The organism is Sporolactobacillus pectinivorans, assembly GCF_002802965.1.
Taxonomy (GTDB): domain Bacteria; phylum Bacillota; class Bacilli; order Bacillales; family Sporolactobacillaceae; genus Sporolactobacillus; species Sporolactobacillus pectinivorans.
Window position 1 is genome coordinate 2,866,533 of sequence record NZ_NXGA01000001.1, and the last position, 112,837, is coordinate 2,979,369.

General features: G+C 45.8%; 132 protein-coding genes, 5 tRNA genes, 1 other RNA gene and 2 pseudogenes. 34 read left to right on the forward strand and 106 right to left on the reverse strand.

The features are described 5' to 3' along the window. Window positions 1-16: 16 nt before the first annotated feature. Complete coding sequence (locus COP04_RS13965) at window positions 17-217, reverse strand: XtrA/YqaO family protein (RefSeq protein WP_100488576.1); 201 nt, start codon at window positions 215-217, stop codon at window positions 17-19. A gap of 305 nt (window positions 218-522) precedes the next feature. After that, window positions 523-2,325 carry a DNA cytosine methyltransferase gene (locus tag COP04_RS13970; RefSeq protein WP_239984877.1) on the reverse strand — a complete coding sequence of 601 codons (1,803 nt, stop codon included), beginning with the start codon at window positions 2,323-2,325 and terminating at the stop codon, window positions 523-525. Between the two features lie 232 nt (window positions 2,326-2,557). Between COP04_RS13970 and COP04_RS13975 the strand changes: the two genes are divergently transcribed. Then, window positions 2,558-2,962 (forward strand): DUF1259 domain-containing protein, encoded by a 405-nt coding sequence (locus tag COP04_RS13975; protein WP_100488577.1) that lies wholly within the window; start codon window positions 2,558-2,560, stop codon window positions 2,960-2,962. Window positions 2,963-2,982: 20 nt separating this feature from the next. On the opposite strand, the gene COP04_RS13980 is transcribed toward COP04_RS13975, so the two are convergent. The 17 genes from COP04_RS13980 to COP04_RS14045 form a co-directional block, all read right to left on the reverse strand. Continuing rightward, window positions 2,983-3,249: a hypothetical protein gene (locus tag COP04_RS13980; RefSeq protein WP_100488578.1), complete on the reverse strand. Its 267-nt coding sequence runs from the start codon at window positions 3,247-3,249 to the stop codon at window positions 2,983-2,985. A 242-nt stretch (window positions 3,250-3,491) separates the two neighbouring features. Next, entirely contained in the window at window positions 3,492-4,115 is a 624-nt protein-coding gene (locus tag COP04_RS13985) for a 2-methylcitrate dehydratase (RefSeq protein WP_100488579.1), read from the reverse strand. A gap of 13 nt (window positions 4,116-4,128) precedes the next feature. Continuing rightward, window positions 4,129-4,569, reverse strand: coding sequence for a RusA family crossover junction endodeoxyribonuclease (locus tag COP04_RS13990; protein WP_100488580.1), 441 nt, complete (start codon window positions 4,567-4,569; stop codon window positions 4,129-4,131). Beyond that, entirely contained in the window at window positions 4,562-4,903 is a 342-nt protein-coding gene (locus COP04_RS13995) for a hypothetical protein (RefSeq protein WP_100488581.1), read from the reverse strand. The genes COP04_RS13990 and COP04_RS13995 overlap by 8 nt, the downstream gene beginning before the upstream one ends. After that, window positions 4,900-5,028, reverse strand: a complete 129-nt coding sequence (locus tag COP04_RS20540) for a hypothetical protein (RefSeq protein ID WP_275656865.1) — start codon at window positions 5,026-5,028, stop codon at window positions 4,900-4,902. The genes COP04_RS13995 and COP04_RS20540 overlap by 4 nt, the downstream gene beginning before the upstream one ends. 14 nt (window positions 5,029-5,042) lie before the next feature. Continuing rightward, entirely contained in the window at window positions 5,043-5,273 is a 231-nt protein-coding gene (locus COP04_RS14000; RefSeq protein WP_100488582.1) for a DUF3850 domain-containing protein, read from the reverse strand. Between the two features lie 14 nt (window positions 5,274-5,287). Next, window positions 5,288-6,214: a DnaD domain-containing protein gene (locus tag COP04_RS14005; RefSeq protein WP_157800316.1), complete on the reverse strand. Its 927-nt coding sequence runs from the start codon at window positions 6,212-6,214 to the stop codon at window positions 5,288-5,290. Window positions 6,215-6,243: 29 nt separating this feature from the next. Next, on the reverse strand, window positions 6,244-6,948 hold the full coding sequence (locus tag COP04_RS14010; protein ID WP_100488584.1) for an MBL fold metallo-hydrolase: 705 nt from the start codon (window positions 6,946-6,948) through the stop codon (window positions 6,244-6,246). Next, the gene (locus tag COP04_RS14015) at window positions 6,948-8,087 is read right to left on the reverse strand and encodes a hypothetical protein (protein ID WP_193437421.1); all 1,140 of its coding nucleotides are present in this window, start codon (window positions 8,085-8,087) and stop codon (window positions 6,948-6,950) included. Before COP04_RS14015 ends, COP04_RS14010 begins: the two co-directional genes overlap by 1 nt. After that, a complete protein-coding gene (locus tag COP04_RS14020) occupies window positions 8,088-10,073 on the reverse strand; it encodes an AAA family ATPase (RefSeq protein WP_100488585.1) in 1,986 nt (661 codons plus the stop codon). It lies immediately after the preceding gene. A gap of 74 nt (window positions 10,074-10,147) precedes the next feature. Next, the gene (locus COP04_RS14025) at window positions 10,148-10,342 is read right to left on the reverse strand and encodes a hypothetical protein (protein WP_100488586.1); all 195 of its coding nucleotides are present in this window, start codon (window positions 10,340-10,342) and stop codon (window positions 10,148-10,150) included. Beyond that, complete coding sequence (locus COP04_RS14030; protein ID WP_162297109.1) at window positions 10,314-10,505, reverse strand: hypothetical protein; 192 nt, start codon at window positions 10,503-10,505, stop codon at window positions 10,314-10,316. The genes COP04_RS14025 and COP04_RS14030 overlap by 29 nt, the downstream gene beginning before the upstream one ends. A gap of 158 nt (window positions 10,506-10,663) precedes the next feature. After that, window positions 10,664-10,731: hammerhead ribozyme type II (locus COP04_RS14035), an RNA gene on the reverse strand. A gap of 29 nt (window positions 10,732-10,760) precedes the next feature. After that, on the reverse strand, window positions 10,761-10,925 hold the full coding sequence (locus COP04_RS19695; RefSeq protein ID WP_157800318.1) for a hypothetical protein: 165 nt from the start codon (window positions 10,923-10,925) through the stop codon (window positions 10,761-10,763). Window positions 10,926-11,042: 117 nt separating this feature from the next. Further along, on the reverse strand, window positions 11,043-11,204 hold the full coding sequence (locus COP04_RS19700) for a hypothetical protein (protein ID WP_157800319.1): 162 nt from the start codon (window positions 11,202-11,204) through the stop codon (window positions 11,043-11,045). After that, entirely contained in the window at window positions 11,201-11,497 is a 297-nt protein-coding gene (locus COP04_RS14040; RefSeq protein ID WP_100488588.1) for a DUF771 domain-containing protein, read from the reverse strand. Before COP04_RS14040 ends, COP04_RS19700 begins: the two co-directional genes overlap by 4 nt. Window positions 11,498-11,511: 14 nt before the next feature. Beyond that, entirely contained in the window at window positions 11,512-12,039 is a 528-nt protein-coding gene (locus COP04_RS14045; protein ID WP_100488589.1) for a helix-turn-helix domain-containing protein, read from the reverse strand. Window positions 12,040-12,179: 140 nt separating this feature from the next. On the opposite strand from COP04_RS14045, the gene COP04_RS14050 reads away from it, so the two are divergent. Continuing rightward, window positions 12,180-12,449 (forward strand): hypothetical protein, encoded by a 270-nt coding sequence (locus COP04_RS14050; protein ID WP_100488590.1) that lies wholly within the window; start codon window positions 12,180-12,182, stop codon window positions 12,447-12,449. 165 nt (window positions 12,450-12,614) lie between these two features. Here COP04_RS14050 and COP04_RS14055 read toward each other — a convergent pair whose 3' ends face one another. Continuing rightward, on the reverse strand, window positions 12,615-12,848 hold the full coding sequence (locus COP04_RS14055) for a helix-turn-helix domain-containing protein (protein WP_239984878.1): 234 nt from the start codon (window positions 12,846-12,848) through the stop codon (window positions 12,615-12,617). A 148-nt stretch (window positions 12,849-12,996) separates the two neighbouring features. Here COP04_RS14055 and COP04_RS14060 point away from each other — a divergent pair, with 148 nt between their 5' ends. The 14 genes and pseudogenes from COP04_RS14060 (at window position 12,997) to COP04_RS14130 (ending at window position 21,976) form a co-directional block, all read left to right on the forward strand. After that, the gene (locus tag COP04_RS14060) at window positions 12,997-13,335 is read left to right on the forward strand and encodes a helix-turn-helix domain-containing protein (RefSeq protein WP_157800320.1); all 339 of its coding nucleotides are present in this window, start codon (window positions 12,997-12,999) and stop codon (window positions 13,333-13,335) included. Window positions 13,336-13,361: 26 nt separating this feature from the next. Beyond that, on the forward strand, window positions 13,362-13,655 hold the full coding sequence (locus COP04_RS14065; RefSeq protein ID WP_100488593.1) for a hypothetical protein: 294 nt from the start codon (window positions 13,362-13,364) through the stop codon (window positions 13,653-13,655). Between the two features lie 198 nt (window positions 13,656-13,853). Beyond that, a complete protein-coding gene (locus COP04_RS14070; RefSeq protein ID WP_100488594.1) occupies window positions 13,854-14,348 on the forward strand; it encodes an SHOCT domain-containing protein in 495 nt (164 codons plus the stop codon). 161 nt (window positions 14,349-14,509) lie between these two features. Beyond that, window positions 14,510-14,902, forward strand: a complete 393-nt coding sequence (locus tag COP04_RS14075) for a hypothetical protein (protein ID WP_100488595.1) — start codon at window positions 14,510-14,512, stop codon at window positions 14,900-14,902. A gap of 44 nt (window positions 14,903-14,946) precedes the next feature. After that, a complete protein-coding gene (locus tag COP04_RS14080) occupies window positions 14,947-16,041 on the forward strand; it encodes a DUF4236 domain-containing protein (protein ID WP_100488596.1) in 1,095 nt (364 codons plus the stop codon). A 177-nt stretch (window positions 16,042-16,218) separates the two neighbouring features. After that, entirely contained in the window at window positions 16,219-16,758 is a 540-nt protein-coding gene (locus tag COP04_RS14085) for a DUF6932 family protein (protein ID WP_100488597.1), read from the forward strand. Further along, complete coding sequence (locus COP04_RS14090) at window positions 16,751-17,830, forward strand: hypothetical protein (protein ID WP_100488598.1); 1,080 nt, start codon at window positions 16,751-16,753, stop codon at window positions 17,828-17,830. Before COP04_RS14085 ends, COP04_RS14090 begins: the two co-directional genes overlap by 8 nt. Window positions 17,831-17,919: 89 nt before the next feature. Beyond that, window positions 17,920-18,504 (forward strand): ImmA/IrrE family metallo-endopeptidase, encoded by a 585-nt coding sequence (locus COP04_RS14095; protein ID WP_100488599.1) that lies wholly within the window; start codon window positions 17,920-17,922, stop codon window positions 18,502-18,504. Between the two features lie 355 nt (window positions 18,505-18,859). Next, entirely contained in the window at window positions 18,860-20,032 is a 1,173-nt protein-coding gene (locus COP04_RS14100; protein WP_100488600.1) for a site-specific integrase, read from the forward strand. A gap of 46 nt (window positions 20,033-20,078) precedes the next feature. Continuing rightward, window positions 20,079-20,408, forward strand: a complete 330-nt coding sequence (locus COP04_RS14105; protein WP_239984879.1) for a type II secretion system protein — start codon at window positions 20,079-20,081, stop codon at window positions 20,406-20,408. Beyond that, complete coding sequence (gene comGF, locus COP04_RS14110) at window positions 20,405-20,857, forward strand: competence type IV pilus minor pilin ComGF (RefSeq protein WP_100488602.1); 453 nt, start codon at window positions 20,405-20,407, stop codon at window positions 20,855-20,857. Before COP04_RS14105 ends, comGF begins: the two co-directional genes overlap by 4 nt. After that, the gene (locus COP04_RS14115) at window positions 20,841-21,227 is read left to right on the forward strand and encodes a competence type IV pilus minor pilin ComGG (protein WP_100488603.1); all 387 of its coding nucleotides are present in this window, start codon (window positions 20,841-20,843) and stop codon (window positions 21,225-21,227) included. The genes comGF and COP04_RS14115 overlap by 17 nt, the downstream gene beginning before the upstream one ends. Window positions 21,228-21,286: 59 nt before the next feature. Further along, a pseudogene (locus tag COP04_RS20335) lies at window positions 21,287-21,750 on the forward strand (shikimate kinase). A 22-nt stretch (window positions 21,751-21,772) separates the two neighbouring features. Further along, complete coding sequence (locus tag COP04_RS14130) at window positions 21,773-21,976, forward strand: YqzE family protein (protein ID WP_100488606.1); 204 nt, start codon at window positions 21,773-21,775, stop codon at window positions 21,974-21,976. Between the two features lie 45 nt (window positions 21,977-22,021). Here COP04_RS14130 and COP04_RS14135 read toward each other — a convergent pair whose 3' ends face one another. Next, window positions 22,022-22,753: a class I SAM-dependent methyltransferase gene (locus tag COP04_RS14135; protein ID WP_100488607.1), complete on the reverse strand. Its 732-nt coding sequence runs from the start codon at window positions 22,751-22,753 to the stop codon at window positions 22,022-22,024. Between the two features lie 193 nt (window positions 22,754-22,946). Beyond that, complete coding sequence (locus tag COP04_RS14140) at window positions 22,947-23,930, reverse strand: ROK family glucokinase (protein ID WP_100488608.1); 984 nt, start codon at window positions 23,928-23,930, stop codon at window positions 22,947-22,949. A gap of 177 nt (window positions 23,931-24,107) precedes the next feature. Between COP04_RS14140 and COP04_RS14145 the strand changes: the two genes are divergently transcribed. Then, entirely contained in the window at window positions 24,108-24,959 is an 852-nt protein-coding gene (locus tag COP04_RS14145; RefSeq protein WP_100488609.1) for a hypothetical protein, read from the forward strand. 213 nt (window positions 24,960-25,172) lie between these two features. On the opposite strand, the gene COP04_RS14150 is transcribed toward COP04_RS14145, so the two are convergent. Then, window positions 25,173-25,784, reverse strand: coding sequence for a 5-formyltetrahydrofolate cyclo-ligase (locus COP04_RS14150; protein ID WP_239984880.1), 612 nt, complete (start codon window positions 25,782-25,784; stop codon window positions 25,173-25,175). Between the two features lie 52 nt (window positions 25,785-25,836). Beyond that, window positions 25,837-25,986, reverse strand: a complete 150-nt coding sequence (gene rpmG, locus COP04_RS14155; protein ID WP_100488611.1) for a 50S ribosomal protein L33 — start codon at window positions 25,984-25,986, stop codon at window positions 25,837-25,839. Between the two features lie 316 nt (window positions 25,987-26,302). Here rpmG and COP04_RS14160 point away from each other — a divergent pair, with 316 nt between their 5' ends. Together COP04_RS14160 and COP04_RS14165 are read left to right on the forward strand one after the other, a co-directional pair. Continuing rightward, entirely contained in the window at window positions 26,303-26,509 is a 207-nt protein-coding gene (locus tag COP04_RS14160) for a hypothetical protein (RefSeq protein WP_100488612.1), read from the forward strand. Continuing rightward, window positions 26,510-27,040, forward strand: coding sequence for an MltG/YceG/YrrL family protein (locus COP04_RS14165; protein ID WP_239984881.1), 531 nt, complete (start codon window positions 26,510-26,512; stop codon window positions 27,038-27,040). A gap of 378 nt (window positions 27,041-27,418) precedes the next feature. Here the strand turns inward: COP04_RS14165 and tnpA (COP04_RS14170) are convergent, their stop codons facing one another. The 6 genes and pseudogenes from tnpA (COP04_RS14170) to COP04_RS14195 all read right to left on the reverse strand — a co-directional run bounded on the left by tnpA (COP04_RS14170) (window position 27,419) and on the right by COP04_RS14195 (window position 32,876). Next, the gene (gene tnpA, locus COP04_RS14170) at window positions 27,419-27,619 is read right to left on the reverse strand and encodes an IS200/IS605 family transposase (RefSeq protein WP_420852761.1); all 201 of its coding nucleotides are present in this window, start codon (window positions 27,617-27,619) and stop codon (window positions 27,419-27,421) included. A 55-nt stretch (window positions 27,620-27,674) separates the two neighbouring features. Beyond that, window positions 27,675-28,004: pseudogene (gene tnpA / locus COP04_RS14175) on the reverse strand (IS200/IS605 family transposase); the annotation flags it as partial. A gap of 405 nt (window positions 28,005-28,409) precedes the next feature. Then, entirely contained in the window at window positions 28,410-29,327 is a 918-nt protein-coding gene (locus tag COP04_RS14180) for an IS3 family transposase (RefSeq protein WP_157800397.1), read from the reverse strand. Then, entirely contained in the window at window positions 29,273-29,827 is a 555-nt protein-coding gene (locus COP04_RS14185; RefSeq protein WP_100486821.1) for a helix-turn-helix domain-containing protein, read from the reverse strand. Before COP04_RS14185 ends, COP04_RS14180 begins: the two co-directional genes overlap by 55 nt. A 98-nt stretch (window positions 29,828-29,925) precedes the next feature. Then, window positions 29,926-32,028: a peptidoglycan D,D-transpeptidase FtsI family protein gene (locus COP04_RS14190; RefSeq protein ID WP_239984883.1), complete on the reverse strand. Its 2,103-nt coding sequence runs from the start codon at window positions 32,026-32,028 to the stop codon at window positions 29,926-29,928. 221 nt (window positions 32,029-32,249) lie between these two features. After that, window positions 32,250-32,876, reverse strand: coding sequence for a superoxide dismutase (locus COP04_RS14195; protein ID WP_100488613.1), 627 nt, complete (start codon window positions 32,874-32,876; stop codon window positions 32,250-32,252). A gap of 251 nt (window positions 32,877-33,127) precedes the next feature. Here COP04_RS14195 and COP04_RS14200 point away from each other — a divergent pair, with 251 nt between their 5' ends. After that, on the forward strand, window positions 33,128-33,211 hold the full coding sequence (locus COP04_RS14200) for a YjcZ family sporulation protein (RefSeq protein WP_100488614.1): 84 nt from the start codon (window positions 33,128-33,130) through the stop codon (window positions 33,209-33,211). 215 nt (window positions 33,212-33,426) lie between these two features. On the opposite strand, the gene COP04_RS14205 is transcribed toward COP04_RS14200, so the two are convergent. The 6 genes from COP04_RS14205 to COP04_RS14230 all read right to left on the reverse strand — a co-directional run bounded on the left by COP04_RS14205 (window position 33,427) and on the right by COP04_RS14230 (window position 34,694). Further along, window positions 33,427-33,516, reverse strand: a tRNA-Ser gene (locus COP04_RS14205). An 8-nt stretch (window positions 33,517-33,524) separates the two neighbouring features. Continuing rightward, a tRNA-Ile gene (locus COP04_RS14210) sits at window positions 33,525-33,601 on the reverse strand. 4 nt (window positions 33,602-33,605) lie between these two features. After that, window positions 33,606-33,678, reverse strand: a tRNA-His gene (locus tag COP04_RS14215). A 15-nt stretch (window positions 33,679-33,693) separates the two neighbouring features. Then, window positions 33,694-33,767: transfer RNA gene (locus COP04_RS14220), tRNA-Met, on the reverse strand. A 1-nt stretch (window position 33,768) separates the two neighbouring features. Beyond that, window positions 33,769-33,843 (reverse strand) — tRNA-Asn (locus COP04_RS14225). A 224-nt stretch (window positions 33,844-34,067) separates the two neighbouring features. Next, on the reverse strand, window positions 34,068-34,694 hold the full coding sequence (locus COP04_RS14230; protein WP_100488615.1) for an NfeD family protein: 627 nt from the start codon (window positions 34,692-34,694) through the stop codon (window positions 34,068-34,070). Window positions 34,695-34,900: 206 nt separating this feature from the next. On the opposite strand from COP04_RS14230, the gene COP04_RS14235 reads away from it, so the two are divergent. Next, the gene (locus tag COP04_RS14235; protein WP_193437422.1) at window positions 34,901-35,215 is read left to right on the forward strand and encodes a hypothetical protein; all 315 of its coding nucleotides are present in this window, start codon (window positions 34,901-34,903) and stop codon (window positions 35,213-35,215) included. Window positions 35,216-35,361: 146 nt separating this feature from the next. Next, the gene (ispG, locus tag COP04_RS14240; RefSeq protein ID WP_100488616.1) at window positions 35,362-36,471 is read left to right on the forward strand and encodes a flavodoxin-dependent (E)-4-hydroxy-3-methylbut-2-enyl-diphosphate synthase; all 1,110 of its coding nucleotides are present in this window, start codon (window positions 35,362-35,364) and stop codon (window positions 36,469-36,471) included. 254 nt (window positions 36,472-36,725) lie between these two features. Here ispG and COP04_RS14245 read toward each other — a convergent pair whose 3' ends face one another. The 3 genes from COP04_RS14245 to COP04_RS14255 all read right to left on the reverse strand — a co-directional run bounded on the left by COP04_RS14245 (window position 36,726) and on the right by COP04_RS14255 (window position 38,892). Beyond that, window positions 36,726-37,304: a nitroreductase family protein gene (locus COP04_RS14245; protein ID WP_100488617.1), complete on the reverse strand. Its 579-nt coding sequence runs from the start codon at window positions 37,302-37,304 to the stop codon at window positions 36,726-36,728. A 130-nt stretch (window positions 37,305-37,434) separates the two neighbouring features. Beyond that, window positions 37,435-37,803 carry a hypothetical protein gene (locus COP04_RS14250; RefSeq protein WP_100488618.1) on the reverse strand — a complete coding sequence of 123 codons (369 nt, stop codon included), beginning with the start codon at window positions 37,801-37,803 and terminating at the stop codon, window positions 37,435-37,437. 96 nt (window positions 37,804-37,899) lie between these two features. Next, entirely contained in the window at window positions 37,900-38,892 is a 993-nt protein-coding gene (locus COP04_RS14255) for a sensor histidine kinase (RefSeq protein ID WP_239984884.1), read from the reverse strand. A gap of 276 nt (window positions 38,893-39,168) precedes the next feature. Here COP04_RS14255 and COP04_RS14260 point away from each other — a divergent pair, with 276 nt between their 5' ends. Then, on the forward strand, window positions 39,169-39,426 hold the full coding sequence (locus tag COP04_RS14260; RefSeq protein WP_239984885.1) for a DUF2624 family protein: 258 nt from the start codon (window positions 39,169-39,171) through the stop codon (window positions 39,424-39,426). Between the two features lie 47 nt (window positions 39,427-39,473). On the opposite strand, the gene COP04_RS14265 is transcribed toward COP04_RS14260, so the two are convergent. Continuing rightward, window positions 39,474-40,367: a deoxyribonuclease IV gene (locus COP04_RS14265; protein WP_100488620.1), complete on the reverse strand. Its 894-nt coding sequence runs from the start codon at window positions 40,365-40,367 to the stop codon at window positions 39,474-39,476. A 133-nt stretch (window positions 40,368-40,500) separates the two neighbouring features. Between COP04_RS14265 and vrrA the strand changes: the two genes are divergently transcribed. Both vrrA and COP04_RS14275 read left to right on the forward strand, forming a co-directional pair. Further along, entirely contained in the window at window positions 40,501-41,088 is a 588-nt protein-coding gene (gene vrrA / locus COP04_RS14270; RefSeq protein ID WP_100488621.1) for a VrrA/YqfQ family protein, read from the forward strand. A gap of 120 nt (window positions 41,089-41,208) precedes the next feature. Beyond that, the gene (locus tag COP04_RS14275) at window positions 41,209-42,195 is read left to right on the forward strand and encodes a 4-hydroxy-3-methylbut-2-enyl diphosphate reductase (protein WP_100488622.1); all 987 of its coding nucleotides are present in this window, start codon (window positions 41,209-41,211) and stop codon (window positions 42,193-42,195) included. 72 nt (window positions 42,196-42,267) lie between these two features. Here COP04_RS14275 and COP04_RS14280 read toward each other — a convergent pair whose 3' ends face one another. The 20 genes from COP04_RS14280 to rpsU all read right to left on the reverse strand — a co-directional run bounded on the left by COP04_RS14280 (window position 42,268) and on the right by rpsU (window position 59,546). Then, window positions 42,268-43,389, reverse strand: coding sequence for a Nif3-like dinuclear metal center hexameric protein (locus tag COP04_RS14280; protein ID WP_100488623.1), 1,122 nt, complete (start codon window positions 43,387-43,389; stop codon window positions 42,268-42,270). 309 nt (window positions 43,390-43,698) lie between these two features. Further along, window positions 43,699-44,412, reverse strand: coding sequence for a tRNA (adenine(22)-N(1))-methyltransferase (locus tag COP04_RS14285; RefSeq protein WP_100488624.1), 714 nt, complete (start codon window positions 44,410-44,412; stop codon window positions 43,699-43,701). Between the two features lie 233 nt (window positions 44,413-44,645). Continuing rightward, on the reverse strand, window positions 44,646-45,752 hold the full coding sequence (gene rpoD, locus COP04_RS14290; protein ID WP_100488625.1) for an RNA polymerase sigma factor RpoD: 1,107 nt from the start codon (window positions 45,750-45,752) through the stop codon (window positions 44,646-44,648). 27 nt (window positions 45,753-45,779) lie between these two features. Continuing rightward, complete coding sequence (gene dnaG, locus COP04_RS14295) at window positions 45,780-47,615, reverse strand: DNA primase (RefSeq protein WP_193437423.1); 1,836 nt, start codon at window positions 47,613-47,615, stop codon at window positions 45,780-45,782. A gap of 17 nt (window positions 47,616-47,632) precedes the next feature. After that, on the reverse strand, window positions 47,633-48,082 hold the full coding sequence (locus tag COP04_RS14300; RefSeq protein ID WP_239984886.1) for a YaiI/YqxD family protein: 450 nt from the start codon (window positions 48,080-48,082) through the stop codon (window positions 47,633-47,635). Between the two features lie 210 nt (window positions 48,083-48,292). Further along, window positions 48,293-48,922 (reverse strand): transcriptional regulator CcpN, encoded by a 630-nt coding sequence (gene ccpN, locus COP04_RS14305; RefSeq protein ID WP_100488626.1) that lies wholly within the window; start codon window positions 48,920-48,922, stop codon window positions 48,293-48,295. Window positions 48,923-48,992: 70 nt separating this feature from the next. Next, window positions 48,993-49,742: a DNA repair protein RecO gene (recO, locus tag COP04_RS14310; protein WP_100488627.1), complete on the reverse strand. Its 750-nt coding sequence runs from the start codon at window positions 49,740-49,742 to the stop codon at window positions 48,993-48,995. 27 nt (window positions 49,743-49,769) lie between these two features. Next, window positions 49,770-49,940, reverse strand: coding sequence for a YqzL family protein (locus COP04_RS14315; RefSeq protein WP_420852762.1), 171 nt, complete (start codon window positions 49,938-49,940; stop codon window positions 49,770-49,772). Window positions 49,941-50,032: 92 nt separating this feature from the next. Continuing rightward, entirely contained in the window at window positions 50,033-50,941 is a 909-nt protein-coding gene (gene era / locus COP04_RS14320; protein ID WP_100488628.1) for a GTPase Era, read from the reverse strand. Beyond that, window positions 50,938-51,336, reverse strand: a complete 399-nt coding sequence (locus COP04_RS14325) for a cytidine deaminase (protein ID WP_100488629.1) — start codon at window positions 51,334-51,336, stop codon at window positions 50,938-50,940. Before COP04_RS14325 ends, era begins: the two co-directional genes overlap by 4 nt. Before the next feature lie 13 nt (window positions 51,337-51,349). Beyond that, window positions 51,350-51,733 (reverse strand): diacylglycerol kinase family protein, encoded by a 384-nt coding sequence (locus COP04_RS14330; RefSeq protein ID WP_100488630.1) that lies wholly within the window; start codon window positions 51,731-51,733, stop codon window positions 51,350-51,352. Window positions 51,734-51,735: 2 nt separating this feature from the next. Then, complete coding sequence (ybeY, locus tag COP04_RS14335; protein WP_100488631.1) at window positions 51,736-52,212, reverse strand: rRNA maturation RNase YbeY; 477 nt, start codon at window positions 52,210-52,212, stop codon at window positions 51,736-51,738. Beyond that, the gene (locus tag COP04_RS14340) at window positions 52,209-54,359 is read right to left on the reverse strand and encodes an HD family phosphohydrolase (protein WP_100488632.1); all 2,151 of its coding nucleotides are present in this window, start codon (window positions 54,357-54,359) and stop codon (window positions 52,209-52,211) included. The genes ybeY and COP04_RS14340 overlap by 4 nt, the downstream gene beginning before the upstream one ends. Window positions 54,360-54,439: 80 nt before the next feature. After that, complete coding sequence (locus COP04_RS14345) at window positions 54,440-55,339, reverse strand: PhoH family protein (protein ID WP_193437475.1); 900 nt, start codon at window positions 55,337-55,339, stop codon at window positions 54,440-54,442. Between the two features lie 199 nt (window positions 55,340-55,538). Continuing rightward, window positions 55,539-56,762, reverse strand: coding sequence for a sporulation protein YqfD (yqfD, locus tag COP04_RS14350; protein ID WP_100488634.1), 1,224 nt, complete (start codon window positions 56,760-56,762; stop codon window positions 55,539-55,541). 18 nt (window positions 56,763-56,780) lie between these two features. Next, window positions 56,781-57,068 (reverse strand): sporulation protein YqfC, encoded by a 288-nt coding sequence (gene yqfC, locus COP04_RS14355; RefSeq protein WP_100488635.1) that lies wholly within the window; start codon window positions 57,066-57,068, stop codon window positions 56,781-56,783. A 209-nt stretch (window positions 57,069-57,277) separates the two neighbouring features. Further along, on the reverse strand, window positions 57,278-57,733 hold the full coding sequence (locus tag COP04_RS14360; RefSeq protein WP_100488636.1) for a hypothetical protein: 456 nt from the start codon (window positions 57,731-57,733) through the stop codon (window positions 57,278-57,280). A gap of 38 nt (window positions 57,734-57,771) precedes the next feature. Further along, window positions 57,772-58,773, reverse strand: coding sequence for a flotillin-like protein FloA (gene floA / locus COP04_RS14365; RefSeq protein WP_100489701.1), 1,002 nt, complete (start codon window positions 58,771-58,773; stop codon window positions 57,772-57,774). Window positions 58,774-58,903: 130 nt separating this feature from the next. After that, window positions 58,904-59,347: a GatB/YqeY domain-containing protein gene (locus COP04_RS14370; protein WP_100488637.1), complete on the reverse strand. Its 444-nt coding sequence runs from the start codon at window positions 59,345-59,347 to the stop codon at window positions 58,904-58,906. A gap of 16 nt (window positions 59,348-59,363) precedes the next feature. Next, complete coding sequence (gene rpsU, locus COP04_RS14375) at window positions 59,364-59,546, reverse strand: 30S ribosomal protein S21 (RefSeq protein WP_010632223.1); 183 nt, start codon at window positions 59,544-59,546, stop codon at window positions 59,364-59,366. A gap of 215 nt (window positions 59,547-59,761) precedes the next feature. Here rpsU and COP04_RS14380 point away from each other — a divergent pair, with 215 nt between their 5' ends. Next, entirely contained in the window at window positions 59,762-60,691 is a 930-nt protein-coding gene (locus COP04_RS14380; protein ID WP_239984887.1) for a Na/Pi symporter, read from the forward strand. A 22-nt stretch (window positions 60,692-60,713) separates the two neighbouring features. Here COP04_RS14380 and mtaB read toward each other — a convergent pair whose 3' ends face one another. The 11 genes from mtaB to gpr form a co-directional block, all read right to left on the reverse strand. Beyond that, the gene (mtaB, locus tag COP04_RS14385) at window positions 60,714-62,066 is read right to left on the reverse strand and encodes a tRNA (N(6)-L-threonylcarbamoyladenosine(37)-C(2))-methylthiotransferase MtaB (protein WP_100488639.1); all 1,353 of its coding nucleotides are present in this window, start codon (window positions 62,064-62,066) and stop codon (window positions 60,714-60,716) included. Between the two features lie 2 nt (window positions 62,067-62,068). Continuing rightward, window positions 62,069-62,836 (reverse strand): 16S rRNA (uracil(1498)-N(3))-methyltransferase, encoded by a 768-nt coding sequence (locus COP04_RS14390; RefSeq protein ID WP_100488640.1) that lies wholly within the window; start codon window positions 62,834-62,836, stop codon window positions 62,069-62,071. Window positions 62,837-62,838: 2 nt separating this feature from the next. Continuing rightward, window positions 62,839-63,783, reverse strand: coding sequence for a 50S ribosomal protein L11 methyltransferase (prmA, locus tag COP04_RS14395; protein ID WP_100488641.1), 945 nt, complete (start codon window positions 63,781-63,783; stop codon window positions 62,839-62,841). A 47-nt stretch (window positions 63,784-63,830) separates the two neighbouring features. Then, complete coding sequence (dnaJ, locus tag COP04_RS14400; RefSeq protein WP_100488642.1) at window positions 63,831-64,976, reverse strand: molecular chaperone DnaJ; 1,146 nt, start codon at window positions 64,974-64,976, stop codon at window positions 63,831-63,833. Window positions 64,977-65,113: 137 nt separating this feature from the next. After that, entirely contained in the window at window positions 65,114-66,967 is a 1,854-nt protein-coding gene (gene dnaK / locus COP04_RS14405; protein WP_100488643.1) for a molecular chaperone DnaK, read from the reverse strand. A 53-nt stretch (window positions 66,968-67,020) separates the two neighbouring features. Continuing rightward, a complete protein-coding gene (gene grpE / locus COP04_RS14410; protein ID WP_100488644.1) occupies window positions 67,021-67,671 on the reverse strand; it encodes a nucleotide exchange factor GrpE in 651 nt (216 codons plus the stop codon). A 73-nt stretch (window positions 67,672-67,744) separates the two neighbouring features. After that, on the reverse strand, window positions 67,745-68,779 hold the full coding sequence (gene hrcA / locus COP04_RS14415) for a heat-inducible transcriptional repressor HrcA (RefSeq protein WP_100488645.1): 1,035 nt from the start codon (window positions 68,777-68,779) through the stop codon (window positions 67,745-67,747). An 85-nt stretch (window positions 68,780-68,864) separates the two neighbouring features. Next, on the reverse strand, window positions 68,865-69,989 hold the full coding sequence (hemW, locus tag COP04_RS14420; RefSeq protein ID WP_100489702.1) for a radical SAM family heme chaperone HemW: 1,125 nt from the start codon (window positions 69,987-69,989) through the stop codon (window positions 68,865-68,867). A 7-nt stretch (window positions 69,990-69,996) separates the two neighbouring features. Then, on the reverse strand, window positions 69,997-71,820 hold the full coding sequence (lepA, locus tag COP04_RS14425; RefSeq protein ID WP_100488646.1) for a translation elongation factor 4: 1,824 nt from the start codon (window positions 71,818-71,820) through the stop codon (window positions 69,997-69,999). 129 nt (window positions 71,821-71,949) lie between these two features. Further along, window positions 71,950-72,273, reverse strand: a complete 324-nt coding sequence (locus tag COP04_RS14430) for a hypothetical protein (protein ID WP_100488647.1) — start codon at window positions 72,271-72,273, stop codon at window positions 71,950-71,952. 68 nt (window positions 72,274-72,341) lie between these two features. Next, window positions 72,342-73,421, reverse strand: a complete 1,080-nt coding sequence (gpr, locus tag COP04_RS14435; protein ID WP_100488648.1) for a GPR endopeptidase — start codon at window positions 73,419-73,421, stop codon at window positions 72,342-72,344. A gap of 223 nt (window positions 73,422-73,644) precedes the next feature. Between gpr and rpsT the strand changes: the two genes are divergently transcribed. Next, window positions 73,645-73,911 carry a 30S ribosomal protein S20 gene (gene rpsT / locus COP04_RS14440; RefSeq protein ID WP_100489703.1) on the forward strand — a complete coding sequence of 89 codons (267 nt, stop codon included), beginning with the start codon at window positions 73,645-73,647 and terminating at the stop codon, window positions 73,909-73,911. 47 nt (window positions 73,912-73,958) lie between these two features. Here rpsT and holA read toward each other — a convergent pair whose 3' ends face one another. From holA to COP04_RS14460, 4 genes are all read right to left on the reverse strand, one after another. Next, window positions 73,959-74,933 (reverse strand): DNA polymerase III subunit delta, encoded by a 975-nt coding sequence (gene holA / locus COP04_RS14445; protein ID WP_239984888.1) that lies wholly within the window; start codon window positions 74,931-74,933, stop codon window positions 73,959-73,961. A gap of 380 nt (window positions 74,934-75,313) precedes the next feature. Beyond that, a complete protein-coding gene (locus COP04_RS14450) occupies window positions 75,314-77,638 on the reverse strand; it encodes a DNA internalization-related competence protein ComEC/Rec2 (RefSeq protein ID WP_100488650.1) in 2,325 nt (774 codons plus the stop codon). Next, window positions 77,639-78,217, reverse strand: coding sequence for a ComE operon protein 2 (locus COP04_RS14455; RefSeq protein WP_100488651.1), 579 nt, complete (start codon window positions 78,215-78,217; stop codon window positions 77,639-77,641). A 136-nt stretch (window positions 78,218-78,353) separates the two neighbouring features. Then, window positions 78,354-79,016 (reverse strand): helix-hairpin-helix domain-containing protein, encoded by a 663-nt coding sequence (locus COP04_RS14460; protein WP_100488652.1) that lies wholly within the window; start codon window positions 79,014-79,016, stop codon window positions 78,354-78,356. 142 nt (window positions 79,017-79,158) lie between these two features. On the opposite strand from COP04_RS14460, the gene comER reads away from it, so the two are divergent. Then, window positions 79,159-79,986: a late competence protein ComER gene (comER, locus tag COP04_RS14465; protein ID WP_100488653.1), complete on the forward strand. Its 828-nt coding sequence runs from the start codon at window positions 79,159-79,161 to the stop codon at window positions 79,984-79,986. Window positions 79,987-80,136: 150 nt separating this feature from the next. On the opposite strand, the gene rsfS is transcribed toward comER, so the two are convergent. The 7 genes from rsfS to COP04_RS14500 all read right to left on the reverse strand — a co-directional run bounded on the left by rsfS (window position 80,137) and on the right by COP04_RS14500 (window position 84,480). Beyond that, the gene (gene rsfS, locus COP04_RS14470) at window positions 80,137-80,490 is read right to left on the reverse strand and encodes a ribosome silencing factor (protein ID WP_100488654.1); all 354 of its coding nucleotides are present in this window, start codon (window positions 80,488-80,490) and stop codon (window positions 80,137-80,139) included. A gap of 4 nt (window positions 80,491-80,494) precedes the next feature. Then, window positions 80,495-81,067: a bis(5'-nucleosyl)-tetraphosphatase (symmetrical) YqeK gene (yqeK, locus tag COP04_RS14475; protein ID WP_100488655.1), complete on the reverse strand. Its 573-nt coding sequence runs from the start codon at window positions 81,065-81,067 to the stop codon at window positions 80,495-80,497. Further along, on the reverse strand, window positions 81,057-81,635 hold the full coding sequence (locus COP04_RS14480; protein WP_100488656.1) for a nicotinate-nucleotide adenylyltransferase: 579 nt from the start codon (window positions 81,633-81,635) through the stop codon (window positions 81,057-81,059). Before COP04_RS14480 ends, yqeK begins: the two co-directional genes overlap by 11 nt. A 15-nt stretch (window positions 81,636-81,650) precedes the next feature. Further along, window positions 81,651-81,947, reverse strand: coding sequence for a ribosome assembly RNA-binding protein YhbY (gene yhbY / locus COP04_RS14485; protein WP_100488657.1), 297 nt, complete (start codon window positions 81,945-81,947; stop codon window positions 81,651-81,653). 78 nt (window positions 81,948-82,025) lie between these two features. After that, on the reverse strand, window positions 82,026-82,856 hold the full coding sequence (aroE, locus tag COP04_RS14490) for a shikimate dehydrogenase (RefSeq protein ID WP_100488658.1): 831 nt from the start codon (window positions 82,854-82,856) through the stop codon (window positions 82,026-82,028). Window positions 82,857-82,860: 4 nt separating this feature from the next. After that, entirely contained in the window at window positions 82,861-83,961 is a 1,101-nt protein-coding gene (gene yqeH, locus COP04_RS14495; protein ID WP_100488659.1) for a ribosome biogenesis GTPase YqeH, read from the reverse strand. A gap of 3 nt (window positions 83,962-83,964) precedes the next feature. Continuing rightward, window positions 83,965-84,480, reverse strand: coding sequence for a YqeG family HAD IIIA-type phosphatase (locus COP04_RS14500; RefSeq protein ID WP_100488660.1), 516 nt, complete (start codon window positions 84,478-84,480; stop codon window positions 83,965-83,967). 276 nt (window positions 84,481-84,756) lie between these two features. Here COP04_RS14500 and COP04_RS14505 point away from each other — a divergent pair, with 276 nt between their 5' ends. Further along, window positions 84,757-84,933, forward strand: coding sequence for a sporulation histidine kinase inhibitor Sda (locus COP04_RS14505; RefSeq protein ID WP_338062852.1), 177 nt, complete (start codon window positions 84,757-84,759; stop codon window positions 84,931-84,933). A 124-nt stretch (window positions 84,934-85,057) separates the two neighbouring features. Here the strand turns inward: COP04_RS14505 and COP04_RS14510 are convergent, their stop codons facing one another. Further along, a complete protein-coding gene (locus tag COP04_RS14510; RefSeq protein WP_100488661.1) occupies window positions 85,058-85,150 on the reverse strand; it encodes a YjcZ family sporulation protein in 93 nt (30 codons plus the stop codon). A gap of 224 nt (window positions 85,151-85,374) precedes the next feature. Here COP04_RS14510 and sigK point away from each other — a divergent pair, with 224 nt between their 5' ends. Further along, complete coding sequence (sigK, locus tag COP04_RS14515; RefSeq protein ID WP_100488662.1) at window positions 85,375-86,076, forward strand: RNA polymerase sporulation sigma factor SigK; 702 nt, start codon at window positions 85,375-85,377, stop codon at window positions 86,074-86,076. A 203-nt stretch (window positions 86,077-86,279) separates the two neighbouring features. Continuing rightward, entirely contained in the window at window positions 86,280-86,576 is a 297-nt protein-coding gene (locus COP04_RS14520) for an acylphosphatase (protein WP_100488663.1), read from the forward strand. A gap of 453 nt (window positions 86,577-87,029) precedes the next feature. On the opposite strand, the gene COP04_RS19710 is transcribed toward COP04_RS14520, so the two are convergent. From COP04_RS19710 to cymR, 23 genes are all read right to left on the reverse strand, one after another. After that, entirely contained in the window at window positions 87,030-87,170 is a 141-nt protein-coding gene (locus tag COP04_RS19710; RefSeq protein WP_157800323.1) for a hypothetical protein, read from the reverse strand. Window positions 87,171-87,504: 334 nt separating this feature from the next. Then, a complete protein-coding gene (locus COP04_RS14525) occupies window positions 87,505-88,293 on the reverse strand; it encodes an SDR family oxidoreductase (RefSeq protein ID WP_100488664.1) in 789 nt (262 codons plus the stop codon). A 78-nt stretch (window positions 88,294-88,371) separates the two neighbouring features. Continuing rightward, entirely contained in the window at window positions 88,372-88,599 is a 228-nt protein-coding gene (locus tag COP04_RS14530) for a YrhC family protein (protein ID WP_100488665.1), read from the reverse strand. 123 nt (window positions 88,600-88,722) lie between these two features. After that, window positions 88,723-89,907: a bifunctional cystathionine gamma-lyase/homocysteine desulfhydrase gene (locus COP04_RS14535; protein WP_275656866.1), complete on the reverse strand. Its 1,185-nt coding sequence runs from the start codon at window positions 89,905-89,907 to the stop codon at window positions 88,723-88,725. Beyond that, complete coding sequence (locus tag COP04_RS14540) at window positions 89,888-90,802, reverse strand: PLP-dependent cysteine synthase family protein (protein WP_100488667.1); 915 nt, start codon at window positions 90,800-90,802, stop codon at window positions 89,888-89,890. Before COP04_RS14540 ends, COP04_RS14535 begins: the two co-directional genes overlap by 20 nt. 149 nt (window positions 90,803-90,951) lie before the next feature. Further along, window positions 90,952-91,680 (reverse strand): 5'-methylthioadenosine/S-adenosylhomocysteine nucleosidase, encoded by a 729-nt coding sequence (gene mtnN, locus COP04_RS14545; RefSeq protein WP_100488668.1) that lies wholly within the window; start codon window positions 91,678-91,680, stop codon window positions 90,952-90,954. A 16-nt stretch (window positions 91,681-91,696) separates the two neighbouring features. Beyond that, window positions 91,697-92,341 carry a class I SAM-dependent DNA methyltransferase gene (locus tag COP04_RS14550; protein WP_100488669.1) on the reverse strand — a complete coding sequence of 215 codons (645 nt, stop codon included), beginning with the start codon at window positions 92,339-92,341 and terminating at the stop codon, window positions 91,697-91,699. Window positions 92,342-92,671: 330 nt separating this feature from the next. Then, window positions 92,672-93,247, reverse strand: a complete 576-nt coding sequence (locus tag COP04_RS14555; RefSeq protein WP_100488670.1) for a YrrS family protein — start codon at window positions 93,245-93,247, stop codon at window positions 92,672-92,674. A 318-nt stretch (window positions 93,248-93,565) separates the two neighbouring features. Beyond that, window positions 93,566-94,036, reverse strand: coding sequence for a transcription elongation factor GreA (gene greA, locus COP04_RS14560; protein ID WP_100488671.1), 471 nt, complete (start codon window positions 94,034-94,036; stop codon window positions 93,566-93,568). Window positions 94,037-94,115: 79 nt separating this feature from the next. Beyond that, window positions 94,116-94,763: a uridine kinase gene (gene udk, locus COP04_RS14565; RefSeq protein ID WP_100488672.1), complete on the reverse strand. Its 648-nt coding sequence runs from the start codon at window positions 94,761-94,763 to the stop codon at window positions 94,116-94,118. Next, window positions 94,760-95,440, reverse strand: a complete 681-nt coding sequence (locus tag COP04_RS14570) for an O-methyltransferase (protein ID WP_239984889.1) — start codon at window positions 95,438-95,440, stop codon at window positions 94,760-94,762. The genes udk and COP04_RS14570 overlap by 4 nt, the downstream gene beginning before the upstream one ends. A gap of 65 nt (window positions 95,441-95,505) precedes the next feature. Continuing rightward, window positions 95,506-96,597, reverse strand: a complete 1,092-nt coding sequence (gene mltG / locus COP04_RS14575; RefSeq protein ID WP_239984890.1) for an endolytic transglycosylase MltG — start codon at window positions 96,595-96,597, stop codon at window positions 95,506-95,508. Window positions 96,598-96,792: 195 nt separating this feature from the next. Then, window positions 96,793-97,104 (reverse strand): DUF1292 domain-containing protein, encoded by a 312-nt coding sequence (locus COP04_RS14580; RefSeq protein ID WP_100488673.1) that lies wholly within the window; start codon window positions 97,102-97,104, stop codon window positions 96,793-96,795. Beyond that, window positions 97,097-97,534 carry a Holliday junction resolvase RuvX gene (gene ruvX / locus COP04_RS14585; RefSeq protein WP_100488674.1) on the reverse strand — a complete coding sequence of 146 codons (438 nt, stop codon included), beginning with the start codon at window positions 97,532-97,534 and terminating at the stop codon, window positions 97,097-97,099. The genes COP04_RS14580 and ruvX overlap by 8 nt, the downstream gene beginning before the upstream one ends. Beyond that, the gene (locus COP04_RS14590) at window positions 97,531-97,797 is read right to left on the reverse strand and encodes an IreB family regulatory phosphoprotein (protein ID WP_100489707.1); all 267 of its coding nucleotides are present in this window, start codon (window positions 97,795-97,797) and stop codon (window positions 97,531-97,533) included. Before COP04_RS14590 ends, ruvX begins: the two co-directional genes overlap by 4 nt. Before the next feature lie 91 nt (window positions 97,798-97,888). Further along, on the reverse strand, window positions 97,889-100,531 hold the full coding sequence (alaS, locus tag COP04_RS14595) for an alanine--tRNA ligase (RefSeq protein WP_100488675.1): 2,643 nt from the start codon (window positions 100,529-100,531) through the stop codon (window positions 97,889-97,891). A 313-nt stretch (window positions 100,532-100,844) separates the two neighbouring features. Next, window positions 100,845-101,906, reverse strand: coding sequence for an AI-2E family transporter (locus tag COP04_RS14600; RefSeq protein ID WP_100488676.1), 1,062 nt, complete (start codon window positions 101,904-101,906; stop codon window positions 100,845-100,847). A gap of 72 nt (window positions 101,907-101,978) precedes the next feature. Next, window positions 101,979-102,176: a hypothetical protein gene (locus tag COP04_RS14605; protein ID WP_100488677.1), complete on the reverse strand. Its 198-nt coding sequence runs from the start codon at window positions 102,174-102,176 to the stop codon at window positions 101,979-101,981. Window positions 102,177-102,511: 335 nt separating this feature from the next. Further along, the gene (recD2, locus tag COP04_RS14610; protein WP_100488678.1) at window positions 102,512-104,821 is read right to left on the reverse strand and encodes an SF1B family DNA helicase RecD2; all 2,310 of its coding nucleotides are present in this window, start codon (window positions 104,819-104,821) and stop codon (window positions 102,512-102,514) included. Window positions 104,822-104,869: 48 nt separating this feature from the next. Then, window positions 104,870-105,634 (reverse strand): tetratricopeptide repeat protein, encoded by a 765-nt coding sequence (locus COP04_RS14615; RefSeq protein ID WP_275656888.1) that lies wholly within the window; start codon window positions 105,632-105,634, stop codon window positions 104,870-104,872. 48 nt (window positions 105,635-105,682) lie between these two features. Beyond that, a complete protein-coding gene (gene mnmA / locus COP04_RS14620; protein ID WP_100488680.1) occupies window positions 105,683-106,816 on the reverse strand; it encodes a tRNA 2-thiouridine(34) synthase MnmA in 1,134 nt (377 codons plus the stop codon). Then, entirely contained in the window at window positions 106,813-107,979 is a 1,167-nt protein-coding gene (locus tag COP04_RS14625) for a cysteine desulfurase family protein (RefSeq protein WP_100488681.1), read from the reverse strand. The genes mnmA and COP04_RS14625 overlap by 4 nt, the downstream gene beginning before the upstream one ends. A 92-nt stretch (window positions 107,980-108,071) precedes the next feature. Further along, complete coding sequence (gene cymR / locus COP04_RS14630; RefSeq protein ID WP_100488682.1) at window positions 108,072-108,494, reverse strand: cysteine metabolism transcriptional regulator CymR; 423 nt, start codon at window positions 108,492-108,494, stop codon at window positions 108,072-108,074. A gap of 274 nt (window positions 108,495-108,768) precedes the next feature. Here cymR and COP04_RS14635 point away from each other — a divergent pair, with 274 nt between their 5' ends. From COP04_RS14635 to COP04_RS14650, 3 genes are all read left to right on the forward strand, one after another. Then, window positions 108,769-110,241 (forward strand): replication-associated recombination protein A, encoded by a 1,473-nt coding sequence (locus COP04_RS14635; RefSeq protein ID WP_239984892.1) that lies wholly within the window; start codon window positions 108,769-108,771, stop codon window positions 110,239-110,241. Between the two features lie 326 nt (window positions 110,242-110,567). Beyond that, window positions 110,568-111,263: an RsfA family transcriptional regulator gene (locus tag COP04_RS14645; RefSeq protein ID WP_100488683.1), complete on the forward strand. Its 696-nt coding sequence runs from the start codon at window positions 110,568-110,570 to the stop codon at window positions 111,261-111,263. 273 nt (window positions 111,264-111,536) lie between these two features. Further along, on the forward strand, window positions 111,537-112,571 hold the full coding sequence (locus COP04_RS14650; RefSeq protein WP_476749556.1) for a type IV pilus twitching motility protein PilT: 1,035 nt from the start codon (window positions 111,537-111,539) through the stop codon (window positions 112,569-112,571). Window positions 112,572-112,837: the final 266 nt, after the last annotated feature.

Here is a 112,837-nt window from a genome sequence, read left to right on the forward strand (position 1 = left end):
TTGTAATCTGTTTTTCTCAAAATTCTTCGCCTTCATTCCATTTAACTCTTTTGATCTTACCCTGGTGCGTCACAATGATCGTCTCCCCGTGTTCCGGCAGCTCCGTCATCCTTGCTTTCCCATCGCATACTACAATGGCAAAGGGTTCCTTATTTCCAATTATATCAATATTTAACTGCATTGAGCGCGGATCTATCTTCATTTCTTTTAATCTCACGGTAATCCCTCCTAATGTGGTAAAATTAGGTATCGGTATATCGGGAGGGATCCCGATTTTTAATTGGATTGCTGTCGTTCTTTTCTTCAGGCTCCGCTCCCAATTCCTGTCCAGGCGTGCAAGGCCCCAATGGACTCTCCAGCAAATACGATGAAGGGAGTGGTAGTTATGAAATCCCTGTTTACAATGCTCAAAGGCTTTTCGGTTTTACTCCAGGTTGTGACTTTGATTGTCAATTTTTCTATTTATAATAACTACATCGCTGGGGAACCTGGAAAAGGGAACGACGTTACATAAATTGAGCTTTATTCCGAAACAGCCCACTGATACTTTTTAACACACAGTTCCGGCATATTTGCCCTTACTAGTGCTTCTACAAACTGCGGAGGAACGGCATTCCCGCAACGTGCCACCTGCTTGCTTTTCGGATAGGTCTTCCCTTCAAAATCATGATCGATGATGTAGTTATGGGGAAATCCTTGAGCATCGAACAGTTCGCGCGGTGTGAGCATACGCATACCGATATCGACGATTTGATAAGGCGTTCCATGAATTTCAATAACACCGAATCTTTCTTTGCTGACAACCGTATCCAACGGACGGTTAATTGTTTGTCCGATGCCTGTCCCATAGTACTTCATCAAAAAAGCTCTAACTTCGCCAAAATGACCAGCCCCGGCAGTAACGGTGTTGATTGGCTCATCAATTGTTTGTCCGGTGGAATGATGATTTAATTGCACCAAATGACTTGTCACCAATGCATTATGATCAACGCTTGTTACCGTACCAAATGGCTCTTTGAAGGTGCTTCCAGCGCCCGTGTACCCACTGGAAAAATATTTAGAAAGAAATGGAGCAACAAGGGCATACCGATTCGCACTATCAACCGTCAGCAATGCATCTGTCAAATCCTGTCCCCTCACTTCACTTGCATCTGTTTCGCCGTGGTACTGAACAAGTGTAGGAGCGATTAAACATTGCTCTGCTTTACTTACCACGGTGCGCACAGGTTCATCTACTGCATATCCCCGATTATTTGAAAATCCAGTTTGACCAATCGCTGTCATGACCGGTGTCACCACCATGTGGTGTCCCCCCGTCGTAATCGTCTTGACTGGATGATCTGCAGCTGAACCCGTATTATGCATGTTGTTCACGGCCAGTACAGGCGTCACAATCCCAAATCCGTGATGTGAAGTAATGGTATTCATGGGATCGTCTATGCTTTGTCCTCGAAAACAGTCATAAGCGTTTTTGCTTGATGTGTGATTGACGTTGATGATAAATGGTTCGGGATTGTCGATCACAAATTTTTGAATGCCACGTGCAATGCGCTTTAATGTATTTTCAGCTAACGGGCGCTTTGCCTTTAAGCCGTATTTATTTTTTATTTCAGCAAACGTATCAAAAATTGAAGGACAAGGTAGTGACCAATCAATAATCTCAGAGGCTGTTCTCCAGGGCTTCATCCGGCCCTTCTTCACCGCTTGGCTATTTGGATCCCCATGAGTGGGTTCCGGCCAAGTAATCGGTTGACCATCGCATCGAGCGATTAGAAAGAATCGCCTTCGTATCGTAGGCGCTCCATAGTCGCAGGCGCGCAGTTTTTTAAACTCCACCTTGTATCCTTCCTTATTCAGTGCTTTCACGAATGCATGGAATGTCTGCCCTTTCCGCTGTGGATCCGGCTTATTATCTTTAGTGAGCGGTCCCCAAGTCTTAAACTCTTCGACGTTCTCTAACATGATCACACGCGGCCGAACTGCTTTTGCCCATCTGACTGCTATCCAGGCAAGACCACGAATTTTCTTTTCCACCGGCTTACCGCCTTTGGCTTTCGAAAAATGCTTGCAATCCGGGCTGAGCCAACATAAACCAACCGGACGTCCCTCACATGCCTTTTTCGGATCTACGTCCCACACTGATTCACAGTAGTGCTTGGTTTCGGGATGATTCGCTTTATGCATCGCTATAGCATCCGGATCATGGTTAATAGCAATGTCCACATTCAGGCCTGTTGCCAATTCGATCCCGGTGCTCGCGCCTCCTCCACCGGCGAAGTTGTCTACTATAATTTCACGAAATAAGTCCAATTGTTTAGCTGGCAATTTGCTAGTCTCCTTTCAAAAAAGTGACTCCTAATGATATCCTGCCTTTGCTGCAACCGGTTGATCAACAATACTTTTCTGCCAGATTTTCCATTTTACCGTCCTCCTTCGCCTGTGTCTTTCGTTTTTTCACTAATCATGGCAGCATCTATCATAATGGCTCGGAGGGATCCCGATTTTTTTATTTATTTTTCTGCTCATCTCGCATATGTATTTATGTGAGGTGAGCCGCATGGCTGAAATGGAAAACACTTGTCAGCAATTTGCAGATATTCTTCATGGAAAATCTAAGCTTGAAAATGGTGTTTGTTCTGTTTCCTTGCGCAGAACTTTTAATGTAATTATTCAAGAAAAGACAAGTGTTGATGTCGCTGACGTTGAAATCTTATTTGAGTCCCTTGACCCATCGGGCAACGCGCTTAATTTAGCTGAAATCGCAGTCCTTCAAGAAGAAGTTCCTCCATTCGTTTGGTCAGTGTCTCAACAAGAAATCATCGTGAGTGCTATTCATAATCACTGGATATTTACACAACCAACAATTTTATATATACACCTACAATCTGTTGAACCACCTCTGATATTCGCTAAGAAACTTGCAAATTCTTTTTTGTACTTGGGCAGTAAACCTGTTTCTTGATTTAAATGTCGTACTGCAAATTACACCAATGTCCCATCAATTAATAGAGGAAATGTTTCATCCTCTTTAAATTCTTTCAACACATCCGAAATGTCGGATAGCTTCCCATCCTCACCCTTTGCTCTACTGAATTTAAGAAGTGCATAATCACGGTCAACTTCCTCAATTCCATCTTCTAATTTGTCGTCTCCATCAGCCACAAATTCAACATACATTTTCAGTACTTCTTGTTTATCTGATGCTTTGATAAGAGCATAATACGGATCGTGTATTTCAAAGTATTTCATTATCCCGTCCTCCTTCGCTTTATCTGTCTACTCTAAACAGGCACCTTCATTCCTTCGTCTGTCCCTTCCCCACTCTTGCATTGTTCATATAATGCAGTATCACATGATGGAAGGAGATAATTACTATGTGCAGCACTACTTACCCAACCACTGGCTATGGTCATGGCAATACATTTGTTCTAATCGCAGAATCCATCGTCGTTTCGTCATCCGGATCCCTCCTAAAAAGAAGAAAAGGGGTGTTAAGCCACCCCAGTTCCCTCATCATCGTTCCCATTGTTTTTCTCTCGGTCGAGTTTCACTTTTTTCTGGCTCTCTTTCCACTCGCCCCACTTCTCAGCCAGTGGCGCAACCCGTTTCCGGTATTCATCCAGGTCCTCCATTAACCGACCATCTGATATATTCAGCTTGGACGCGATCTTCAAGTAAGAGAGTCCATCCAGGTGCATGCCCATAATCTTGTAAAAATCCAAGTTCATATCATCAAAAGTTGGTGCAAGCCCACTGGCGATGAATGCATCGATCGTTTCCCGTTTCAGCACCTCTTCCTTTTGCTCTGTGGGAATGAGCTCCGGAGGAAGCCCAAGGTCCAGTTCCGTTTGCTCGATGGGCTTCACTTCATGAACCACTCCCTGATCATCGACTTTGTACTCTGTCATTGGTTTCTGCGTCTCTTTATTGACGACTACAGAGTAAGAAACGAATTCCTCTTCCAACTGCACATTGACGTGAGTGTCGATCATATCGGCCAGTGTGTCGATTTTACCTGCAAGACCGCCACCCCTGACTTCCAGAACGACTTCTTGGACACCGTCCGGTTTCAGATTCACTTTCTTAACAAGCGGTTTAAATTCAATATAGGCCATGCTAAACATCTCCTCAGATTAGGTTTAACTGCTCAATTTGCTCATCCAGCGGAATCACTTTCACTTCCACCCGCGGCTGTTCTGAATAGAACTTTGACACATGCAGGCTCACGACTTGCTTGTCATCCTGCCAGGTAATCCCGGTCATGGCGTCCATTATTCCTTTCGCGACATTGTCAATGTCTGGCTTCTTAATCGGCCGAAGCGTGCCGGCAACAGCTGCAGCTTTCTTTTTCTTGCTCATCGATTTAAGTAGCGGACGATAGATTACCAGTTTCAAAGATACAGGTCCATCAATCGGTGTATGCGGCCGATTCTGCGAAGCCAGCAGCTTCACGTATTTCTTATACTCCCGACTATCAGGTGGATCCACGGCCCGGGAAAATCCGCCGACTGTTGAAAATCGTGGCCGCCCCTGAGCAATTGGTTCACCATAGATCGTGAATTCAATCATCCGTATCGCCCTCCTTCAGCCAATCAGCCACATCCGGGTATGCTTTGGAAATGATTTCAATCGCTGTTTTCATACCTTGATTAAATCCCCTATCCCACTTTTCTTCTCCAACGTCACTATTGAATGCGTCAATAAATTCTTCTTTCGGTGTTATAGGATTAATAATCTCTCTTCCTGTTTTTAGTGCTTCAATCCAATCTTCTATTTCTTCTAGGTTCGGCCATTTATTTGATTTTTCAAGGGCTCTATTGATGGCCTCTGAGCCTTCAAATCCATTTAATGAGGTCAGTACTTCTATGGCAGCCTTTTTATTTAAAACATAGGGTTTACTCATTTCTTATCCCCATCCCCCAGGCAATCCTCACACAACCGCGGATAGCCCGCTTCTTCTCCGTCGATCAGGCATCCACATCGTTCACATAAAAGCCCTTCTAAAATCATTTCTGCGACTTCACCCATAACATTCATCTCCCTCACTTTAGACTGAAAACCACAAATCCCGGTTTCTGCTCAAAATCAGTGATATATCCGATGGTCTTGCTTGTCCGGTATCCGGTGTACCCTTTCTCCTTAGTCCATTCATTCAGCGTTACTGTATCCCCTAATTTGTAGTCGTGATCGTTTTTTCGGATTTCAAAAGTCTTATCTCCAGAAACCACTGCCGCGAAATATTCTGGAAGAATCTTAATCTCGTGAATTGCCATCCTTAAACCACCCCCTAGATACCACTCAAATATTTATCCAATTCAGCCGCCCGCTGCCGGTCCTCTTCCGTGACCTCACGAGGCTTGTCTGGCTGAGGATTGTCCATCCACTCCGGTTGTATTTCTTGGTGGACGTTGCTGCCAGCTTGTCGCAGCCTCCGCTGCTGGAACTTCTTTTGTTCTTCCTCCGCCTGGTAAACTGTTCTGATGCCTTTATCGACCCAGCTGTTTAGGATTGATCTCGCATAAGGGTAGCCCTTGCCGTTCTTAGATGCCTTTTCAAAGGCCAAGCAAACAAGCTCTTCAGATAGTCCATCGTTATCGATATAGTCTGTAATCTCTTCTGCGAGAAGTGGTGTTGGTTGCTTGCCAAAGCAGAGCATATACGAGTCAAAAAAGTTTGACTTGGAAACAGCAGCTGTTCTGTTAGTTATGTTTTGTTTGTTAAGGTCTGTTAAGAGAGAGTCGGATTTTCCGACTAATCTTTGACCATTTACGCCATCATTAGAGCCGTGATTAGTGTTAGGATTAGCGCCAGAATTAAGCGGATTATCCGAATAATCCTCCTTCGATGGATTAATAGGTTTATCTTTAATCTGAATACACGACCAATCTGATGACGGTTCATTTTGAAAAAAATTGGTCAATCCCTCGTAGTTGATCCAGTAATCTCCAGGTTTTCTAGTTCCGCGACTTTTATATTTCACAAGGTACTGGTCATTAACGTGAACTTGCATCAGCTTATTTCTGGCTGGGTTCAGTTCATCCTTTGATAAACCACTCAGATCCCGCAGCTCGGAATTATAGATTGTAAGTTTTGTGGGGAAACGCAATATGTTCGACTTGCCGATCAAGGCATAGAACAAACTGTTTGCCTTTGCCCCAACTTGCTTGGCAATCAGAAATTCATTGTAGGATCGAACGATCTCAAAGTAGTTCATCTGGCCAACACCTCCTTGCATCTAGATTCTTAAGCGATATATACCGGCTTACCAGTCAGCTCCGCGATCTCTCGTCTAAAACGCGCAGCGTCTGAATTGTTATTGCTTAAATGTAAGAGCCAAATCTCTCTGACTTGTGACAAGTCATTGGCTTTCAAAAAATCTTTTACATTTGACAGAGAAAAATGGGATCGGAGCAGTCGCTTACGCATCACTTGCGGTATTCGTCCATCCAGAATGTTCTGGTCCAGGATATCGAGCGCATAATTGCACTCAATCATAATGTGCGTCAATCTCGGAAACCTGTATTTGATGTAGTACGTGTCCGTTGCGAATAGCAGTTTGTCCCCATCCTGATCAGCAAGTAGATAGCCAAGCGGCTCGCTCACGTCATGTTCGACGTCGAACGGAAGGATTGTCCATGTTCCGAGCTGAAACTGCTCACGTGACCGCACAGGTTTTACATGATGCCCGGCAATGCCGAGTTTGGTAAACGTGCCTTGGCTTGCATAAACATTGATCGCTCCTTTTCTGATTACGTCTTTTATCGCCTTCGAATGATCGCCGTGCTCGTGTGTGACCAGGCACCCGGCAACCTGTGACATATGAAAATGAAACCCAAGTTGAATCTCTTTGTAACTGATTCCTGCCTCCAGAAGGAGAAGTGTATGTCCGTCTGTAATCTTGTAGGCATTGCCTGATGACCCGGACGCCAGTGGCTCAATGTCGATCATCAGAATCCAGGTCCACCTGCAGCTGCAGCTTTTTCAAAATCATCTACAGGATCATCTTCAACCTCGGATTTTAACTTTTCCGCTTTTGGTTGCTCATGGGCCGATTCTTTTTTCTGAATCGGCTCACCATTATCGTGGTGTACCGGCTGTTCTATATCCGGCTTACTTTCAGGTTCCTTCACTTCCACATCGATTGTTTCACGATTCGCATTCTCGGCGATTTCCTTGCGGACGCGAGTTGCCTCACCATCAGCCGATTCCTCGTAGCTCATCTGGATCACCGCATTACCGAAATCCTTTGGAATCTTTTTGACAATGTTGTTCCGCATCTTACGAATGATCATCGTTTCCTGACTTTGTGGATCCTTCCAAGCTGGGCTGATGTACTCGCCCAGATCAGGATCATCGAGAGCATCAAGACCGAGCTTTTTAACCTTGTCCAGGATCTCTTTTTTCTTTGCATTGATTTTAGCCTTCTGATCGGCATTTGCTTTAAAACGATTTTCGGCAATGCCGAAGGTCTCATTCATGAGGTTATTGTTGACGTGCGCGATTAAGTTTCTAGCCACATCGGCACGTTCGGAGATATAGTACTCAACCGTGTTATCTGTTTTGATGATCGGATACACCACCCGGATGCATTTACCGGATCCAGAAGGTGTCCATTTTGGAGAGGTCATTTCCAGACCGTTGTATGATGGAAATTCAAACTTATCATTCTCTCGGATAAGCCAGAACTGCTTGACAGCTTTCACGTCACGCCCGAAGCGAGCAAGAATGGAATCATTGCCATCACCTTCGATGCCCATTTCAATCTGCTTTTTCCAAATCTTTTCCTTACTGCCTTGTGCTGAAAAAGCGACGTTTCTCAGCTGAAAATAAACCTCTCTCGGGCTTGCTGTTGCGTTCAGTTTCAAGGCAGCTACTTTCAGTAGTGTGTCAGTGATATTGCTCTTGTCCAGTTGTTCATCATTCCAGCTGATCATCTTGGTGTCCAAGACGCCATTGATGGCCGAAATGGCTGACAGCACACACTGTTTTGAATAGGTATCCATTTTGATGCCGTTACTTGTCAATTGGTCTTCGATCATCGGTGCGAATGTGTCGTTTACCTTTGTTAAAGCGGTTGAAAATGGCATTTAAATTGCCTCCTCAATAGGTTCTTTTTTCTCAATACGTAGCGTCTTGTCCGCAGCCGATACGATCAGGCTGATCAGCTGCGCATCAGTGTCGGACAGTTCAGTAACAGATTCCCGGTTGTCTACAAAAATCGGTACCTGGATTCCGTAGAATTCGGACAGTGTGCTGATGACATCCAGCCCGACATTGATCCGGGCCGCATTGTTCAGGTCACTGAAAGGCACACCATTGAAAGTCATTTCACAGCACTCAACCAGCCCACCGTTCACCTGACGATCAAACAGTTTGAATCGTGCCAATTTGAACCTTCCATTAATCTTTGACTCAAGCAAATTAACTTTTGTCTCAACAAAGACGTCCAGTAAATGCTGAATATATTCAGATCGCTCGAACTTCGCAGTTAGTTCTTTTTCCTCTGCATCAAGCTCAGCGATGCGACGATCCAGCTTGCGTACCTGATCAAACCGGCTTATTCCAATCTGGATTTCAGAAAACTTTGCCCGAAGTTCGTTCTTTTTTTCGTTCTCGGATATAACAGCATCATCAGTTGATTCTTGAAGTTTCCGTATGTTTGTTTTGATATCAGCAATCTGTTTGTCCATCGCTTTGTATTCCGAATCGTCCATAATGGAAGACGTTCCGGCATTCAGTTCGTCCATTTCGTTTTTGACTGCATTGGTCAGCTTTTGCTGTTTGCTAATTTCCGCATCCAAATTGGTCAATTCCTTACTGATCCGATCATTTTCGGATTCAAGTTCTCCGACATGGGTCATTACACTTTTTCCTTTCCCGCTGATAGCCTCCAACCGTTTTGATTTCTCCAGATTGAAATGTTCTTCAGCGTGTTTCCGTGCATCTTCGACCTTATCCGTTTGAAGGTCCCGACCGCATGTAGGGCAAACCGTTTCACCAGTGAATTGAAACAGTTCAGCATTGACCCCAGCCCACTCGTGTCGGAGGTCCTCAGCTTGCTCTTTTAATTTAAAAATCTGCTTCTTGTTCGATTCAAACCGATCATTCAGATCTATCGAACGCCGAATATCCTTATCAAGACTAGATTTGCGGTCGTAATATTCGACGCGCTTTATATCAATTTTTTTATGCAAGTCTGCCTGGTATCCGTTCCGTAGGTCCTGTTGCTTTCCCTGGATCATCAGAATTTTATTTTTCAGTTCATTGACTTCACCGCCTGAGCGAATCTGTGCGATTTTGTCATCGATCTTGTTGATCTGTTTTTGCAGATTTTCTGCAGATTTCTGTAGGTCCATTTCACTCTGATCATTGAGATCCGGCTTGGCCATTGTCGCTTCATCAATCCGGGTCGGGATGTCCTTCAAATCAGAATTGATTCTTTTCTTTTGCTCGGCGACAATCTTTCTGAAATCATCAATAGCATGATCCCCAATTATTTCAGGCAGCTCTGCCAGCTCCTTGTTAGCTGCGATCACATCACTATCTGATACGTTTCCGCAGATATTTAGAAGCGTTGTCCGCCGATCCTTCCATAGAAGCACTTCGTTGAAATAAGTCGGCGAAGACAACAGTTTGAACAGCTTTTCATCTCCATTGACCAGGCTTATCACCTGCATATCGTATTCTCGCTTACGACTTGGAACACCATTGATATAATATTTTGTCTCGTGACCTGAAAATGTCTCTTTCGGTGAGTTGGATTTTTTGACCCACACTTCATGAAAAACTCGCTTCAGTGATAATAGGTTGCCGTTAATAGTAAATGCTCCTCTTACCGAGTGATCCCGGTGATGAACTGGCTCACCACTTTTTAACAGTGTTTTGATCGAAAAATCTGTGCGATCCCGACTGTCTTTACCAAACAGCAGCCAATTATACCCGTCAGCAATCGTTGTTTTCCCGGAAGCATTCTCACCGAAGATATTGATATCGTGCCCATTTGCAGTGATAAATAGATTCCTGACACCTTTGAAGTTAATGAGTTCAAGCTCGTCCAACTTAATATCTTTCACGGTTACACCTCCATTTGATTTTCTTCCGCTCCCCCTGTTAAAATAAGAGGGAAAACATTAACAAGATGTTCCAATCAAGGGCGTCCTTCCACGGCGCTCTTTTCTAATTGCTTACGAAGCCTTGTGAACTCTTGATAGCTCTCAAACGTTTTGAACCTAAATACTGGTTTGTTACGAATGCCATCAGGACAATGAATTGCTCCACCGGCAGATAGCATAGCTTGTTGAACCATCAGATCATTACTGAATGGCACCTCGATTGAGTTCATGGTTATTCCTCCTTTCCATGTACTTGTCCATGAGCAGATTGTGCTCGTACACGCTCTTTCTGACTGCTTTTGTCAGTGCCTCGATACTCAGCCGCAACCGCTCACGCTCAATCGGATTGGTCTCCGCTCTGAGCTGATGCTGCAGCGCGTTAAGTTTGTCCACCATTGATTTCCTGTCGATTGTTACCACTTCCTTTCTTGAGCTGTACGCTCCGATGGGACAGCAATGTAAGAACATTTCTGATCAGTTGAGGGAGGATCATTTGGTTGCTGTCCCATCGCAACGTGCGAGCCCCTATTCGCACGTGCGACTATGAGTTAAAAGGCCTGCCATTCTCAGCGCCAGGCGGCCATTCCTGACGGACGGGGTTGCGCGCCCCGTTTCGGCTATGGTAAAATACCGTTAAGTGAGTGAGTTTCAAAGAGCTTCCTTTGCCCAGGAGGCTCTTTTCATTTTTTTCAGAGCCACTTTCATTTCGGCGATCTCCGCATGCGCCCACCGTTCTGCTACGATTAATCCGTTTCGCTTCGACACCGCCTGAATGTGTTTCAGTTCGTCAATTCTTGTTCTAATTTCGTCCATGGTCTTCCATCTCCATTCTCTTGGTTTAGTCGATCAAGTTCCCGATTAAATTGATTGAACCGTTCGGGATCCATTCGATAAGATAAATCCAGGATCATATCCGAAACACTCAAAATCTCATTTTGCGTGGTCATCTATTCTACCTCCTTCAAGAATCAACATTTCCGTTGGTTCAGCCTTACCGTTGTCAATCTGCTCCAAACATTCATTCTTGGCTTCTTTCAGAAGCTGTTGCTCACGATCGACGGGTACAGATTCTTGCAAATAAAGCACTCTCATACCTCTTCCGCCTCCTCAAACCAGTTCATCAGATATTGCTTCATTGCGCCCGGTTTGAACACCCACTGACCGCCGATTTTACGAGAAAATGAACGGATATTAGGATCAGACAAAATGTTTTCTTGAATCCAGCCCCTGCTCTTCCCTGTTTCATACATCAAGCGCCTCATGTTCCACCAGGTTCCGATTCCGAGATCATCCAGACGTTGGTTGACCATTTTTTCAACTTCTTTTTGTAGAAAAGCGTCATTCACCAAAACCTGAACAACGGGAGTATCACTTCCTTTTTCCATCAATTCACGCCTCCTCAGACTTTTTTACTCACCATGCGAAGAAAACCACGTTGGATCAGTCGAACCTGGCATCCGGCCCATAGCTTCAACCATGAAAATTTATAAGTGCGGCACACGGTCGCCATATACTCATTCAGCCAGGCAACAGCTTCCGTTGCCTCATCCAGCGACCGCTTGATATCGTCCCTTTCGAAGTTTCCGAGAAACTGAGGATTCACATCAAGCACGGCCTTCTGCATGGCTTCGTACGCTTCCTCCGTTTCCTTCAGCGCCCGGGATTGGATGGCTGAACACTGCCGGATTAAAGCCGGTCCATTGAGTGCCGGTGCCCATGCCCCCGCGGTGTACTCACTGGCAACCGCCCGGGCATAGTCCGGATCATCAAACCGTTCCATTGCCCGGCTGGAGATGTCCGGAGGAATCTTGTTCCGCTCGTTTTCATAATGGGAAACGCCCTCTCTTGAGATCCCGCCGAGTTCGAAAGCCATTTGTTGCTGTGACTTCTTTCCTCTCAATCTCCTAAGTTCTTTACCAGTCGACATTGCTTTGATGCCTCCTTGTACCATTTTTAAAAGTGTTTTGGAAATACTATTGAACTATGAAATTTGATCCGCCTCCTTTCTCCTACCTCTGTTAAAATGGAAATGTCTGGCGACAAAATCCATTGAGAGGAGGTGAGAATATGAGTGTTTATTTGATTACTTACGATTTAAATAAGCCAGTTCAGGATTATGATGACTTATTTAAAAAGATTCAGAGCCTTGGAGACTGGAATCATTTCATGAAATCAAACTGGTTTGTTTCTACGAGCCAATACGGAACCGAAGACATCCAGAAAGAACTATTGAAAATTCTTGACCAAAACGATTTTCTGTTTATTACGAGACTTATTTCTGGTTATCATGGCTGGCTCCCTCAGGAAACTTGGGATTGGTTGACGTCACACATGTAAATTCACTGTGTCCTCTCTCTCCGTACCCAAGAGAGACAGAGGTTTGAAATGATTTCTCAAGATTAGAAAAGATATTTGTTATCTCGTCCCGAACAATTTCGCGGATCTGTTCTTCTAGTTCGGGGCTTATTTTTATGTTGACTGTGAAGTCTCGAACCTTGACCATTAGATCACTTCCTGTTCTTTATTATTTTGTGCAATTTTTACACTGTTTTGATCAAAAAAAAGTGTCCAATCAAAGTTCATGAATTTTGCTATCCTTTGTGCAACATCGACGCTTGGTCTAAGACCATTTTCGATTTTTGTGTAATACGAACGATCTATTTTCGCACCGTTTGCTACGTCCTGCTGAGATAGTTCAAGCGCATCGCGCCTAGCCTTAAGAAAATTGTCTTTCAAAGTACACACCTCCTTGTGCATCTTTTACACAAATAATTATACAGTGCATTTTTTGCACAGTCAATACTCTTTGTTAATATTTTGCACAAATATTTTAATGTGCAAATTATTCACTTATAATAAATTCATACTGGACGGAGGGATAAAATTGGATTACGGGAAAAGGCTCAAAAGGCTTAGAGAATCAAAAAATCTCTCTCAACAAGAACTCGCAGATAGGCTTCAATTAAATCGCTCTACCTACGCTCGCTATGAGCTGAATCAAACACAACCTGATCTTGAAACACTGAGAAAAATTGCTGATTTTTATGATGTTTCAGTCGATTATATAATTGAACGTACCAATAATAAGAATCCTGAGAAGAAACCCGAAGGCCGCTTCTTTTACGACCTGGATCATGCATCACAGGAGGATCTAGACGAATTAGAGAATTATTTTCAGTACATGCAAGAGCGGAAAAAGAAAAGAGACAATCAAGATAAATAAAAATGTTTCAAGGGAGTGAATATATCATGGACGAAAGCCTTTTGAAACAAATTTTAGATAAGTTAAATACGATTGATGAACGTACTAAAAAGCTTGATAACAATCAAAAACAATTTGAAGATCACTTTGAACAGATCGACAAAAAGCTAAATACAATCACAGAACAAATAGTTAAAAACTCTGAACAGATTACATTGCTTCGAGAGTCGCAAGCAGCTCTAATCTCCGGTCAACAAAAACAGGACAAAATATTAGAGATGCTCGCTATGCGGTCTCTTGAGCAGGAATCGGATATCAGGGATCTAAAAAGAATTAAATGAAAAATCCAATCACATCAACATATTTAAGACATGGATGTTCATGATAATTTCGGTCAGATTGATTTTAAATAAATATATTAATTATTACTTACGATAACCTACACCTTAGATATAAACAAAATTAAATATGTATTGGTGTGGTCTTTTTTATATTTGTTGGGTTACATAATGGCAGTATCCTTATAAGGAGGAAGTTGTATGTTCAGAAAGAGGCAGGACGTGTTCGATCCATCAATATATCGAAAAGTTTTTTCTTTCCCAAAGCTTCAAAAAACGACAGTTGCTATTGATGACAACTTCGTCCACATTTTCCGTAAGGGAGCTAATGCTGCGCTAACGGTTGGGCTGAGTGGAGAGAAATCAATTCCCATTTCGAGCATCACCAGTGTTCAGTTGAAAAATCCCGGGACTATGACCAGTGGATATGTCCAATTCGGAGTTCTGGGCGGACTTGAAAATCAAGGAATTATGAATGCCGTCCGAGATGAAAACTCGGTTATCTTTGCGAAGAAGGAATTAGACCAGGCTATTGATTTGAAGCGATACGTTGAACAGCTGATCGCCAATAAAAACAGTGACTCTACAACCATCGATGTTGCTGACCAGATTAGAAAATTTGCTGAGCTTCATGACCAAGGAATTTTGACTGATGAAGAATTTGATGCCAAGAAAAAACAGTTACTAGGACTATAAATTTTTTTGACAAATCTATAGTTCTTTAATAATAGATAAATAGCTTCATAACCGGAGAGAAGAAAGAATCCCACTATCTTGGATGAGCATCCTCCCTTCTCCTACTCATTTGGTGTTTTGCCCACAGGGCTAGATATAAAAATTTTATGGGGGAAGTCATTATGAAAAAGATTCTAAGGATCTTTACCGTACTCGCTCTATCACTGGGCATTTTGTCTAGCGTTACCTTCACACCTCAAGGGATCGCCACAGCTCCTCAGAATGTCGCTTATGCGAAATCTTATCCAATTCAAATTGTTAGCTCTCATTTAAATGTTCACCGTGGTAATCCTGCTTCAATTACCATTAAAGGAAAGCCTCATGCACTTGGCACCATCAGGGTGGTTTACAAGTCTGGTCCTAGTAAAGCTCGTGGATTGAACAATAAAATTTCAAATAGTAAAGGATATGTTACCTGGACATGGCTTGTTGGAGGTAATACGACGAAAAAGACTTATACTTTCTATGTTTCTCTTGGTGGATATACAAAAGCAGTTAAATTATATGTCCACTGATCGGACAAGCCCCTCATTGGGGGCATACATAGGGGATGAAAAAAATGGGACTGAGATTCCGAAAGAGTTTCAAAATTGCTCCTGGCGTTAAGCTTAATTTGAATAAGAAAAGTGTCGGCATGACTTTTGGTACAAAAGGTGCTCACTATACCATTAATTCCAAGGGTACGCGTACAAAGAGCGTTGGTATTCCAGGTACCGGTCTGTCCTATGTCGATGTTAAAAACCCGGAAAGGAGAAGCTCTATTCCACAAGGCGAAGGACAAGGACCAACGAGAACAAGCAATGGCCATGGGCGCGGATTTGGGTGCTTAAGTTTTATTCTTATCATTTTAGCCATAGCTTCCATTGTAAATTTATTTACTGGACATTTTAGTGCGGTCTTCGGTTCATTGCTAGTTCTTTCAGCTATTTTAGCCATCGTTTCCCTGTTCAATCCTAAATTGGCTTTCTGGACAAAAAAGAAAACAAAGCCAAGGGCCTTCATGGGCTATGCTATTCTTTCGATTATCTTCTTTATCGCGCTTGGAATAACTTCTGCTTCACCTGCCAATCAGCCATCATCGAGCAGCACGGACACCCAAACAGCTGCCACGACGGACTCATCGTCAAGTACCATACAAGCAGATTCTTCGTCTGGTACTGTATCAAACGACATAACCAATAGTAGTGCAACAAGCAGCACCGCTTCATCAAGTACGGCTACTAAACCAGCAGCGACAACTACGGTAACGGCGAAATCGAAAGCAAGCAAGACAGAAAGTTCGTCACATTCAGTGACAAGCCCAAAGCCTTCAGCGAGCACATCCACCGCTAAACCTGCAGTAAAGCAAGCAGCTCCTAAGCCAGCTGCATCGAATCCTGCCCCATCGCTTGCAGTTACAAGTGATGGCTTAGACGTTTCACCGGGCGACGAGGCTTCAGTAACCATCAAGACGGCCCCGGGCTCTGAAGGAACGATTGAGGTTCTATACAATTCGGGTCCAAGCAAGGCCAAAGGTCTTGTTCCACAAACTGCAGACAGCAATGGAAATATTACATGGACATGGAAAGTTGGGACACGAACCGCTCCAGGTAACTACAATGTTGATATTACTGCTGGTGGAAAATCAATTACAAAGATTTTGCATGTGCAATAAATGATTCAAAGCCCTCCGGGGCGTACATATCACACAAGCAGTATTGGTTTAGTGAAGTAGATACGATAAAAGCTGGGTATCGGTCAAGGAGAGAAATTAATCAACCATTAACAATTAATCGGTGTATATGCTTCATACTATTTTGAAAAATGCTAAAGCCAATATGAGGTGATTGTAATGAGTAGTCAAGCTAGTTCAATTCCAGACTTTATTGACGATTATTTTCTACCGAGTGGTATTTATGAATGCAAGCTAGAGGAAGTTGAACAAAGATTCGCATATAATGAAGTTAGAAAAGAAAAGTGGAAACAGTTTTTACGTCTTATGGATCGACTCATTGAATTAAAACTAAAACCTGATGCTATTTTGCTTGACGGAAGCTTTGTGACTAAACGTGATGCACCGGGTGATGTTGACTTTGTGGCATATATCCCTTTCGAAACATCTCGAAGTGCCATGCAAACGACTGACCAACATAATAAAAATGGTATTAATATTCTTTTGAATAAAAACAACCAGATGGCTATCAGGGATTTACTCGGTGTACATTTACTGCTCGCTCCAACGGAAGAATCATTTAATTCATGGGCGACATTTTTTCAACAAGTAAGAGATCTTGATCCAAAACGAGACCCAAGTTGGGTAAAAAAGCCCAATAAAAAGGGTATAATAAAGATTACATTTAAACAGCAGAAGGGAGCGCATAATAATGCCTGAAAACCTAATTAATTATTCTGATGAAATTATGACAACCATTGACCAATTGGGCATAGCTAAAAAACAGCTAAAGCAATTGCAAGAAGAATTAAAGTCAGAACCAAGTTTATCGGCTTTGTACGCCCCTTCTGCTGAGAAATTAGTTTCAGATTTAAACAACCGTCTTCAAGAATTAATTACTAAACAGACAGGTTCTGTAAATGAATATGCTAATGAGAACGTTGATATATGGATTAGAATTAAAGGCAAAGGTTTTAATAGGGGCAAAGGGCCAATTGGTCAGATCGGCAATTTTCTAAATAGATTAAACATAGCCAATGCTCATGCTGTCGGTTTATTAGAGAAAAAATTAAAAAACAAATTAATAAATGTTAATGACCTTTTACCTTCGTTTGATCTGGTTAAAACAAGTAAAGGAAGTTTAAAACTTGGACTTAAACCTTCTTTAGATTTACAAACAATCATTGACAAGCAAATGTCTTTTTTTGATGATAAAGAGCAAAATGGCTTTGACCAACTGAAAAAAATTGATGAAGCATCTAATATAGCACTGGATTCGTTTAAATTATTAACCAAAGCTTTAGCGGCATCTAATGATAATACAGAAATGGATGATTTAAAACGAAATTTTGATGAAAAAGACGTAATTAAACTGCTTTATTACGTCAGAGAACTTGCCCCAAGCAATCGATCTGATATGGACGAAATTTCCTTCGAAAGTCCTTTTTTTGGTAAATCCGCCATTATTGCCGATAGGGGGACGCGAAAGTTACTATCCGAAAGAGCAAAAAGTTTAGTTCAGACTACAGACTTTATCGAAGGAAAAGCCGCAATCAGAGAAATAGACCTAGATAATAAAACAGTCACTGCACGGCCATTAAGCTTTAACAACACAGAAATTGATGATATAAAGTTAAAATTCCCCGATAATGTGTCTGGGGATAAGCTGATGGATATCGTTTCAAAAATTGTGTACGTTAGTGGATTCCTTAACTTTAATTTCAAGGGTGAACCGATTGATTTAGCTGTTGAAGATATTGAGTTAAATAATATTGATGAAGATTCTGAGTAACTATTTATTGAAATTTCCAATTGCCCTTTACGGGCTTTTCTTTTGCCATTATAATCGAACATATATTCCCATGTATTGGAGATGATCTGATGAATCGCCCCTACAATCCCCCGCTTGTTGAAAAATGGGTTTCAGACACCTTTATTCAAGCTGGTATATTCTACTCTTCCGATCTTCAAGCGGACAAAATTTGTAAAGCTTTTGGTATTGAGTTCGGTGGTCACTTCGGCATATCCGGTTCAAAGATCATTAATCATGAATCTTTCATAGTCATTGATAAGCGCCTGGATGTACCCGATCAGCATGAACAGTTTCTTCATGAGCTCGGTCATATCCTTCGACACGACGGTGATCAGACTAATATACCTCAATCGCTCAGAGAATATCAGGAGTGGGATGCCAGACTGTTTGCCATGTATGCAGCTGTGCCCTTTCATATGATCAATTTTGGGCAAAGCAGTACCGTTCATAGCATCATGGATGAATTCAATGTCACGAGAGCAATGGCCGTCAAACGAGTTGATGATATCCGTCAGAAAACACTTTGGGAAGAACGTCGCAGAAGAGATAAATATGTGCCTGTCTCTACTCCCTTCTCTTTGCAAAATTGTACCGACGAGACCAAGCGCATCATGGCACAATTGAGCAAACAGACGGGGAGGAAATTTATATAAGGACAACACTGATCTATGACTACAATCCTGACGGCACTGAGCGCCCAGTGTGGCTGCTAATTGATCTAAGCGAAGAAGGGGCTTATCGAATATAGAAAAACGCTGTACGTGGATATCAGGAAGTCAAAGCGAGAGTTTATTGGTACGTTTGATGACGATTTTATAGGTTCTTCGGTATGCCGGAATGACCTAACATCCGGTCGGTATGAACACGAATTTGGAATTGATATGCTTCTCCTACGTCGCCGGTACGGTCATGAATTTGATCATGTGCGCCGTTTAATTGCCCTGGCATCAGACGTTGCCGAGACAATGTCTGCAAGCGCCATACTCTTTAATTAAGAAGGTGTCCATCATGAAAGAAGTCAGCCTGAATATCCGCTTCAGGCGTGGATCATATGCCTACCGAGTACGGTTCACGGATGAAATGGGAAAAGCGCACGAGAAAAGTCAGGGAGGATTTAAGCGAGAACGCGATGCTAAGAACGCCGGCCGAAGCATTGTTCGCAAGCTTGAAGATGGGTTGAAAATAAATCATTATTACACAATAAAAAACTTTGGTGAGTTCTTCCGTAAAACATATAAAAAAGGCAAAGTGGAATACGAAACGGAACACAGTTATGAGGTTGCATTCAATTTATTGAATGAAGAATACGGAAAACTGCATCTGGAAAAATTTAATTCAGTCATGTATCAAACTTTCATCAACAAAGCGCTTGAGACTCATGAATTATCAACGGTACGCACCTACCATACGAAATATCGTTCTCTATTCAAGCGTGCCGTCAAATTGAATTTGATTGACGAAGATCCAACCGAAGACGCGGTCATCAAAAAAATTGAGAATCCTAACGAGAAAAAAGAAAAGAAAATGATTCTGGAATATGAAGAATTGCCGGCGTTTATTAAATCGGTTATGCAGGAAGATCTGATGTATCAGGTCCTTTTCATTTTAGCGCTAAACTCCGGCATGCGTATCGGAGAATTAGCCGCTTTAACTTGGGATGATATTGGCCATTTGGATGATAAGGATAAGTTAGCTGAAATCAACATAAGCAAGTCTGCCTTCCGACAACGAAACGAAGGAAACAAAGTCAAAGGACCAAAGACAAATTCTGGATTTAGAGTTATAGAACTGGACAAGATCACCACTTCATATATTAGGAAATGGAAAAAGGAACAAGAAAAACAAAATTTTGAGTATGGTGTTAGAACACCACTTGTCTTCACAGCTTCCGACCATCGATCATACCTGGTCAAGCAGACGGTCCATAAACGACTGCAACAGGTTTGTGAGCGGGCCAAGATTGAACAAATTTCAATTCATAAGCTACGACATACTCACTGTGTGATGGAAATAGACTCTGGAGCAGATTGGGAATACGTCAGAAAGCGGCTCGGGCACAAGAACGTCACGGTCACAATGAACGTCTATCACCACTGTTCCAATCACATCGCAAAGGCCAGTTTTTCAAAATATAATGAGTTTATGGGGCAAATTTGGGGCAAATCGCCCGTTAATCTTTAAAAATCCTATTAGACTAGGATTTTTTTCTTTAATGCGAGGTTTCGCATTGAAAAAGCGAATTGGTGATCATGGAATCTTTCTGACGGAAGTCATGGTGTCCATCTGCACGCTCACGCTTGTTATTCTCATCACTATTCCTGTTCTAACCCATGTTTATCAGGAAAGGATGATTCTACAGAAAAAAAATGAAGCGGTTCGTCTCCTCCGCTATCACCTGATGCAGTGGAAAGCAGATACTCTGGCTTTTCCCGAAAATCAGGTGGATCGGGCGTTCTCTCTGAACTGGGAGAAAAAAACAGATCATTCCGCTGTTCTTTCTGTCAGTTGGTCAGATGGGAAACATCGCTTTATCGTGCGCAGCGAGGCCCGAAAATGAGAAATCAAAACGGATTCACCCTCATCTCAATGATGCTTGCCCTTAGTATCTTCACTGTTGCACTGATTCTCGCGGGTTCACTTTTGCACATGGTGTCCAGCCGTTTTAAAGACGACCTGAGTGTGCAGAAAGAAATCAACCTTTTCTTTGCGCAGACAGCCACCGAACTGCATTTATCGGACGCTGTAAGCACCTCACCGGATCATCAGAAACTTTTCATTGAAAAAGGAAACGAAAAAGTAAACTACGAACGTTCAAATCCGCAACGAGTCATCAGGCTTGTCAGCGGGCAGGGTTATGAAATCGTTCTGCAGCATGTCAAAAGCATCCGTTTTGACAGCGATGGACGCTTTTTAGCTATTCAAATCACCGACAGCAACAATCGGCAGTTTTTCTGGGCAGATATGCTGTACAAGAAAAGGGGGGCTGCAAATGAAAGTGCACCATAAACAGGATGGATTTATCCTCCCTCTGACTATGATTTTTTCACTGATGGCCCTGGCCTTGGTTTTGCATGCAATCCTGCTTTTGAACAGTAACCGCAGTTTTTTCCAGTCCGTGTACTCTGACTTTCAGCTTCGGCAGCTGCGTGAGAACACACTTGCAGAGATCGATCGGTCTATTCAGGAAAAAACATTGCCGGAAAGCGGCAGCATCGTATATGATATAGGAACAGCAACCTTCAAAAAATACGAGACAGTGAACGGGCTAGAGGTAAAGTTCACGGTAAATGTCGGGAAGAACGCGGAAACCGATAAGATTGTCTATGATCAAAGTAATAAAGAAATGATTGGCTGGCAGGAAAGGATCGATCCATGATTTACATTACAGGCTTTATGAGTGCGGGAAAAACAACAACAGGGCAGGCACTCGGCCAAATGCTCAACAGAACAGTATACGATACGGATTTCATCATTGAACAGCGCTGCAAAAAATCAATACCGGCAATATTTCGGGAAGATGGAGAGCCATTTTTCAGAGAAAAGGAAACCGATGTATTAACGATGCTTACTTCCAAACACGAAAATGCTATTGTGACCACAGGCGGCGGTGCCACTGTAAAACCGGTCATCGAAAGTTAATGCGCTCGAATGGAACCATTGTCTTTCTGTATTGCGATATCCGCACCATTCATCAGTGGCTGGCCGGCGATAAAACCCGTCCGCTTGTCCAGAGGAACCAGGGGAACAAGCTGGATGACCTTTATCATGAAAGAATGGCGGCTTATCTGGATACTGCATTAGTTATCAACGCAACGGGAAAATCCGTCAGCAGAATTGCGGAAGAAATTCAGGTATTATGTATCAACAATCATTATCCCGGGCATCCTGCAGATAAGTGAGTCATCGAAGGGATGCCGGAACATGAAGTCCGATGAGTATGTGAAGTTTCTTACTGAACAACTGGTCCGTTATATGGAAACACCGAGGGAGGAGCGAAGGAATAACCGGCTTAAGCAAAAAGAAGCCCGTCCCCCCTTCCGTAATCAGCTCTTTGGTCAAATACCTGATGCAATTGAAAACTACGTGACACAGTTTAGAAATCTGTTACGCAAAAAGCAAAAATAAAAACAGCTCGGTACGGAAAAAGCGTGCCGGGCTGTACTTCATTGTTTATGCTTCAGTAACCGGTTTTGTTACTCGATAAATACGATAAGAGAGAACATTTTTATAAATTTGCAAGGCCTGCATATGATCAAGCCAGACTTCAAATGCTTCTTCGTCCAAATCCCCTGTCAGATTATAGGTAGGCAGTTCGTCCTGGCCCGGATTCAATGAAAAGTCGCTTTCTTTCAGGACTTCAACCTGAGTAAAGCCTGCTTCTTTCCAGATGTTGCGCCAATCTTCCACGGTATAAAGCTCAGGGACGCCATACAATTTTTTGATTACTTCGCTGTCCTGTTCAGGAAGTGGCTGTTCAATCGTCATTTCTATGGCGGCCAGCCTTTTCCCCGGGCGGAGCACCCGGTAATATTCCGGTACAGATTTTTTTATGTCTGTAAAAGCAGTAACAGATTCGGAAACGATCCAGTCAAACGATGCATCTTCAAAAGGAAGGCTTTCCACCGAGCCCTTTAGAACCCGGAAAGCGTGTTTGGACTGCGCAGCTCTTTCTAGCGCCCGTTCGACCATTTTCGGGTGCAAATCAATCCCCGTAACAGCTGCGCCGGTCTCTTCAGCGAGAAGCGCCGCAGTTGCTCCGGTGCCGCACCCGACATCCAGGACATGGTCATCCGCGTGTATCAATGCATCACGTATTAAACCGTCTGACAATCTTCTTCCACCCGGATGGGCACTGTCTACCGACAATTTCGCCAAAAAATTAATATACCGATTATGATCCACTTTGCACGCCCCTCAAAAGTTCATCTTAATGACTATCGTATGAACATTGACGGGGCTGTGTGACTGCCTCATGCTCTTGGCAGATTGTCTCAAGGGCTGAGTCACAATATTTTCTTCTGTCAGCAGTAATCGGAATTTTCGATTCATTCTTTTGCCTATAAAAACGCATGATTCATCTGCCAGTTTGGTAGATTCAGGCTGTATGCACTTGCTTTATTTTTGTTTTCGAAAGCCATGCCCCACCGATCACACCGGCGTCATTGCCCAGCTGAGCGATATCAATCGTGCAGGCGTCAAAGACTCTGGGCAGCGAATATTTCTTGAAATACTTGGTTAAAGGTTCAAGAAGTGTTGCTCCGGCATGTGACACCCCTCCGCCAATGACAATTTTTTCCGGATTAATGACAATCGATATGGCACCGAGCGCGTAGCCAAGATAATACGCCGCCTTCTCTGCTACGGCCGATGACAGCGGATCTCCCTTTGCCGTACAGTTAAAAACATCTTCCGCCGTAATATCACCCTTCTGCTCAAATATATCTCTCAGAATGCTGTCCGAATCATTATAGTCCAGCGCTTCCAGAGCCAGACGGCGAATACCTGTAGCTGAAGAAACTGTTTCAAGACAGCCTGTTTTACCGCAATTGCACGGGGAACCGTCTTTCGGGATAACCGTCATGTGCCCTATCTCTCCGGCCATGCCGCTGACTCCGTGAAGAATGTCGCCGTCACAAATAATGCCGCCGCCAACGCCGGTGCCCAGTGTCACACAAATCAGGTTTTCTGCACCCTGACCCGCACCCTGCCACATTTCACCAAGCGCAGCCATGTTGGCATCATTTTCAATAATAACCGGAAGACCGGTTGATTTTTCCAGTTCATCTTTCAATGGATAGTTTTCCCATCCAATGTTGACTGCTTTATAGACAAAGCCTGTTTCCATATCAATAAAACCCGGTGCACCCATGCCTATTCCTCTAACTTCCGAGCGATCGAGATTGAACTGCTGCAACTTTTTAACGACACTCGCGCTGATGTCATCTGCAATATGACTTCCATTATCGATAGTGTTTGTCGCAATTGCCCATTTATCAACCATCTTTCCGGAATCATCGATCAAGGCCATCTTAATGGTGGTTCCCCCTAAATCGACACCGATATTCATGATTTCAGACATTGAATACACCCGCCTTATAAAATTGATATCATCATCTATTTTCGCTTATTAAATGCCGTTTGCCAATAGAAAAATCTAATCGCTTTCAAAAATAACCGGGTACTTTACTGATGTCCGGTATTTTTTCCAAGGCCTGTGAATAACTTTTGTAAGACCAACTTGTCCGGGAGTGATCCGATGCGCAGAAAAATAATTTATCTCCTGACTCTTTCCATCATAGGCGGCATTGCATTGTTTCTGTTGAACGCAGGACCCAACTTTTTTGGCGCACGTCCCGTGATCACCTATTTCCCCGACAATGGTGCCATCGTTTATCAAAAAACAGAAACACATCTGAATTTCATAGACACGAATAGCCAGCTTGAATGGACCGTACAATCCAAAATTAACCGACAGGCTTATTTAATACAGGATTTTTCACTGCTTTACAGAAACAATCGTCTGATCGCAACAATCAATCACTGGAAAAGAAATGAACAATCCCTCTCGGAAACGAGACAGTTGGAAGCACAGCCCGGTTTCTATCAGAGTCTTTCTGTTCATCAGGCGGAACTGCACATCGACAATCAGATCTATGGTAAAGAAGAGCTTTCTGCCGATCAGCTTTTCATCTGGAATAATAGCGGAAAACTTGATTCGTTTAAAGAGCCGCGTTCAGCCGGTGAAAAGGAAGTTTTTAGTAATGCTCAGAAAAAATGGGCAAACAGCCAATCCGGATTACTGGAGAGAGCTGCGTCTCAATATGGATTTAACCTGGCCGGTTACCAGATTGTGCCGCTTAATCAGCTCACAGCTTCCTCTTATAATCAAATTTTTCCGTTTAGCCGTGAGAAGGCACAGCGAATTACCGGCCAGCTATGGGAAGGAGTTTATAAAGCAATCATTCGGGGCCTGCAGACACCCCAGGGAACGATTGAGCCTGCGGCAGGCAGCAGACTACCCATTTTATTAGTGGGCAGCAATCATTTGCTGATTGTAATCGAAACGGAAGACAAGCAGATCGTGCTTTTGAAACAGTTATTCGATTGAACGGCGCCACCAGAATTCGAACGGTCGCTTTATCTTTCGTGATTTCTCCTAAAATACCGTAAAATCCAGCCAAAGCTGAAAAATGCAGCTGCAAATTCAAAAAACAGCCTGCGTCTTCTGAACAAATAAAATGCAGCAATAGCCAAAAACAGTCCCTGCAGCATTGATACCCTTTTTATCATTAGTCAGACATCCCTTCTCCTTTAGTATAACTTAGTCTGACTCATCCTCTCCGTTTTCATTCAATGGTGACAGTGCTTTTGTCTTCGAGGTCCGCTGCTCAGTAATCAGTAATTCAATCCTCCGGTCGTGGCTTTCAACAGGAACGCTTTCAGCCAGCTGCGCCTCCAATAAAAGCGAGACTGTTTTTCCATGATAATGGGCGAGGAAACGGTCATAGTAACCACCGCCATAACCGATCCGATAACCGTTGCGGTCAAAAACTACTCCCGGAACAATGGCGAGATCAAGCGCCAAATCAGGAACAACACTGGTTTCAGACGGTTTCGGCTCTAATAGACCGTAGAAGCCGAATTCCAGTTCTCTAAACGACTTTATTCGATAAAAGGTCAGCGTTTTGTCTGCTGGATTGCATTTTGGGACGGCAACCGCCTTATCTTCCGCCCAGGCTCTTGAGATAATGGCAGCCGTCTCCACTTCTCTTCCGACAGAAAGCGTAAGAGCGATGTACCGGGACTCGATCCAGGCCTTTTCTTTAAATAAACGGTCTCGGATCATCATGCATTTTTTTTGGAAAAGCTGTTCATCCATGATACTTAATTCATGCAATATCTGATTACGCATCTGTTTCTTCTTTAGATTCATTCTATTCCTCCGGGGTAAAAAAAAAGCCGCTAAGCGGCCCTTCAGGAAATGTTTACTTCGTTTCGCGATAAATCGCATACCTTCTCAGCTTCGGGCTGTATTTCTTCAGTTCCAGCCGATCCGGATTCTTTTGCTTATTTTTCGTTGTGATGTAATCGCGATCGCCAGTTTCTGTATTTTCAAGAATTACTTTAACACGCATGTTCTATCCCTCCTCCATCGCTGAATTGTTACTCCTCAGCAAAAACATACGCTTTATATTAACAGAAAACCCATTTTGATTCAACCTTGCCCTCCCTTTAATTTTTCATCCGCCCCATTTTCGGTATTTTTTTCTAGTTTCTTTACAATCTTCTTTCTTTTTCCCCATCCTCCTTTCGAAATATGACGAGTTATGTTATAAATGATAATGATCGTTGGCTGCGAAAAAATGTAAAAGGTCAGGCATTTGGTCTGTTTTGGTGCTTTCGCTGCCTATTTTGGAACGGCTGTTTTAATAAAGTATGGGGGGGTCATTCATGGGATATGTCATTTTGTTGCTTGTGATCGTCGGGCTTATTGCACTAGCTTTTTCTTACTCCAAGCAGGACAGTATCAAACAGGTAGAAAGCCAGCTTGAAGAAAACTCAATCACGATGATGCAGGAATTGTACAAGGTCAAGAAAAAAATTCGCGTACTCGAAGAAGAAGTCATGATCGGGGATCGGGATAATTTTAAAGGGTGAATGGCATTGACTAAAAATGGGATACGCGGTTTTGCGGCTGGCATTCTGATTGCGACTGCTGTTTTTGCTTTTTTTTACTACCTGATTTTCAATGACGGTCAGTCTTCAACTCAGAAGGCAGTAAAACAAACGCCTTTAACGGAAGCGACTGTCACTCAATATCTCACCAGCCACCACCGCAGGGCGATTGATATTGATGCGTACAATCAATGGCAGGCTGACAATAGCAAGGCAGCCGCAAAAACCGGTCAGACCGCACAGAAAGCAAACAATACTAACAGCAAGCCAAATGCCAAGCCGGGAACGAATAACGTCGTGACTTATCAGCTCAACATCAAGAGCGGCATGATGCCCAGTGATATTTCAAGCAGTCTGGTTCAGGCAAAAATACTGAATTCAAATCAGCAGACTGCCTTTGATCAGTATATGCACACAAAACATCTTGAAAATTATGTTCAGTTAGGTACATTTACTGTTAAGAGCAACATGTCGATTCAGCAATTGGCTCAGGTGATTACAAAGAATCACTAATTTAATGGTTGTAAATAATCAGCCGGGATGAAAAATGGATGGCCATTTTTTATCCCGGCTTTTGCTGTCTCAAAATGATTTTTTATACTGGAACATTGCATGTAGTATAAAAAGTCCCATCGCATTATTGGTTTCTTTTTTATAGTTTTGGTTCTCTAGGTAACTGCTCAACGTAGAAATAAATATAGGAGCGGTATTTTCTCCCGATGACATGATTAATCAAGAATGCAAAATTCAAGAAGAACCCCCTATGACTAAACGACCACCTGCTAAAGCAGGTGGGTTCAGACATAAATGTCTGCGACTTAAAGTCGCCACTTAAAGACTGAAGTCTTCTGAAAGACCTTGTGCTCATAGCACACTGAATTCTGACTGAACTCAGTCGTCAATCTTGAAAATGTCGTCCTTGACTTTATTTGACTGATTCGCAATGTAATTTCGGATGATTTCTTCCGTCACGTTACCGACCGTCGCACAGAAATAACCTCTGGACCATAGGTGCTGGCCCCAATACCGTTTTTTTAGTTCTGAAAACTCATCCTGAAGCAATCTGGATGAGCGTCCTTTCAGATACTGCATGATTTTACTCGGCGCTAGGCTTGGTGGACAAGAAATCAGCAAATCAAATGGANAAATAACCTCTGGACCATAGGTGCTGGCCCCAATACCGTTTTTTTAGTTCTGAAAACTCATCCTGAAGCAATCTGGATGAGCGTCCTTTCAGATACTGCATGATTTTACTCGGCGCTAGGCTGGGTGGACAAGAAATCAGCAAATGGACATGTTCCTTGCCTACGCTCCCCTGCAGGATTGTGACTCCCCTGGCCTCACATCCCTGCCGGATCAACTCACGCAATCGAACAGCGATTGGACCTCGCAGCACCTGATATCGGTATTTGGTCACCCAGATCACATGATACTTGATATCGTAGACTGCATGACCACTTTTCTGATAACCGTCCATACTTTTCACCTCTTTTGAAAAGTATGGACACGAAAAGATAAGGCTAAAAGCGGATACCGTCTAAAGACGGTGGGTTTAGACCCCGCTTTTGTAAGCTAAATTCGAGAATTTGTATAGTATGCCACACACAAATTTCACGGGCTATGCAAAAATGTCTCAGGTTATGGCCAAATTTACTTGTCGAGAGGCTTTTCAAGGAGTGCACAATAAAAATTTAGACAATGACCAGTTTACCTGCATGAGAACATAATACAATGGACTTACAAAGGACGTCAGCAGCCGTAATAATAGAGTGACCTATCGATTGCAGCAATCAGAATCACACCTAAAATCGACAGTACGAGCAAAAAAAGAGGGACAAAAATGAAATCATTTTGATCTGAACCCCAAAAGCTGGACACATTTTTAAGCTGTTTGCTCGGTAGTCGAAATCCGATAATCAATCGGACTTAGACCCCCGAGTTTTTCTTTGATTCTGGATCTATTATAGTACTTAATCCATTCACGCATGGCCCGTTTAAGTTCTTCCCGAGTCTGATAATCATGAGAATGGACTGTTTCAGCCTTCATGATGTGAAAGAAGCTTTCCATCTGGGCATTATCTAAACAGGTGGCCTTCCGAGACATACTCTGATAGACCCGATGCGATTTAAGTTCTCTGCACCACGCCTCATTCTGGTATTGGAACCCCTGATCTGTGTGCACATAGGTACGATAGTGATGCTCAGGAAGATGCTCCAGGGCCTCATGAAGCGGTTTGAGCGCAAAAGCGACAGTTGGATGGTCACTGATCGCAAAGGATAGGATTTCGTCGGAATAGAGATCCAGCACAGGTTCAAGATAAAGGCGTTCTCTCGTCGTTTTGCGGCCCCAACGAAATTCAGAGACGTCCGCCACCAGTTTCTGGAATGGACGGTCGGTTATGAAGCGGCGGCGGAGCCGATTCTTAGCGATTTTCCCAACGGTCCCCTTGTACGAGTTGTATTTACGCATCCGTTTGGTATAGAAGGTTGACTGGAGACCTTCGGCTTCCATAATGCGCTGCACTTTCTTATGATTTACAGTCACGTGCTGATTATTTTTCAGAGCTAAGAAGACACGACGATAACCGTAATCTGGATGGTCCTGCTTGATTGCTTTTATTTCCGAGGTTACCGGGTCATCCCCCTCTGCCTGTGGGCGGTGAAGCTCATAATAATACACGCTCTTAGGCAGTTTCACCACTCGAAGAATATCACTCAGAGAGTCGTGCTGCCTCAGCTCAGTAACTACTTGCGCTTGTTCCGTTCGTGTTGCTCTCTCTGACGAACTAAGGCCTCTAATTTTTTTAAATACTCATTCTCGATCCGGAGTAATTTGTTTTCTTTCTCCAGATCCTTAAGTCGTTGTTGATCTGATTCAAATGGTTCTTCCACTTTTTTATTTCTCTTAACTTGATTTGTAGGATCTGATTTCTTTCGTTTCCCCATGGGTGGACGCCCTCGCTTTGTTCTCAATCCATCCAATCCCCTTGCTTGAAACCGTCGATCCCACTGATAGATCGTAGAGGATGTAGAGATATTAAAGTGGTTGGCGGTTTCATTAAGAGATGAATGGTTCTCCTTCATCCACTTTAATACTTCCAGTTTGAAATTGCTGGCGTACTCCGACCGTTTTTCACGATTTTTGAATCCTACAGAACCATTCGATTGATATTGATGCATCCATTTCAGGACAGTGTCATGTCCTGGTATATGATATTTATGGTGTAGAAAAGTGCTGCCTGCCCCGACCAGATACTCACTAATAATTTTCACTTTAAAATCATTAGAGTACTTTGTCACATGAAAACCCCCTAAAGTTGGTTTGTTGTCCAACTTTAGGGGGTCACTTCATTTTCGCCCCCTCTTTTTTTATTAACTTGAATGATCCGGTTGTTTCTTCAATTCCCCTTCTGGCTTGTATAATGATAGAGCTGGTCATAGTATTGATAAATATCCAGCGCGATCTGCTCGTTCTGGTGCCCTACTTCCACCTTCGGCACAACAACAGCTACGGCGATCTGCGGATTGTCATAAGGCGCATAAGAAACAAGCGTTTCATTATACAGACTTAGATTATTCGGATCAATCTGTGCAGTACCGGTCTTGCCCGCAATTTTATATTTTACGTTAGCTCCCGTTCCTAACATTGATGCAGTGGCGCCAATTTCATGAGTCACCAAATAAAGACCATTTTTGACTCTTTGGATGTCATGCTGCGTATTGTCAATCGTATTCAGCACATTAGTTTTAAAAGTGTAAACGGTCGGGCCAAGCGTGTTTGGATCAGCACCCGGTGCATGGACAGAACCAAGCAGATGAGGCTGCACGCGATAGCCGCCGTTCGCGATCGTTGAAATATACTGAACCATTTCCAGTGGTGTATACGTATCAAACTGCCCAATCGCAAACTGATGAATAAGACCTGATTGTGTAGGCATGCCGCCGTTATATCCAGTTCCTTCAACGGGCAGGTCGATACCTGTTTTTACACCCAAACCTAATTCGGCATAGCCGTTCCGCATTTCATCCACTGCTTTAATAAACTGGGGGGAGGTCGCCGCCGGCAAAGTCGCATTGTAATGACCGCCCGCCGGTGTTAGAGTAATGCCCGCCAAGTTGGATGCAATCTTGGCCATAAACACGTTGGAGGAATGAGCAAGCGCCTGCTCCGGAGTCTGCAAACCCAGTCCGCTTGCTCCTTCCCAGGATGTAAACATCCGGTGCTGCCCTCCTGTACTCATATCAGGATACCATATTGGCATGTCGTAAAAAGAGGAAGGCATGGCACCATAACGGTAGCCTGTCAGTTCAGTGCCACCTTTAACCGCGGAACCCATTTCGAACTGTGCGTTAATGGCTTCATTAGAGGCATCAATAAACTTGCCATTGACAAGCTGCTGCCCGCCGATGGCAAGAATCGCACCGGTTTTCGGATTCATGACGACGGCGTAAGCACTGTTATTTTGACCGTTACCAGACATTGCACGGGCTGCTTTGATATTTGTTTGCAGAATCTGCGTCAGTTGATTCTGCAGCCGACTGTCAACGGTAAGCTGAATGTCATCACCGCGCTGCCCCTCTTTAACTGTCGGATTACCGACAGGGATGCCATTTTTAGTCCGATAAGTCAGTTGCATTGGTATGCCGCGCAGATATGATTCATACTGTTCTTCAAGGTTGCTGATGCCTACCTGAGCGTTCTGGCTGTACCCTTCAGTCAAGTAGGTATTGAGTTTATCAGCAGGTATCGGCCCCATTTGCCCGACATAGAAGGGCACGTTTTTGATATAAGTCCGGGAAGACACGTCAGCCGTCTGAATCGTTCCGTTAAATTCGCTCAGATGATCGACAACATCCACATATTCTTTATCGTTAACGCTGAGGCCCCGTTTTACGATATATGGATTAAGGTTCGACGCCTGATTAAAATCATGCTCAATAGCCATAACCTGATAGTCATGAGCTGTAAATCCTGTCAGATCTTTATTCGGAATGCGGCTGAGAAGCAGTGAATACTCCTGAGCAGGATTGTTATTGTTTATATAATATTTCTGTTCCTTCGTAGTCAAAAAAGCATTATAGGCCAGCTGCAGATTTTTATAACGGGTCAGGACATAATATTCTTCTTTGTCCCTCTGCGACACCAAGCCGACTGCCTTGCTGTCCATAGTAATCAGCTTTGAAAGTTTCTCCGCAATAGCAAGATTTTTTGAGTCATCCAACCCGGCGTTGCGAACATACATGATGGCGAGTTCCGCTTTATTATCAGCCAGTGTCACACCATTTGCATCCACAATTTTTCCGCGGGTCGAATCGATGCTTGCTGTCTGGTATTGATTCGCATTAAGCGCGTTCTTGTAATGTTGACCGTTCACAATCTGGACATAGCCCAGACGAATAATCAATCCCGCAAAAGCGAGAAAAACTGTCAGAAATAAGATATTCATTCTCAGAAGCAGATTATTTTTTGTGCCTCTGTTTTTTACCGTTTTCTTAGCCAAATCTCCGTTCCCCCCATATGAATCACCGCAAAGAACCCCCTCCGGCCGCCTCAGTCTACTATAATCATTCGACAATACACGATCCGTTCACTATGTCAGAAAAAAATATTTTCAACACTCATTCAGTAAATATAAGGACACCAGCACACGGTGTCCCAAATTCCTTTACCGGTTTAATTTTACTTTCATGGCTGCTTTCTGTCAAAAAACCGATGATTGCTTTAATGCCGGCCTATTGAGAGCCACTTCCGATTGACAGTTTCCCAGTTAATCAAGTTGAAGAAGGCCTTAACATAATCAGCACGTCGGTTCTCGTACTTAAGATAGTAGGCATGTTCCCAAACATCAATGCCCAATAGAGGCAGTTTGCCCTCAAAAAGCGGCGAATCCTGATTGGGCGTGCTCATCACTTCAAGCAGCGATCCGCTGACAACCAGCCACGCCCACCCGGAGCCAAACCTGTTCATTGCCGATTCTGTAAAGCTCTGCTTAAACGATGAAAAGCTGCCGAACGTCCGGTCAATTGCTTCGGCGATCGCTCCGCTGGGTGAACCGCCTCCCTCGGGGGAGAGAATCTGCCAGAAAAGCGAGTGGTTGGCGTGCCCTCCGCCGTTATTCCGAATGGTGACTAATTTTGACTCGGGAACACCAGACAGATCGCTAAGGAGCACGTCAATCGGCTTTTCGGAAAGCTGAGGATAACTTTCAAGCGCGGCATTAAGATTCGCAACATATGTCGCATGATGCCTGTCATGATGAATGCGCATGGTCTGTTTATCGATAAAGGGCTCTAAAGCATCATAGGCATAGGGGAGTTCAGGAAGCTTATAACCGGCTAAAGTCGTCATGATAATCTCCTCCTCTTTTTCATACAGCAGATTGAAGTTCTTGAAGTACCTTTAGTGACACATATCTACAAATTAAGCGTATCAAAAAAGCGGTTTCCGTTCAAGAATATAAACCGTCGTTTATGCTGCCACCCATTGCCCGTTCGTTATGTAACTGCTTTTCTTTTTTCTTCCCTAACAGTCCTCAATTCATCACTGTCACCCGCGTTTGTCCGCTCATATACTGACAGGTTTGTTGTGAATTTTGATGGTTGATCCAGCCACGGCAGTGTTTTGCGCTGATTGTTGTTCTTTTCATTCCGCTGATCATCATCGGCTCAGCGTTCTGCTACTAAGAAATGATCTGTTTGCCCTTCTGCCTCGCCCCTGTGGTAACCTCTTAATTAAAGGGCGCCCAGAGTGTCTTTCTGGTTAAAATTTGTATTCCCCGGAAATGTCTTACCGGAAATGTCTTAGAGGTACGCAAAATTTTTTCAAATAAAACACCCGGAAATGCTGTCATCAGCGATTCCCGGGTGCTTGGTCATATGGGTATTGATTATGTAAAAAACGGAGGAAGAGGGATTCGAACCCCCGCGAGCCGTGAAGCCCCTGTCGGTTTTCAAGACCGATCCCTTCAGCCAAGCTTGGGTATTCCTCCACAATAAGTGGTGGACCCTGTAGGACTCGAACCTACGACCGGACGGTTATGGGCCGTCTGCTCTAACCAACTGAGCTAAGGGTCCAACGGGCGGTTAGTGGGGATCGAACCCACGCATGCCGGAACCACAATCCGGTGTGTTAACCACTTCACCATAACCGCCATTGGGCAAAAAAATAGCGGCGGGGGGGATCGAACCCTCGACCTCACGGGTATGAACCGTACGCTCTAGCCAGCTGAGCTACACCGCCATGGCTCCACAGGTAGGGTTCGAACCTACGACCAATCGGTTAACAGCCGATTGCTCTGCCACTGAGCTACTGTGGAACAAATTCAGAACAAGAACTAATTTAACACAAGCATTGAAGCCTGTCAACATTTTTCAAAGGCCTCAAAACCTGTTTTAACGACAAGAAATAATATACCATATCAGTATAGATAAAACAATAGTTTTTTTTACTACTCGGGTGAGCGCCTTAAGAAAAACAGTCCTGGTGCGGAAAAAATGGAGTAAGAGGAAAGAATGAACCTTTCAATTTATCACCCCGCTGCTATTCAAGATCAATGACAATTCTTGTCCCATCCACCGAAACGACTTTTACGCGCACATTTTTTTCCAGAAAAATGCCGTCTGTGACCGCACTATAATTTCTCCCATCGATTTTAACCGTCCCGACCGGATGAAAAGGTGTGAGCGTTATCCCTTTTTTGTCGACCAGGTCGTGATAGTCGGCATTGATTGAGTTGTAGCCTCGGTCAGTGGAAAGCTTATCATGCAAAGTCAGTTTATCCAGATAGTCCCGGGTCGGAAGCCACCTTCTGAAGGTCAGTGAACCGCATGAGCCAATAATGAAAGCGATGCCCACAAGCATGCCATAGAGAAGGGTTGGAGCCGGAAGGGCACAGCCAAGTACCATCAAAATAAATCCAAAAATGCCTATTATCCCGGTTGTAAAGATCTTGCCATCGATAATGATCAGGGCCAGTCCGCCGACAAGAAGCAGGACAATCCATGACGATGCCCGGTCGGTCAGGAAATAAGAAAAATAGGAGATGAATAACCCGCTTCCCATAATTGCCAAGATACCTTTCGCTTTAACAAAGAGTTCCGCAAATAGAAAACATGAAGCAAGCAGAATGACAATAAATCCACCTGCAGGATAAATTAAAAAACTCAATAAAGGCACCCGCTTTCTTTCTGGGGATATCTTTGGCCACGCCGGCGATCGTTGCGTGAAAAAAATGTCCGGCGAGTAAAATATGTCACCACTTTAATTAAACCATACGCAATGAGCACGGGAAAGTTCCTTTTTAAAATTTTTTTAATAAAATGAGACATATCTTTTATTTCTCCGGCATATAAATGTTACAGGGAGATGATCGGGTGAAAAAGAGGATCTTTACTATCCTGTTTCTGATTGCCTGCTGGACAAGCTATGCCGACCTGACTTCCGGATCCCTGCCCGCCGGCAAGACTGTAGCAACAGCTGTACCTAACCAGATAAAAGAACGAGCAGCCGTCCCTTTTCAAAGAATTACTGTCGCGCCGGGTGATACTCTCCTTTCTATCACCGAACGCATCAGCAAAAAGGCGCCGGCAATTGACACTGTCATTAATAATTTTTCCATATTAAATCCTTCTGTCAATCCGAATCATCTTAAAATCGGCGAAACTTACGCTTTTCCCTGCTATAACTAGAATTTCGGATGTTCGGTTCGTTTATGCCGATGCACTCGCTGAAACGTATAAATAAAGGTGTTCTGCAGCAATTCGTGATATACTGATAACTGCTTAGGTATATCCTTGGCATTACACTTTTGCCTCAGCAAAGGAGCGAATGGTTCGTGTCTGAAATTACGCACCGTACGAAAACCAGAAAAGTGAGAGTCGGAAATCTAACCATTGGTGGGTCCAATGAAGTCATTATACAGAGCATGACGACAACGAAAACGCGGGATGTAGCGGCGACCGTTGCGCAGATTCACCGTCTTGAAAACGCCGGATGCCAGATGGTCCGTGTCGCCTGCCCGACGATGGAGGACGCGCTCGCGATCCCTGAGATTAAGCGCCAGATTCACATTCCGCTTGTCGTCGATATTCATTTCAACTATAAGCTCGCTCTGAAAGCGATCGAAGGCGGTGCGGATAAAATCCGAATTAACCCGGGAAACATCGGAAAAAAGGAAAACGTCGAGGCAGTTGTCGAAGCCGCCAAGGCGAAGCATATCCCGATTCGTATCGGTGTCAATGCAGGTTCACTTGAGAAACATATTCTCGACAAGTACGGTTATCCTACTGCAGACGGCATGGTTGAAAGTGCGCTGCATCATATCAAAATTCTCGAAGATCTTGATTTTCATGACATTATCGTTTCACTTAAGGCGTCAAACATCAATCTTGCAGTAGAAGCCTATGAAAAAGCTGCGCGCGCGTTTGATTATCCGCTTCATCTCGGGATCACAGAGTCTGGAACAAAGTTCTCCGGAAGCATAAAAAGCGCCGCCGGACTTGGCATCCTGCTTCACGAGGGCATCGGCAACACCATGCGTATCTCGCTGTCTGCCGATCCGGTGGAAGAAATTAAGGTCTGCCGGGAGCTGCTTAAAACATTCGGCCTGACCAATGCGGCGACGCTGATCTCATGTCCGACCTGCGGAAGAATCCAGATTGATCTAATCAAAATCGCCAATCAGGTCGAGGAATATATTGATCACATTAACGTGCCGATCAAAGTATCCGTGCTTGGCTGTGCCGTCAATGGCCCGGGCGAAGCACGCGAAGCGGACATCGGCATTGCCGGCGGACACGGAGAAGGGCTGCTGTTCAAGCATGGTGAAGTCATCCGCAAGGTTCCCGAAGACCGGATGGTTGACGAACTGAAAATTGAAATCGACAAACTGGCTGATGAATATTTTGCCAAGAAAAAAGCGGAACAGGAAGGCGTCAATATCTGACTTTCCGCCACTTTAAAGAGAGGAGCAAAAAAGCTCCTCCCTTTTTATATAACTAGGTCCAAAAGTGAAAAACCCGACAAAATCAGCGCAATCAGTACAGGAATCAACACAACTTGGAAAAGAATCAACAGGAGCAGTATAAGAATCAGCAGTAAACCGGGAAAAATCAATAAATTTTCGGAATCACATAAAAAGGCCGCCCCAATGGCAGCCCGCGATAAAGTAAAAAATCGGAATTGTTATCCGATATTCATTTAGTCCTCTACCCACGTAGCAATTTCTTCCGCAGATTTTCTTACAGGTGCTTTCAGATTCAAATCTTCTGCGGGGTAGCCAACGTAAAGATAGCCGAGAACCAGCCCATCATCTGAAACGCTGAAACCCTGTTTCATCAGATCGGTATAAGACGGATCGCCTGTCCGCCAGATCGCTCCGAGACCCAGAGCGTGCGCGGTCAGAAGCATGTTTTCAACTGCGCAGGCCGTCGCCGCAATTTCTTCTACTTTTTTAACTTTGGGATTCTCGCTTGGCTCAATCGTAACGACAATGACGACCGGTGAACGCTTTGCCTGGGCAATTCCTTTTTCCATCGCGCTGTCAAGCGCTTCCTGATCCGGGTTCTCCAGGCCGTTCTGATTTATTTTTCCATAGACTTTTCCAAGCTTCGTCCGCCCTTCACCGGTTAGCACAAAAAAATGCCAAGGTTCAGTATTAAAGTGATTCGGGGCTCTCCGGGCAGCATCCAGCAGGGTTAAAATGGCTTCCTTAGGCGGTATTTCATCCTTAACTTTTCTGACAGAACGCCGGGTTCTTATCGCTTCCAGTATATCCATTCCGATCATTCCTTTATAACCATTTTGTAACAATTTTACATTAATATTGTAGCATAGATCATAGCCATTACGTTAAAAAAAGCATCACACAAAAAGGCGCTTTGCTGAACAAAGCGCCCCTTCGCTTCTGTCACCAAAAAAGAGGTGACAGTAATTGAATCAGAATTGCAGCAGCCCCAATGCCGATCGCCCATCCTCCAAGAGTTCGGGCGCCTTCACGGAAGGCAATGTAGCCGATGATGATCCCGGCTATCCCGAGGACAATCGGAAGGAAGAAAAGAGCGGCAACAGAAAGAACCAACGAAAGCCAGCCCATCCCTCTGCCGCCTTCAACGAAACGCCGGTCTGTGGATCTTAAAGGACGGTCATGTTCAGACCGCTCTCCGGCGATTTCCGGATCGTACTGATCTGCTGCCAGTTCCTTTGCATATTCCTCATTATTGAAAGCATGCTGCTTGTCATATAATGATCCTTCATCAAAATGATCCTTGCCAGCCACTGTGACCCCTCGCCTTCTTTTTAGGATCACATATAGTGTGACTCATTTCGATGCATTTCAACGAAGCATTTTTTGGAAATTATGCATCTGCCGCCCTCAGAAATCCGATGCAAAGGGAAGCGTAAAACTGACTGTCGTTCCTCTTCCAAGTACGCTGCTGACACAAAAAGTACCTTGATGCTCAGCCACTATTTTTTTACTCAGTGAAAGCCCGATGCCTGTCCCACTTTCTTTTGTTGTAAAAAAGGGCTGACCGAGTTTTTTTAATACCCGGTTTTCAATGCCAGGTCCGGTATCTCTCAGCGCAAACCGGTATCCTTTTTCTTCCACAGAGCCCCTGAAGAATATACTTCGTTCACGTTTCCCACTGGCTTCAAGGGCCTCCAGTGCGTTGCGTGTAATATTCAGGACCACTTGTTTAATCATCGAAAGGTCAACACTGCACGCGCTTTCAGAATAAGCGACATCATAATCCAAATTGACCTTTCTCATGGTGCATTCGGATGATATCAATGTAATCAAGGAAGAGCACAGCTGATCCGGAAGTATTCTCTGCATTTTAATATTTTTCTTCGATAATTTCAGGAAGCTCTCCAGAAGCGAATACATCCGGTCAATCTCAGATAAAATCGTTCCCTGATATTTATAAAAATCCTGAGTCAGTGAAGACAGCTGAACAAATCCCTTGATAACCGCCAAGGGATTCCTCAGTTCGTGGACAAATTCCGCAGCAAGATGTGTGATCAGCGTCGTCTGGAAACCGGACAGAAAGATTGTCCCATCCTTGCAGAATCCATTGTAGAGTGTACCTACTCCGTTATCCTTCATCCGGTCATGAAGCAGCGCAGCAACGATCTCTTCGCTTTCCAAAATTGATTTCAGATAATTTTTCGCTTCGCCGACAAAAGATTCCGAAAAAAAATTAAAAAAGGAACGGCCAAAGCGATTAACCAATAGCTCACCATTTCTATTACAGTTCAGGACTGTCCCATCCGGAGTAAGACTGAATCTGATCTCCATAGACAGCTGGTTTTCAAATAAGTCTTTTTCAGAAACGGAAAGAAAGGATTCATGATAAATGATGGTCATCACTCCTCTTTACATTTTGTCCAGTTTCGCTATGTTTGCTCCCCATGAGCTATCTATAGAATTCAGTAAAAGCAAAAAATTCTTTTTATTTGTCATTAATTATACTTGAATTATGAGTAATGATATAGTAAATCGAATAATTATTGTTTGACACGATCCGACTTATTTTTTACATTTTTGGTAAAAAGCAACCGCAGTATCTTTTCCCCAACTCAATCATAGGTTAATTAAAGATGACATGATATCAAAAGAATTGGAGTGAAAGATGTGCATCCCATGATTCAAGCAATGATTAATCAGAGAATCAATCAGGTGAGCGCCGATGAATTATTTAGCCAGGCAACACAGTTCAACATCCCGATTTCCAGAAATCAGGCTGCACGCGTTGCCGCACGCGTGCGGGGAAAAAATATTGATCTTTTTCATCCCGCCGGCCAGGAAAAACTTCGGCAGATTTTTATCGAAGAACTCGGTCCCGCACTTGCGCAGGAACTGGACCGGCGCTTTAAGCAGTTAATGGCAAAATATCAGTAACTGTGTAACGTCCAGTCACTTAACAGCAGAAAAAATTTTCGCCCAAATTATTGTTCCAAGATGTCTTCAATCAGCCTCTTATTGAATTTCTGGTTTCTCAGCATGGCAATTTCATACTTATAGGGAGGTTTCTTATTTTTCTTATCCTCCCCTACATACGGAGTCTCAAGAATTTTGGGAACCGACTCCAGCAGCGGGTGATGGACCACTTGATTCAAGGCTTCAAAACCGATACAGCCGAAACCGATATTTGCATGGCGGTCTTTTCTGGACCCTTGAGGATTTTTACTGTCATTCACATGTACGACACCGATGCGTTCCGTTCCGATGATCTGGTCAAACTGCCTGAGCACTCCGTCGAAATCCCGGGTGATATCATAACCCGCATCACTCGTATGGCAGGTGTCAAAGCAGACGGACAGTTTTTCATTCAATTTTACGCCTTCCATAATTTCTGCAAGCTGCTCGAAACGGAAGCCGCATTCGCTGCCCTTCCCAGCCATTGTTTCCAGGGCAATCTGAACAGTGTCTTTTGGATCGAGCACCTCATTAAGTCCCTCAATGATCTTGGCAATGCCCGCTTCCACACCCGCGCCGACATGCGCGCCCGGATGAAGGACAATCTGCCTGGCACCGATCGCTTCGGAACGGTCGATTTCCTTTCTTAAGAAAGAGACACCCAGAGCAAAAGTCTCCGGTCTGACCGTATTGGCGATATTAATAATGTACGGCGCATGGATCACTACTTCCTCAATATGATGAGCTTTCATATACTCACGGCCGGCTTCAATATTCAGTTTTTCAATCGGCTTTCTTGCGGTGTTCTGAGGCGCACCGGTATAAATCATCATAACGGATTCATCAAAAGACGCCGCCTCTTCACTCGCCCCAAGAAGCATTTTAGTTCCGGACATATGAACATGCGATCCGATTTTCAGCATAACTGCTCCTCGCTTTCTTTGCTTATCCTGATTTTAACATAACTGCTATGGCAACTGCCATGAATCGATTCACTTAAATCCTCTTTTTAACATACACTGATTAGCAGCTCATATCTTGAAGGAAGGGATAAAAATGCCCCCATTCCAGCAAAATTCGATGCCGCCCGGTTTTCGGGAATCACCTTTTTTCTCTCCCTTTCCGCCTCATCAGCAGCGCGGATTCCCTCAGCTCTTTCCAAGTATGATGCGGCAGGCGCCGCCGATACCCAGTCCTCCTCCCGCAACGGGCGGCGGCATTCCGGGCATTCTTTCCACTCTCCTGAACTCAGGGTCAGGACAGTCTGGAGGCGGCATTAATCTGGTCGGCATGCTGATGAACGCACAGAAGGCCATACAGACGGCTCAGACGATGATTCCCATGGTTCAGCAATTCGGCCCGCTGATCAAGAATGCACCGGCCATTCTCAGCGTTCTGAGAAGTATGCAGACTTCTGAAGAAAGTAAGGAAACTAAGGAGGAAGAAACCGTCCCCGAAACGACTGATGAAACAGTTGATAGCCAAAAGCATAATGCTGATACTGTTGATATTAAGGAAAAATCAACAAAACCTGTGAAAGCTGTGTCTAATACTCCAGTCCGACAAACACGGAAAAAAGCGTCCAATCTCTGGGATACAGATGATCTTGAAACAAAGCCTTCCAGACCGCGCATGTATATTTGATGTTTCCGCAATCTGCTTCATTGTGTTCTCATGCCACCTCATTTATAATTGAATTTGCGCCCATATTGTACAAAGTTTGCGAAACAAAGGGACAGCAGGACAGATCGGAGCGTGTGCAGAGTGAAAGTTATCAAAGTCTCACCGCGAGGCTATTGTTATGGGGTTGTTGACGCACTGGTCATTGCACGGAAAGCTGCAATGGATCAAAGTCTGCCAAGGCCTATCTATATATTGGGCATGATCGTCCATAATCATCATGTCACCGAAGCTTTCAAGGACGAAGGCATCATTACACTGGACGCCAGTGGAAAGAAACGAATTGATTTATTGCAGGAGATTGATCACGGAACCGTAATTTTCACGGCACATGGTGTTTCTCCAGACGTTCGCGCGCTGGCTGAAGCCAAGGGGCTGACCACGATTGATGCCACATGCCCCGACGTAACGAAAACCCACCGGCTGATTGAAGAAAAAAAGGCTGACGGCTATCATGTCATTTACATTGGGAAAAAAGGGCATCCCGAGCCGGAAGGTGCTGTTGGTGTAGCGCCGGGCATCGTTCATCTGGTCGAAACTGTTGAAGATGTCGATCAGCTTAAGCTGGATGCGGAAAAGATCATCATTACCAACCAGACTACAATGAGCCAGTGGGATGTTCGCGAGATCATGAACTATATTAAAGAAAAATATCCGCAGGCCGAGTCATGCAATGAAATCTGCCAGGCCACCCAAACCAGGCAGGAAGCCGTTGCTGCACAAGCAAAAGACGCGGATCTACTTATTGTTGTCGGGGATCCGAGAAGCAACAACTCGAACAGGCTGGCGCAGGTCTCAAAGGAAATTGCGCAGACCCCTGCCCATAGAATTGCCGATCTCTCAGAATTGAATCCGGACTGGCTTAAAGACGCCCGGACTGTAGCCGTCACTGCCGGTGCATCGACACCGACCCAGCTCACAAAAGAAGTCATCCTGTTTCTTGATCAGTTTGATCCGGACAACCCTGACACATGGTCTACGGAGAGTACAGCCGCAAAGAATAATAATATTTTGCCAAAAGTGAAACTGAATCATGCCCGCCCGCAGAAAGAAGTAAAGAAAACCCAATAATTTGTTCGGGCACGTATCATACGAAAAAAATCCGCTCCACGAATTCGGAGCGGATTTTTTCAGTTTACAGGTTTACATAAATTGAAATGGATTGGTGACTGCCTCAGAAACGATTACTTCCGTATCACTGGACTCTTGCTGGATCACTTTCTGCAGATAGTGCTGAACACCTTTTTTCATGACTGTTTCTATATGATGCCCGGCATCAATGATCTTCAATCCGGCCAGAAGCGCATCATGAGCCGTATGATAGTAAATGTCCCCCGTAATAAGGACATCAGCCCCTCTGTGCCTGGCATACGGCACCAGACCGTTTCCATCCCCGCCCGAAACCGCGACGGTCTGTACTTTTTCTTGAAGCGGGCCAACTGCACGCAGACCGTCAATGCCCAGCTTCTTTTTGACAAAGCGACAGTAATCTTCAAAGAGCACGGGTTCAGATAGTTTGCCAATCCTTCCAAGTCCATATGATTTGCCTTTATTCTTCATAGGAAAAACATCATAGGCCACTTCTTCGTACGGGTGTACGGCAATCATTCGGTCAATCGTCCTTTTGAGCAAATGTTCGGGGACAATCGTTTCGAGCCTGCCTTCAGCAGTGGTTTCCAATCTGCCCGGAGTGCCAATAAACGGATGTGTGCCCGTCCCGGGAAGAAAAGTCCCTTCCCCTTTTGAAGTAAAACTGCAGTAGCTGTAGGTGCCGATTGCGCCCGCACCGGCTTCGCCGATTGCCTGCCTGACCACTTCAATATGCCCTTCCGGTACATAAACAACCAATTTAAAGAGCGGTTCGCTGCAAGCTGGCTGAAGTATTTCGGTTGCTTTCAGGTCAAGTCGCTCTGCAAGCATATCGTTCACTCCGCCGTCGGCAATGTCGAGATTCGTATGAGCAGCATAGACGGCAATATCCTTTTTAATGCACTTGGTAACAATCTTCCCCTGGCCTTGATCCGATCTGACTGTTTTCAGCGGATGAAAAATAATCGGATGATGAGCGATGATCAGATCCACATGTTTGTCTGCTGCTTCATCGGCTACATTTTCAAGAACGTCAAGTGTCACCATCACTTTTTTTAACTTTTTATCAAGTGTGCCAATCAAAAGACCAATTTTGTCGTTCTCATAAGCCAGCTTTTTGGGTGCCCATTCTTCAAATCGCTCAATCAATCGCTGGCCGGTGATCCAATGTTCCATGTGATGACCTTCTTTGGTATTTTAGAGGGTGTTCAAAAAGTTACCGGATGATCAGCGGCTAATCTCAACGCCCGCTTTAGTTAAAAGGATCTTTCGCAAAATACGTACACGTCCTGTGCTAGTTCACGTAGCGTCAATGTACGCTCCGATCCTCGAAACTTCGCCGCCTCGACCTTCCGACGTTCATGGATGACCTAGTGCAGGTGTTGCAACGCGATGTTGCATTTTGAGCCTGCGACTGTCCCTCCTTCGTCACCTTTTTAAACAGGCTCTTTTAGAAAAACGAGTGTTTATCTGCCCATATTTCTTTCAGTCCTGCCCGCGCTTCAGCACTGATTCGATCATCTGTATTTCATTTCTGCACTCTTCTTTCTTCTTAGCAACTGCATTCGTCTGTTCTGTCATTTCAAGTGAATCCAGAACCTGGCGCAATTTAGCGCTCCGTTTCAGCCATTTCTTCCTAAACACCGGGATCTGGTTTCTGATCAGGACAGGCCCCATCATTTGTTCAGTCTCCGCCAGTTCTATCTTCCCTGAATCATTGCGTCTTGCCTGGATCACTTCGTAAAAGTGGGGTGTTTCCTCAACTATTGCCTCGTCGGTAATCCTCCAGCCTTCCGCAGAGAGCCATCTTCGCAGGAGCGATTCACGAATATTCGGCTGAAGAATCAACGTCGTGCCCTCAGCCAGTTTTTCTTTTCCACGCTCCAGTATTCCCGTGATCAGTTCGCCGCCCATCCCCGCAATGACAATACTGTCAACCTCTCCGGGCGAAATAACATCCAGTCCGTCTCCCATGCGGACTGAAACCGTATCGGCCATCCCAACCTCTTTCACATTGGCCTGTGACTGTCTGAACGGGCCGATTCTCACTTCTCCGGCTATTGCATTTACCGCTATTTTTTCCTGGAGTGCCCGGCAGGGGAGATGGGCATGATCGGAACCGATATCAGCAATTCTTGAACCAGCAGGAATAAAATTTAAAACGGCAAGGAGCCTGCTGGATAAATGTATTTTTATCATGACCACTTTCCTTATTTCAACGGTCTGTTTCTTCGTCTGTTATCTTATCACACTCTGAAAAAATTCCCAAACAGTCGTAAAGAGGCTTCGCGATGAACAGAATTCCGAGTGTTTGTTCAAATCATCAGGCGGTTAATATTGATAACGTTTACACTATCGTTTAGAATAAAGTTAATGAAACAAAAAGAAACCCGCTCCGGATGGGGAGCGAGCATGTAACCTGCCTATTTATTTTAATCCAGAAAATCTTTGAGCTGCTTGCTCCGGCTCGGATGACGGAGCTTTCTCAAAGCTTTTGCTTCAATTTGTCTGATTCGCTCTCTCGTTACTCCGAAAACCTTGCCTACTTCTTCAAGTGTCCTTGTTCGACCGTCATCGAGTCCGAAGCGGAGCCTCAGAACGTTTTCTTCCCGGTCCGTCAGTGTATCCAGAACATCTTCAAGCTGCTCTTTCAACAGTTCATACGCTGCAGCATCAGAGGGGGCCTTCGCATCCTGATCTTCGATGAAATCGCCGAGATGGGAATCGTCCTCTTCACCAATTGGCGTTTCAAGGGAAACAGGTTCCTGGGCGATTTTAAGAATTTCCCGGACTTTGTCCGGTGATAATTCCATTTCCTTGCCGATTTCCTCTGGTGTCGGTTCTCTGCCCAAATCCTGAAGCTGCTGCCGCTGCACACGGATCAGTTTATTGATCGTCTCCACCATATGGACAGGGATGCGGATTGTTCTGGCCTGATCCGCAATAGCCCGGGTAATGGCCTGGCGGATCCACCATGTGGCGTATGTGCTGAACTTAAAGCCCTTGGTGTAATCGAATTTTTCAACAGCTTTGATCAAGCCCATGTTGCCTTCCTGGATCAGATCAAGAAACAGCATGCCGCGTCCGACATAACGTTTAGCGATGCTGACAACCAGCCGCAGATTGGCCTCAGCCAGCCGGCGCTTCGCTTCTTCATCGCCAGCATTAATGCTTTTCGCCAGAGCAATCTCTTCATCAGCAGAAAGCAGATCGACACGGCCGATTTCTTTAAGGTACATTCTGACCGGATCATTGATTTTAACACCCGGCGGAACACTCAGATCGTTTAAATCAAATTCTTCCTCTTTATTCTTATCATCAGCACCGGGGCCATCGGATTCATCTGAGACATCAATGCCCTGATCGGCAAGGGACTCATAAAATTCATCCATCTGTTCCGGTTCCTGATCAAATGGCGCAAGACGGTTCGCAATTTCCTGGTACGTCAGAGAGCCGCGTTTTTTCCCTAATTCAAAAAGCTGTTCTTTTTCCTGATCCACGGTCAGTTCTGTTTCCGTCTTGCTCGCTTTACCAGCCATTTGACCCCCTCCTTCCAGATACTATACTCACTGGGTATTTTCCGTGTTCAATTGCTTTTCTCTGTCAATGATTTCTGACAGCAGCCGTGCGGCTTTTTCGAAGTCACCGCTTTGCTCAGCCTGTTTTCTCTCGGCCACCATATCAGCGATCATTGACGCTCCTGCATGTTTGACAACCTGATGGATACAATCCTCAATTTCTTGCTCCTCTGCCTGCCGGTTCATGGGTATCATGGATAATTCCGCTGCTTTCTGCTGCAGGCGCGGATCCTCAATCCGCTGAATAAACAGACCTTCATCAGGCGGATTACCCTCCTCATAATAGCCATACAGATATGCAGCAAGTGCCTGATGAATCTTAAGCGAGAAGTCACCACCCACTTCCTCCCGTACGCGATCGGCTATCTCCCTGCTTCTCATCATGTGTGCGAGCAATCTCCGCTCTGCCATTTCATATGCCGGAGCAAGCCGGTTACGTCCCGGTACAGCAACAGTAGCTGCTTCCCGTTCTTTTGACTCATCACGCCGCTTTGCAGCTTTGTACATCTGCATCTCCTGTCTCTTCAGCGCATCCAGGGAAATCGAAAATTCTTCCGCCAGCAGCCTGAGATAATGATCCCGCTCGACTGCCCTTCTCAGGGTGATGATTTCCTTTAATATGTCTTCGATATAGAGCAGCCGATCTCCTTCATCACTCAGATTCCTTTTTCTGCGGAAGTAGTCCATCTTGAAAGTCATCAGTGTTTGGCTAGCCCCTATTACATCGCTCTTAAAACGTTCGCCGCCAAACTTGCGAATGTAGTCATCGGGGTCATATCCTTCCGGCATTTTTGCTATTTTAACGATTTTTCCGTCTCCCTGAAGCATACCGGCTGCACGGAAACTGGCTTCAATCCCGGCCGAATCGGAATCGTAGCACACAATAACCGTTTCTGCCATTCGTGAGAGCGCCGCTGCCTGGTCCTCAGTCAGCGAAGTCCCCATCGAAGCAACACTGTTAGTTACACCGATCTGATGCGCCCGCACTACATCAACGTACCCCTCCAGAAGAACCACCTGATTATTCTTGCGGATGGACTGTCTCGCCAGATGATAACCATAAAGGATATTTCCCTTATGAAAAATTTGTGATTCGGGTGTATTCAAATATTTCGGTTTCTCTTCTCCAAGTGTCCGGCCTCCGAATGCGACGGTCTGACCTCTCATATTAAATATCGGAAAGATAATCCGGTTTCGAAAGCGATCAAAATACTGATGGTCAAAACCCCTTTTGGCAACCAATCCCGCTTTTTCCATCTGCTCCATGTTGACCTTTCTTCTCTGAAGCAGCGCAGTTGCCGTATCCCAGCTGTTTACCGCATACCCTATTCTGAAGCGTTCGATCATTTCACTGTTGAAATCCCGCGCGGTTAAATATTCCATTCCGGGAGAACCAAACTTTGCAGATCCGAGTAAATAATGATAAAATTTTGTTAATAGTTCCATACCATCAACAAGTTGTTTTCTGCCCTGCTCTTGCCTGTTTCTTCCCGCGGACGATTCTGAAAGGGAATTTCCCAAGTCAATCTTGGCCTTGTCAGCGAGAAATTGCACCGCTTCAGGAAAGGACATGCCCTCAATCTCCATAATAAATGTAAAGATATTTCCTCCGGCGCCGCAGCCAAAGCAATGATACAGCTGTTTATCCGGAGACACGGAGAAGGACGGCGTGCGCTCACTGTGAAAGGGGCACAGGCCTGAATAGTTCTTTCCCTGTTTATTCAGCTGGACATATTCGCCAATGATATCGACGATGTCCAGCGACTTCCTGATTTCCTCGATTTTCTTTTGCTGCAGTTGCAAAACATCATGCACCACCAACATTATTACTTATTTATATCCTAATGAACCAATCGGCATAACAATTTTGTCAGTGCATCGGAAAATTCCTTGCGGTTTTCATCTGTAAAAGGGCGCGGTCCTCTTATTTTTCTTCCCGCAAGCAATGATTTATAAGCCAGATACCTTCTGTGAAGAATTTCAGGAACACGGCGCTCTTCAATCTCAACTCCGTGGATCGAGATAACGGAAATTCCACGGCCGGTTAGTAAACCTGCAAGTCCCATGTCCTGTGTCACTACAAGATCCCCGGGGAAAGCATGATTAACAATATAAAGATCCGCTGCCTCCTTTCGCTGATCGACATAAACCCATTTTGATTCCTGATTCTGGCTGAAACTGGCATATGACGCAACGAAAACCGGCTCGATGCCGAAACTGCCGGCAATTAAGCGAATTTCATTTTTCACAGGACATGCATCCGCATCGACATATAACGTGATTTTTCTCATCACTCTATTCATTCTCTCTCCGCTTCTTAAAATCCTGCATGTCTTTTTATGTTTTTATTTTTCAAATATTGTCAAAAAAAGTGACAAAAATTCCGTTTATCTACAAAAATCTATTATAGCCCAACGGCTTCGGTACATGCAATTGATAGATTTCAGAATGGAAAAATTCTTACAAATCAAAGTAACGAAAATGGCAGGACCCGGCCATTTTTATCTGACAGTCCCTTTAGCAAGTTTAACAAATGCACTTGTGATATTTGTTTTTGTCATCCGCCCGATGACTTCAAGACCGTCATCTTTGTCGCGGACGACCGGCACGGCATCGACCTGTTTATCGATGATCAATTCAGCCACGGCAATGACCGAATCGTCATTCCGACAGTAAGTAATATTAGGCATGCGCGACATAATGACACTGACCGGGACTTGATTCATGTCCTGTGAGCCGATCGCTGTACGGAGCAAGTCCTTTCGCGAGAGCACGCCCGAGAGCAATCCTTTCCCATTCACGACGAACAGTGACCCTACATCCTCCCTGAACATGTCGCAGACCGCGTCATAGGCCGATGAAGAGTCTTTCACGACGGCCGGAAAAGAGAGATAGTCCCTGACTTTCATTTTTTGTATCTGCTCGGAAAAAAGTGATGAGAGTGTCTGACCCGTATAGAAATAACCGACTCTCGGCCGGGCTTCCAGAAATCCAGCCATTGTCAGGATGGCCAGATCCGGGCGAAGGGTCGCCCGCGTGAGATTCAATTTTTCGGCAATTTGTTCCCCTGTGATGGGGGCGGACTGTCTGACTATTGCGATGATCCTCGTTTGCCGTCCGTTAAGTTCCATTTTTTCCCCTCTCCCCCAAAATTTATTGCCGTCGAACGCAACCTGTTCCATCCGGTAAAGCAAAGTGCCGTTATTCTTTCGGCCGGAGCCTGGACAGTTGCTCGATAAAGCGTCTGGCACGAAGCTTAATGCCTGTATTTCGTTCATAATAAGTATAAATAATGGATTCGATTTCGCCAATTGTTTCAGGTCTGACTGAAACACGGCCAATCCGTCCGATAGGAATTTTCTTAAACAGAGGAAACATTTTGGCTACGGCCGGGGTCATCGGTAGTGCATAAGGATCTGATGCTTCACATTTTTTGCACAGAAAACCGCCCCCGGAAATTGAAAACTTAAAAGGCGTCGTCCGCTCTCCGCAGCGAATGCAGTGATCTACTTCAGGATCAATGCCTGCAACCTTCATCATTTTGATTGAAAAAATTGCCGCAAGTACCGCTGGATCTGTTCCCTTTTCGATGAGCAGGAGCGTATCTCTGAGCAGTCTGAAGAGAGCAGGGAAGGGCTGCCCATCCTCAGTCAGCCGATCGGTAAGTTCAACAATCAGGGCCGCATAGCCGGTTTTTTCGATATCAGACATCATCGTCCGAAAAGGATTAATCGTTTCTGCCTGATATAACGAACCAAGGCCCCTGCCCTTATTAAAAAGACAGAGGCCATAGAAAAGCACATGGCTGACCGAAGAAAGTGTGCTTTTAGGCTTTTTCGCACCCCTTGCCATCAATCCGATTTTCCCGAATTCTGCAGTGTAAAGGGTGATGATTTTATTGTTTTCCCCATAGTCCGTTGTACGAATAATAACGCCATCAGCTTTGGTCATCAATATGATCACCCGGTTCCCGTTTCCTCAGCCCGATAAGCTTATCTTACCTTTTTCCTTGACATTCGCAGTGTTCCCCTCCGAACCCCGTTTTTTGTTTTCTTTTTCCATTTTTTTGATCAGAAGATAAGAATCGACACTGCCTGTCAGACAAAATATTTTCCAATCCAGATTCAGCATATTTTTCATCCTTCCCATTTATCTGCCTCATAACTAGCTTTTGCGAAATGGGTAGAATCATGAGAAGAAATGATTGTCAATCCGGGAAATTGCTCCCTTTTGTTGATTTTTTATGATTGGTCGCGGCTGATATAGCCGAAGTTTTTCAATTCCTCTTCCTTATCTCGCCAATTCTTGTCCACTTTTACCCAAAGCTCAAGAAATATTTTATCCCCGGTCAGCGCTTCAATTTCTTTCCGGGCAAGTGTCCCGATTTGCTTCAGCATGCTTCCGGCTTTACCAATAATAATACCCTTTTGTGATGAACGTTCAACCATGATCGTTGCCTGAATTTCGGCTTTCTTGTGCTTTTCATCAGTTTTCATCTGATCGATCACTACAGCAATCGAATGCGGCACTTCGTCGCGGGTCAGCTGAAGAATTTTTTCGCGGATCAATTCAGATATAATAAATCTTTCCGGATGATCCGTAACCTGGTCCTCCGGATAATATTTCGGTCCTTCCGGCAGATAGTCCCCGATTTGTTCAAGCAATGCAGAGACATTCTGCCCCTGAAGCGCCGACAAAGGGATAATCTCGGCAAAATCGTATAAGCTGCGGTAGCGGTCGATCAGCGGCAGCAGATCGTTCGGATGGACTTTGTCAATTTTATTGACAACAAGAAATGCGGGCGAATCCGTTTTTTTCAAAAAATCAATAATGAATTGATCACCTTTGCCGTATCCCTGTTCTGCATCAATAAGAAACAGGATAAGATCCACTTCGTTCAGTGTATCAAGGGCCATTGATGTCATAACTTCTCCAAGCCTGTGTTTAGGCTTGTGGATACCCGGAGTATCAATAAAAATAACCTGCTCCTTATCCGTTGTATAAATGCCGTGAATCTTATTGCGTGTGGTCTGTGCTTTATCGCTCATGATCGCAATTTTCTGGCCGAGGACACGATTCAACAATGTGGATTTCCCGACATTAGGTCGGCCGACAATCGCGGCAAACCCTGATTTAAATGTTTCGCTCATTGGCTCATATCCCCCGACAGAAACGCGCCCGGCAGCAGCTCAGCAACAGTTGTAATGAGGGTATCCCCAGATGTATTGGCAAGAATCACCCGCATATCAGGAGGACAAAGTTCGCTCATCACTTGCCGGCAGGCGCCGCATGGCGGAACAGGCCGCCCACTTGCCGCAATAACCGCCAGTGCCGCGTATTCTTTTTCATTTTCGGAAAAGGCCTTGAAGATGGCCGTTCGTTCCGCACAATTACAAACGGAGTATGCAGCGTTTTCAATATTGAATCCGGTAAAAACATTCCCGGATTTAGTCAGTAAAGCCGCTCCCACATGAAAATGAGAGTAGGGGACATATGCATTTTTCATCGCCTTTTCAGCCGCTTCGATTAATTGTCTGTCATTCATTGCATTCACCTTTTCATTTTGATAGCAGTGTCTCAATAATGATATAGACATAGATGACCGCAGCAATTACGGAAAACCACCATACGGCGGCAGCCGCTGCATCCTTTGCTGCTTTTGCCATCGGGTGGCGTTCACGAGTCACGAGATCAACTACCCGTTCCACTGCTGTATTCATTAATTCCAGACTGATCACGCCGCCGATCAGTATGATCACGATCATCATGTCCGTCGCAGATATATGGACAGCCAGTGAGAAAGCGACCACGATAACTGCGGCAGCAAGCTGGATATGTATGTTGCGTTCCTGGCAAAATGCCAGCCAGAATCCCGATATCGCGTCTCTGAAACTTTTTGACAGGCTTTTATGCCGCCGCTTTTCGATCTGATACTTTGCCATTGTCAGTTCCTGTTTAATCCGAATGTGGACAGAATTTTTTCCTGCAGGCCAAACATTTCTTTTTCCTCTGTCTCGGAGGTATGATCATATCCGAGTAAATGGAGAAGGCCGTGAACGACAAGAAAGCCCAGTTCGCGCTCAAACGAGTGTCCATAAGCTGCTGCCTGCTCTCTGGCTTTATCAATTGAGACAATGATGTCCCCCAACACCCGCGGTTCGCCCTCTTCAGGCAGGATTGGCACTTCGTCATCAGCTATTTCTTCCAGTGCAAAGGAAATGACATCTGTCGGACGATCGATTCCCCGATACTCCCGATTGATTTCCTGAATGCGTGGATTGCCGACAAAAGTTAGCGAACACTCGACTTCACCCGTCAACTGCAGCAGATCGGCTGCGTGATCAATCAGGCGGATTATCCATTGCTGCTGTTCTTCACTGATTTTCTCTGTATCATCATGCATATCAATCGTCATCGTCATTTTCCGCTCACCTTTTTCACTTTTAAATCTTTCGGATATTCTATTCGTGAATGATAAACACCGCGAAGTGTTTCGTCAATAGATTTTTCAACGATTTTCAATTCCTTAAGCGTTACGTCACAGTCATCGAATTGTCCGTCGCTCAACCGGTCATTGAATATGCTCTTGACCAGATTTTGCACCTTGACGGGTGTCGGTTTTTTCATGGAGCGGACGGCCGCTTCTATGCTGTCCGCCAATTCAACTACCGCACCCTCCTTTGTCTGGACCTTTGGGCCTGGGTATCGAAATTCACTTTCAGGGACGGGCTGATCACTCAGTTCCTGTGCCTTGACATAAAAGTAGCGCAGCAGAGTCGTTCCATGGTGCTGTTCCGCGATATCAATAATTTCTTTCGGCATGTGGTGCTGCCGAAGAATATCCGCCCCATCGTAAGGATGAGAAAAAATAATGGTCCGGCTCAGCTGCGGTGAAATTTTTTCATGAGGATTGACACCATCCAGCTGGTTTTCAACAAAGAATTTTGGACGTTTGGTTTTTCCAATATCATGGTAATATGCAGCAACTCGCGCCAGAAGGCCGTTTGCCCCTATCGCTTCACATGCCCTCTCTGCAAGATTGGCTACCATCACACTGTGATGATAAGTTCCTGGAGCCTCAATTAATATTTTCCGCAGCAAAGGCTGACTCGGATTTGAAAGTTCAAGCAACCGGATCGGCGAAAGAATCCGAAATCCCGTTTCAAACAGGGGCATAAGCCCGTTCGCAAAAATAACTGAAAGAAAACCGGATAAAAAAGCAAAGATCAGCATCGTTCCGGTACCGACGAGTGAGAGTGGAGTATTCTGAAGCATCAAAAGTGCTAAAAGAATCATGATATTGACCAATGCCACAATCCCGCCGGTCTGAAAAATCTTCGGACGCACCTGACGTTTGCGCAGCACCAAGGCTCCCGCTAGGCAAGAGAAAAGTAAATAGATCGCCGTCGGTGCATCGAATATTGCTGCCCTCGTACTGCTGCCGAAAATTACGCTGCCGATCAGCGACAGAAGCACTCCGGTAACAACGGCCGTTCTCTCACTCAGAAGCATCCGAATCAGCAATGGGGCTACTGCAATCGGAATGATGTCGCTTAATCCGGAAACCTGCGTCAGCCTGAGATAGCTGCAAATTTTAATGATCACTGTGGCCCCTAGAAAAATCAAAGCGTAGATATACAAGTATTTCAGTGAATATTTCTGATGCTGCGCTTTAAACCGGTAATACTCAAACCAGAAAACGAGCGTGATGAATCCGGTAAAAAGAAAGAGGCCGATAAATGGCACAATATTAAAGTGGTCATCCAAAAGCCCGACCAGTTTAAGCTGCCGAATCATATCGCTCGTCACCAGTTCGCCTTTTCTGACGATGACTTCTCCCTGATGGATCGTGACATTGTCCACATTATTGGCGGCATCCTGCTTATTCTGTCGGGTCGCGGTGGCATCGAAAGTGTAATTAGCCGTGATATAATTGCGGAGCACAACATTGAGTGCGCTCCGCATCTCATCGTTCAGGACAGAGGAGGGCAGTGAAGCTGAAGCTTTATTCTGGACACGTTCCAGATCATTCCATCCGACCTTGCCGCTCATCGCCTCATAGATACTTGTGCTTGTAATGTCTTCTGCGATCTGAAAGTCTCTGTCTGAAGCCATGAGCAGTGTTTTCAGGGTTTCGTCGGGAAGCTTAGAATCAGGTGCGCTGGATAGCCCGGCATTTATTTTACCGATGGCAGTTTTCAAGTCGGCTTGTGAAGAGCTCCCGCTGATTTTAAGCTGTTTTTTTACAGAGGAAATAGTATCAAACAGATCCCCTACTTTTTCAACCTGTATTAATCCGAGATTTTTATTGTATACGTAAGCAGAAGGTGTTGCGCCCATGGCATCCTGCTTTTTTACCTCGGTTGCCTGCGTGTCTACGGCGTCAATCGGCGACTGGATGTCACTGGATGCTATTTCATGGAGCCGTACATCGAGATTTTTAGGAAGGACAGTGCCGATCATCAGCACATAAAGAACGGCACCGACGATGACAATAATACCCCAGTCGGCGACATATCTGACAAAGAACGCCTTCAGTTTGTTTCTAAAACGATTCCATGGTGCCATTGCGTGCCTCCGCAAAATTAAGCGTTTTAACCGCCGCCGATTATTATTGAAAAAACGGAGAAGAGATAAACCGCCTGTGCTCAGTCTCCATATGCCTCGATAATTTTCTGGACAAGCGGATGGCGGACAATATCAGCGCTTTGCAACTCAATAAAAGCAATTCCGGGGACGTTAATCAGTAATTCCCTCGCAGTCTTCAGCCCTGATTTTTTCCCTTTGGGTAGATCAACCTGTGTCACGTCACCTGTAATAATCATCTTTGAACCAAAGCCTAAACGGGTCAAAAACATTTTCATTTGCTCCTGGGTCGTGTTCTGAGCTTCATCAAGAATCACATAGGCATCTTCCAGGGTCCGTCCCCGCATATAGGCAAGCGGTGCAATTTCAATTGTGCCACGTTCCAGCAAACGCAAGGTATGTTCCGCACCCAGCACATCATGAAGCGCATCGTACAGCGGCCGAAGATATGGATCGACTTTTTCCTTAAGATCCCCGGGCAGGAAACCGAGATTTTCGCCGGCTTCAACAGCAGGTCTCGTCAGGATGAGACGCTTGATTCTGCCCGCTTTAAGCGCGGTAACGGCCATGACCACTGCCAGATAAGTTTTACCGGTTCCTGCAGGCCCAATGGCAAAAACCATGTCCTGCGTCTTCATCGCTTCCACATACCTTCGCTGCCCGAGTGTTTTGACGCGGATGGGCTTTCCCTTGGCATTTGTTGTTATTTCTGTTTCATAAAGGTTCCCGAAAAGATCAAGCTGACCGTTTGCCGCCATCTTCAAAGCATAGACAGCATCGCGCTCAGTTATCGAAATACCGCGCCTTATCAGTTGAAGTAAGGCGCGCAGTATTTCCTCAACCCGCCGTACATCATCTTCATTTTCAGTGGAAACACTGACGGCCCCACCCCGCGTTACTATGGAAATGCCCAGAGTCTTTTCAATAATTTTCAGATTAGCATCCCCCGGGCCGAAAAGCATGATTGCTTCGTTTGCATTATCCCAGTCGATTGCAACTGTATATAAATGGCGTTCTGGCAAGCTCTATATATCCCCCTCAACAGCAGTTCACGTTTCTCTCATTTTACCATATGTGAACGTTTGAATTCCAATCTGATTTGTGGAGAGCCCACCACGAACCCTTCTGAAAGAAAAGAGGCCCTTTTTTTCATGAAAAAATTCACTGGCCTGCATTTTGTTTATTATTCAATTTTCGCTTCTCCTGGGCAATGTCAATGGCCTGGGGCTGGGCAATGTCTTCATACACAACCTGGCGGCTGTGGACAATCAGTTTGCCTTTCTCAATCGTCTTGCTTTCAATCGTTGAGGAAACAATCTTAGCATCTTCCGAAAGACTGTGCAGCAATTTCTGTTCAGTTGCTTTTTCTGCTTCTGCCAGAGCTTCTTTCTCTGTCAGGTTCCGAACGGACAGCTTCTTTTCTCTGAACTGTATCTGTACATAAGATATCGGCAAGTCCCAGATAAGAAAACGGATCGGCTTGCGCACTGTCTCTTTATCAAACTCCCGATAAGGGTGCTGATTGAATCCCCATAACGGCAAAATCAGCCCGCCTAATTGAAGGCGGTGCATCCGGAATAAATGTCCAGTATAAAGCGTGTAGCGGCTCTTCAAGGGCAGAACTGCCTCTGACTGATACCATGTTTCCCCGATCACTTTTCCCTTGGCTGATACAAAGCGCGGTTCTTGCTCGTTTCCTATAGTTCCGAGTACCAGCAACTGACCGCGCTTGACAAACTGATTGCTTTCGACAACAGGTTGTCCGGTTTCAACGAACAGATGATGGATAACAGCCTGTTTCGAAGCGATCAGATTTCTTGGCCCGGTCGGTTTGACTTCCTTAGGGTATTTTTTTTGAACGACATCGATTTTATAAGTGGTTCCTTCCTGTGAGACCCCAATCCAGGTCACTTCATTCAGCCTTGCCGACAATAGGCTTTCCAGCTGGCCTGAATCCGGAACGAAAAAGTCCAGCGACCCTACATAAAGATGTTCTTTTATCAATATAGAGCGGATTTGTTCTTCAAGTTTCGGATCTGCACCCTTGACCTGGATTGCCCAAACCATGTTTGATAATACAAGCAGGATGGCGATAAAAAGAACCAGGCCCGCTGCAACGCCGAGCCTCGTTTTCATCTTCCGAACATAAAATGGAATGCCCTTCTTCTCCAATATTCTTATGCTGCAACCGCTCTTCCGCAGCAAAGGTTTCAAAAGTTCCGGCTCTACAAGTGTCAGGAAGCAGACAATAGTGCTCCGATTTTTTCGTTTCACATGCCAAAAACGGATGCCCGCTCCTGTGCAGAGTGAGAGAAATTTTTCAGGCGTTTTGCCCGTAATCTCTGCCTTCAGATAACCTCCGGCCTGTCCTATCCAGTGCCTCAATCTGAATCCCCTCCTTTCTCAGTCACCCGCAATAAAACTGATGCCTGTAATTAATCCCTCCAGGTTAATTTCCTTTTCAAGGATCGCTTCCAGAACAAACGATTCACCCGTGACCCGGAGATTGCCCAATTGGGTCGCCAGAATCAGCTCATTTTCCGAGAATGCGATAATTCCCTGATGATTTTCAATTGAAAGCCGGGACCGGCCGATCAGTGTGATTCTGGGCACGCCTGTGATAATATCTTCCGGGATATCAGAGACCTCCGAAAACCACTTTTTAAATCCGGCCGGCCGCTTTATCTTCATGTCTTCCACCTCAATAAACCTTATGTATTAAAAAAGCTGCATAGCACTTCAATTAAAGAATGACTGCCTGTAAAACGGATTTATCCTTCTCAATCAACAAACTTTTCCCAATTTCATTGCACTTACTTTTTTCATCTTCAAGATAATCCGCAGAACGCAAAAAAACCGCAGTGTTCAACTGCGGGATACTAAAATCGTAGTTATATCTTTCATTTTCTGTTTCTGTTAAAGTAGGGATGCGGCTCGACTGCTCTCGGCTTTCCAATACATTCAGAGAAAATAAAAGCCTGTCTCGCCGCATGGCGATTATTCATCCATTCTGGCCGGTTATGACGAACCGCCGGCTCGAGCGAAGTGATGACCTGCCCCGATACCAAAGGCGATCCGCCCGCTGTCCGTGAAGACTGATCTACCGCTTTCCGGTAGCGTTTCATTATATCGCTCTCTCCCGAAGCATCCTTCGCTGCCGGCTTCAGAACAGGGCCGGGCTGTACGTCAGGTTGGCGCTCTCCGGCAGATTGGTCATCTGCAGTCTGTCCGCCTGTCGGAACGGATCGTGCACGGCGCTGCTCACGTCTTTTTCTCTCTTGCCTATTTTGGTTTTCAACAGACCTTGATATAAAAAAGATAAAAGCGATTACGGCGATAATAATGCCAATACTCATTGTATGGACACATCCCTTCTCCCAGCTTCCGCCTTACTTTACTTATATTCGTCCCCGGAAGAATTGTCGTTGCCGCTGCTGTTGTTTCCGAACGAATGGCGCATTTCGGTATCGGCTTTGATATTATTGTAGTTCATATAGTCCATAACCCCAAGCTTGCCCTCTTTAAGTGCCGCAGCCATCGCAAGCGGCACTTCGGATTCTGCTTCAACAACCTTGGCACGCATTTCTTCGACACGTGCCCGCATTTCCTGCTCGCTTGCAACCGCCATAGCGCGCCGTTCTTCGGCTTTGGCCTGTGCAATATTTTTATCCGCCTCGGCCTGCTCAGTCTGCAGAAAAGCACCGATGTTTTTGCCGACATCTACATCTGCAATATCGATCGAAAGAATTTCAAACGCAGTCCCTGCATCAAGACCCTTCTCAAGCACTGTCTTCGAAATCGTGTCCGGATTTTTCAAAACATCCTTATGGGTATGGGAAGCACCGATTGTACTGACAACCCCCTCGCCAACACGGGCCAGAACCGTTTCCTCGCCGGCACCGCCGACCAGCCTGTCAATATTTGCCCGAACTGTGATCCTCGCTTTGACTTTCACTTCGATTCCGTTGATCGCGACACCGGCAATATAGGGTGTCTCGATAACTTTTGGATTCACACTCATCTGGACAGCCTCAAGCACATTGCGGCCGGCAAGATCAATAGCGGCTGCCCGCTCGAAGGTCAGTTCGATATTCGCGCGATGTGCCGCAATCAGTGCATTGACGACACGATCCACGTTACCGCCGGCAAGATAATGGCTTTCCAGCTGATTCGTATGGATATCAAGCCCCGCTTTTGTTGCTTTAATCAGCGGATCGATGACCCGGCGGGGAACAACCCTGCGCAGCCTCATGCCGATTAGTGTGAAAATACTGATCCGAACTCCAGAAGACAATGCTGAAATCCAGAGCATAACCGGTACAAAAGTAAAAAGAACTACGATTACGATAATAACGAGCGCAGCAATAATTAGAATACTGACTGTTGAAGCATCCATCAAGTGACCCATCCCCTTTTGCCTGTTTGCCTGAAAGTAGCCGGATATTCTGATTACGGAATCCGGCGGAAAAAGTTTCATATTAAAAAACAAAGCTCCGTTTGCAATCAGCACAAACAGAGCTCTTTCATCAACTTAATTTACTTCGCACGAGACGATTGACCAAACTGCCGTCAGCCCGGCCTTTAAGTTTCGGCATAATCACTTTCATGATTTTACCGATATCAGCCTTTGAGCCGGCACCAACCTCCGAAATTGTTTCATCTATGATGGATTTTATATCCTCTTCAGACAACTGTTCAGGCATATAAGTTTGAACAATAGCAATTTCATTGCTGACTTCTTCGACAAGATCCTGTCTGCCCGCATTCTCAAACTCTTGGAGGGAGTCTTTTCTCTGCTTAAGTTCACGTGACAGAACCGCCAGCACCTCATCTTCGGACAATTCTTTCATTTTTTTGATCGACTCGTTCTGAAGCGCTGTTTTGATCATACGGATGACGGAGAGACGCACCTTGTCTCTTGCTTTCATCGCTTGTTTCATGTCGCTATTCAGACGATCAACAAGGCTCATGTACCAAAACTCCTTCTCAGAATCTGCGACGATTTTTTTTACGTGCAGCCTCAGATTTTTTCTTCCTTTTGACACTCGGTTTCTCGTAATTTCTCCGTTTCTTTACTTCAGCTAAAGTGCCGGACTTCGAAACCGAACGTTTGAAGCGCCTCAGGGCATCTTCAATCGATTCATTCTTCCTGACCCTTGTCTCAACCATCTATGTTTCCCTCCCTCCAAAAACGAAAGCAACTTAAAATGACATACTTTTACATGTCACTTGCCATTATAAACGATAAAAAACAATTTATCAAATTAAAGAAAGCGTTTTTCCAAACCAGATAGCTTGCAAAAGTCCTAGTAAGTTTAGCAATCTTCTAAAATGCTGCCTTTTTCTGTCATGATTTGGACATGTACCTCATACAATAGGACGAGGTGATTAAGTTGGATCAGCAGGTTATTGCCTTTATTCTCTATATTCTTCTTTTCTTGCTGGGAATGGGCGTGATGACCGGTTCAATGCATCGCCTCGCCGGCCGGAGGATGAAGGATACACTTAAGAGAGCAGCCGATACACCGTTGAAAGGGCTCACTTTGGGTACATTGGCATCGATGCTCCTGCAAAGCAGTTCGGCCGTGACCATTATTACAGTGGGTTTGATCGGCGCGCGTGCTATGAGCTTTTCACAAAGTGTAGGCATCATCCTCGGTGCCAACATCGGAACAACTGTGACTGGTGAAATTGCCGCCCTTCCCATAGGATCGCTGCACTATTTTTTTTTCGGAATCGGTTTTATTCTGATGTGCCTGCCCGTCCGGAATAGTTTTTCTGTCGGATCCTTTTTTTTCGGGATTGGTTGTCTGTTCGCTTCGATGGCTGGTTTCAGTTCGCTGGCTGAGCCGCTCGCTGCCTCACCGTTTATCCGCGATCTGCTTGTCGATGCAAATGGCAGCCTGTTCTACGCCGTGATCGTCGGCACATTGTTTTCAGCAATCATTCAGTCAAGCTCGGCGACAATGCTCGTATGCATGGGATTTCTCGATCACAATATTCTGTCACTGCCTGCTGCGATCGCAATCATGTTCGGTTCAAATATTGGCACGTGCCTGACCACTTATATTGCCAGTATGGGGACAGGCCGTGAAGGAAGATGGACGGCTTACACTCATATTCTGTTTAACGTCTTGAGCGTCGTTATCTTTTTCCCTTTTATCCATCCGCTGGCCGAATTATCAATGATGATTGCCGGAAACGGAAAGACGGCTCTGGCGCACACATCAGTTGTTTTTAATTTAATTACTGCATTTCTTGCCATTCCGCTCGTCGGTCCCTATGGACGCTGGGTCGAAAAAAAGAAGCTCTGAAACAAGTTAAAGTTAAACGGCCTCAATAGGTTGTCGCAGGCTGCTCCCCTTCATCAAGAATTCGTACAAACTGTCCTTCATTGATCGGGTAACCAGTGTCGGATATCTTGACACGAACCATTTTTCCAACAATATTGCGGGACGGATAGCGGAATTTCACTTTTAAGTAATTATCTGAGAAACCAACATAATAGTCGTCAGGGTCATGGTGGTTAAGCGGTTCTTCAGGAATGACTTCAAGCATCTGATCCCGGTATTTTGACGCATATTCAGCAGACAGCCTATCCGACAGAGCAATCAGCCTCGCCACACGTTCGTGCTTCACTTCTTCAGGCACCTGATCCGGCATCTTAGCGGCCGGTGTGCCGGTCCTCTGGGAATATGGAAACACATGCAGTTCTGAAAAATGAAGATCACGTATAAAATCATACGTTTCCTGAAATTCTTTTTCAGTTTCCCCAGGGAATCCGACAATGACGTCCGAAGTCAGTGCGAAATCAGGCAGCGCTTTTTTCAGGCTGGCTATTTTATCAGCAAAAAAAGCCGTTGTATACTTACGGTGCATTCTTTGCAGCACTCCGTTCGAACCGGACTGGAGCGGAATATGCAGATGGCGGGCAATGACGTGCGAACGATTGATGACATCCACTACTTCATCCGTAATCTGGCTTGCTTCAATGGACGAAATGCGGATTCTTTTCAGTCCGCTGACTTTTTCCTCCAGATCGGTGAGCAGTCTGGCGAAACTATAGTTTTCCATGTCTTCACCGTAACCGGCGGTATGGATTCCGGTCAGGACAATTTCCTTATAGCCTGCATCGACAAGCTGCCGGGCCTGACGGATGACGTTTTCAGGTTTTCTTGAACGGAGAAGGCCGCGTGCCCATGGAATCACACAAAATGTGCAAAAATTATTACAGCCCTCCTGAATTTTCAGCGATGCCCGCGTCCGATCTGTGAACGATGGCACATCAAGTTCTTCATAGACTTTAGCTTTCATAATGTCACTGACGCCATTGATTGGCTCGCGTTCTTTTCTGTACTGGTCAACATAGCCGAGCAGGCGATCCCGGTCCTGCGTCCCGACGACAATATCCACACCGGGAATAGACATGACTTCAGCAGGGGAAGTCTGTGCGTAGCAGCCTGTGACACAAATGACAGCGTCCGGATTGCTGCGTATTGCCTTTCGGATCACCTGACGGCTTTTCTGATCACCTGTATTAGTCACCGTACACGTATTGATCACATAAACATCGGCAGTTCTATCAAAATCTCTCCGTTCGTAACCCTGCTTGCTGAATAACTGCCAGATCGCTTCCGTTTCGTAGTGATTGACCTTGCATCCAAGCGTATGAAATGCAACTGAAGGCATTTTTAGTATTCCACCTCACCATTTAATAGTTCAAATTGATAGGAAACAGCTGAAAGCATATAAAGCGGCGCTGTTTCAGTTCTCATAATCCGTGGGCCAAGCCCGCACAGCTGAAACCCATTCTCTTCAAAACATGCGGCTTCTTTCGGGGTCAGTCCTCCCTCGGGGCCAATGACGGCAAGCAGGCTGTCCCCCATTTTCATCTGTTTCAAAAGAGAAGGGAGTGCGGAAACCTGTCCTTTTTTTGCTGTTTCCTCATAGGCTACCGCTTTGAATGTAAAAGTTTCACCAATACTAAGGAGCTGATCCAGATTTACGGGCTCCATAATTTCAGGAATAAAAAGCCGATGTGACTGCTCGGCTGCTTCCTTGGCAATCTTTTTAAGGCGGAGACACTTCTTCTCAATCCTGTCCTTCTGCCAGACGGCCACTGAACGTTCTGCATAAAAGGGGATAAAAGCAGCTGCACCGCACTCGGTACCTTTGCGGACAATCGTATCAAATTTCTCCCCCTTGGGCATGCCTTGGACGATGACGACTTTAACCGGCAGCTCAGGATCCGATTGCAGCCTCGATTGTACTGTAGCTACAACGTTTGATCCTTCAAATTTTTCAATTTTACAAAGAAAAGCTTCACCTTTGTCATTTGCGCAAATAATTGGGTCTGAAACATTCATACGCATGACGCGCGTAATATGTTTGGCGTCTTCACCTGACAGAAGCACATGATTACCGTTAAACCGGGCTTCAGGAACAAAGTATTGCTGCATCGTCAGGATACTTTCCGGGCAACAAGAGCCACCCAGTCCCCTTTTTTCTTTTCGTCAATGATGCGAAACCCCGTGGCGGAAAGTGTCTTCCAGACCTGATTCCGCTTAGTGTTGATGATGCCTGATACAATCAGCACTCCATCTGCATTCAACTTAGAAGCCGCCCCCTCTTCAGCCAGACGGATAACCAGTTCGGCCAAAAGATTGCCTACAATAAGATCAAATCCGGGTTCAATACGGTCCGCCAGATTATTCTGGCGGACGCTGACAATATCCTGGACTTTATTCAATTTAATGTTCAGCCGCGATGACTGGACAGCAACCTGGTCCAAATCGACCGCAAGCACGTTTTTGGCACCCAGTTTTGCGGCGGCTATGGACAACACCCCGGTACCTGTACCAACATCGAGTACTTTAGCGTCTGGTGTCATATATTTTTCCAGAGCCTCGATGCAAAGGACAGTCGTGGGATGCGTCCCGGTGCCAAACGCCATGCCTGGATCGAGCTCAATAAGCTCTCGCTGACTTCTGTCAGATCGATAGTCGATCCATGTCGGCGTAATTGTAAACCGGCTTCCGACATCTACCGGTCTATAATATTTTTTCCAGGCCGTTGCCCATTCTTCTTCATTGTGTTCACTGAAGGTCAGAAGATTTTCACCCGGATCAATGTCATAAAGCAGTAAATTGTTAAGGGATTGCTTGATTTCCTCAACCGTTTCACCGAGAAAACTGTTCACCGGCAAATACGCTTTGACATTAACCCCTTCCGCTGGAAAATCATTCGGGTCAAGATCAAACACAGTTCCATTGTCCGCAGACTGATCTTTTTGAAAATCCTGCGAATCTTCGATGACAACGCCGCCCGCACCGGCTTCATAAAGAATGCCTGTCACCGGCTCGATGGCCTCTTCGGTTGTATGAATACATATTTCCGACCACTTCATGCGCTTGGCTCCGTTCGCTGAATTGATAGTTTATAAGGTGTTCAAGATTAGTCTGCCTTAAAGACTTTTTTCTTCATTTTGTCAAAAATACTTTCATTGTCTTTGCCCGTCGTACCTGTACCAAGGGTTTCTAGTTTTCTGAGCAGAGTCTTCTCCTCCTCGCTCAGATGCTTCGGAGTAACAACCCTGACGCGGACGTGCTCATCGCCCTGACCGTATCCCCTAACGTTCTTAATCCCTTTTCCTTTCAGCCGGAAGTTGGTTCCAGTCTGAGTTCCGGCCGGAATACGAAGTTTAACCTTGCCGTAAAGTGTCGGCACTTCTATTTCATCGCCCAGTGCGACCTGCACGAAGCTCAGTGGCACTTCAAGATATACGTTCTCTCCATCCCGTTTGAAAATTTTATGAGGTTTGACATTGAAAACAATATAAAGATCTCCTGCCGGTCCCCCGTTAGTACCCGCTTCTCCCTGGCTGGACAACCGGATCTGCTGACCGTCGTCGATGCCTGCCGGGATTTTAACTTCAATTTTTCTGTTAACCTTAACTTTTCCTTTTCCCCCGCAGGCACGGCACGGATCCTTGACAATTTTACCGGTACCCTGGCAATAAGGGCATACCCTGCGATTGACAATCCGGCCAAAAGGCGTATTCTGCTCCGTATTCAGCTGCCCTGTCCCGTGGCAATGCGAACAGGACTCAGGCTTTGTCCCGGGCTTTGCTCCGGTCCCGTGACAGTTGGAGCAGGTTTCTTCTTTCGGCACGCGAATTTCTGTTGTTTTCCCAAAAGCTGCTTCTTCAAAAGTTATGGACATCTCATATTGAAGATCTGCGCCCTGCTTTGGCGCATTAGGATTGCGCCTCCTGCTTCCACCATTAAATATTTGATCAAAAATATCGCCGAAACCGCCGAAGTCTCCACCACCGCCGAAGCCCTGTCCACCAAAGCCGCCGAAACCGCCTTGCTGTTCATTCGGATCGGCTTCACCGAACTGATCGTATTGTGCACGCTTTTGCGGATCGCTCAGCACTTCATACGCCTTTGTCGCTTCTTTAAATTTTTCCGGCGCATCAGCACTTTTATTAACATCGGGATGATATTTTCTCGCCAGTTGCCTGAAAGCTTTCTTGATATCATCCTTCGAAGCATCTTTGCTGACTCCAAGGATTTCATAATAATCCCGTTTACTCATCAAAACCACTCCCGAATTGACTTCACATTAAATTAAATCATACCATCTGTACAGACAATTAAGCAAGAAAAAGCCAAAGCCAAGACGCTCGTCTGACTTCGGCTTTTCCTGAACCGATACTAATAACTTATGCCTGCTTATTTCTTCTTGTTTTTGTCGTCGTCACTAACTTCGTGATAATCCGCATCGACAACGTTGTCGTCCTTCTTGCCAGAACCATTGCTGTCCGCGTTGCCGGCACCTTGGGCATTCTGTCCATTCTGGGCAGCCTGCTGATACAATTTTACAGAAAGCTGCTGAACAACTTCATTGAGTTCATCCTTTGCCTTCTTAATTGCATCGACGTCTTTGCCTTCAAGAGCTTTTTTCAGCTTGTCTTTGGCATCGTTTGCTTTCGCTTTTTCCGAAGCGTCAACTTTGTCGCCAAGGTCTTTCAGCGTTTTTTCTGTGGCAAAAATCAGCTGATCGGATTCGTTTTTGAGATCGACTTCTTCCTTGCGTTTTTTGTCAGCTTCAGCATTGGCCTCGGCGTCTTTAACCATCTTGTCGATTTCTGAATCACTCAGTCCTGAGGACGACTTAATCGTTATCGACTGTTCCTTATTCGTTCCCTTATCTTTCGCCTTGACATTAACAATGCCGTTTGCGTCGATTTCAAATGAAACTTCAATCTGCGGAATGCCGCGCGGAGCCGGCGGAATATCTGTCAGCTGAAAACGGCCCAGTGTCTTGTTATCCGCAGCCATCTGCCGCTCGCCCTGCAGCACATGGATATCAACGGCTGTCTGATTGTCAGCTGCTGTTGAGAATACCTGCGACTTGCTCGTCGGTATTGTTGTGTTGCGATCAATCAGTTTCGTGAATACACCGCCCATGGTTTCAATGCCAAGCGACAGCGGCGTAACATCAAGAAGCACGACATCCTTGACGTCGCCCGTCAGCACACCGCCCTGGATGGCTGCTCCGACTGCGACGACTTCGTCCGGATTGACGCCCTTGCTCGGTTCCTTACCCGTCAGATTTTTAATGGCAGTCTGAACTGCCGGGATCCGTGTCGATCCTCCGACAAGAATAATTTTGTCGATATCGTCCATCGTCATGTCAGCATCAGACAGTGCCTGACGGACAGGCCCCATCGTTGATTCAACAAGGTCGGCAGTCAGTTCGTCAAACTTTGCGCGGGTAAGCGTTGTTTCCAGATGTTTCGGGCCCGTGGCATCTGCCGATATAAAAGGCAGCGATATCTGAGCCTGAGTGACACCGGACAATTCTTTCTTTGCTTTTTCAGCGGCATCCTTCAGACGCTGCAAAGCCATCTTATCGCCGGAAAGATCAATTCCGGTTTCATTTTTGAATTGTTCGATCAGGTAATTGATGATTCTCTGATCGAAGTCATCGCCGCCCAGACGGTTGTTGCCTGCTGTCGCTTTAACTTCAAAGATGCCATCGCCAAGATCCAGAATCGATACATCGAAAGTACCGCCGCCAAGGTCAAAAACGAGAATCGTCTGATCTCCTTCTTTGTCCAGTCCATAGGCAAGCGAGGAAGCTGTCGGTTCATTAATAATTCTCAGAACGTCAAGCCCGGCAATTTTTCCCGCGTCTTTCGTTGCCTGGCGCTGGCCATCATTAAAATAAGCCGGAACCGTAATAACCGCTTTGTCAACCTTCTCACCCAGATAAGCTTCAGCATCCGATTTCAGTTTCTGTAAAATGATCGCTGAAATTTCCTGTGGTGTATATTTCTTTCCCTCGATTTCTACCTTATAATCGGAGCCCATATGCCTCTTGATTGAAAGCACAACATTAGGGTTCGTAACAGCCTGGCGTTTTGCAACTTCGCCAACCTGGCGTTCCCCATTTTTGAATGCAACGGCTGAAGGGGTGGTACGGCCGCCTTCAGGGTTAGGGATAACAACCGGTTCCCCACCTTCCATGACTGCCACGCAAGAATTTGTCGTGCCCAAATCAATACCGATAATTTTGCTCATGATCTTTTCCTCCTGATAATATTTAGAAACAAAAGTGATGGATGGTTTATCCCTTATTTGCTGACCTTAACCATTGCCGGGCGGAGCACCCGCCCATTCAATGTGTAGCCGGCCTGGAGCACCTGAATAACTACTCCGGATTCATGTTCATTGCTTTCTTCCTGCATCACCGCCTGATGGATATTGGGATCAAACGGTTTGCCAAGAGAATCAATTTCTTCCACACCTTCTTTTTTCAGTGCGGCTTCCAGCTTTGACAAAATCATCTCCATGCCCTTCTTCAAAGCGACACCGTCTTCAGAAGCGATGTCGACAGCCAAAGCACGTTTGAAATTATCCAAGGTTTCAAGCAGATCCGTGACCAGATCCTGAGCACGGTACTTCCTCTCATCGGCCTTTTCTTTGTTCGTGCGTTTCCGAAAGTTATCAAAGTCTGCCTGAGTTCTCAACCAACGGTTATTCAGATCCTGTCCGCTTTTTTTCAATGTCTCAATTTCAGAGGCCTGAGCAGCAATCCTTTTTTTCAGCTCATCACTTTTTTCCACATCCGACTGATTTTCCGCCTTCTTAGAATCATGCTGCTCTTGATTAGCTTTTTCTTCTTTGTCCTTTTCTGATTCTGGAGCATCAGAATTTTTCTGTACAGACGGATCTTTCATTTCTTCTTTTTTTTCATTAATTTCTTCGTCCATTTGTTTTGCCATAGGCTCACCTCCTGTATATATGCGACTGCTGCCGGAACATTAGTGAATGATTCAGACCTGTCCGGCCATTTTTTCATTTATTATTTTCTTTCCTGTCGCTCAGTGATTTCGTTAAAAGTTTCGAAAGAACATCGATCAATGTGATCACACGCGGGTAAGCCATTCTTTTCGGACCGATCACTGCAACCGTCCCTAAATGCTCACCGTCAGCTGAATAAGTCGTGGTGATCAGACTGCAGTCTTCAATACCATTCAGCTTGTTTTCTTTGCCGATCCGGATATGAAGTCCGCCGGATGGTATATTCATCAGTTCATGAACCAGATCTTTTCCTTCAAAAACATTCAGCAGAGAAATGACTTTGTCGATATCCTGAAATTCAGGTTGTGAAAGAATGTTGTTTTTCCCGCTGTAAAAGATCTGTTCCGGATCATTAATCGCAAGGCCATCCTTCAGAAGCGCCATGATATGCTCATAATCGCTGATATTTTTGCGAAGCACATTTCTAACCTCAGCGTTTAATCTGCTCTGCAGCTGATACAGAGACACATTATTCAACTTGTCATTAAGAATGTTGACGATTTTCTCGATATCCTCCGCCCTGATTTCATCCGGAAAAGAGACGACACGATTTTCAACGTGTCCTGTATCTGTAACGATGATCAGTACACCCTGGCTCTCCGAGAGCTTGACCAGCTGAATATGCTTGAGTTTCATCTCCAGCAGCTCAGGGCCCAGCATGATCGCCGTATAGCTGCTGAACTCTGACAAAAGTTCGGCCGTTACGCGGATCAGTTCTTCATTTTCCGAAAACTTCCGCCGGTACGCGTCACGGATATTATCCATTTCCAAATCAGTCAGCATTGCCGGAGAAAGCAGATGATCCACGTAAAACCGGTAACCCTTTTCTGAAGGCACCCGTCCGGAAGACAGATGTGTCTTTTCAAGATAACCCATCTCTTCCAAATCCGCCAATTCATTACGGATCGTCGCCGGACTGTAATGAACATCGTCACGTTTTGATATAGAACGGGACCCGACGGGTTCGGCAGAGACAATATAGTCATTAACAAGGAGCTGCAGCAAAAAAAGCTGGCGTTCCGTCAACATCTCTATCACCTCTGTTAGCACTCTCATTAACCGAGTGCTAATTCTACATTAAAATTTACCAACTTCCCGCCTATTTGTCAAATGGTTAAGGCAATAAAAACGCTTCAAAAACATTATTTCCTAAAAAAGTCCCTTTCGTAGATAATGCGATGTGATCACCCCGCTCAACCAAAAGCCCTTCAGACTTCAACCGATCAAGCTGAGCGCCATATATTGCTTTAATCGGGCGGCCGAACTTTTTTAGAAAATGTGCCTGACTGACTCCTTCCATTAATCTGAGCCCGAGAAACATTTCTTCTTCGATTCTTTCGCGATCGGTTACATGGTGGACGGACGATTCCGAAAACCCCCGTTCAGAAACGAGCGAAATATATTTTTTGATCGATCCAGTATTAGCATATCTTTTTCCGTTCACATAGCCGTGGGCTCCAGCGCCTATTCCGTAATATTCCTGATTATGCCAGTAGAGAGAATTATGCAGACCTTCATAGCCAGGCCTGGAAAAATTGCTGATTTCATATTGGTGCAAGCCGTTCTTTTCAAGTGTAAAAATAATCTGGCCGTACATATCTGCCTCAATGTCCTCACCAGGGAGGCGCAGCTTTCCACCCTTCATCCGATTGTAGAAAATCGTCCTTGGCTCGACTTGAAGCGAATAAATGGAAATGTGAGACGTGTTGAGCGACAAAGCCGTCTCAAGCGACTGATGCAGCATGTCTTCCGTTTGACCGGGTAGAGCAAACATGAGGTCCAGAGTGATATTGTCAAATCCCGCCTTACGGGCCCGGATGATCGCTTCCTTTGCCCCTGCTGTGTCGTGCGCGCGGCCGATTACCTTCAGCATACCGTTATCAAAGGACTGCACACCGACACTGAGACGGGTTACGCCATAGCGCTTCATTAAGCCAAGTTTGCTATCACTCAGATTTTCAGGGTTCGCTTCCACTGTAAATTCCTGAATGCCCTGGTGAAGAAAATAGTGCGAAACATCAGCAAGCAGACGTTCAAATTGTTCTTCGTTCAGCGCAGTTGGGGTCCCTCCGCCGATATAGATAGTCTGTACTGGTCCCATCGCTGAATAATAGGCCATTTCCTGCGACAGAGCATTCAGATAGCCGTCGACAGGCTGATTTTTTATAAATACCTTATTGAAATCGCAGTAATAACAAATATGATCGCAAAAGGGAATGTGAATATACGCCCCGCGCACCGTCTGATCATTCATCGTGGCTCATCCTAAAGACAGCCATGAATGCTTCTTGAGGGACGTCGACACTCCCCACCGCCTTCATCCGCTTTTTCCCTTCCTTCTGTTTCTCAAGCAGCTTTCTTTTTCGCGAAACATCGCCGCCGTAGCATTTGGCAAGCACATTTTTACGCAGTGCTTTGATCGTCGACCTTGAGATGATTTTGAGACCGATCGCTGCTTGGATGGGCACTTCGAATTGCTGGCGCGGAATCAATTCCTTCAGCTTTTCGACAATCGCCTTACCGCGGTCATAGGCAAATTCCTTGTGAACGATCACCGATAGCGCGTCTACCTTTTCTCCATTCAGCAGGATATCCATCTTGACCAGATCACTCACCCGATAGCCATCCATCTCGTAGTCAAGCGAAGCATAGCCCTTTGTGCTGGATTTTAATGAATCAAAAAAATCATACATAATCTCTGAAAGCGGAAGATCGTAAATGACATTTGTCCGGTTATCATCCAGATATTCCATCGTCTTAAATTCGCCGCGCTTGCGCTGGCAAAGCTCCATGATTGTGCCGACGTAATCGTTCGGCGTCATAATTGTCGCTTTAACGAATGGTTCCGCTACTTCTTCAACATATTTATGCTCAGGCATCTCTGAAGGATTACCTACATTAACCGTTGATCCATCCGTCAGTTTTACTTCATAAATCACACTCGGTGCAGTTGCGATCAGATCGATATTAAATTCACGTTCAAGCCGCTCCTGTACGATATCCATATGCAGCAGGCCAAGAAAACCGCAACGGAAACCGAATCCGAGTGCCTCGGATGTTTCAGGTTCATATTGAAGAGCGGCATCATTCAGCTCAAGGCGTCCAAGTGCCTCACGAAGATCCTCATAGCGAGCCGTATCAATGGGATAAAGCCCGCAGTAGACCATTGGATTCATCTTCCGATAACCCGGAAGCGGTTCGGCTGCCGGGCGTTCTGCGTGAGTCACTGTGTCGCCGACACGTGTGTCGTGGACTGACTTGATCGCCGCCGTCAGAAAACCAACATCGCCGACTGATAGAGCATCGCGCGTTTCAATTTTTGGTGTGGAGACACCAACTTCGATGACTTCAAATATTTTTCCGTTTGACATGAGCTTAATAGTATCGCCAACGCGTACTGTGCCATCGATGATCCGCACATAAACGACGACACCGCGATAGGCATCGTACAGCGAATCGAAAATTAATGCGCGGAGCGGGGCATCGGGATCTCCATTCGGTGCCGGAATTTTACCAATAATCTGCTTCAGAATTTCGTCGGTGCCAACGCCCGTTTTTGCTGAGGCAAGTACTGCATCCGATGCATCAAGGCCGATCACATCCTCTATTTCTTTTTTTACCCGACCGGGATCTGCATTCGGAAGATCTATCTTATTAATTACCGGAATAATTTCAAGGTTATTTTCGAGTGCCAGATAAACGTTTGCCAGCGTCTGGGCTTCAACACCCTGGGCAGCGTCGACAACAAGCAGCGCACCTTCGCAGGCAGCCAGACTGCGGGAAACTTCATAAGAAAAATCGACGTGCCCAGGGGTGTCGATCAGATGAAAAATATAAGTTTCGCCATCAGGCGCTTTGTATGTAAGCTCAACGGCATTCAACTTAATTGTGATGCCCCGTTCCCTTTCGAGATCCATTGCATCCAGTGTCTGCTCTTTCATTTCCCGCTTGGTCAGCGCCTGAGTCGCTTCCAATATACGGTCGGCAAGCGTCGATTTCCCGTGATCAATATGGGCAATGATTGAGAAATTGCGGATATGCGACTGCCTGCCGTTCGTTCGTTCTAACATCTCTGTTCCTCCTGCCTGAAAACCTTACTCGTTTCGATTATATCAATCGATCCCGGCAGTTTCAACGCAAACAAAGAACAGAAAGATTTATCGCGTCCCTTCAGTACTATTCCCTTCTTCAAATCCAGTTCAAATGAAGATCTGTATGATGTTTTCAAAAATGCCGGCAATAAAGCTTACTCCCGCCAGGAAAAAGTGGGATACGTGATCCGAGAATGATTGCCCCGCCCCATTGGCATTGCCGGCTCCATGCACTGCATCCGAAGCTGTTGGCGATTGATTCTGAACAGTGCTCTGCTGCTGATTTTCCTGATGGGGGACTGTTATTGCCGGCACTGCGGTTGCGCCCGTTCCCGGATTCTGCGCATCACGCACCGTCACTGCTCCGTACAATGCGCACACAAGCAGTAGAGAAAATACAACGATCAGTTCGATCACCATTCGTTTCAGCATACCACTATCTCCAATCAGCCAACTAACGGCTTGTCCTTTTACCGGGATTTTATGCAGGAGCGATGGAATTAATGCGTAAAATGACCGACGTTCCCCTGGCTGACCTGCTCATGCAGCGCGGCGTTCAGCCCCTGAGCAAGGACATTGCCCATTTTCTCAATGAAGAAATCTACTTCTTTTGGGGTTACCATCAGCTGCGTCCCTGAGGCTCCAAGTGCTTCTTGAATCAGCTGTGCCTTTTCACTTTCATCCAATGTGCCGACAAGTCCAAGAAAAGCCGCCCTTTTCTCCTTGCTTGGCAGCTTCCATTCCCGGTAATCCCCCTTCTCACCAAACGGTATCCATGAAGGAGCCAGCGATTTTGACGGACGCTTGTCACTCATTTCCTTTTCAAGATGCCGGAGCAACAAATCCAGCACATCGCTTGTGATCGTGACGGCGTCGACGACGGTTGGGACGCCTACCGCGATTACCGGAATTCCAAGTGTGCCCATGCTTAGCTCTTTGCGGTTATTTCCAATCCCGGAACCTGGATGAATGCCACTGTCCGCAACCTGTATCGTTGTATTGACCCGCTCGATGGATCTTGCGGCAAGAGCATCGATCGCGATCAGAAAATCGGGCTTTGTTTTATCGATAACGCCAAGAATAATATCACTTGTTTCAATGCCTGTTACACCCATCACGCCCGGCGTGATGGCACTGACCGGCCGGTAGCCTTTCTGTACGTTCTGCGGCTGAAGGTCAAAAAGATGCCTCGTCACAAGTACATTTTCAACTACGCTGGGTCCAAGGGCATCCGGTGTCACTTTCCAGTTGCCAAGTCCGACAATCAGGCAGCTAGCGTCCTCGGGAATGCCAAGCTCTTTGATAAACCGGGCAAAATATTTTGCAAAGACTGTTTCTGTCTTCATCTCCGCTTCAGTATCGCCGCTCCGCAGTTCCCGCGCCTCAAATGTTAAATAAGAACCAGCCTTTTTGTTCATTTTCGAAGCTGCTTCTCCATCAATTTTCATGCGGGTAATTTTGATCCCGTCTTCTTTTTTTTCGTCAACTGTTACGCCGCGGTTTGTTGACGACTTGTCACCGGACTCAATCGCCAGGTCCGTCCTGACGGTGTAACGATTCAAATCCAATCCTTCAGCCATTCTGCAATTCACCCCATGCAATCAGAATATATTCCGTTAATAGAATGTTCGGTGCCGACAAATTTCATTCATTCATTGCAAAAGAGCAGCGGCTTTGGTACAATACACTTTGTCAGAATTAATCTCTGCTTATGTGAATGGCTGCATCATCCGGAACAATCTTCGTTCCTGCAGCCTTTTATTTATGATTGGCCGGGAATTTGAGGATTTGGAGGTGAAAGGAATGCCAAATATTAAATCAGCAATTAAACGCGTGAAAAAAGGTGAAGCAAATCGCCAGCATAATGTGCAGTTTAAATCGGCGATGCGCACCGCAATTAAATCGTTCAATGAAAAAGTTGATGAAAAAGATGTTGAGGGCGCAAAAACAGCTTTTCTTGCTGCAACTCAGAAAGTTGACAAAGCAGCGACAAAGGGCCTGATTCACAAGAATAAAGCGTCTCATGAAAAATCGAGACTTGCCAAGAAAATGAACGGTCTGAATGCGTAATTCAGACAAAAAAGGGACCCCGCAGAAATTAGCCGGGATCCCTTTTTTTATGCCGCAGCTGAAACGCTGTGAATGAGCAGTTCCAGCGCGAGCAGCTTATCTGCCCCACCTGTCTTGATCATGTAATCCGTCTCCGCACACCGGGCCAGCACACTTTTGAGACTTTCCGGACTGTACCGTTTTGCCTGTTCCACTGCAAGTTTAACTGCGTAAGGATGAACACCGATCTTTGCGGCAATGCTGTTTTGTGTATATCCGGCCTGATGATAATAAGATACCTGATAAACAATCCTGAACTGACGTTCAAGCAGCGCCAGAAGCTTCAGCGGTTCTTCCTTCATGCTGACCAGTTCATGAAGCAAGTGAAGTGCATCGGCTGTCCGCCTCTTCATGACTTGATCAACAAGGAGAAAAACATTGGTCTCAAGTGACCGGGAACCTATTTCCAGAACAGCTGCCCCGTCGATCGGCCGGTCTGCACCGCAATACTGAGCGCATTTTTCAACTTCATTGGCCAGCCGGGCAAGGTCCTGCCCGACGGAAGCGACCAGCTGGTCATGTCCGCTTCGCGTATAGACCGCACTGAAACGCGCCGCCACGTTTTCCATCAGACGATAAAGTGTTGCATCAGTCAACTGAGACAGCTCATAAACCTTTGCCGTCTTTTCAAGGGCCTTTACTGCTTTTTTCCGCCGATCCAGTTTTTCATATGGAGCGGAGATAAGAAGCACGGTATCGGGTGAAGGATGCTCAAGATAATGCTCGAGAGCCGGCAGGTGCTGTTCAATTTTTGCTTTTGCTTTTTCTGCAGTCAGAAAAAAGGGATTGTCGATTACCACAACCTTTCTCTCACCGATAAATGGTACGGTTTCCGCATCTTCAAGAGCCTGTTCAAGCGGAATGTCAAACATATCATAGCGGGAAAGATTGAAATCCTGCTCTTCTTCCGCCAATGCCTCACGTACAATATTTTTTTTCATTAATCGAATCAGATAATCCTGGGTCCCATATAAAAGGATCACAGGCGCCAGCGGCTTCTGTATCGACAGATCCGCGGATTTCTTCTGTGGCAGTTTGAATCATCCCCCAGTTGAGCTGAGCGAAGGAAAGTACATGCCCCGCTCTTTCCCCGATTGCTTTTCACACTCTTTACTTTACCGTCTCTCGTGTTGGTTGACAAGAATGCCGGGACACAACGGGGCGGAAATTGGCTATCCATAAAACTGAAGATAAAAAAAAGGGAGGGCCGTCTTTGGCCGATCCCTGTTATATATGAACGTCGGACTGGCGGGGCCTAGGACAGCGCCTGTCTGACGATGTTCGTTTCTTTCTCTATGTTATCCTATGATCGGGCAAAGTATGGGTGACAACTCTTGTCATCTGCAATAAATAATGGAAATCCTTATCTGAGAAAGTCGGCTGCAGTCATGATCCGGATCACCTGACGATCGGAAAACTGAAATTGTATGGCGCCTGTCTGATCCGTTCTGAATATACGTACTTTATGATTTTTCAGCAACTTAATAACTTCAGGATGAGGATGGCCATATCGGTTATTTTTCCCGCACGAAACGATTCCGATTGATGGATCCACCTTTTCCAGCCATTTCTCAGAAGTAGAGGTCCTGCTCCCGTGATGCCCGAGTTTTAGAATGTCGGAACGAATATCAGGATAACGTTCCAGCAGCCGCTGTTCACCTTTTACTGGAAGATCCCCGGTAAACAGCCATTCTTTTCCTCCAAGCAATGTCCGGATAACAATCGAATTGCCATTGCTGTCGCTCGAATATGTTATTGGGGACAAGACGTGAAAAATGGAATTTCCGATTTTCAGGCTGTCCCCTGACTTTAAAATACTCAGTTTGCTTCCCTTATCTAACGCTTGATCAAACGTATTCAAATCCGAACGGTCCGGCTTGAAAAAGGGGCTGACTACTATTTGGCGAACAGGAACTTTTGCCAACACACTTTTCATTCCGCCAATGTGGTCAAAATCCCTGTGCGTCAGGACGGCTGCATCCAGTGTATTGATCCGGAGGGCAAGCAGCTCATGGAGCACAACGTCGCGCCCTACTTCATACGGTTTATTCCGGATCTGCCACTTTTTCTTCGGGTATGGCATCGTCCCTCCGCTGTCAATCAGAACAGCTCCCTGCCTGTGAGGCAAACGGATCAAAATACTGTCGCCTTGTCCTACATCAAGAAAAGTCACTGAACCATACGGATCGATGAAATCAGACATGTAAACCATACCGTAAATCAGCAGAAAAGACAGCGCCGGCAATCCCGCGACCCAAACCTTGCGTGATTTTTCCCAGACCAGTAAGGCCGCAGCAAAAATCAACAGGGCTGAAATAAGCATCCATGGTACCATAGCGCCATAATTCATCTGAAAATAAGGATGCTGATACAGATACAGCAGGACCCGATGCGGCAGATAAAGAAATAAATCCATTACAAAAGACATGAGAGATGTCGCGGCAGGCAGAACTGCCGCTATAACATAAGTTGCTACTGATAAAGGGAGGATAACTAAGGTCATATAGGGAACGAAAAAAATACTGAGAAGAAAACCGATAAAGGAGAATTGGTAAAAATGGTATACTGCGATCGGGAATGAGGCAATTTCACTGACCATGGAAAGCATGAAAGTGCGGCCCAAGGAAGATTTATATCTTTTTAAAATAACCGGGCCGGCAATAAGAACCATAAAGGTTACCGCAAAAGAAAGTTGAAACCCGAGATCAAATACCACTTTAGGGTCGCAGAAAACCATAATCAAGCAGGAAATGGAAAGCACGTCCGTCGTCCGCAGGTTTCTGATCTTCACTATCCCCGCTGCAAGCACCATCCCCGCGGTCAGCCCCGAACGGACGGCGGAGGGCCCTGCGCCTGCCAGAAAAACGTAAACAGGGATGAGCAGCAATAAGACAAGGCAGGCGTATTCTCTGACTAATCCAAGCCGGCGTGCCGCATAGTATAGAAAACCAAAAATGGCTGCAATGTGCATGCCTGAAACAACAAGAAGATGGACAAGGCCAAAAAGGCAGTAAGCATCATAAAGATCAGGGTCCATGCTACTATCGTAACCGAAAATCAGGGCATTCATTATATCTGCGCCGATGGGGGAAAATCCGTCCCGAATCCGTTCAATCTCACTTTGTCTGAACCGGTTCAGATGGTCTAACAGCGTTAATGACGATTCAAGGCAGCGGGGCGGCCCCTCGGCTTTCAACAGCCAGAAAATATGTTTATTTTCAAGATAAGACCGATAATCAAATGCATGAAAATTTGAGGGATCCGGCGGCCTTTCAAGCTGACCGGAAAGACGGCAGGTTAATCCGGGACGAAGCCGATGCATCAGTTGCTTTTTAATCGCTTCATTCGGTAATTTGATGGAGGCCTTAACACTTTCTCCGGACTCTGTCTGCAGCGTGTAAGTCAGAAGATCGCCATCGAACAGCGGAATGTCCTTGATCTTCCCTACAAATATTTTTTGATCCGGCGGCAGTCTGGTCCCATTTGCCTGAAAAAGTTGCACATCGCTGAAAAGAGCCAGAATGATGATTAAGAAGGCGGCTAGCAGACGGATCTGTTTTACAGCCAGAAGGTAGGTGCAATAGGAAAAAAGCAGGAAAACCGGTACGTCTGGATGACGCCCTGCGGCTGCCCAGCTTACAAGGCAGGCACAGAGGGCAATCAGATGCCATTTTGATACAAAAGGCATTTAACCCCCACGAGAAAAAAGCTTTTCTGCCTGATCGTGTAAATCCTGCATTTCCTCTTTTCCCGCTCCGCTATTTTCCAACCTTTTGAACAACTCCGAAATATAGGCAACCTGCTTTTCTGACAGATCCTCTTCTTTCAGCTCAAAAAAGTTGTCAAAAGGCACTTTCTGCACCTTTACTTTTGCCATTTGAAAAAGTTCTGCCGCGTACGGGTGATTTTTATAATCTTTAGCATAATAGACGCTGCGGATGCCGGCCTGGATGATTGCTTTACAGCACTGGATACACGGATAATGGGTGACATAGATTTCCGCTCCGTCTGTTGATTCGCCGAATTTGGCACATTGAAGGATCGCGTTCATTTCAGCATGAATGGTGCGTGCACAATGCCCGTCAATCATATAACAGCCCTCGTCAATGCAATGTACACCGCCCGATATGGAGCCATTGTAGCCGCCGGCAATAATCCTTTTGTCGCGGACAATCGTTGCACCGACGACGAGGCGCTTGCAGGTGCTTCTGGATGCCAGCAGATGGCTTTGAGCCATAAAATACTGATCCCAGGATAATCTTTTCATTCTTCCAACTTCCCTTCCGGTTACTCTTATCCGACAGTTATTGTATCAGAATACAGACAAAAAAACCTGCAGAAGCCAAATGATCGATCAAAAAACGCTATTTTTTTGATCTACATAGAAGCTCTTTTCGCTCTTTTCACTGGGCCGTTGCCTCCGGTTTGATCTTTTCAAGGGATTTTTCTCCAATTCCGGAGACGTTGGTCAGATCGTCAACCGATTTGAACGGCCCATGCTCCTCCCGGTACTGTAAAATTGCTTTTGCTTTTGCCGGCCCTATCCCGGAAAGATTCTGAAGGTCCGTTTCATCTGCCGTATTGATGTTCACTTTCGGCTGCCCTCCAATATTGCCTGATACTGTACTAGTCCCGGAAGAAGCAGTCCCGCCGGCAAAACCTTTCGGCACATCCTGCCCTTTTTCCGGGACGTAGACAACCATTTCATCCGATATTTTTTGGGCCAGATTAATTTTATCCCGGTCTGCCTTATCTGCAAGACCGCCGGCTTTATTTATTGCGTCGCTGACGCGGTCTGCAGGACTCATTCGGTATATTCCCGGTTTTCTGACTGCACCTTTCATATCTACAATGATTTCCGGTGCAGACTGTGCCTGCTTCACAACGTTTTTTACCGGCGAAGATTTTTCTGCCTTCTGCCCAAACGAAAAATAAGTTTCAGCCTTTTTGGTATTTGCTGCTTTTTCCGAAGCGGTGTACTGCCTTAAGAACAGCACAATCAGCAGGCAAAAAACAACTGCAACAAGTATCAGCCATATCTTGTATTTTTTCCATATTCTATCCATTGGCTCACGTCCAATCATTCAATAAAAATAAATTGTTGTGATAAACATCGTCCGAGAACAACTACCTTCCGATGCCGGAATAATTTCTGCACGCGTCACATATGGTTCAGAAGGGATAGCGATAAGATCGAGGTGAAAACTGATGAGGATCGGAGTCATTGGAACAGGAAATATCGGATCACTGATCGTCGGTGCGCTGATCCGGAGCAAATCCGTAAAAGCAAAAAGTATTTTTGTGACAAATCGCACGAAAAAAAAAGCATCTGACTTGGCAGCCAAATATCCCGGAGTGAAAATTTGCGGCTCGCCAGAAGAAACGGTCCGCCGTTCGGATACTGTTTTTCTATGTGTCAAACCGCCGCAGTTTTTTTCTCTGCTGCAGCCGCTGCGCGGTGTCTGGTATCCGGAGCAACTTGCGATATCAGTCACCAGCCCGATCAGTATTTCTCAGCTTGAGAAGTTGATACCCTGCCACACGGCAAGAGTTGTTCCAAGCATTTTGAATCAGGCTCTTTCGGGAAACACGCTCGTAACATTTGGTACGAGCATGAATGACCATCAAAAATATAAACTTTGGAATTTGCTCGGAAATTTTTCACAGCCAATAGAAATCAGCGAAGAGAACATCCGTGTGGCTTCAGATCTTTCCAGCTGTGGTCCGGCCTTTCTTTCTTACGTACTTGAAAAAATGATTGAAGGTGCCGTGCAGTCAACATCTATATCAAAAAAAGAGGCAACTGAGCTGACGACAGAAATGGCCATCGGCTTTGGGAAGCTGCTTGATAAGAGAAACTTCACGCTTACGGAATTACGTGATAAGGTTACCGTAAAAGGCGGTGTAACGGGGGCAGGTCTGACCGTTTTAAAACAGGAATATCATGGAGTGTTTGAACATCTCTTTGAAGCGACCCAGAAGAAATTTCTCGAAGATCATCTTGCTTTGGATCCCTTCTTTGAGAAACTCGACTGATCACCGGCCAGTCCGAAAAAAGCGTCAAAAGGGGAACACATTAATATATATTCCCGCCGCAGTTACCGGATTCCTTGTTGCAAATGTGTCGGTTCAGTGAACTGATCGTGCATGCTCCTGCTCCGATAAATTTGGAAAAAAAGCCGCTGATTACAGCGGCTTTTTTTCCAAAGTATATAGAGGGGCGTCTCCCCATAATTTTTCCAATTGATAATAATCCCGTTCGTCTCTGTGAAAAACATGAGCGACAATATCGCCCATATCAATGAGCACCCAGCGCGCCTTATCATAGCCTTCCATTCGGTGAACAGTCAGTCCTTTTGTTTCGGCGGTTTTCTTTAAGGCCGTCGAAATAGCCTGTACTTGTTTTTCCGAATCGCCGTGGCAAATGATGAAGTAGTCTGCCATGATGGAGATACCCTTCATCTTAAGAATGACAAGATCCTGAGCTTTCTTGTCATCTGCGGCTTCCGCCAGATATTTAACCCATTCTTCACTGTTCATTCAGTCACCTCATTGAATTTTTTTTTACAAAATCATTATATGCTTCGAAGGTTTTCGGATAGACACTCTGTCTCTTTTCCAGAAGATGAATAATTGTCTTTTGAAGCTCCTGAAGGACTGCATCGTCAAGGCTCACAGCTGCGGTTTCACGCACCACATCTACACCTGGAAAATCACGTCCGGGTTCAATATAGTCTGCCAGAAAAATTATTTTCTCCAACAGGCTCATTTCATTTCTGCCCGTCGTGTGGTAGGTCATCGCGTCAAGAATTTCGCGGTCGTCGATGCCCATGTGTTCCTGGACATAAGCAGCACCAACCGGCGCATGCCAGAGTTTATCCGAATAGTTCAGAAAATCATCAGAGATATCCGAACGTCTCAGGATGACTGCTTTCAGTTCTTCATCTGAAAAATATTTTGCTATATCATGAAGCATGCCCGCCAGCCTGGCTTTTTCCACATCTGCACCATATTTCTCCGCCAACTTTACTGCCGTTTCAGAGACGCCGAGTGAGTGCCTGTAGCGTTTTTCAGGCAGCAGGTCTTTGATCGCCCTTTCGGCTTCTTCAATCTTCATAAAGCTGTCTCTCCCTTATATATTTTATGACTGCATCCGCCAGAAAGTATCGGCACGAGCGGCCATCCCTCAACCGTCTGCGGAGTATGCTGGACGAAATATCGATCAGCGGCATGTCGATATAGATAACATCGACGCGTGCCGGATTACCCGCCGGAAAACCCGGCCTTCTGAAACCAATAAAGGATGTCAGCCGGCGCAACTCATCGATGCCGTGCCAAGTCGGCAGGTCGTCGACCATATCCGCTCCAAGTATAAAATAAAACCGATTGTCAGGATATTGGCTTTTCAGTTCTCTGAGTGTATCCACGGTATAGGATTTTCCCTTGCGCCGTACCTCAACCGTTGAAAGTCGAAATCTTTCATTCCCCATGATCGCCCGGCTGACCATTTCCTGGCGGTCATCCGCTCCTGTATGGGCAATTTTGCCCTGTATATGCGGGGGAATATAACTTGGCAGGAACCAGACCTCATCCAGTTTGCACGTTTCAAGTGCCTCCTGCGCAATCAGCAGGTGCATGAGATGCGGGGGATCAAACGTTCCGCCAAGCAATCCAATTTTTTTCATATATTTATTTCTTCCCTATCCTCTTGGAAATTCAATTCGTGTATGTTCTTTTGATTCTCGGTAAAGGATCATTGTATGTCCGATCACCTGAACCAGTTCCGCCCCTGTTTCAGAAGCAATGCGTTCTCCGGCCTCTCCAGCGTCTTCAGACGTATTCTGAAGCAGCGACACCTTAATCAATTCCCGCCGTTCAAGCACTGCATCTAATTCCTTGATCTGCTGCTCCACCAACCCGGCCTTGCCGATCTGAAAAACAGGTTTTAACGGGTGGGCCAGTTTGCGCAGATACTTGATCTGTTTGCTATTCAGCATGCCTCGCTTTATCCTCTCATCTTCAATGATTGCACCCTCACTAGTGCTAAATTTATATTTTTATCATACAGCTTTCTCTCATCCATTGGAAATCCACTTCCGAAGAAATAACTCCATCCCTGAAACTTCCGGGCTGATGCCTGTCCATTTTTCAAATGCAGCCGCGCCCTGAAAAACCAGCATTGGCAAGCCATTCATGACCGGATGCCCGAACCTTTCAGCCTGCTTCAAAAATGCAGTCCGGAACGGCCGGTAAATGAGATCAGCAAAAAGAGCCTCTTTTTTTGCTCCCCGGACGTCAATAATGGACGGATCTGTTTCAGAAAGTCCCAAAGAGGTTGCGTTGACAATCAGGCCGTAGCCGTTGAGCGTATTTTCCGCCTCCGTCAGGCTCTTTGCTTCAGAACAGCAAAGAGAACGGCACATTTTACTTAGCTGCGCAGCTCTTGTCAGTGTACGGTCAGCGATATCTACCTTGGAAAAATTTCTTGCCAATGGAATTGCGATTCCTCTTGCTGCACCTCCGGCTCCAAGCACCAGCACTTCAGAATTTCCGGTGGTCTGTACGTTGAAGACCTTCTTAATACTTTTTAAGAAGCCGATCCCATCTGTATTGTAGCCGACTAGGCTGCTCCCCTCACAGACAACTGTATTTACCGCCCCGACAGCCAGTGCCTCTTCGTCAATTTGGTCGAGCAATGGCATTATTTCCTGCTTATATGGGACAGTCACATTAAAACCGCTGATGCCGGACTGCACCAAACGTTCGACCGCCTGTCTCAACCGTCCCGGACTGACTTGCACAGCCTGATAGCTGGCGTCTAGTTTATAATGAGAAAACCATTTTTTGTGCATGAGCGGCGACAGCGAATGATTTACCGGATTACCGATAAGAGCATATTTTTTCATGGGCTTACCCTTTTATAATTGAGGCACGTCCGGATACGCTGATACTTGAAGGGGCATACGCGGAAATCCGGGCACCCCTGCCTTTAACCGTAACCCAGCCGAGACCGGAAAAGACGATATCTGTATTTAACTCATCTGTCCGAAAATCATACCGCTCCAGAACAGGCAGTTCAGTTCTGCGGCTCGGGGGCGTCAGCAAATGACCATACTGGCGGTGAAAAAGATCATCTGCGTTTTCCAGCTTTGTACGGTGAACCGTCAGCGCATTTGAAGTATAAGCAATTAATGAACGCCTGCCGGGTCCTGTATAATCAATCCGGCCCAGCCCACCAAGAAAAAGTGTCTGATTTTCGTTCAGTTGAAATACTCTAGGCTTAATTTCCTTGGATGGCATGACCGCCTTGTAATCCTGTTCGCTGACAAAATGGGCGGCCTGGTGTAGATTAACAACGCCCGGTGTATCATAAAGTATGTGGCCGTCATCAAGCGGAATGCCGATAAAATCCAGTGTCGTCCCTGGAAAATGGGAAGTGGTGATCTCACCGTCGCCTGCCCCGGCCTGACGGAGCAGGTGGTTGATGAATGTTGATTTTCCGACATTTGTAACACCGACAATATAAATATCCTTACCTTCACGATAATACTCCATGTTCTGTCTGACTTCATCAATACCCTGATTTTTGTCCGCACTCATCAGCAGTACATCGACAGGCCTGAGCCCCAGTTCCTTGGCAGAACGCCGCAGCCAGCTTTTCAGCTTGTTGGGGTTTGTTGATTTGGGCAGCAAATCTTTCTTATTTCCCACAAGCAGGACCGGATTTTTCCCGATAAAGCGCTGAAGCCCCGGCACCCAGCTGCCTGAGAAGTCAAATATATCAATCAGATAAACGACAAGCGCATCCGCTTCCGCAATCTTTGAGAGCAACCTTAGAAAATCGTCTCCAGTCATCGGAACTTCCTGAACCTCATTGTAGTGCTTCAGGCGGAAACAGCGCCTGCAAATGACTGGATCGTGTTTGAGCGCTCCCGGAGGTGCAAATCCCGGAGCCTCCTCATTCTCCGTCTGAATTTTAATGCCACAGCCGGCGCAGAAAACATCATCCATTCATTATTCCTCCCATTTGAGCCAGCCGCGGCGGCGCATCTGTGACAAAATGATCCGTTCCACCGTCCGGTTGATTTTTGTAAACCATGCATCATTTGAAGCTACCGGCACAACAAGTATCGTGTGCAGGCCAAACTGATTGCCACCAAGTACGTCCGTAACAATCTGGTCGCCGACCACAACGATTTCATCCTTATTCAGGTTCATTTCCCGTATTGCGCGCTTAAAGCCATGAGCCAACGGTTTGCGTGCACGGCATATATAAGGAATTTTCGCGGGAGCAGAAAATGTTTTCACTCGTCGCTCGTTGTTATTTGACACGATCATCACTGAAATATCTGCATTCCGAAGCGAATCAAACCAGCGGGCAAGCCTCGGAGTCATGTGCGCCTCATTCCAGGCCACGAGCGTATTATCAAGATCAGTAATCAGACCTTTAATTCCTTTTTTCTTCAGCATTTCCGGCTGGATGTCGAGAATACTTTCCACATGCTCATCCGGTAAAAATTTTTTCAACAATTGTTCAGCACCTCATCTTCTCATTTCATTTTCCCACATGTTGTCCGATTTACCAAGTACAAAAATCATTTTTGAAAATAGAACCTAAATGTTTCGACAAAATATGAGCACTATTCTTTTGTGGATAACCTTGTCCACATTTTTCTGCTTAGATAATCAGCTCTCTTTAATTTTATCAACAGGCTGCTCACAGTTTATCCACTCTATTCTGTGGATAAATTGGAGATTGTTCACAATTTCCAATCATGCTAAAGTGAAAGAAAGAGTTCAGATCGATTGAAAAGGGGTGTCAGCCGGAAACGGTATGAAATGGAAAATATGACTGATGATTTGCTGATTGAATCTTATGAAAAAGCCAGAAAATATCAGCTGAGTGAAGAATTCATCGTACTTATAGAACAAGAAATGAACCGCCGAAATATTATTGTGCCCAAGCATCTAATGACGAACTAAGTTCATAGAGAGTCAATTCCATGCATCGGGAAAGATTTCCGTAAACACTTTCTATTCTGTCAGGCTTCAGGCTGAAAAAACAGAAGGGCCTGCAAGCTGCACAGGTCAACTTCCGTAAAAATGATTAATAAGCCCAAGCCGCACCGACGATAATCAGTAAAATAAATAACACAACGACCAGGGCAAAACCTGATCCGTAACCGGCCGAGTAGCCCATTCCTCTTCAATTCCTTCATGTCATGTCATGTTCACTACAAATTATTCATATGCGAGCACTTTGACTGGGCTGTTTTACTCCCGGGCAGATGATCAATGAAGGTATTTTTCCTTGGATTTTATCTCTCATTCTTCAGAATTCAGACAGGCACGGGACAGGGCAAACGCCCATATGCTAATAGACAGCACAGAAGCATTTAGAATTTCCCGGAGGAGTGAATACTCATGCTGTCTATTGCCGGCGGACTCGCCTATCTTTTCAAACAGGTCTTGCTGCTTGTTTCCTATGTGAAGAACAACGCCTTTCCCCAGCCGTTATCGGAGGAAGAGGAGAGAAGATGTCTCCAGCGCATGGCAGAAGGCGATCAAGAAGCCAGAAATATGCTGATCGAGCATAACCTGCGGCTTGTCGCCCATATCGTCAAGAAATTTAATAATACCAAAGAAGATACCGATGATCTGATATCGATCGGAACCATCGGCCTGATCAAGGCCATCGAAAGTTATTCCACCGGAAAAGGAACAAAATTGGCGACTTTTGCAGCTCGTTGTATTGAAAACGAAATATTGATGCATTTCCGGAGCCTGAAGAAAACACGGAAAGATGTTTCGCTGAACGATCCTATCGGCCAGGACAAAGAGGGCAATGCTATTTCTCTGATCGATATACTTAAATCGAAAAACAAAGATATCGTCGATGAGATTTCACTGCGGCTCGACACAAAAAAAATTCATCATGCACTTGCTATTCTTGATCCGAGGGAAGAAGAGGTCATTGTAAGCCGTTATGGTCTGAATAACCAGCAAGATCTGACCCAGCGGGAAATTGCGGAAAAACTTTCGATCTCGCGGAGCTATGTCTCGCGGATCGAAAAGCGGGCTTTGATGAAACTTTATAACGAAATTTTTCGCAGGCCGGGCCGGTAATCCAGGACCAGGTCTTTTTATGTCGTCATGAAAGCATAAAAATTCAGAAGAAACGGCGTCATTGCCGTCACAGCTGCCTCTGTCCGCGGCTGAAGCTTGCCAAGCGGCAATTTTTCTTAAAATGAGTGCTCTTATTTTCCAATATGAAATGCCAATGGTAAACTAGGATTGATAAAACTAATGCTGCAAAGCGAGGGAGTACTATGGCAGAAGACGGAAAAATAAAAAGCGTCCATCTCATGGTTGAAGGACGGGTGCAGGCAGTCGGATTCCGATACTTCACATGGCAGACTGCGCAGTCGTTCGATATCACCGGATGGGTGCGCAATCGTGAGGACGGTTCCGTTGAAATAGCTGCAGAAGGTGCTGCAGATCATGTCGACCATTTCGTTCAGTCTATAAAAAAAGGAAGCACGTTTTCCCGTGTCAAACATGTGGACGTGCATGAATATGACCACGCGGAGCACTATGCTTCCTTTGATATTCTTAACTCAATATAATGAAACGCGCGGGTAGCAGCCGCTCGTTTATTTGTGCATGTTTATTTAATACAATCAATAATTCCAGTGCAATTGCTGCGCCATTTAGAAGTGAAAGTGATGTGCTATGCGCCGGCCCTGAGACTGTTCGTACAGTGTCCGGATTCTCCGCAAGTCTCTGACAATGTCTGCACGATGCCCTTTCTTCGATTTCTCTACTCCCTAACGGGTGAAAGGTTTACTATGTCATTTTCATTTCTCCGTTCATTTGGGCAGAATGCCGTTTCCCTTTCAAATTATTATTTTATGAGATACCCGTGTCCACCATCAACCGGCTGCTGAACATTTGTAGCTCACGCTGAAGGCTGATTTTTCTTCAGTTCTGTATATTTTTTTAACAAAAAAAGAATGAAATCTTTTGTGATTTTCATTCCGGTCTATCATCATGATTCAATGGTCTGAACGATTCTTCTCTTAAAAAAACTTACTGTAAAACATCCGTTTGGTCAGCATCTCATCTTTCAGCCGGTTAATCCGTTCATTGTCTTCGATTCGGTTCGCTGCTGTCTGTTTCCTTTTAGTGCCTGTGAATGAAAAAAAACGTTTTTCTGCCATGGAAGTTTCTCCTCCAACCTTAAGTATCAGATACATACCTTAATCAGGAAAACCGCTTTTTGATCTCTTTTTTCTCTATATATTCTGTTTAGGCTGCTCTTTCAGGGCGCAAAGAACCGCAGGCCCTAAAAAAGCGGGTACCGCGGCTGGATATTGTTGTTGTATCAACGGGTACACTTTCAATGTACTCACTTAAAAACTCTCATATGATCGCTATTGTCCGTCCTGAATCTAACTGTGATACAGTCACCTTTTCAGCGGTCTTTCCTCATGCATTGATATTGTATGGCATGGCAGCAGCAATTGTAAACCCCTTTGCTTATAGTCGAAAAACTTAGATGCTTCGAACAAGTCCGCCATCGACAAGCAGCGATTCTCCAGTAACGTATGTGCAAGCGTCGGAAACTAAAAAAGCGGCCGTTTTGGCAAATTCTTCGGGGCTTCCGTATCGCCCAAGCGGAATTTCGGCTTCTGATTTTTTTTGTATCTCACTGACAGACAGGCCGGTCCTCTCACTTTGTTTTTCATTCAGCTGAAGAACGCGATCGGTGAGAATGCGTCCGGGTGCCAGTGTGTTTATGAGTATATTATTTTCGGAAAGTTCTCCTGACAGCGTTTTTGTCAGTCCAACAATGCCTAGCCGGAAAGTGTTGGATAACACAAGGTTATTGATCGGTTTTTTAATCGATGATGACGCAATATTTAATATATGTCCGCCCCCTGCTTTCTCCATCAGCGGGACGACCGCCCGGATCATTCGAACGTAACTGAGCAGATTGAGCTCAAATGCTTTTTGCCAGTCCTGATCGGTCATTGACAGAAAGCTCCCGCTTGGCGGTCCCCCCGCGTTGTTGACCAGAATATCCAGCGAATTAAAGTGCAGTTTCGTGAAATCTGCCAGGGCATCAATATCTTCTCTTCGTGCCACGTCAGCGGGATAATAGGTCGAGGAGCCTTCAACCAGATTATCCAATACACCTGAAGCTGTTTCAAGGTGTTTCTGTTCACGGCTGGACAATATCACTTCCGCCCCTTCCAGAACAAGTTGCTTTGCTATTGCAAACCCCAGTCCCTTGCTGGATGCCAGAATGAGTGCATGTTTCCCTTTCAGTCCAAGATCCATCACAATGCCTCGCAATCTTTTTGTATATGATTAAGCTTGGATCGCCGTGGCGGCTCTTCATCCGGAAAAATCCATTTCCTACTGATCAAGTTTCTCCCTTAATTTTGACGTTCTCCAGTAAAAAAGAGAGGCAAGGAGTATGAACAATAGGCTTGAAACCGTTAATAATTCAAATTTCCACTGTTCCTCTTCGAACTTCGGAATCAGTGTACCCGCATATAGAAATGTACTGAGAAACAGGCAAAGAAAACCTATCCTTCTACAGTCCTTAATTTTCTCCAAAATGATCTTCTCATAATCTTTCATTTTCTGTCCTCCCTTCCATCTTCACTTTAACATGGAAAAAGTGAATTTTGAAAGGTATTTTCTGACAAAAAAAGAATCCCCACATCGTCCGTCGCGGAGACTCTTAATATTTTTTAAGATCCGTTAATCGTCCAAAGCCTGTTTCAGATCGGCAATCAAATCTTCAGCATCTTCAATGCCGACGGAAAGACGGATTAGGCCGTCGGTAATTCCAAGCGCTTCTCTCCGCGGTTTTGGAATCGATGCGTGCGTCATCTTAGCAGGGACAGAAATCAGGCTTTCAACGGCGCCTAAACTTTCAGCGAGCGTAAAATATTTCACCTTTGCCAGAAGACGATCCGCGGCATCACCGCTTCCCGCGTCAAAAGAGATCATGCCTCCGAAGCCTTCAGACTGTCTTTCAGCCAGCTCATGCCCCGGATGATGCTGTAAACCGGGATAGTAAACTTTAACTACCTTTGGATGCGCATCAAGAAATTCAGCAATTTTCCGCGCATTTGATTCGATCTGCTCCATTCTCAAAGCAAGAGTTTTAACTCCTCTAATCAGCAACCAGGCGTCCTGCGGTCCCGGAATTGCCCCAACAGAATTTTGAATGAATCCCAGTCTGTCTGCAAAGTCGTCGTCATTCACAGCAACCAGACCCGCTACGACATCGCTGTGCCCGCCGATATATTTCGTAGCGCTGTGAAGAACGATATCGGCACCAAGCAGCAGAGGATGCTGCCAGTACGGAGTCGCAAATGTATTGTCAACAATCAGAAGCAGACCCTTCCGATGCGCGAGGACAGCCGTTTTCTTAATATCCGTAATTTTAAGAAGCGGATTGGTCGGTGTTTCAAGATAGATGGCCCGCGTCTTCTCCGTAATCGCCGTTTCTATTTTTTCCTGGTCACTGGTGTCGACAAAGGTTGCCGTTATGCCCAGTCTTTTGAATACTTTGTCAATAACCCTGAAGGTTCCGCCGTATACATCATCCGTGATCACAATGTGATCGCCGCTGTTGAGCAGCATCAGAACAGACGAAATTGCCGCCATTCCGGAACCGAATGCGAATCCGGCTTTGCCGAATTCGAGCTCTTTGATCAGAACTTCCAAAGCACGGCGCGTCGGATTCGCCGTGCGTGAATAATCATAGCCTTTTGTAACCCCGACTGCTTCCTGTTTGTATGTGCTGGTTTGATAGATCGGCACGGTCACGCTGCCCGTGTAGTCGTCACCGAAAATGCCTGCATGTATCACTTTCGTTTTTGGCTTCAAAACTTTTCTCTCCTCTTTGCTCCACGTATTATCCGTATATTTTTTCACTTAAATAGCGTTCGCTCGAATCCGGGAAAAGGACAACAATGTTGCTGCCCGGTTCAGCCGTATCCGCTTCGAGCAGTGCTGCATGCAGCGCTGCTCCCGAAGAGCTGCCGACCAGCAATCCTTCTCTGCGCGCGACTTCACTCAACCTTCGGAAAGCGTCATCGTCACTGACCGTATGAATAGCACCAAAATACTCGGTTTTGACAAATGACGGAATAAATTCCATACCAATGCCCTCAGTCCGGTGAGGCGCCGATTTGCCCCCGTTCAAAATGGATCCGACAGGTTCAACAACAGCCGCCTTGATCTTAGGATTTTTGCTTTTCAGATAAGAGGCAACCCCGGTAAATGTGCCTCCTGTACCGGCGCCAGCAACAAAAACATCGACTTTTCCATGCAAATCTTCCCAGATTTCCGGACCAAGCGTGTCAAAATAAGCCTCGGGATTTTCATCATTGGCAAATTGATTCGGGCAATAACTGCCAGGAATCTCACGGACAAGCTGCTGCGCCCTGGCAATGGCTCCGGCCATCCCCTTTTCAGTCTCAGTGTGGACCACTTCTGCACCCAAAGCCTTCATCAGTGTTTGTTTTTCTGCACTGAACTTCTCAGGCACGCAGAAGATAACATGAATGCCCTTTCCTACAGCTGCCAGTGCAATGCCAATTCCGGTGTTTCCGGCTGTAGGCTCTATCAAAGTTCCACCCGTTTTAAGCCTGCCTGAAGCCAGCGCTTTCCCAACAAATTTTTCTCCCAGACGGTCTTTGACACTGCCGCCTGGATTTAAGTATTCGCATTTCGCGTACAAGTGCACGCCTTCCGGGATCTGAAATGCATTTAATTCGACCAGCGGAGTCCTGCCGACCAGTTCGTGCACACTCCGGTATACTGCCAATCCTGTCACCCCATTTATCGATTTAATAAAAGTCCCGGCTGGACTGACAACAGTCGTTAGCCGGAAAATGTGCTGGAATGTTAGTCAGGCAGTCCCTGCCCGCGTACCGGTCAATGATCATCTGTTTTATATAAATGGAGCTCAGCCGCTTATTTTGCATGATTCTCCGCCCCGCTATGTTTTTTTAGTTCTCTCAGCAATGCAAGAACGAATTGTGCAGAATGTTTCGCCGCAGTTTCCAGAAACTGCTCAAAAGAAATATCGGATTTTTTACCGGCGATATCAGATAACGCACGCACAATCAGAAAGGGGACATTAAACTGGAAGCATACTTGGGCAATGGCAGCCGCTTCCATTTCTACTGCCTTCACTTCCGGGAACTGTGTTTTAAGCTTCATGATGCGCTTCGGATCAGCCATAAATGAATCTCCAGTTGCAATCTTTCCTTTGACAATCAGATGCTTTTCCAGCGCTGAAGAAGCCGCCGACTCAGCGAGTTCTGAAAGTCTCCGATCGGGAACATAAACAGCTGGCATCCCCGGCACCTGGCCGGGAGCGTAGCCGAATGCGGTGGCATCTGCATCATGATAAATCACGCCTGAAGAAATGACGACATCGCCGATATTCAGCGAAACGTCAGTCCCTCCCGCCGAACCAGTATTAATGACAACATCAGGATGAAAACGATCAATCAAGAGCGCAGTGCCCAGCGCAGCATTTACTTTGCCTATCCCTGATTGAAGCAACACGGTTTCAAAACCTTCAAGACTGCCGCAGTAAAAGCGGGAATGAGCCACTTCTACTTTCATAACCTCAGTCATTTCTCCTTTTAAAATTTCTACTTCTTCCTCCATAGCACCGATTAACCCGATTTTCATCTTCAACGTCCTTCCGTCACACGTTCTTCTTTTCAGCAATAATCAACCAGGCAAACTGATTCAATTGCTTAAAATAAGGCACAAAGTGGTATCTGCGAAAGATTTGATACATTTCCGAACGCAGTGGATAATATTCTGTCTGTAAATCTTTCAGCAGATGGAAATAACCCTTTTCGTTTGCCCAATGCCGTATCCTGCGCTTTTCAAGCTCCGTGTCAAATAATGTATCTGCAAAAACAATTCTACCATGATCAGCAAGAAAAGCATGATATTTTTTGACAGCCCTGTCTTTCTCGTCGGCAGTCAGGTGGTGAAAGGCAAAAGTGCTGATTATTGTGTCGATGGGCTGTCCGGGATCCGGAAAATCAAGAAAATCCCCATCAGAAATTTCCAGCCCGGGAATTTTTTCAAGGGCAATTCTACGCATATTCTGAGAGGGTTCAATGCCAAACACAATCAGTTTTCTATCAATCAATTTTTGAGTCAGATTGCCTGTTCCCGTTCCAAATTCCAGCACAGTTCCGCGGGCCTGTTTAGCAGCCTCCTCCAGAATAGAATCGTAAGACCTAAACACTTCCCTATATTCAGGGTCTTCGCCTGCCACTGTTTGATCATAATGATCTGCCCATTTTTCAAATGCCCCGATAAATTCCCGCCCCATTATTTATAATCACTCCATTAGTTGTCAGCCTTCAAATAAATTCTTATAATATTAGTATGATTAATTGGTTTAATGGTTTCAAAATATCACATTTTCATTTGGTTTTCAATCCATGCGTACCGAGATTCGAAAATTGCGGGCTTCTTTATGCAAATGCCGATTTTTACACTTTCGATTCATTTTTAACTTGATTCGGTTTGATTTCTTCTTAATTCAGTTCAGTTTCGTTCATTTCGGTTCGGCTTTAACTCAGTTCAGTTCAATTATAAAAAAACTGCCACCTGCAAAGGCAGATGACAGCAAACAAATAATTAAATGAACAGTCTATTATTAACCGGGCTTTTTTACATTATCAGCCTGCCATTTTCCATTTTGATAAATCAGATGGACAACATAAATCGAACTTTGCGCACCCTTCGGTGAAACACGTGCCAGCGAGCTGTTTGTTGAGCCACCGTTTCCCAGCCAAAGGATGGTCATATTGCTCACCGGGATTCCTGTCGCATCTGAAATCGCCTGGACTTGTGCATTCCAGTCGGCCGTTCCTATATCATAAGAAGCCTGATGGTTCTCATCCGATACTTGTGAAGAGCTGGATGAATTGCTTCCAGATGACGTATCATTGGAGACCTGACCTGAATCGGACTGGCTGCTGTCAGCGGACGAGCTCTCGCTCTTCCCCTGTGATGAAGATGAACTGCCTGCGCTTGCCTGTGCCTGAGATTTTGCGGGCTGGGCGGCAGGCTGCGAATTGGACGAATTATTAAATACTGCAATGAGAATGATGCATCCGACTGCCAGAATCAGAAGTGAAACGATACCGATCGTCCAGTTCAGCAGCCTGTCTGTTTTATTTCTTCGCTGTTCAACCCGAGATGAGGCCCCATTCCCTCTCTGGTTTCTCATTCAAACATCCTCCCTTCCTGCAGAAGCGTCAAACCTTCCAGCTGCTGCAAGGACCCATCTACATCCTTTGGCTCTGAAAAAGCCGGATATTCCATGATTATCGGTTTTTCCCTGATTATACTTTTCGAAATAAACCATTTGTCCTGTCTGTCGGTCTGTAAATTAAGGAATTGCCTGCTTTCCTACACTATGCCGTGCACCCCTGACTATTCAGGGTCAACCGAAATATTCCTGCCAGAAATAAAGCGCAAGCTGTTACGCCGACCTGACGCAAGGTTTGCGCTTACATTATATTTTCCGTCTAAACGCTGAAAAAAATCATTCAACCTTCAGAATTTTAACACGGATATCTCCGCCGGGCGTATTGACGCTGACTTCCTCACCGACAGACAGACCAATCAATCCTTTCGCCATGGGCGAATCATTTGAAATTTTACCCGCAAAAGGATCCGATTCCGCACTGCCGACGATCTGATACGTCTCTTCCTCGCCGTCAGGCAACTCCTTGAAAGTGACCGATTTGCCAATCTTGACGACATCAGTCGTTTCATCGTCTTCGATAATGACAGAATTACGAATCATTAACTCAAGCTGCTGTATTCTTGCCTCGACGAAAGCCTGTTCATCCTTGGCTGCATCATACTCGGAGTTTTCAGACAGGTCGCCAAATCCGCGGGCAATTTTAATTCTTTCTACAACTTCCTTGCGTTTTTCAGTTTTGAGATAAACCAGTTCCTGCTCAAGCTTTGCTTTTCCTTCAGCCGTCATGTAATGAAGCTTTTCTGCCATATAAGTTCACGCTCCTAACTAAAATTATCCATACATATTATAGCCAATAATTATTCCAAAGACCGGTATGCGCCAAGTCTCAGTCCGGCGGCTGGGCATCCCTGTTGCTTAGAACCGCACGTATTTTAGTTGCCATCAAGTCAATTGCAACGGAATTTTTTCCGCCCTCGGGAATAATGATATCTGCATAGCGCTTGGTTGGTTCAACAAACTGAAGATGCATCGGGCGTACTGCAGTAAGATATTGATTAATGACCGACTCGACACTTCTTCCGCGTTCTTCAGTATCGCGCAACAGGCGGCGAATAATCCGCAGATCAGAGTCCGTATCAACAAATACCTTAATATCCATCAGATCCCGGAGACGCTTATCTTCAAGGATTAGAATTCCCTCGAGAATAATTACATCTTTAGGATCAACGGGTACAATTTTATCAGATCTTGTATGTACTGTATAGTCATACACCGGTTTTTTTATCGGGTGGAACTTCAGCAGCTCTTTAATTTGCGCGATCAGCAGATCGGTATCAAAAGCCAGCGGATGATCATAATTAGTGAGCAGGCGCTCTTCAAAGGGCTTATCATCCTGTGCTTTATAATAGGAATCCTGCTGAATCACTGCTATGGACCGATCGGAAAAGCTCCGGTAAATCTCGCTGGCGACTGTGGTTTTCCCGGAGCCGGAGCCACCGGCCACACCGATCACAATTGGCTTTCTTCTTTTCATCTTGCGCTCCCCTCCACAGATTCAGGTCCATGCTTTTTGGTACTGACCGCGAGACCGTCGCCAACCGTCAGAAACACCGTCTCAAAATCATTGCGGGCTGCAAGAAAATGGTTAAAACAGTCCACTTTTTCGACGAGCCGGTGCAGTTGTTTCTTCCTCACGGTATCAATGTCACATACAAGTCCGTGGAAAAAAACATTATCTGTAACTATGACTCCTCCAGTTTTTAGAAAACGGGAATAGTCGAGAAACAAATGCTGATATTGTGCCTTGGCGGCATCAATCAGAATCAGATCAAAAGGGGCTGACTCACACACTTCCTGAAGATCCGCAGTCGCGTCCCCTTCGACAACCCGGATGGATTGATCAAAACCGATCTCACTGATATTCTGCCGTGCTTCACGAATCATTTCCGGGTCACGCTCAATTGAAACGATCCTTGCGCTGTCGCCCGCCGCGATCCGCATTCTGATTGCGGAGTAGCCAATGGCTGTCCCAAGTTCCAAAATCCGTGTGGCTTTCGTCCACCGAATTAGCTGCTGAAGAAAAGCCATGGCTGACGGCTGCATAATCGGAATGTAAATTTCATGGGCTTTTTCTTCCATTCTTCGCAGCTGCTCATTTTCGGCAGTAGTGAATGCCGATGCATATCCGGATAATTTTTCAAAATCAATCAACCAGTTTTTCTTCCCTTCAAAGTATTACTACGGACGTAATCCATTTTCACGTGATCGAGTCTCGGTCAGGATTTTTGAGCCCATTCATGTTGATATTTTGCAATAATGGCCTGCTGCTCGGCATAAGTTTTCGAATAATATATTTTTCCGTTTGGACGTGCATAAAAAAACAGATTATCTGACGGGACAGGTTCCAAGACTGCCTGAATCGCATTGGCTGCCGGACTGCCTATGGGTCCGACCGGTAATCCCGGCTGGGTATAAGTATTGAACGGTGTATCTGTCTGCAGATCTTTCTGCGTATAATTCGTGATTCTCCTCTGCTCGCCATAGGCAACCGAAGGGTCCGTCTGCAGCTTCATCTTGAGCTTCAGGCGGTTGTAAAAGACACCGGCGATTTTCCCGCGGTTCGCCGCATCGGGCGCTTCCTGTTCAACCAGAGAGGCCAACGTCAGTATTTTGTGCACGGAACCAAGCTGATTCGCGTTGATTTGCGATGAAAAGCGCTTAAGCGTCTGTCCGGTCTGACTCAGCATCGGGTCGACCATCTGGTCCAGTGTGAGAGGCTTTTTTCCTTTTGTAAAGCGATAAATTCCAGGGGAAAGATAACCTTCCAGTGGATAATCAATGCCCTTGGCAAGAATCTCATCCGTCAGAAAAGGATAACGGCTCATATAATGTTTCCGGATGTATGTCCTGTCGCTTAAATCCTTCAGAATTTCTTTTTTATCAAGCCCGGAAACCTTTGCCATCTCTCCGGCAATTTCACTGACCCACATGTCTTGGCGAACATCCACCAACAGAATTATTCCGGGATGTTCTCCTTTTCCCAGAACGTCCATCATCCTGCTGACGGACATTTTCTGAGTAAATACATATTTCCCGGCACGATAATTGTTCCGGTGGTTCCATCTTGCGTAAAATTCAAATGCCCACGCCTGGCGAATCAGCCCTTTTTTCTGAAGTAACTGCCCAATATCTTTCAAAGACGATCCTGATGGAACAGTAATCGTTACCTCATGGCCATTGCGGCTGTTGACCGGGGTCAGCAGCCCGCTGTAATATTTTGAAAAACCCCAGGCTGAAACAGCGATTAAAACAATCACAATACCTGCTATAATTATGGCTAACCGCCATCGCAGTTTTGGCAACCTCAAAACAAGCCGCCCCCTTCCAAGTATACCTCGTCCATTATACACTAACTTTAATAAAAATCCGCCCTGATTTCGACAGAATTCGAACTTCTGAACTGTTTATCAGACAAACTTAACTAATGAGAGCCGCTGTGCTTCAGAAAAACGGCCAACCAGCCGTATATTAAAAAGCCCCCGTTCTCAGCAGGGGCTTTCTGCTTATTCTTCTTCACTGAATGTATTGATCATTTCTTCAACGATATCCCATTCCTCATCAGTTTCAATAGGAAACAGTTTGAACTCATCGTCCTCTCCTTCATACCTGAAAGCAAAAACTTCTTCATCTTCATCCGTGCTGTCACTTTCTTCTTCCACCGGCGTCACAACGACATAGGATTTGTCCGTTTCCGGAACATCAAAATAAAATAAGACGTCAAAAAGGCTTTCATCACCGTTCTGATCAGGGATTACAATCCGATCCTCTTCCTCACTGCTTGGCTGTATAATCGGATAATGATTATGTTCACTCATCTCTTTTTTTCTCCATTCTTTTTTTATCTAGATAACTTTGCAGAATCAATACCGCAGCTTCTTTGTCAATGACTTTTTTGCGCTTTTTTCGGCTCAAGTCGGCATCAATCAAAATACGTTCTGCTGCCGCAGTCGTCAAGCGTTCATCCCACATGTCAACCGGGAGATGAAACTTTCTCCGCGTGCTTTTGGCAAAACCTCTTGAGGCCTGCGCACGCGCAGTTTCTGTCCCAACAAGATCCATCGGGAGCCCGACGACGATGGAATCCACTTCGTATTGTTTAATCAGTTCCTGCAACCGCTCAAAAAGCAGGTTTTTCTTATGTTCGACATAACGTATCGTTTCAATACCCTGCGCTGTCAGCTCCAGTGGATCGCTGATCGCTACGCCGACCGTCACCGAACCGAAATCCATGCCCATAATTCTCATTCTCTGTCCCACTTTTTCTTGAGGTAATAGGTGACCAGTTCCTCGATAATTTCATCCCGCTCAATTCTTCGGATCAGCTTCCTTGCCTCTTTATGTCTGGGAATATAAGCGGGATCGCCGGAAATCAGATACCCGACGATCTGATTAATTGGATTATAGCCCTTTTCTTCCAAAGCGTCATATACCTGAAACAGGACTTCGTGCACATTATGCCTGTCCTGATCGCCGAAGTTAAACATCATTGTTTTGTCCAATATCATCATCCCCTGTAAAGGCTGCATTCCCTAATGCATGCAATTCCCTTCAGATCACGTAAAGAAACTTCTTTCCCGGGCTTTATCTCGCACGCAGCAGTCAGCGCACCGCCGTTTTTTCAATCATACCGGAAACTGCCTGCAGCGCTTCCGGTATCCTTTCTGGCAGACGCCCACCGGCCTGAGCCATATCCGGACGGCCTCCGCCTCCGCCTCCGCAGATCGCAGCAACCTCTTTGATTATTTTCCCCGCATGGAATCCCTTCGCAACAAGATCCTTTGTCACACCGGAAACAAGATGAACCTTGCCGTCTTCCACAGAGGCCAGCACAACAACAAGCGATTGAAAATGATGCTTCAGTTCGTCAGCCATGGCGCGTAACCGGTTCATATCCATGCTGTCCACTTTTGCAGCGACATAGGATACTTCACCGGCTTTTCTGACAGACTGTTCCAGTTCGCCGGCCTTCGCATTCCCGAGTTTCGCCATCAGCGTCTCATTTTCCCGATCAAGGTCCCTGATCTGCTGCTGAATTGCGTCAATCCGATCCGGAAGCAGATCCGGTGTCGTCTTTAATTTCCCCGAAATGTTTTTCAGTTCAAGTTTGTTCCGATACATCTTTTCATAGGCTTTTCGCCCGGTAAGGGCCTCAATCCTGCGAGTGCCCGCTCCGATTCCGCTCTCAGAAACGATCGTAAACAGGCCCAGTTCTGAAGTGTTTTTTACATGGCATCCGCCACAAAGTTCAAGGCTGTAATCTCCCGCATTGACAACACGGACGATTTTTCCATATTTCTCACCGAAAAGTGCCACCGCGCCCAACTTTTTTGCTGCGTCAATCGGCATCTCTTTTGTCGTAACCGGAAGCTGTTCCCAGATTTTTTCATTGATGATCTGCTCGATTTTTTCGAGCTCCTCTTCAGTGACCTGTCCATAGTGGGAAAAATCAAAACGCAGCCGATCAGCAGAAACGTAGGAGCCTGCCTGATTGACATGGCTGCCCAGCGTATCTTTCAAAGCCTGGTCAAGCAGGTGTGTCGCAGTGTGATTTTTCTGAATCGACAACCGCACCTGTAGGTCAATCGCCGCCGTCACCTTGTCACCGGTATTAATCTGGCCGTTTTCAACAATACAGGTATGAAGATTCTGGCCGTTAGGCGCCTTTTGGACATCTTTAACGCGCAGCGAAACTGTTTCACTGGAGAGCAAGCCCTGATCAGCAACCTGGCCGCCCATTTCTGCATAAAATGGTGTACGATCCAGCATCAGCTGTATCCTTTCCCCTTCCGAAGCGCTGTTCACCGTCTCATTCTCTCTGACAATCGCTATAACTTTCGCATCCTGAATGGTGAACCGGTCATAGCCGACAAATTCACTTTTTTCAGTAATGTTGCGAAGTGTATCACTCTGAACCTGCATGGACTTCAGATTACGGCGAGCAGAGCGCGCGCGGTTGCGCTGTTTCTCAAGCTCCTGTTCAAAGCCCTTATGGTCTATTTCCAGCCCTTCCTGATGTGCATATTCTTCAGTGAGTTCCACAGGAAAGCCGAATGTATCATACAATTTGAACACATCACTGCCGGAGATTTCCGGTTTTTTCTGCAGTTTTGCTTCAGAGATCTGCTGCTTCAGAATAGACATACCTTCATGAATCGTCTCTTGAAAGCGTTCCTCTTCACCGCGGATAATTTTCTGAACATACGGTGCCTTTTCTTCGACTTCCTTGTAATAATCCTTCATAATGTCGGCAACGACAGGAACCAGTTCATACAGGAACGGCTTATTAATGCCAATGTCCATAGCATAGCGAACGGCGCGCCGGATCAGGCGGCGAAGCACATAGCCACGCCCTTCGTTTGATGGAAGAGCTCCGTCGGCGATCGCAAATGAGACGGCCCGTGCGTGATCAGCAATGACTTTGAACGCCGTATTACGCTCGCCTTTTTTGTATCTGGAACCTGAAATTTCTTCGATTTTATGAATGATCGGCAGGAACAGATCGGTATCGAAGTTGGTTTCCCCATTCTGGATAACACTGACCATACGTTCCAGTCCCATACCGGTATCAATGTTCTTTTTCGGAAGCGGTGTGTGGGTACCATCGGGATTATGGTTAAACTGTGAAAAGACAAGATTCCACACTTCGAGATAGCGCTCATTTTCTCCACCCGGGTAAAGTTCGGGATCATCAGGATCATTCCCGAAAGCTTCACCACGATCGTAGAAAATCTCGGTATTCGGACCGCTCGGGCCTTCGCCGATATCCCAGAAATTATGTTCCAACTTGATAATGCGCTCATCCGGAATACCGATCTTTTCATGCCAAAGTTTATAGGCTTCCTCATCCTCAGGATAGACGGTCACCGAAAGTTTTTCCGGATCAAACGCAATCCAGTCCGGGCTTGTCAGAAATTCCCATGCCCAGGCAATGGCTTCCTTCTTAAAATAATCACCGACCGAGAAATTACCGAGCATCTCAAAAAATGTATGATGACGGGCTGTGTAGCCGACATTCTCAATATCATTAGTGCGGATCGCCTTCTGTGCATTGCAGATGCGCGGATTTTTCGGAACAATCCGGCCGTCAAAATACTTTTTCAGCGTTGCGACCCCGCTGTTAATCCAGAGAAGTGAAGGATCATCAACCGGAATCAAAGAAGCGCTTGGTTCAACGGAATGTCCCTTCCCCTTGAAAAAGTCCAAAAACATTTGTCTGACCTCAGATGAACTGAGTTGTTTCATCATTAGAACCCCCACTCATTTATAAAGAAAAAATCCAAAGGCGATGAACGAAAAAAGCTTCCATCCTATCATCATGAAAGGACGAAAGCTTCCCGCTGAACAAACATGCCGCGATGAAAAGAAAGACATCTGCAGCTCCGCTGGGCAGGCAAACCTGTTCAGCCAGTCTGACACGAACGCCTCTCTTTAATCCTTGAAAAGAGCCATCACCCGTTGCACTTCAATTCGTTCGAACAGCTGCGGCTGCATCTGCTGTCGCTACTCTCTTCGTCTCGTTTTCATTATTCTGCCGCTATTATAGATGAAATTTCCCTTATTTGTCAATTGTCCGGAACCTTCCCTTCAGGTGGTGAAAGCAGGTACGGATAACGATAAAGCAGGGAATGGCCAGCAGCATGCCGATGATCCCGGCAAGTTCCCCGCCGATACCGAGCGAGAGCATAATATAAAGTGGATGAATATCCACACTTTTTCCGACAACAAATGGTTCGATGACATTTCCCTCGAGAAACTGGATCAGAAGGATCATCAGAATGACACCAATGACGGAATACATAGACTGAGTGGCAGCCATCAGTATAGCCGGAGCCGCCCCGATCAACGGTCCAAAATACGGAATAAGGTCAGTAGCCCCGATAAAAATACCAAAGACAATCGGGTAGGGCACTTTTAATATCCAAAGGCCGAGAGAAGCCATCACAGCAAGGATGGCGCAAACGGTCAGCTGGCCGCGAATGTAATCGCCTATAGAACGATCCATCTCTGCCAGCATTGCCGCCGTCTGGCTGCGCCATTTTTTCGGGATCAGATACAGTGCACCTTTTTTTATCCGGTCTGCATCCTTTAGAAAATAGAAAGCAAGAAAAGGAATAATAAACAGAGTGAAGAGTGACTGGATCAGTCCTGAACACCAATCCATCACTCTGTCGGACATGTTGCCGAAGCCCTGACGGATTCTGGCCAGTGCCTTATTGACCTGATCGTGCGCAGCCTCTGGAGTCGAACCGTAAACATGATCAATATTGGACTGGTATATCGCTTCGTATTTTGAAAATTCATTGTTCAGCCCGCGGATCTCATGGATGAAAATCGGACCGCCCTTGAAAAGGATCAGGCCGACAAGGCCAAAAAACAGCGCATAGATACCGAGAATGGCAACAGTTCTCGGCAATCCCACTCTGCTAATGCGTCTAACCAGCGGATGCAGCAGATATGCAATAACCCCCGCCGCGGCAAAGGGAAAAGCTACCCTTAGAATAAACTGCGCCAGCACGCTCAGCATCGGAAGCAGACGATAAAATAGATAACCATTCAAAAAAAGGAGCAAAATAATCGTTAACACTTTCATCCATTGCAAAGCGGGCCACTTGCGCATGGTCATCCCTCCATGCCTAGTCTTGCCCACTCGGTTGGAAAATCTTCATCCGCACGCGAAAAAACTAGCCAATCAAAAACCGTTCGCTTTTGCCTCAAGTTCCGATGCCTTAAAAAGGTCATCCAAAGTTGTCAAAGTCCCGTCTTCCTCAACCTGGCTGAGCGAGAGCTTCCCGTCTTCCAGGGTCAGTTCAATAAAACAATCCCAGCAATAATATTGGTTGGCACTCAATTTGCCGATATTTGTGCTTGAACAATTCGGACATTTCATTTGCTTTCACCTCGTGATGCAGAGGAAACCATTCCTTTATCCCTCCGCTTTGCTTATTCGCATCCATGTCCAAAAAAGCGAAAAAATATACCTGTTCTGAAACAGGTACAAAAAAATTTTATCGGGCAGCTAATAGTCGACATGCAACGTCTGCTATTCGACAAACAAATGATACGGCGGCAAACGCCGATAAATCTGAATGGATCGCGTTTATCCGCCTTATATTTTTGGCCTTCCGCAAAAATAAAAATCTTCGAAAATGCGTGACGTGCCGGGCGACAGCGACCAGCATGTTGCGCACTATCCGAATGCTTTTAAATCTCGTGCCAATTTTTTCATTTGATTGTTTCGTCTTTTACGCTTTCCAAAGGCATATGCAGTCGCTCTTGCAGCTTTTTCCCAAGATTTGAATGCCGCAGATCGATGTCATTCCGGCTGACCGCCTGATTAAAGGCTTCTGCATCGCCGCACAACATCAAATACTCTTTGCTGCGCGTCACTGCAGTATAAATCAGATTACGCCTGAGCATCCGATGATAGCCGCGGACAACCGGAAGGATGACAATCGGGAATTCACTGCCCTGCGCTTTATGGATAGAGCAGCAGTAGGCTAAAGTGAGCTGATTCAGATCGTGTTTCAGGTACTTGACTTCAATACCGTCAAAAGAAACGATAATTGTATCTTCATTATCTGTCGTTTCTTTCGCTTTCATAATAGCGGCAATTTCTCCGATATCCCCGTTGTACACCTGATCATCGGGATTATTGACAAGCTGAAGCACTTTGTCATGCACACGAAACACATGATCGCCATAGGTCAGGGAACGTTTCTGATCCGATCCAGGATTAAACAGTTGCTGCAAGGCTTCGTTGATTTTTTCAATACCGGCGTTGCCCCGATAAATCGGGGCAAGAACTTGAATATCTTTCGGCTGATAGCCCTTTTTCTCCGCACCTGAAGCGATCTGGCATACAGCCTCCACAACCTGGCCCTGGTGACAGGAAAAAAAACGGCGATCATTTCTGGGTGAAGACACATCTTGCACCGATCCTTCTTTAATCTGATGAGCGAGTTCGATAATCGATGAACCCTGTGCCTGGCGAAAAATGTCGGTCAGCTTGACAACCGGAATTACACCGGATTGAATCAGGTCGCTCAACACTTGCCCCGGTCCGACAGAGGGAAGCTGATCCTCGTCGCCGACAATGACCATCTTCATGCCTTCCGGAAGTGATTTCAGCAGCTGATTGGCAAGCCAGATGTCAACCATTGACATTTCGTCGACGACAAGCAGCTGCCCCTCAACCGGATCATCTTCATCATGGACATATCCTGATCCACCGGTCCAGCCGAGCAGGCGATGGATGGTCACCGCAGGAATTCCTGTCGATTCCTTCATCCGTTTGGCAGCCCGGCCCGTCGGTGCAACAAGCAATACAGGATAGGGATGCTCGCTGTCGTAATCTTTCGGCTCCAGCGAGAGGCTGTTGAGTTCCGCAAAAACCTCGACAATTCCGCGAATGACTGTCGTTTTACCTGTACCTGGCCCCCCCGTTAGAATCATCAGCGGAGACAAAATTGCCTGACGGATCGCTTTCTGCTGGCTTTCGGCATACTGCATCGACAATTTTTCCTCAACTTTTCCCAAAGCTTCAAGAAATTCTGTCTCTGAAAACTCATCAGAAGGGGCAGCCTGTTCCATCAATTTCTGAATTCCTGTCACAATCCCCTTTTCCGCATAATAAAGCTCCGGAAGATAGAGGTCTTCATCTTCACGGACCAGCTTTCCATCCTCTTCAAGAGTGTCCAGTTCACGGACAAGATCCTCTTCGCCAATCACCGGACCGAAAGATGTGAGCAGCTTTCGGGCGGCTTGAACCGTCTCTTCATAGGGCATAAAAACATGCCCGTCATTCATTGCCCGCTCATTCAGCCAGTAAAGAAAAGCGGCCTGGATCCGCGCCGGATTATTGCCTGTTATACCAAGGGTAGAAGCAAGCTCATCAGCACGCTGAAATCCGATTCCCTCAATATCTTCTATCAATTGATAGGGATTGTCCCTGATTATTTCGAGCGTCTCATCACCATAAGCCTGATAAATTTTCATCGCCAGTTGGGAGCCGAATCCGAAGTCAGACAGACCGATCAGTATTCTTTCCAGGCCCTCGTTTTTAAGCAGTGTCTCAGCGATAAAATTCGCTTTTTCTTTATCCAGTTTTGGTACGCTTTCAAGGCAGGAAGGATCGTTCAATATCTTTGTAATGGCATTGTCTCCAATCGCCTCAATGATCGATTGTGCCGTTTTCTTGCCAACTCCGGGGAAAAGGTCGCCCGACAGATACTGAACCATGCCCGTCCGCGACTGCGGCAGCAGTTTGTGGTAGCTCTCCACCTCATATTGCTGGCCATATCTCGGATGTGTTTTCAGCTTGCCGAAAAACTGATAGGTTTCATGCAGATGGGCGGCAGGAAAGTAGCCGACAACCGTAATTTCTTTTCCGTCCACAGGCTCATCCGTTTCAATAATTCTGATCATCATTACCGTGTAGCCATTATCGCTGTTTTGAAAAACAATGCGCTCCGGTTCACCTTTAATAGACGGTCGATCTTCCGAAAATAAATGCATTGATGCCTGTTCCGCCATGTTTCCCGCCACCCTTTCACTGCAGAATGTGTTCGCGGATTTCTATGATTAACTCCGGGTTTTGTCAGAGTATCCTTTTTTTTCAAGTTTTTTCAGTCCGTTTGCGGCAAGCATATGTCTGGGATTCAATGCGAGCGCTTTTGTAAAATGCGCCGCTGCTTCATGCTGNCAGAGTATCCTTTCAAGTTTTTTCAGTCCGTTTGCGGCAAGCATATGTCTGGGATTCAATGCGAGCGCTTTTGTAAAATGCGCCGCTGCTTCATGCTGCTGCTTGCGGAACGCGGCAACAACACCAAGATTATAATGAGCATCCGCATGGCGTGGATTCTCCCGAAGCACCGTAAGAAATTGCTTCTCTGCTGTCTCCAACTGACCGAAACGGGCCAATGCCAAGCCATACTGAAATCGCGCCTCCGTGTCTGAACTGTTCAGCTCAACAGCACGCTGAAAAGCGGCAAGCGCCTGCCCGTTTTTTCCAAGATTCAGAGCCGACCGGCCAATCATATAGTAGAGATCTCCGTTGTCCATTCCGTTGGCGCTTGCCTGATTAAAACGTTCAAGTGCTTGCCCAAAATCCCCCGACTCAAAAAGCGCATTGCCATATCCGAATGACGCAGCGGCATTATCCGGATCAATAGAGAGCGCCTTCTCAAAGAAAGCAGGCGCTCTTCCGGACTGACCGACAGTGATCAGCAAATTGCCGAAATTCGTGTAGCCTTCCGGATCGTCCGGATCAGCAGATATTGCCTGATCCAAGACGTGGGCAGCCTCCCCGAATTTCCTCATTTTTAATAGCCTATAGACTTTCTCCATTTCACTCTTCAAATCGATCCACTCCAAGCCTGCAAAAAAGCCCGGCTCTCAAATCGGAGCCGAGTCTGCAAAGTCAATAACTGCATCCGTTCCCTGATTCAGAACAGTGCTTATCGTTGCTCCGCCAAGGCAGGCATCACCATCATAAAGGACTACCGCCTGGCCAGGTGTAATCGCCCACTCCAATTCGTCAAACACAACTTCCAGGCGGTTATCCGGCAACACATGAACTGTTACCGGACGATCTTTCTGGCGATAGCGGAACTTTGCGGTGCAGTGAAAAACCTGCTTTTCCGGTGCCCCGCTGATCCAGTTCACGTTCTCTGCGATCAAGCCCTGCGAGTAAAGCGCAGGATGATCTTTGCCCGGTACGACGTAAAGAATATTATGCTTTACATCTTTCCCGCAAACAAACCATGGACCGCCCGGGCCGCCGATACCCAGTCCCTGGCGCTGGCCGTTCGTGTAATACATCAATCCGTCATGATAGCCCTTCAGTTCACCGTTTACCGTTCGGATCTCGCCGCGGTTAGCCGGTAGATAGTGGCTGAGAAATTCTTTAAAATTGCGTTCCCCGATAAAACAAATCCCAGTGCTGTCTTTTTTATCCGCCGTTGCCAGATGATGGTTGCGGGCGATTTCCCGGACTTCCGGTTTTTCAAGATCACCAAGAGGGAAGATTACTTTTGAGATCTGTTCTTGGGACAACTGATTCAGAAAATAGGTCTGATCTTTGTTCTGGTCAACCGAGCGAATCATCCAAGTTTTCCCATCTTTTTGTTCTGTTCGTGCATAATGACCGGTTGCTACGTAATCTGCGCCGAGAGACAAGGCATGATCCAGAAACGCCTTGAATTTAATCTCCTTATTGCAAACGACATCCGGATTCGGTGTCCGGCCGGCTTTGTATTCTTCAAGAAAATAAGTGAAAACGCGGTCCCAGTACTGCTTTTCAAAGTTTACCGCATAATATGGGATACCGATTTGGTTGGCCACCCGTACGACGTCCTCAAAATCTTCGGTTGCTGTGCAAACGCCGTTTTCATCCGTGTCGTCCCAATTTTTCATAAAAATACCGACTACATCATAGCCCTTCCGTTTCAGCAGAAGAGCGGCAACTGAAGAATCCACACCGCCCGACATGCCAACGACAACCCTCGTATGACTGGGTAATTTCGTCAAAGCCTTTCACCAGCCTTTCCTGATTCAACAAGCTCGCGAACCGCACGGGCAATCACTGTACCCGCCTGTGCAACAAGCTCAGGTGTGCTGCCGCTACCGAAACTGATTCTGATCGAGCTCCGGGTTTCCGGTGCGCCCGTACCAAACATCGCAGTGAGGACATGGGACGGTTCCACCGAGCCCGCTGTGCAGGCCGAACCGCTAGATACAGCAATTCCCTCAAGATCGAGTTTTGTGAGCAGTGCTTCCACCTGAGTCCCTGGAAAATACAGATTCAACACCTGTGGAAGAAAGTGTTCAGGATTTCCATTAATCCGATAGCTGACCTCCGCTGCGTCCAAAGTTTTCAGCAAAACCCGCCGTACACGGAGGCAGGCGTCGATCCGTTCCGGCAGATGATCCGCTACGATATCAACCGCTTTGCCCAGCCCGGCAATTGCCGGAACATTCTCAGTGCCGGCGCGCCGTTTCCGTTCCTGATCACCGCCATGGGTAAATGATTCGAGTGCAACCCCGTCACGTACATAAAGAAAGCCAATGCCTTTAGGACCGCCGATTTTATGTCCGGTCATCGACAGAAGATCAATCGGGGTATCTTTCACGTCCATGTCCACTGTACCAAATGCCTGAACCGCATCGGTGTGAAACAAAGCCTGGTGGGAGGAAAGTAAATCTGCGATCTCGCGTATCGGCTGAACGGTCCCGACTTCGTTATTGCCATACATGATCGTTACAAGAATCGTATCAGCGCGCAATTTTGACTTTAAATCATCTATTGAAATCCGACCGGTTTGATCGACATCGAGATAATCGACATCAAATCCCTGACTCTCAAGATACTCGCACGTTCTGAATACTCCGTGATGCTCAATTTTAGTCGTAATAATATGCTTCCCGAATTTTCGGTTCGCCAGAGCAGCTCCGATAATAGCCATATTATCGCCTTCGGTGCCCCCGCTCGTAAAAACGATTTCCCTGCTCCCCGCTCCGATATATTTTGCAATGGCGTGGCGCGCATCATCGATGATCTTACGCGCCTGCCTGCCGAACGAATGAATACTTGAAGGATTACCAATTGCATTCTGATAGGTTTCTACCATTACTTTCAGTACCTTCGGATCAATCGGCGTTGTCGCAGCATGATCAAGATAAATAGGATCCATGCCAGATCACTCCCTTATTAAATCATTCAGATTTTAATGGACAGATCAGACACCGGGAATTTTCTTCTCCATGCTCTGCCTGCCCTCCTTTTTCAGATATAAAACATGTCAGGATCCTGAACCTGCGGGTCGGAATCATAATGGATCAGGTCATCAAGTGTTGTCCCCTGGAGGACATCCTTGACGGCATCTCTGATTTTTACCCACAGTTCCCTTTTGGCCGGATCGTCATCTTCCATAACCTCGACCGGCTGAATCGGTCCTTCCAGCACGCGGATGACATCAGCGGCGGTAATCTCATTGGGCATCTTTGAAAGTACATAACCCCCGTACGCACCGCGGACACTGCTGACCAGTCCCGCATTTCGAAGCGGTGCAATTAACTGCTCCAGATAGTGTTCCGACAGATTATGTTCGTTCGCGATCGCTTTAAGCGACAGCGGGCCCCTTCCTTTATTTTTTGCCAGAGCCATCATAATCGTCAGCCCGTAGCGTCCTTTAGTCGAAATCTTCATGACGAACCTCCTCATTTTACTGTCAGATGACAGTGTAAACCAATATATATTCAGAAGTTATATAATTGTAAGACCACGGCTGATGGTCGGGAGCATCATGTTTCGCCCTTTCCTTCTAAAACAGCCAGTCAGTTAATGCAAAATCAAAAAGCGCCTGATCATCTATGGTAAAATAGGAACAGACTCTAGGTTATTATAGACGAAAAATGTACGTCTTGCACGTTTTTAAGTCTGCATATCTTTTGAAACCGTACTGGATGAAAGGATGACGGTGATGGATCTTTTTGATTTTCCTGCTGAAGAGCCGGGCAGCGCTGGCGGACGGCCGCTCGCCGACAGGATGCGGCCACAGACATTGGATGAGTTCGTCGGCCAGGATCAGATTGTCGGTGAAGGCCGGCTTCTTCGGCGAGCGATACAGGCCGATAAACTGACACCGATGATCTTCTTCGGTCCTCCGGGAACGGGAAAAACAACATTAGCGCATATTATTGCGAAATCGACTTCTGCCTATTTCGAGCAGTTGAACGCTGTGACGGCAGGCGTCGGTGATTTGAGAAAAATTATTGCCGGAGCGGAAGACCGTCTGAAATTTGATCAGCAGAAAACAATCCTTTTTATCGACGAAATCCATCGTTTTAATAAAAGCCAGCAGGATGCCCTGCTTCCATCTGTTGAGAAGGGAACCATCATCCTGATCGGCGCTACGACGGAAAGCCCGATGTTTGAAATCAATCCCGCGCTGCTTTCCAGATCGCGCCTCTTCCGCTTCGTCCCGCTTACCCAGGAGAACATCCGGAAGATACTTGATCATGCATTAAGCGACAAGAAAAAGGGCTACGGCGATTATAAGATTCAGGCGGATAGCGATGCACTCGATCATCTCGTCCGAGTGGCAAACGGCGACAGCCGGACTGCTTTGCATGCTCTTGAACTCGCTGTTCTGACGACGGATCCGGATAAAGACGGTGTCATCCACATTGACCGGAGCGTCGCCGAAGAATCGATTCAGGAAAAAGTGCTGCAGTATGATAAAAAAGGGGACAATCATTATGATACGGTCTCCGCTTTTATCAAAAGCATGCGCGGATCCGATCCCGATGCGACACTGTACTGGCTGGCCAAAATGATTGCCGCGGGAGAAGATCCGAAATTCATCGCCCGGCGGATTTTTATCCATGCTGCGGAGGACGTCGGCCTGGCCGATCCGAATGCTATTCTGGTCGCCAACGCCGCGGTGACTGCCGTAACCTTTATCGGGCTGCCCGAAGCGCGCATTCCACTGGCCGAAGCGGCGCTCTATGTCGCCACCGCGCCTAAAAGCAATGCTGCGGTCGTNTGGCCGATCCCTATTCTGGTCGCCAACGCCGCGGTGACTGCCGTAACCTTTATCGGGCTGCCCGAAGCGCGCATTCCACTGGCCGAAGCGGCGCTCTATGTCGCCACCGCGCCTAAAAGCAATGCTGCGGTCGTTGGAATCGACCAGGCGCTGTCGACAGTAAAAAATGAGAAAACCGGTGAAGTCCCGATGCACCTTCGCGATGCGCATTATAAAGGTGCGGAGAAGCTTGGGCACGGTAAGGGTTATCTTTACCCGCATGACTTTGAAGGCGGCTATGTCCCTCAGGACTATCTGCCGGAGCATCTGCAAAACAAGAAATTCTATCACCCGTCCCCGCGCGGTTATGAACGCACAGTGCAAAAAAGATTGGACTATTTTGTCCACAGGGACCAGGAGAAAAAATAAGAGATTTCCTTCAACAATGACTCTTATCTTTTTTACTGATTAAATAAAGTTGTGTATAAAGAAAACTTGGCAAAGCCAAGCCTCTGGCGCAGGCTGCGCCTTAGTTGTGACGGCCATGGATGGCCTAATGCCGAACATGCCACAGGACGTGGCGTTTTATGTTCGGCCGCTTATAATCCGCTAAAATTTTATACTTTCTTATAGTATAAAAAATTTTCTGATTGTCTATCCTTCTTACATAAAGTTAAAGATTATTTAAGGGAATGGCGGGGCCCTGCTTCGCAAGTTTCCTTTAAGTAGCAAGAATGCAAGAAGGAGAGAATACCATGACAAAAGTGAGACAAGATGCCTGGTCGCACGAAGACGACCTGCTGCTTGCAGAAACCGTGCTGCGCCATATCCGTGAGGGAAGCACGCAGCTGGACGCATTTGAAGAAGTCGGCGACCGGCTGAACCGGACCGGCGCTGCCTGCGGTTTTCGCTGGAATGCTATCGTCCGTAGAAAATATGAGCAGGCGATCAGCATTGCCAAGAAACAGCGCAAACAAAAAAAGCGGAACGAGCAGCGCGCACGGGTTGTCCATCCATCACCCGCTATTCCTGCAATGGAAACCGCTTATCTGACCGATCCGGCAGAAGTACATCAACCGGATGAACCGGCTCACACCGTGCCTGAAAACGAGACTGAACGCCAGGCAGCTGAGCAGGACGCTATTAGTCTTCCCGAAGTCATTTCATATTTGCAGACACTTCAGCATGGCACAGCGATGAGCGACCGGCTGGAACGCGAGAACGGACACCTGAAAACAGAAAACAGCCGACTTTTACAAAAAGTCGATGAACTGGAAAAAGAGGTCGGGAACCTGCAAAACCGGCAGCAGACCGTTGAGGATGATTACCAGGCACTGATCGGCATCATGGATCGTGCCCGAAGAATGGTCGCATTTCAGGACCAGGCTTCCGATCAGGGCGCCACATTCAAAATGGACCAGAACGGTAATCTGGAGAAAATTGCAAAGTAAGAAATATCATTTAGTAAAAAAATATTATATGATGAAAAACAGCCGTAAGATAATGCTAGACCCCTTCTTATGGTTGTTTTTTATTCAAATTTTAAATTTACCGTCTGCCCTGAAAATAAATCCCTGTTTCCGATCAACCCCTGTTTGTCGTATAATATTTCTAAAGTCCTACATAATTTTTATTTTCTATCGTCCAGATTAACAGATTTACCTACGGTATAGCGTTCATCCTTTGTTAAAGTACTTTTCCGAATTTCAGCAGAGAGGACTGCAATTATGATTAATAGTTTAAGAGAATATTTGGAAACTGCCTGTGAACGAAAAGCCTCAGATCTTCATATTTCTGTCGGCATTCCGCCAACCATAAGGACAAATGGTGAACTTGTAGCGCTTGAACGTCCGGACATTACTCCTGAAGATACAGAAACAATGATCAGGAGCATTTTATCGGACGAGCAATTGGCCAAACTGAACAGCCAGGGTGAACTCGATTTTTCTTTTAGCATCCCTAAGTTATCGCGATTCCGCGTTAACGCCTTCAGGCAACGTTCTTGCCTCAGTCTTGCTTTTCGGGTGATTCCGCAGAATATTCCTGATCTGGCATCGCTTCATTTACCTGATGAATTGAGGGCACTCTCTCACCGTTCACACGGACTGCTTTTGGTAACCGGCCCTGCCGGCAGTGGAAAATCAACAACGCTGGCTGCACTCGTGGACGATATGAATAAAAACGCAAGAAAACATGTTATTACACTTGAAGATCCAATCGAATACTTGCACAAACACAATCAGTGTATTATTCAGCAGCGAGAGGTAGGAAGTGACACACAGTCATTCGCAGTCGGCCTGCGCGCCGCACTCCGCGAAGATCCCGATGTTATTCTCGTCGGTGAATTGCATGACATGGATACTATACGAACTGCCCTTACAGCAGCTGAAACCGGTCATCTTGTGCTGGCAGCGATGCACACGAGTGATGCCGTATCAACTGTGAATCGACTGATAGATATCTTTCCCGCTGAACAGCAGGGACAGATACGGGTTCAGCTTGCTGCTGAACTCGCTGCCGTGATCTCACAGCGCCTTTTCCCGACTTCTGATTTTTCCGGAAGAAGGGTTGCCACAGAAGTGATGATTAACAATAAGAACATTGGACATCTGATCCGTGAAGGAAAAATATATCAGATTCCAAGTGTCATTCAAGTGGATCATGCATCTGGAATGCAGACCATGGCTTCCTGTATACAAGGCCTGCTTGCCCGTAAAGCGATCGCCACTGACGCTGTTGTACCGCTTCTGAAACGTTAGAAAATCTGTTTGAAGAGCGAAAATTCAGGATTGATCAGAATAGCTGAAACTCCCTTTTGTTTGTTAAAGAAAACTTGGCAAAGCCAAGCCTCTGGTGCAGGCTGAGCCTTAGTTGTGACGGCCATGGATGGCCTAATGCCGAACATGCCACAGGACGTGGCGTTTTATGTTCGGCCGCTTACAATCCGCTAAAATTTTATACTTTCTTATAGTAAAATAAAGAAACTTATCCGGCACAGGAAAGACATTTTAATCATGCATTAAAC

Excerpts from the sequence above, each read along its gene's own strand:
- COP04_RS13975 (WP_100488577.1), top strand. The coding sequence starts at position 2,558 with ATGGCTGAAATGGAAAACACTTGTCAGCAATTTGCAGATATTCTTCAT.
- COP04_RS13980 (WP_100488578.1), bottom strand. The coding sequence starts at position 3,249 with ATGAAATACTTTGAAATACACGATCCGTATTATGCTCTTATCAAAGCA.
- COP04_RS13985 (WP_100488579.1), bottom strand. The coding sequence starts at position 4,115 with ATGGCCTATATTGAATTTAAACCGCTTGTTAAGAAAGTGAATCTGAAA.
- COP04_RS13990 (WP_100488580.1), bottom strand. The coding sequence starts at position 4,569 with ATGATTGAATTCACGATCTATGGTGAACCAATTGCTCAGGGGCGGCCA.
- COP04_RS13995 (WP_100488581.1), bottom strand. The coding sequence starts at position 4,903 with ATGAGTAAACCCTATGTTTTAAATAAAAAGGCTGCCATAGAAGTACTG.
- COP04_RS20540 (WP_275656865.1), bottom strand. The coding sequence starts at position 5,028 with ATGGGTGAAGTCGCAGAAATGATTTTAGAAGGGCTTTTATGTGAACGA.
- COP04_RS14000 (WP_100488582.1), bottom strand. The coding sequence starts at position 5,273 with ATGGCAATTCACGAGATTAAGATTCTTCCAGAATATTTCGCGGCAGTG.
- COP04_RS14005 (WP_157800316.1), bottom strand. The coding sequence starts at position 6,214 with ATGAACTACTTTGAGATCGTTCGATCCTACAATGAATTTCTGATTGCC.
- COP04_RS14010 (WP_100488584.1), bottom strand. The coding sequence starts at position 6,948 with ATGATCGACATTGAGCCACTGGCGTCCGGGTCATCAGGCAATGCCTAC.
- COP04_RS14015 (WP_193437421.1), bottom strand. The coding sequence starts at position 8,087 with ATGCCATTTTCAACCGCTTTAACAAAGGTAAACGACACATTCGCACCG.
- COP04_RS14025 (WP_100488586.1), bottom strand. The coding sequence starts at position 10,342 with ATGAACTCAATCGAGGTGCCATTCAGTAATGATCTGATGGTTCAACAA.
- COP04_RS19695 (WP_157800318.1), bottom strand. The coding sequence starts at position 10,925 with ATGGACGAAATTAGAACAAGAATTGACGAACTGAAACACATTCAGGCG.
- COP04_RS19700 (WP_157800319.1), bottom strand. The coding sequence starts at position 11,204 with ATGAGAGTGCTTTATTTGCAAGAATCTGTACCCGTCGATCGTGAGCAA.
- COP04_RS14040 (WP_100488588.1), bottom strand. The coding sequence starts at position 11,497 with ATGGAAAAAGGAAGTGATACTCCCGTTGTTCAGGTTTTGGTGAATGAC.
- COP04_RS14045 (WP_100488589.1), bottom strand. The coding sequence starts at position 12,039 with ATGTCGACTGGTAAAGAACTTAGGAGATTGAGAGGAAAGAAGTCACAG.
- COP04_RS14050 (WP_100488590.1), top strand. The coding sequence starts at position 12,180 with ATGAGTGTTTATTTGATTACTTACGATTTAAATAAGCCAGTTCAGGAT.
- COP04_RS14065 (WP_100488593.1), top strand. The coding sequence starts at position 13,362 with ATGGACGAAAGCCTTTTGAAACAAATTTTAGATAAGTTAAATACGATT.
- COP04_RS14070 (WP_100488594.1), top strand. The coding sequence starts at position 13,854 with ATGTTCAGAAAGAGGCAGGACGTGTTCGATCCATCAATATATCGAAAA.
- COP04_RS14075 (WP_100488595.1), top strand. The coding sequence starts at position 14,510 with ATGAAAAAGATTCTAAGGATCTTTACCGTACTCGCTCTATCACTGGGC.
- COP04_RS14080 (WP_100488596.1), top strand. The coding sequence starts at position 14,947 with ATGGGACTGAGATTCCGAAAGAGTTTCAAAATTGCTCCTGGCGTTAAG.
- COP04_RS14085 (WP_100488597.1), top strand. The coding sequence starts at position 16,219 with ATGAGTAGTCAAGCTAGTTCAATTCCAGACTTTATTGACGATTATTTT.
- COP04_RS14090 (WP_100488598.1), top strand. The coding sequence starts at position 16,751 with ATGCCTGAAAACCTAATTAATTATTCTGATGAAATTATGACAACCATT.
- COP04_RS14095 (WP_100488599.1), top strand. The coding sequence starts at position 17,920 with ATGAATCGCCCCTACAATCCCCCGCTTGTTGAAAAATGGGTTTCAGAC.
- COP04_RS14100 (WP_100488600.1), top strand. The coding sequence starts at position 18,860 with ATGAAAGAAGTCAGCCTGAATATCCGCTTCAGGCGTGGATCATATGCC.
- comGF (WP_100488602.1), top strand. The coding sequence starts at position 20,405 with ATGAGAAATCAAAACGGATTCACCCTCATCTCAATGATGCTTGCCCTT.
- COP04_RS14115 (WP_100488603.1), top strand. The coding sequence starts at position 20,841 with ATGAAAGTGCACCATAAACAGGATGGATTTATCCTCCCTCTGACTATG.
- COP04_RS14130 (WP_100488606.1), top strand. The coding sequence starts at position 21,773 with ATGAAGTCCGATGAGTATGTGAAGTTTCTTACTGAACAACTGGTCCGT.
- COP04_RS14140 (WP_100488608.1), bottom strand. The coding sequence starts at position 23,930 with ATGTCTGAAATCATGAATATCGGTGTCGATTTAGGGGGAACCACCATT.
- COP04_RS14145 (WP_100488609.1), top strand. The coding sequence starts at position 24,108 with ATGCGCAGAAAAATAATTTATCTCCTGACTCTTTCCATCATAGGCGGC.
- COP04_RS14150 (WP_239984880.1), bottom strand. The coding sequence starts at position 25,784 with ATGAATCTAAAGAAGAAACAGATGCGTAATCAGATATTGCATGAATTA.
- rpmG (WP_100488611.1), bottom strand. The coding sequence starts at position 25,986 with ATGCGTGTTAAAGTAATTCTTGAAAATACAGAAACTGGCGATCGCGAT.
- COP04_RS14160 (WP_100488612.1), top strand. The coding sequence starts at position 26,303 with ATGGGATATGTCATTTTGTTGCTTGTGATCGTCGGGCTTATTGCACTA.
- COP04_RS14165 (WP_239984881.1), top strand. The coding sequence starts at position 26,510 with ATGGCATTGACTAAAAATGGGATACGCGGTTTTGCGGCTGGCATTCTG.
- tnpA (WP_420852761.1), bottom strand. The coding sequence starts at position 27,619 with ATGCAGTATCTGAAAGGACGCTCATCCAGATTGCTTCAGGATGAGTTT.
- COP04_RS14195 (WP_100488613.1), bottom strand. The coding sequence starts at position 32,876 with ATGACGACTTTAGCCGGTTATAAGCTTCCTGAACTCCCCTATGCCTAT.
- COP04_RS14245 (WP_100488617.1), bottom strand. The coding sequence starts at position 37,304 with ATGGATATACTGGAAGCGATAAGAACCCGGCGTTCTGTCAGAAAAGTT.
- COP04_RS14255 (WP_239984884.1), bottom strand. The coding sequence starts at position 38,892 with ATGACCATCATTTATCATGAATCCTTTCTTTCCGTTTCTGAAAAAGAC.
- COP04_RS14260 (WP_239984885.1), top strand. The coding sequence starts at position 39,169 with ATGATTCAAGCAATGATTAATCAGAGAATCAATCAGGTGAGCGCCGAT.
- COP04_RS14265 (WP_100488620.1), bottom strand. The coding sequence starts at position 40,367 with ATGCTGAAAATCGGATCGCATGTTCATATGTCCGGAACTAAAATGCTT.
- vrrA (WP_100488621.1), top strand. The coding sequence starts at position 40,501 with ATGCCCCCATTCCAGCAAAATTCGATGCCGCCCGGTTTTCGGGAATCA.
- COP04_RS14280 (WP_100488623.1), bottom strand. The coding sequence starts at position 43,389 with ATGGAACATTGGATCACCGGCCAGCGATTGATTGAGCGATTTGAAGAA.
- COP04_RS14285 (WP_100488624.1), bottom strand. The coding sequence starts at position 44,412 with ATGATAAAAATACATTTATCCAGCAGGCTCCTTGCCGTTTTAAATTTT.
- rpoD (WP_100488625.1), bottom strand. The coding sequence starts at position 45,752 with ATGGCTGGTAAAGCGAGCAAGACGGAAACAGAACTGACCGTGGATCAG.
- dnaG (WP_193437423.1), bottom strand. The coding sequence starts at position 47,615 with ATGTTGGTGGTGCATGATGTTTTGCAACTGCAGCAAAAGAAAATCGAG.
- COP04_RS14300 (WP_239984886.1), bottom strand. The coding sequence starts at position 48,082 with ATGAGAAAAATCACGTTATATGTCGATGCGGATGCATGTCCTGTGAAA.
- ccpN (WP_100488626.1), bottom strand. The coding sequence starts at position 48,922 with ATGGAACTTAACGGACGGCAAACGAGGATCATCGCAATAGTCAGACAG.
- recO (WP_100488627.1), bottom strand. The coding sequence starts at position 49,742 with ATGACCAAAGCTGATGGCGTTATTATTCGTACAACGGACTATGGGGAA.
- COP04_RS14315 (WP_420852762.1), bottom strand. The coding sequence starts at position 49,940 with ATGGGAAGGATGAAAAATATGCTGAATCTGGATTGGAAAATATTTTGT.
- era (WP_100488628.1), bottom strand. The coding sequence starts at position 50,941 with ATGAGCGAAACATTTAAATCAGGGTTTGCCGCGATTGTCGGCCGACCT.
- COP04_RS14325 (WP_100488629.1), bottom strand. The coding sequence starts at position 51,336 with ATGAATGACAGACAATTAATCGAAGCGGCTGAAAAGGCGATGAAAAAT.
- COP04_RS14330 (WP_100488630.1), bottom strand. The coding sequence starts at position 51,733 with ATGGCAAAGTATCAGATCGAAAAGCGGCGGCATAAAAGCCTGTCAAAA.
- ybeY (WP_100488631.1), bottom strand. The coding sequence starts at position 52,212 with ATGACGATGACGATTGATATGCATGATGATACAGAGAAAATCAGTGAA.
- COP04_RS14340 (WP_100488632.1), bottom strand. The coding sequence starts at position 54,359 with ATGGCACCATGGAATCGTTTTAGAAACAAACTGAAGGCGTTCTTTGTC.
- COP04_RS14345 (WP_193437475.1), bottom strand. The coding sequence starts at position 55,339 with ATGCTTTTCGGCCCGGGGGATGCTAATCTGAAAATTATTGAAAAGACT.
- yqfC (WP_100488635.1), bottom strand. The coding sequence starts at position 57,068 with ATGAAGATAAAGCGGCCGGCCGGATTTAAAAAGTGGTTTTCGGAGGTC.
- COP04_RS14360 (WP_100488636.1), bottom strand. The coding sequence starts at position 57,733 with ATGAGTATTGGCATTATTATCGCCGTAATCGCTTTTATCTTTTTTATA.
- floA (WP_100489701.1), bottom strand. The coding sequence starts at position 58,773 with ATGGATGCTTCAACAGTCAGTATTCTAATTATTGCTGCGCTCGTTATT.
- COP04_RS14370 (WP_100488637.1), bottom strand. The coding sequence starts at position 59,347 with ATGAGCCTTGTTGATCGTCTGAATAGCGACATGAAACAAGCGATGAAA.
- rpsU (WP_010632223.1), bottom strand. The coding sequence starts at position 59,546 with ATGGTTGAGACAAGGGTCAGGAAGAATGAATCGATTGAAGATGCCCTG.
- mtaB (WP_100488639.1), bottom strand. The coding sequence starts at position 62,066 with ATGCCTTCAGTTGCATTTCATACGCTTGGATGCAAGGTCAATCACTAC.
- COP04_RS14390 (WP_100488640.1), bottom strand. The coding sequence starts at position 62,836 with ATGCAGCAATACTTTGTTCCTGAAGCCCGGTTTAACGGTAATCATGTG.
- prmA (WP_100488641.1), bottom strand. The coding sequence starts at position 63,783 with ATGAAGTGGTCGGAAATATGTATTCATACAACCGAAGAGGCCATCGAG.
- dnaJ (WP_100488642.1), bottom strand. The coding sequence starts at position 64,976 with ATGAGTAAACGGGATTATTATGAAATCCTTGGAGTCAGCAAAGATGCT.
- dnaK (WP_100488643.1), bottom strand. The coding sequence starts at position 66,967 with ATGAGCAAAATTATCGGTATTGATTTGGGCACGACAAATTCTTGCGTG.
- grpE (WP_100488644.1), bottom strand. The coding sequence starts at position 67,671 with ATGGCAAAACAAATGGACGAAGAAATTAATGAAAAAAAAGAAGAAATG.
- hrcA (WP_100488645.1), bottom strand. The coding sequence starts at position 68,779 with ATGTTGACGGAACGCCAGCTTTTTTTGCTGCAGCTCCTTGTTAATGAC.
- lepA (WP_100488646.1), bottom strand. The coding sequence starts at position 71,820 with ATGTTAGAACGAACGAACGGCAGGCAGTCGCATATCCGCAATTTCTCA.
- COP04_RS14430 (WP_100488647.1), bottom strand. The coding sequence starts at position 72,273 with ATGCTGAAACGAATGGTGATCGAACTGATCGTTGTATTTTCTCTACTG.
- gpr (WP_100488648.1), bottom strand. The coding sequence starts at position 73,421 with ATGGCTGAAGGATTGGATTTGAATCGTTACACCGTCAGGACGGACCTG.
- rpsT (WP_100489703.1), top strand. The coding sequence starts at position 73,645 with ATGCCAAATATTAAATCAGCAATTAAACGCGTGAAAAAAGGTGAAGCA.
- COP04_RS14450 (WP_100488650.1), bottom strand. The coding sequence starts at position 77,638 with ATGCCTTTTGTATCAAAATGGCATCTGATTGCCCTCTGTGCCTGCCTT.
- COP04_RS14455 (WP_100488651.1), bottom strand. The coding sequence starts at position 78,217 with ATGAAAAGATTATCCTGGGATCAGTATTTTATGGCTCAAAGCCATCTG.
- COP04_RS14460 (WP_100488652.1), bottom strand. The coding sequence starts at position 79,016 with ATGGATAGAATATGGAAAAAATACAAGATATGGCTGATACTTGTTGCA.
- comER (WP_100488653.1), top strand. The coding sequence starts at position 79,159 with ATGAGGATCGGAGTCATTGGAACAGGAAATATCGGATCACTGATCGTC.
- rsfS (WP_100488654.1), bottom strand. The coding sequence starts at position 80,490 with ATGAACAGTGAAGAATGGGTTAAATATCTGGCGGAAGCCGCAGATGAC.
- yqeK (WP_100488655.1), bottom strand. The coding sequence starts at position 81,067 with ATGAAGATTGAAGAAGCCGAAAGGGCGATCAAAGACCTGCTGCCTGAA.
- COP04_RS14480 (WP_100488656.1), bottom strand. The coding sequence starts at position 81,635 with ATGAAAAAAATTGGATTGCTTGGCGGAACGTTTGATCCCCCGCATCTC.
- yhbY (WP_100488657.1), bottom strand. The coding sequence starts at position 81,947 with ATGCTGAATAGCAAACAGATCAAGTATCTGCGCAAACTGGCCCACCCG.
- aroE (WP_100488658.1), bottom strand. The coding sequence starts at position 82,856 with ATGAAAAAATATGCTCTTATCGGTAATCCGGTAAATCATTCGCTGTCG.
- yqeH (WP_100488659.1), bottom strand. The coding sequence starts at position 83,961 with ATGGATGATGTTTTCTGCGCCGGCTGTGGCATTAAAATTCAGACGGAG.
- COP04_RS14510 (WP_100488661.1), bottom strand. The coding sequence starts at position 85,150 with ATGGGCTACTCGGCCGGTTACGGATCAGGTTTTGCCCTGGTCGTTGTG.
- sigK (WP_100488662.1), top strand. The coding sequence starts at position 85,375 with ATGCTGTCTATTGCCGGCGGACTCGCCTATCTTTTCAAACAGGTCTTG.
- COP04_RS14520 (WP_100488663.1), top strand. The coding sequence starts at position 86,280 with ATGGCAGAAGACGGAAAAATAAAAAGCGTCCATCTCATGGTTGAAGGA.
- COP04_RS19710 (WP_157800323.1), bottom strand. The coding sequence starts at position 87,170 with ATGGCAGAAAAACGTTTTTTTTCATTCACAGGCACTAAAAGGAAACAG.
- COP04_RS14525 (WP_100488664.1), bottom strand. The coding sequence starts at position 88,293 with ATGGATCTTGGACTGAAAGGGAAACATGCACTCATTCTGGCATCCAGC.
- COP04_RS14530 (WP_100488665.1), bottom strand. The coding sequence starts at position 88,599 with ATGAAAGATTATGAGAAGATCATTTTGGAGAAAATTAAGGACTGTAGA.
- mtnN (WP_100488668.1), bottom strand. The coding sequence starts at position 91,680 with ATGAAAATCGGGTTAATCGGTGCTATGGAGGAAGAAGTAGAAATTTTA.
- COP04_RS14550 (WP_100488669.1), bottom strand. The coding sequence starts at position 92,341 with ATGGGGCGGGAATTTATCGGGGCATTTGAAAAATGGGCAGATCATTAT.
- COP04_RS14555 (WP_100488670.1), bottom strand. The coding sequence starts at position 93,247 with ATGAGAAACCAGAGAGGGAATGGGGCCTCATCTCGGGTTGAACAGCGA.
- greA (WP_100488671.1), bottom strand. The coding sequence starts at position 94,036 with ATGGCAGAAAAGCTTCATTACATGACGGCTGAAGGAAAAGCAAAGCTT.
- udk (WP_100488672.1), bottom strand. The coding sequence starts at position 94,763 with ATGAAAAGAAGAAAGCCAATTGTGATCGGTGTGGCCGGTGGCTCCGGC.
- COP04_RS14580 (WP_100488673.1), bottom strand. The coding sequence starts at position 97,104 with ATGAGTGAACATAATCATTATCCGATTATACAGCCAAGCAGTGAGGAA.
- ruvX (WP_100488674.1), bottom strand. The coding sequence starts at position 97,534 with ATGAGAATTATGGGCATGGATTTCGGTTCGGTGACGGTCGGCGTAGCG.
- COP04_RS14590 (WP_100489707.1), bottom strand. The coding sequence starts at position 97,797 with ATGATGATATTGGACAAAACAATGATGTTTAACTTCGGCGATCAGGAC.
- alaS (WP_100488675.1), bottom strand. The coding sequence starts at position 100,531 with ATGAAACAACTCAGTTCATCTGAGGTCAGACAAATGTTTTTGGACTTT.
- COP04_RS14600 (WP_100488676.1), bottom strand. The coding sequence starts at position 101,906 with ATGCGCAAGTGGCCCGCTTTGCAATGGATGAAAGTGTTAACGATTATT.
- COP04_RS14605 (WP_100488677.1), bottom strand. The coding sequence starts at position 102,176 with ATGAAATGTCCGAATTGTTCAAGCACAAATATCGGCAAATTGAGTGCC.
- recD2 (WP_100488678.1), bottom strand. The coding sequence starts at position 104,821 with ATGGCGGAACAGGCATCAATGCATTTATTTTCGGAAGATCGACCGTCT.
- COP04_RS14625 (WP_100488681.1), bottom strand. The coding sequence starts at position 107,979 with ATGGATCCTATTTATCTTGATCATGCTGCGACAACGCCGATTGATCCG.
- cymR (WP_100488682.1), bottom strand. The coding sequence starts at position 108,494 with ATGAAGATTTCGACTAAAGGACGCTACGGGCTGACGATTATGATGGCT.
- COP04_RS14645 (WP_100488683.1), top strand. The coding sequence starts at position 110,568 with ATGACAAAAGTGAGACAAGATGCCTGGTCGCACGAAGACGACCTGCTG.